We start from the raw sequence: 83,350 nt of genomic DNA, 5'->3' as shown, positions 1-83,350 counted from the left end.
GCCGTCCACCCTGGCCGCCTGGATCAGCTCGTTCGGCAGCGACTGCAGGAACTGCACCAGGACGGGGATCCGGCGGTTCCACGGCCGGCGCCTCTCTCAGGCGCGCAGCCTCTCCAGGCGGAGCGTGTCGCGCAGCAGCGGGCGTGCCGCCAGGGCCACGAGCACCGCGGTGAGAACCCCGATGCCCGCCATGGCCACGGCCCTGCCGACCGCCCAGCCGAGCCACCCCACCTGGTAGTAGTCGGCGAGGGGCAGGATCACCACCACGGTTCCCCCGACCGCCGCCACGACGCAGATCGGCAGCGCGGCGATGACCGCCTGCCGTACGAGGACCCCGCCCAGCGCCCGCTCCGGCACCCCGGAGGCGGCCAGCGCGGCGAACGAGCGGCGATGATCGAGCAGCTCCTCGGCCTGGTGCACCACGAGGGCGGCCGCCGACGTCACCAGGGCCACCAGGAGCGCGGCGTCGACGAGCGCATGGGCGTGGTGGTAGCCGATGCCCGCCTGCTGGGCCCCGGCGGCCGCGCCGAAGAACACCGTCAGGCCCACCACGGACAGGGCTCTGGCCCGGGCCCTCGGGTCCGCCTCGACCAGCCGCGCGGCCAGCAGCATCTCGGGCGAGCCGGCCCGCCGGGCGGCGCGGCGCGCGTACACCCTGATCACCCAGGTCGTGGCCAGCGTCACCCCGAACAGCATGAGCACCATCCCGGCCGTGATGGCCACGGTCGCCCCGTACACCCCACCGGGCAGGGAGCGCCCTTTCGTCACGTATCCGAGAAAGAAGAGGCAGGAACCGGCCACGAAGCGGTACAGGTCCGCCGCTCTCGGCCCCCGCAGGCGTGAACGGCGGACCAGGCCCAGCGGTGAGGCGATGACGTTCCGGCCGGCGCGCGCCCCTGACAGGGCTCCGCCCAGTGCCATCACGGCCACGACCACCGGCACCTGGGTCAGCGGCCCGGAGAGATGGGTGACCACGTAGACCGCGGCTCCGGCCAGGGAGCCGGTCAGCGCCTGCCCGCCGCCTTCCAGGGCGCCGAGCAGGCGCACGTCGTCCGGCGTGGCGCCGGCCAGCCGCAGGCCGGCCAGCCGTCGTTCCCTGGTGGCCGTGCCCAGCCGGTTGGACTGGTGCACCAGGCCGGCGACCGGCAGGGCCAGCAGGGCCAGGGCCAGCCCGATCAGCGAGCCGCCGTCGTCCTGGAAATCGGCCAGGCTGACGGCCGTGCAGACCAGGAACGTCGCCAGCCCCGTGCCGGCGGCGACCAGCCAGGCGCGGGCCCGCTCGGCTCGCGACCGTCCCCTGTTCAGCATGCGCAGGACGGTGATCATTGGCTGATCCCCGTCAGCAGGGCCCCGTCGCGCAGGGCGAGTTCGCGGTCGGCGTAGGCCGCCACCCGGTTGTCGTGGGTGACCAGGACCACGGCGGTGCCGCCGGCGCGGGCCGCGCCCAGCAGCGCGCTCATCACCTGCTCTCCGCCGAGGGTGTCCAGCGCTCCGGTGGGTTCGTCGGCGAAGACCACGCGCGGGCCGGTCACCAGCGCCCGCGCGACGGCCACCCGTTGCAGCTGGCCCCCGGACAGCTCGCCGGGCCGCTGGTCGGCGCAGCCGGACACCTCCAGCCGGGCCAGCATGTCGGCCGCGGCGGTCATCGACTCCTGCCGGCCGTGCCGGTTGAACAGCATCGGTAACGCGACGTTCTCCGCCGCCGTGAGCTCGGGCACCAGCTCCCCGAACTGGAAGACCACGCCGAAGCTCTCGCGGCGCAGCTTGGTCAGCGCCGCCTCGGCCAGCGTGTCGATCCGCCTGCCGTCCAGGACGACCTCGCCGGACTCCGGGCGGATGATCCCGGCCAGGCAGTGCAGCAGGGTCGACTTGCCCGATCCGCTCGGCCCGGTGACCGCGAGGATCTCGCCCTCCGCGAGCCGGAGGGAGACGCCTGTCAGCGCCCTGGTCCTGCCGTACGACTTCACCAGGCCTCTGGCCTCAAGCATCGTTGTCCCCCTTCAGCCGCGACAGTGCGGTCTCGATCCAGCGCAGGTCGGCGTCGAGGTGCTGGAGCGCGAAGTCGGCCGCCAGCACCTGGGCGGGCGGGCCGGCCGCCTTCTCGGCGGTCAGCTCCCGCATGCGGGCCAGATGCGCCTCGCGCTGCCGCAGCAGATAGCCGTCGGCGTCTCGTCCCGCGACGGCGACCCGGGCGAACAGCGAGCTGGCGACATACGGCGCCGGCGGCTCCACGGTGTTCAGCCACCGGGCCAGCTCCTCCCGGCCGCTGCCGGTGATCGCGTACATGGTCCGCTCGGGGCCGCCCTCCTGCTGCGTCTCCGCCACCTCGGCGAAGCCGTCGCGCTCCAGCCGCTGCAAGGTGGCGTAGACCTGCCCGTAGGCCAGCGGCCTGGCGCCGGCCAGGCGATGATCGTGCTCCTTCTTGAGCTCGTAGCCGTGTTTCGGGCGCTCTGCGAGCAGCCCGAGCATCACATGAGCCGTGGACATGATCGCAACTATACATTCAATGAATAGTCGGGCACGCGGCGGACTTCGAGGAAGGCGGACGGCTCAGCCCGCGAGGCCGTCGAGCAGGTCGTCCAAGGCGGACTTCACCCGCTCCACGCCCGCCTCCCCGAGCCGGTGGGCCAGCAGCGGGGCGGCGAGGGGCGCGAGGAGGGCGTCGGCGAGGCAGTGGGCGTCCGCGCCGGGACGGAACTGGCCGATCAGCATCGACAGGTGACCGTGGTAGGCGTCGTACGCGCCGCCGAAGCGGGCCAGCGGGCCCGCCGTCTCGGCCATGAGCAGCAGGTCGAGCTGCTCGGCCGTCCTGTCCGCCAGCGCCCGCAGGAACGCCTTGGCGCGCGCGGCCGGCTCCGCGCCGGGGCCGAGCGGCGGCGGTCCCTCGATGAACGCCGCCTGGAACTCCCGCTCCCGCCGGTCGATCAGCGCGTACGCCAGCCCGGACCGGTCGCCGAAGCGCCGGTAGAGCGTGCCGACGCCGACCCCGGCGGCCGCGGCCACGTCCGCCATCTGCAGGCCCTGCACGCCGCGGGTGGCCACGATGCCCTCGGCGGCGGCGAGGATCTTCGCGCGATTGCGGGCCGCGTCGGTGCGCTCGCGTGTCACGGCTCCCATCCTGGCACCTCTTGTCAACCGGAACTGATTCCGGTTACGTTGAAACGGAATTGATTCCGCTTCAATGGGATGGAGGACGCATGGCACGGAAGGCAGCCCTGGTCACCGGAGGCAGCAGGGGGATCGGCGCGGCCGTCGCGCGGCGGCTGGCGGGTGACGGGTTCGACGTGGCTCTCACGTACCGGAGCGCGGGCGACCGGGCGGCGGCGATCGTCAAGGAGGTCGAGGCGGCCGGCGCGCGGGCGCTCGGGCTGCGGGCGGAGGCCGCCGACGCCGGGACGCTGGTCGCGGCCGTGGAGCGGACGGTCCGCGAGCTGGGCCGGCTGGACGTCCTGGTCAGCAACGCGGGCATCGCGCCGTACGGGGCTCTGGAGGAGGTGACGCTGGAGGAGGTCGACCGGCTGCTGGCCGTGCACCCCAGGGCCTCGTTCGTGCTGGCGCAGGCGGCGGCGCGGCACATGCGGGACGGCGGCAGGATCGTCCTCATCGGCAGCAGCCTGGCCGAACGCGTGCCCTACCCCGGCTGGACGGCGTACGCGATGAGCAAGTCGGCGCTGACCGGGCTCGCCAAGGGGCTGGCCAGGGACCTCGGGCCGCGCGGCATCACCGCGAACGTGGTCCACCCCGGATCCACCGACACCGAGATGAACCCGGCGGACGGGCCGGACGCGGACGAGGAGCGGCGCCACACGGCGCTCGGCCGCTACTGCTCGCCCGACGACATCGCTGCCACCGTCGCCCACCTGGCGGGGGACGGGGGCCGCGCCATCACGGGCGCGGCCATCTCCGTCGATGCGGGTGTCACCGCCTGAGGCGTTACGTCACCTTCCGGTCATCGCCGGAAACCTCCGCGTAACCCTTGACATGTCCGCACGCCTCCCAGCACGCTTGTCATGAAATGGAAAGACTTTTCACTGTGTGAAAAGACTGGAAGGCGGCTACACCCCCATGAGCCATGAACAGGCGTTCGCCGAGCATGCCCCAGCCCCCGACGACCAGGCCGCGGCCGCGGCGGCGAAGGCTTCCGACGCGAGGCTGAGAGCGGGCGCGCAAGTGGTTCTTGTCGCGCTCGCGTTTTACATCGCCGTCGAATCCCTGGGGCTCGGCCTGTGGACCTCGTTCGGTCCCGGGCCGGGGTTCTTCCCGTTCGTGCTGGCCATCGCGCTCGGGCTGCTCGCGCTGGCCTGGGCCGCCCAGACGAGGCGGGCCCGTGCGGACGAGGACGGCCCGGCCGAGCGCACCGACGTGGGCCACGCCGCCGCCGTGCTCGGCAGCCTGGTGGTGCTCGCGGCCGCCATGGACCTGGCCGGCTACCAGATCAGCGTGTTCGCGTTCCTCATGTTCCACCTCAAGTGGCGCGCGGGCCGGAGCTGGGCGCTGTCGCTCGTGCTCTCCCTCGCCGGCAGCGTGGGTATCTACCACGGCTTCGACCAGGGCCTGATGGTGCAGCTGCCGCCGTCGGCGATCCCGCTCCTGGCCGGCTGGGGCCTGTGATGGACGTCCTGGCCGACCTGCTCGGCGGGCTCGCCACGGCCCTGTCGCCGCAGAACCTCCTGTACGCGTTCATCGGCTGCCTGCTCGGCACCCTGATCGGGGTGCTGCCGGGCATCGGGCCCGTCGCCGGGGTGGCGCTGCTCATCCCGCTCACCCTCAACCTGGACCCGACCAGCGCCATCATCATGCTGGCCGCCATCTTCTACGGCACCCAGTACGGCGGCACCATCACCAGCGTCCTGCTCAACACCCCGGGCGAGGCCGCCTCCGCGATCACCACGATCGACGGCTACGCCATGACCAAGCAGGGCCGCGCGGGGGTGGCGCTCACCATCGCGGCGGTCGGGTCGTTCGTCGGCGGCACCGTCGCCACCGTCGGGCTCGTCGTCGCCGCCAAGCCGCTCGGCGACCTGGGCCTGCGGATCGGGCCGCCGGAGTTCTTCGCGCTCATGGTGCTCGGCATCTCCCTGCTCGTCGCGCTCGCCGGCCGCTCGATGACCAAGGCGCTCATCTCCGGCGTGCTCGGCCTGCTGATCTCGATGGTCGGCATCGACCCGGTGGCCGGGGCGCCGAGGTTCACCTTCGGCAGCGAACGCCTGCTCGACGGCATCAGCTTCGTCGCCGTCATCATCGGGCTCTTCGGCCTGTCGGAGATCCTCGTGGCGGCCAGGGGCGGCACCGCCCAGGCGGTGGCCCCAGGGCTGCGGGCGCTCCTGCCGGGCCGTGCCGACCTGCGGCGCAGCGTTCCGGCGATCGCCAGGGGCACCGGGATCGGGTTCGCGCTCGGGCTCGTCCCCGGGATGACCGGCTCGGTCTCCTCGCTGCTCGCCTACGGCGCGGAGCGCAGGTTCAGCAGGCACCGCGCCGAGCTGGGGTCGGGCGCGGTGGAGGGCGTCGCGGGGCCGGAGACGGCCAACAACGCGCACGCGAACGGCGCGCTCGTGCCCCTGTTCACCCTCGGCATCCCGGCCTCCCCGACGATCGCCGTGCTCATGGGCGCGTTCCTGCAGCAGGGGCTGACGCCGGGGCCGACCCTGTTCGCCGAGCACGCCGACGTCGCCTGGGGGATCATCGCCAGCCTGTTCGTCGGCAACGTCATCCTGCTGGTGCTCAACGTGCCGCTGGTCCGGGTGTGGACGTCGATCCTGCGCATCCCGTACCCGGTGCTGACCGCGCTGATCCTCACGTTCATGGTCGTGGGCGCGTACACGATCAACTTCTCCGTCTTCGACGTGTTCGTCATGGTCGCCTTCGGGCTGCTCGGCCTCGTGCTGCGCCGCCTGGACATCCCCCTGGCGCCCCTGGTGCTCACCCTCGTGCTCGGGCCCCTCATGGAGCGTTCCCTGCGCGAGTCGCTGGAGCTGTCGCAAGGCGACCTCACCGTCTTCCTGACCCGTCCGATCTGCGTCGTCCTGCTGGTGATCGCGCTCGCCATCGCCGTGAGCCCGCTGCTGAGCCGGCTGCTGGGGCTGCGCAAACCCGCCGTCCTGGCCGAGGACCCCGAGGCCTGAGGCCACCACCCCCCAGAAGGAGTCATCGTGAAAGTCAAGATCGCAGCCAGGGCCACCGTCACAGTCGTGGCCGTGGCGACGGCGCTCGCCGCGTGCGGCGCCCAGCAGTCCGGCGGCGCCGCGGGCGCCTGGCCGCGCAAGGGGAAGCCGGTCACGCTGATCGTCTCGTTCGCGCCCGGGGCGGCCGTCGACGCGGCGGCCCGCGTGGTCGCACCCGTCCTGGAGAAGGAGCTGGGTACGAACGTCGAAGTGCTCAACAAGCCGGGCGCCGGGGGACAGATCGGCTACACTGCGCTCACCAAGGCCAAGCCCGACGGCTACACCATCGGCGCCACCGGCTCGCCGTCCGTCGTCGTCTCGCCCCTCGACCCGAGCCGGGGCGCCACCTACACCCGGCAGAGCTTCCTGCCGCTGGGCATGCAGGTGCTCGACCCGATGCTGGTGGGGGTCGCGCCCGGCAGCCCGTACAAGGACCTGAAAGCCCTGATCGAGGCCGTCAAGGCCAAGCCGAAGAGCGTCACCGCGACCACGACCGGGGTGCAGACCGGCGAGCACTTCGCCCTGGCCGACATCCAGCAGAAGACCGGGGCGGAGTTCGCGCCCGTGCACTTCTCGGAGGGTGCGTCGTCGGCGATCGCCGCCTTCCTCGGCAAGCACGTCGAGGCGTACGTCGGCAACGTCAGCGACGTCAAGGACCTCGTCGCCCAGGGCAAGATCCAGGTGCTCGGCGTCATGTCGGCCGAGCGGAGCCCGTTCCTGCCGGACGCGCCCACCTTCGCCGAGCAGGGCTACCAGGTCGAGGGGGCGACCGCCCGCGGCTACTCGGCGCCCGCCGGGCTGCCGGACGAGGTCCGCGTCAAGCTCGAAGGAGCCCTGAAGAAGGCGATCGAGGACCCGGCGGTCGTCGCCAAGATGAAGGACCTCGGCCTGGCCACCGCGTACAAGTCCGGCCAGGACTACAGCACGTACTGGGCCGACCAGGAGACCACGGTCAAGCAGGCCCTCCCCCTCGTCCGCAACACCAAGAGCTGAAAGGCGCCTTCAATGAGCGAGACCTCCCAGGACGCGCTGGCCCGGCTGGCCGCCCTGCCCACCGCCAACATCGGCGACGCCATGGACCGCCTCGGCGTCCTCGACTCCCGGATCCGCCCCATCTGGCCGGGTGCCCGCGTGGCCGGGCGCGCCTTCACCATCTGGACCCGATCGGGTGACAACGCGCTCATCCACCAGGCGCTCGACGTCGTCGAACCCGGCGACGTCATCGTGGTCAACGGCGGCGGCGACGAGTCCCGGGCGCTGATCGGCGAGCTGATCGGGCAGCGCGCCAAGAACAAGGGCGTGGCCGGGTTCGTCATCGACGGGGCCGTCAGGGACGCCGACGGGCTCGGGGAGATGGGCATGCCCGTCTTCGCCCGCGCGGTGACGCCCGCGGGGCCGTACAAGAACGGGCCCGGCCACCTCGGCCGCACCGTCGCGGTCGGCGGCGTCGCCGTCGCGCCGGGCGACCTGATCCTCGGTGACGCCGACGGCGTGGTCGTCGTCCCGCTCGCCGAGGCCGAGCGGGTCGCGCAGGCGGCCGAGGCCGTCTTCGTGACCGAGGAGGGCAAACGGGCTGCCATCCTTGAATCCGCGTGACGACAGGTTCATCCGCGTGCGAGAAAGGGTTCCGCCGATGACCGCCGGACAGCCGCAGCCGTCCATGCGCTCGGTCGAGCGCGCGTTCGACGTGATCGAGGTGCTGGAGCGCAGCGACAAGCCGCTTCGGCTGTCGGAGGTCGCGCGGCGGGCCGGGCTGTCCCCGGCCACGACGCTGCGCCTGCTCGGGGTGCTGCAGCGGCGCGGGTTCGTGGTCGCGGGGCAACAGGCCTACCACCTCGGCCCGGCCGCCCTCGCCATCGCCCACGGCTTCCTCGTCACCGACGGCCTCAGCCGCGCGGCCACCCCCGTGCTCCAGGAGCTGGCCGCCACCACCGGCCTGACCACGACGCTGCACATCAGGTCGGGCCTGGAGCGCATCGTCATCGCCCGCGTCGACGGCGCCGACCCGCTGCGCTACCAGCTCCCCATCGGCCGCCGGCTGCCGCTGCACCTGGGCGCGGGCAAGGTGCTCGCGGCGGCCATGCCGGACGACGAGCTCGACGCCCTGATGGCCGCGGTCCGCGACCTGGGCACCGCGGGCGGCAAACCGGTCAGCGAGGCCGACCTGCGGGCCGAGCTGGAGCAGATCAGGGAACGCGGCTACCACTTCTCCATGAACGAACGCGTGCTCGGGAGCTCGGGCATCAGCGCGCCCGTGCCGGCCCCGGACGGCCACTCCATGGCGTCCGTGGGCATCTCCGGCCCCGCCGAGCGCCACCCCGAGAGCGAGATGCTCGGCTGGGTGCCCGAGCTGCGCCGCGCCGCCGCCGCGCTCGGCCGGGCGCGCGACCTTTAGCCATGGTTCACATATAAGAGGACTGAAGAGATTGATCATGCGTTGCGCCGTCATCGGACTGGGCGAGGCGGGCGGCGTCTATGCCGCCGCGCTCGCCGCCGCCGGGCACGAAGTGCTCGGGTACGACCCCGGCGACACCCCCACCCCCGAAGGCGTCACCAGGACGGCGACCCTGCGGGAGGCCGTCGAACAGGCCGCGTACGTGCTCGTCCTGACGGGGGCCGCCGCGGCTCCCTCCGTGGCCGAGCAGTGCCTGCCCCACCTGGCGCGGGGCGCCTGCTACGCCGACTTCACCTCGGCCTCCCCGGAGGTCATGGAGCGGCTCGGCCGGATGGTCGGCGAGCGCGCCGACTTCGCCGACGTGGCGATCCTGGGCCCGGTGCCGTTGCACGGGCATCTGGTCCCGCTGCTGGCCAGCGGGCCGGGGGCGGGCGCGATCGCCCGGCTCGTCCGCCCGCTCGGCGGTCCGCGCGAGGTCTCCGTGGAGGTCCTCGACGGGCCTCCCGGGGCGGCCATGGGCCGCAAGCTGCTGCGCAGCGTGTTCATGAAGGGGCTGGCCTCCGTGGTCTGCGAGGCCGTCGCGGCGGGGCAGGCGGCCGGGGACGAGGACTGGATCAGGGTCGAGATCGCCAAGCAGCTCGCGGGTGACGGCCAGGCCGTCATCGACCGGTTCCTGACGGGCACCCGTACGCATGCCGTACGGCGGGCCATGGAGATGCGCGACACCGGCGCCTACCTGGACGTCCTCGGCGTGCCCGCCGAGATGACCCGCGCGGCCGAGCAGACCCTCCGCCGCCTGTCCACCGGCTGACGCGGCTTTTTGTCGGTGGGCGATGACATGATCCGGCCATGACGACCTTCGCGCCACCGCCCGGCACCGCGGCCTGGCGGCACCTCGACGCGCGCACCGGCTTCGAGGTGGTCTACTTCCGGCCGCTGCCGGACGGGCACCGCGTCGAGGGGTGCACGACCGCGGTCGAGGAGGGCCGCACCTGGGTCGTCGACTATGTCATCGAGCTCGACGCGAGCTGGGCCACCCGCTCGGCCCGGCTCGCGAGCCGGGCCGCCGGGGGCAGGCGCCAGATCCTCCTGGAGACCGACGGCGCGGGCCGCTGGCGGGTGGACGGCGCGCCGGCGTCCTGGCTGGACGGCTGCCTCGACGTCGACCTCGAGTCGTCGGCCCTGACCAACGCGTTCCCCGTGCACCGGATGCGCCTCGGCGTGGGCGCCGCCTCACCGGCTCCGGCGGCCTTCGTCCGGGCCGCCGACCTGGCCGTCGAGCGGCTCGAGCAGCGCTATGCCCGGCTGGCCGACGAGGAGGGGCGGCAGCGCTACGACTACGCGGCGCCGGTCTTCGACGTCGCCTGCCACCTGGTCTACGACGGGTCCGGCCTCGTCCTCGACTACCCGGGCCTCGCCGTCCGAGCCGCCTGAGCCGCCTGCTTCGGCTCACCCTTCGGGCTTCGGCTCACCCTTCGGGCTTCGGCTCACCCTTCGGGCGGACCGGCTGAATGGCGGCGACGGGGTGGCGGTCCGACGGTGGCGGTCTACGGCGGCGACGGGGTGGCGCTCTAACGGCGGCGGTCTACGGCGGCGACGGGCGGCGCGCTCTTCTCGGCCGCGACCGGCCCCGCTGACTCCTCCCGCGCCGGGGAGCCCTGCGCGCCCCGGTCGAAGAAGCGCAGCACCTCCACCGGCAGCGGCATCACCAGCGTGGACGTCTTCTCGGCCGCCACCTCGACGACCGTCTGCAGGAGCCGCAGCTGCAGGGCGCTCGGCGTCTGAGCCATGATCGCGGAGGCGTCGGCGAGCTTCTGGGCGGCCTGGAACTCCCCGTCCGCGGTGATCACGCGGGCGCGGCGCTCCCGCTCGGCCTCGGCCTGGCGGGCCACGGAGCGCTTCATGGACTCGGGCAGCTGCACGTCCTTGATCTCCACCCGGTCGATGTGGATGCCCCAGCCGAGCGCCGGGCTGTCGATCATGAGTGCGAGGCCCTTGTTCAGCTCCTCGCGGTTGGAGAGCAGATCGTCCAGCTCGCTCTTGCCGATGATGGAGCGCAGCGACGTCTGCGCCACCTGCTCCACCGCGAACAGGTAGTTCTGCACCTCGACGGCCGCCCGCAGCGGGTCCTGCACCCGGAAGTAGGCGACGGCGTCGACCTGGACCGACACGTTGTCACGGGTGATGCCCTCCTGCGTGGGCACCGGCATCGTGACGATCTGTACGTTCACCTTCTTCAACCGGTCAACTCCCGGGATGAGAAAGGCGACTCCCGGCCTGCGGATCTCCTTCTGCGCCCGGCCGAAGCGGAACACGATGCCGCGCTCGACCTGATTGACGATCCTGACGCCCCCGAACCCGGTCAATATGGCGATGGCCGCGAGGAAACCCAGGATGATCTCGGTAACCATAATGGCCTCCCTCCCATACTTCGAGAGTAGGCCTGCTCGAACGGAAGAGCGTACCGAGCCGGCCGGACCTCCCGGGCGCCGGGTCCGCCGCTTCCGGCGCAACGGCCACGGTGCCGTCAACCGTCAACCGCGATCGTGCGGGGCGCGGTGGCCGGAAACAGTTGGAAATCTACTTTGTAAAGGGCGGATCCTGCTGAGCCGGCGGATGCGTATCTGGTAAACGTCAGTGCGGTGCGTCAGGATCGAGTTGCGGTTCTTGGCCAATACCTGATATGGCTCGGCAAACCTTTGAATCGAACTTCAACATAGCGGATTCATAGCTATTGACCGCGGGGCGGACGCACTTGCGACTAGGTTGCTGACAGCGGAGCCGGGGCGCAGGATCGGCGCGGGTGCGGGCGGTCCGGGGCAAGGGCGTCCCGCGCTCGTGAGGGCGCGCTGCGCGCGAGAGGAGGCGGGAGGGCGGCCGTGGTCTTGCCATGCCGGGGATGTCGCCGGTTGTTGATGGCTTATCACTGGTGAGAAGGGCAGAAGGGATCTCGTGCAGGTCTTTGGGCGAGCCTCGCGCAGGTCGGGTCCCGGTATGTTCCCCGCCCGGCCATGGGACGGGGCGGCGTCGATGAATGCCGGGCACGAGAAGCGCGAAAACCGCGTCACAACAGCGAAAGGCGTTGTAGTGCGAGACGCGATCGTGAAGTTCGATTGTGTCAGCACGGCGCCGCAAGGAGGTGCGTGATCTGCTGAAGGGGGCTACAGTACCTGCAACCATAACGTAATCGGAGCAGCATCATGGCGAAACGCATTGTTGAGTCCTTTGTCGATGACATCGACGGCAGTGACGCCGAGGGGACCACAAGGTTCGCTCTCGACGGCACCAGCTACGAGATCGACCTGTCGGGCTCTAACCGGGAGAAGCTGGAGAAGGCTCTCGCTCCCTTTATCACCAAGGCTCGCGCGGTCCGCGCCGAGCGGGGTGTTCGCGGCCGACGCGGTGGCGCCGGCACTTCGCGGGCCGTCACCCGCGAGAAGTCCACTGAGATCAGGCGGTGGGCGAAGGCCCAGGGGCTGCCGGTGAGCGAGCGTGGCCGCATCGCCGCCACTGTCGTGGAGCAGTACGAGGCGGCCCACTGAGGGAGCGATCCGGCTTCCGGTAGGTCTTTTCAGGACAAGAGCACGGGCGGTCGGGTCCTGGCCGGCCGCCCGGCTCGGTCATCGAATGTCGTCCAGGGCCGCGTACAGTGCCTCGACCAGGGAGCGGACGCGGAAGTCGCCGCCTTCCAGCAGTTCGGAGCCGCGGTTGGGGACGTAGCCGAAGGCGAGGCCGCGGTCCGGGTCGGCGAAGGCGAACGAGCCGGTGGCGCCGCCCTGGCCGAACAGCCCGGTGAGGTGCCCGGGCGCGGGCCAGAAGGGGCCGCCGGGCACGGCGAAGCCGATGCCCCAGGCGGTGTGCACCCGCAGGGTCCGGTCGATCCCCTCGGCCTGCGGGGTGCGGATCCGGTCGACGAGTTCGGGCCCGAGCAGGCGGATGCCGTCGACCTCGCCGCTCAGGGCGGCGAAATAGCGGGCCAGGGAGTGGGCGGAGGCGACGCCGTCCATCGACGGGCTCTCCACCTGGTACGTACGGGGATCGTTGGTGCTGTCCCAGCCGATGGCGACGCTGCCGTAGAAGGCGCGGTAGGACAGGGTGGCGGGGTCGTTGAGCGCTTCGGCGAAGTCGGCGAGTTCGGGGACCTCCATGCCGAGCCGCATGGTCTCGACGTCGGGGACGACCATGGTGGCCATGCGCGGCATGGCGCTGTCGGGGACGCGGACGTGGCAGTCGAGGCCGAGCGGGCCGGTGATCTCGCGTTCCAGGAATTCGCTCAGCGTGAGCCCGGAGACGCGGCGGACGATCTCCCCGGCGAGGTGGCCGATGCTGACGCCGTGGTAGCCGTGCGCGGAGCCCGGGGGCCATTCGGGGGTGGCGGCCGCGAGGGCGTCGGTGATGGGGGTCCAGTCGCGCAGGTCCTCCCAGGTGATGGGGTGGGTGTCCAGGGTGGGCAGGCCGGCGCGGTGGCCGAGCAGCGTCCGTACGGTGATCTCGCCCTTGCCGTTCTGGGCGAACTCGGGCCAGTAGCGGGCCACGGGGGCCTCCAGGTCCACCTCGCCGCGTCCGGCCAGCACCAGCGCGGCGCCCGTGGCGAACGTCTTGCAGGTGGAGGCGATGGGGGCGATGGTGTCGCGCCGCCAGGGCCGGCGGGTCTCCGGGTCGGCGTGGCCGCCCCATAGGTCCACGATCGGGGTGCCGTGCCGGTAGACGGTGAGTCCGGCGCCGACCTCGCCTCCGTGTGTGAAGTTCCGTTCGAACGACTCGCGCACCGCCTGGAATCCGTCGGCGGTGGTTCCTTCGATCTGTGCCATTGTCGCGCTCCTCGCGCCAGAGCCGACCTACCGGTCGGTCGGGTGGCTGGGACACTAGCCTACCGACCGGACGGTTGGCAACCGGGGTATGCTTTCAGCCTGAACCGAGAGAGGGACGGCGATTGGCACCGAACGAAACCTCCGACACCCGGCTGCGCATCATCGAGGCGGCGCGGGAGTTGTTCACCGCACAGACCTACCGTGCGGCCAGCATGCGGGACGTCGCCGAACGGGTCGGCATCAGCAAGCCCTCCCTCTACCACCACTTCCGCAGCAAGGGCGAGATACTCGACTGCCTGGTGCGGCCCCCGATCGACCGGCTCGACGCGACGATCCGGGACGCCGCCGCCGCCGCGCCCACCCTCGCCGAGGTGCGGCAGCGCGTGCTCGGCGGCTGCGTCGACGTCATGCTCGGCCACCGCGAGACCATGGTGCTGCTGCTGCGCGACGCCTCCGTCTACGGCGACGAGACCACCGAGCTCATGTCGCGCGTGGTGGGCATCACCAGCCGGGCCGTCGAGCTGCTGGCCGGCCCCGATCCTGACTGGCGCCGGCGCGTGCGAGCCGCCCAGGCCTTCGCCGCGGCCACCGACCCGATCAGCCATCTTCCGGACGTTCCGGACGACGAACTCCGCGACGAGCTGCTGCGTGGCGCGAGCGCGATCCTGTCGCCGTGACGGCAGCGGCGGCCCTGCGGCGTCCGTCTCCGATCGGCCCTGCTACGGCCGCTCGCCCGGCTTGTCGACGATCCCGGCCTCCAGGTGCGCGGTCCATCCGACGGGGGTGCCCGCCTTGACCTCGCGCGGCTGCCCGGCCGTGTAGATACGGGTGGCGACGGTCTCGCTGTACGTCCCCAGGAAGCGGTAGTCCTCCGAGCTCAGGATGATCTCGAAGCGCTCCCAGGGGCCGGTGTAGACCAGCGCGATCCCGTGGCGGCCGGCCGCGTCTAAGGGAGCAGGGAGCGTCCCAGGTCGACGACGAACCGGGCGAGCCGGGCCCGCTTGCGGAACAGGTCGTGCAGCTCGGGGGTGGGCTCCTGGCCCAGGCGTTCGAAGGGGATCGCGGTCCAGGCGCTGCGCAGCACGAGGGTGGCGGCGTAGCCGAAGGAGACCTCGGCGGGGTCCGCGAGGCCGGCCACCGCGGCGGTGTACGCGGCCTCGATCGTCTCGTGGACGGCGGGCAGGTCCGCGGGGTCGAGTTCGCCGGTGTGGGCCCGGCCGACGAGGAGCTGGCCGAGGTCGAAGCCGACGGCCGCCGGGTACGGCCAGCTCCAGTCGATGGCCACGAAGTCCGCCGAGCCGTCGGCCGGGATCAGCAGGTTCGAGGGGCTGGCGTCGCCGTGGACGAGGGTGTGGGGGAGGCGGTCGAGGGCGTCCAGCAGCGGGTCGATGTGGTCGGCGAGGGCCAGCAGGTCGGCCTGCAGCAGGGGGTCGGCGTTCGCGGCGATCAGCGGGTGCCGCCACGTGGCAGGGTCGCGCAGGGTGGGCAGGAACAGGTTGGCGAGCGGGCCTTCGCAGTAGTAGCGCAGGCCGTGGTTGAGCGGTTCGCGCGGCGCGGACGTACGGTCCGCGACGGGCTGTGTCGTGGCCAGGTCGCCGAGCCGGCGGGCGGCGGTGCGGTAGCGGTCCAGGTCCCAGGCGGCGGGCGCGACCCGCACGTCCTCCAGCCACATGACGAGCCGGTCGTCGCCGAGGTCGTCCAGCCGGTACATCCGGGGCAGCCGCAGCCCGCCGGGGAGCCGGGGGCGGGCCAGGTAGACGTCCGCGTCGGCCCGCCAGGGGAAGTGCGCGAGCGCGGTGGCGCGCAGCGGTTCGGGGATGTCCGCGTACCAGGGCGAGTGCCGGATCTCGTGGATCGCCTTGACGAAGAACGACCAGGTCACGCCGCCGGTCGTGGTGCCGCGCACGCGGTGCAGCGAGGTCGTCGACAACGCCCCCGGGCCGGAGTCGAGGAGGTCGATGTGCTGGTCCGCGATCTCGGCGAGGGGGTCGCCGAGGCTCTCCCGTACGAGGTCTGTCAGGCCGGTGGTCAGCGCCATGGTCATGGGCCCCAGCATGGCGGGCGGGACAACTCGCTCGCATGAGCATGGCCTACTCAAATACGCTTTCGCCGTGGCAGGCTCCTGGCCGTTCATCGGGCGTGTGACGCAATTGTCGGAGATCAGGTCCGCCTCCAGGGGCGTGGTCGTGGCCGGTCCGCCGGGTACGGGCAAGAGCCGGCTGGCGGCGCAGGCCGTGCACGGTCTCGACGGGGTCGCCTGGGCGCGGGCCACGGCGGCCGCCGCGGAGGTCCCGCTGGGCGCCTTCGCTCCGCTGCTCCCCGCCACGCCGCCCGCCGGCAACCCGCTGGGCTGGGCGGCCGCCGCGGTGCGCGTGCCGGTGCTGGTGGTGGACGACGCCCACCTGCTCGATCCGGTCTCGGCCGCGCTCGTCCACCACCTGGTGACGCGGGACGGCACCCGGGTGATCGCGACGCTGCGCAGCCGGACGCCCGTGCCGGACGCGGTGCTCGCGCTGTGGAAGGACGACCTGGTGCCGCGGCTGGAGCTGGAGCCGTTCTCCCTGGAGGAGACGGCGGCCGTCCTGGAGGCCGCGCTGGGCGGCCGGGTGGAGTCGGCGACCGTGGCCCGGCTGTGGCGCGTCAGCCAGGGCAACGCCCTCTACCTGCGCGAACTCGTGCTGTCCGGCATGCTCGCCGCCGACGGTGGCGTGTGGCGGTGGAGCGGGCCGCTGACGATCACGCCCACGCTGCGCGAGACCATCGCGGGCCGCATCGGCGAGGTGACCGCGCGGGAGCGGGAGGCGCTTGAGCTGCTGGCGTACGGCGAGCCGCTCGGCGCCGACCTGCTGGCCGCCTTCGGGTCGCTCGACGCCGTCCAGCAGCTGGAGGACCGGCAGCTCGTCACGGTGCAGCCGGACGGCCGGCGGCTCCAGGTGCGGCTCGCGCACCCCCTGTACGGCGAGGTCATCAGGGACGGCTGCGGCGTGCTGCGCGCCCGCACGATGGTGCGCCGGCTGGCGCAGGCGGTCTCGGAGGCCGGGCTGCGGCGGCACGAGGACGTGCTCAGGGTGGCGGTCTGGCGGCTGGACGGCGGCCTGACCGGCGATCCCGGGCTGCTGCTGGCCGGTTGCGAGCGCGCCAGGGTCATCCGGGACCTGGAGCTGGCCGTACGGCTGGGGCGTGCGGCCGTGGCCGCGGGCGGCGGGACTCCCGCGCTGGCCGCGCTGGGCACGGTGCTGTTCTACACCGACCGGTACGCCGAGGCCGAGGAGGTGTTCGCCACGGCCTGGGCGGCGGAGATGGGCGAGGCGGCCCGGACCGACCTCGGCGTGCAGCGGGCCATGAACCTGGCCGTCGGGCTCGGGGACGTCGCACGGGCGCGAGCCGTCCTGGAGGAGACCGGCGGGCTCGTCCACGAGGTTCAGCCGCGGCAGGCGACGCTCATCATGCGGGCCGTCCTGGCCGCCCTGACCGGTGACATCGCCGCCGCCGAGGACCTGATGGCGCGGGCGCGGGAGATGGGCCCGTTCAGCCCGCACGGCGCGCGGATGATCAGCGGGGCCGAGGCGGCCGTCCTGGTGGCGCAGGGGCGGGCCGCGGAATGCCTGGCCCACGTGGCGGAGATCGGCGCGGGCCTGGCGAAGGAGCCGGTCGCCATGCGCAGCCTCTCGGCCGCCTTGGCCGGCCATGCCACGCACGCCGCGCTGCTGCTCGGCGATCTGGACACCGCCGAGCGGTTCGCCGGGCAGGGGTACGGCCTGGAGGGGCCTTTCCACACCTGGACGCGGGCGAACCTGGAGTTCGGCACGTGGACGGCCCGCGTGCTGCGGTTGCGCGGCCGGCTCGCCGACGCTCTCGCGTGGGCCCGCGACACCGCCGCGCGGCTGCCCGATCGCAGCGTGCTGGCGGGGTCGTGCCTGGGTGAGCTGGCGCACGCGTACGCGCTGCTCGGCGAGGTCGCGGCGGCCGAGCAGGCGGTGGAGCGGGCGGAGGCGACGGGGACGCCGATCGGCCCGTCCGTCGTCGTGCCGCTGCGCCTGGCCCAGGCGTGGACCCTGGCCGGTCGCGGCGACGCGGCCGGGGCCGTCGAGCTCTGCCTGGAGACCGCCGAGGACGCGCTGCCGTGCGACGTGCCGTTCCTGCTGCACGACGTCGTCCGGCTGGGCCGCGCCGACCTGGTGTCCGCGCGGCTGGCCGCGCTCGACGTGGAGGGCCCGCTGGTGGCGCTGTTCGCGCGGCACGCCGCCGCCCGCGACGGCGCGGAGCTCGACGCGGTCTCGGAGGGCTTCGAGCGGCTCGGCCTGCTGCTGTACGCGGCCGAGGCGGCGGCGCGGGCGGCGGCCCGCTACCGCGAGTCCGGGCTGGTACGCGGGGCGCGGGCGGCGCAGACCCGGGCCTGGCGGCTCTCGCAGCGCTGCCAGGGCGCCCGTACGCTCGCGCTGATGGACCTCGACGTGCCCAGCCTGACGCCGAGGCAGCGCGAGATCGCGGTGCTGGCCGCGCAGGGGCTGACCAACCGCGAGATCGCCGCGCGGCTCGTCGTGTCCGTCCGCACCGTGGCCAACACCCTGTACGCCGTCTACGACAAGACCGGCGTCAACGACCGCGCCGCCCTGGCCGCGCTCCTGAACCGGCTGGCCGGTTGACCGGTGGTCAGCGCAGGATCGTCGTCACGACCTGGAGGACGAGCACGACCAGCAGCACCGCGGCCAGGACGAGCCAGCGGGGATCGAGCCAGGCGGATCTGACGGCCTCGGCGGGGGCGTCGGGGTCCAGCAGGTCGCGCAGGATCGGGTTGACCTCGTCGTCGGGCAGCAGCCGTTCCAGCTCGGGCACCAGTGCGTGCAGCCGGGAGCGTACGTCGGCCGGCGGGCGCGTCCGCGCCCAGGCGTGGACGTCCCTCAGGATGCCCCGGGCCGCGCCTTCGGTGGTCGCCTCTGCCAGCTCCGTCAGGAAGTAGTCGCAGGCGTCGCGCACCGCGACGGGCTGCGGGTCGGGGCGGGCCTGCGGTGTGACCGGTGCGCGGGGCTCCGGCGCGGGCGTGGGGCGGGGCCGTTCCGCGGGCACCCGCCGCCGCGGGCCCGATGTCATCGCGGGCGCCGGTTCCGAAGGCTCTGAAGGCTCTGAAGGCTTGGGAGGCTCCGGCGGTGGAGGCGTCCGGGGCTCGTCCGGTACGGGCTTCGGCGGCTCGCGCAGCGCGGCCCCGAGCAGCTCGACCCGCTCCTCCAGCGCCATCCCGTCGTTGATCCGCAGCCGCTTGACCAGCTCCGGCAGCCGCCGGCCCGCGTACGCGTCGACGACCATGGCCGCGATCTCGCCGTACAGGTCGCTCTGGTCGGGCGCCCGCAGATCCACGCGCCGCCGGTGCGAGGCCCGCGACGACGGCCCCGGCCACTGCTGCAGGAAGATGACCTCGGCCCCCTGCTTGAGGTCGTCGCTCTCGTAGGTGGAGAACGTCTCCGGATAGCGCCCCAGCACCAGGTCCAGGATGTCCACCAGCCCCCACAGCTGCACGACGGCCTCCCCCTGGGCCACCACCGAGAGCGACTCCCGGTGCCCGCGCAGCGCTTCCGAGACGATCGGCGCGAGCGTCGCCGCCTCGGCGCGGGCCCGCCGGTCGAGCGCCGCGCTCGCGTCGGCATACGGGCGCAGCAGCACGGCCAGGTCGAGCGGCTCCGGGTCGGCGGGCAGCAGCGAGCTCCAGCCGGGCGCGAGCGCGAGTGCCTGGCGGACGTTCGGCATCGCCGAGGCGTTGGCGGCCGAGCCGCCCAGGTACGCCTGGACCCGGATGGTCCGCCTGCTGTCCGAGCCGCCGGTGCGCGTGCGCGAGAGCACCACGACGCGACCGTCCACCATGAGCCGGCAGACGCTGACCCCGGGCGCGGGACCGGGGTCGAGCCAGGGGCCGAGCTGGTGGTACCAGCCCCGGGTGTCCTCCAGGGAGGAGCGCACGGGGCCGAGGCCGGTGCGGCGCTCGTCCCACTCGAACAGGATCCAGTCGACGCTGGAGTAACGCCCCATCAGATCCCCACCTCCGGATAGCCGCGCAGGACACCGGTCATCGCGAGGAGCGAGATCAGGGGCGCCAGGACGCGTCGCGGCCGCACACCCCTGGGGAAGCGCCCGTCGGTCGGGGCGCAGCCCGTCGCCGAGACGAAATGCAGGGTGCACTTGCGGCATTTGTCGTAGGGGCTGAGCCACGCCTGCGCGCCGCGCCCGTGCAGGAAGGCGTAGACGTCGCGGCTCTCCCGCAGGACGTCCACCTGGTCCAGCCGGTCGGGCTCGTCGTACAGCCAGCTGTCGACCGGCGCCTCGAAGCGCACCGAGTCGCTCTTGGTGACCGCGATGACGGCGGGGATGTCCAGCCGCCCGCCGCTCTTGGGCAGCCGGTCGAGCACGGCGCGGAAGGACTCGTCGCCCATCCTGGCCGACTTGGTGGCGGCGTCGATCACGAAGAGCAGCCCGCCGACGGCCGGCACGAACCTGGTCGCCTCGTGGGTGGAGCTGCGCAGCAGCTCGCCGGCGATGTCGAAGAACGCCACCGCGGTGGTGTGCCGGCCGTCGTTGACGAGCAGCGCGTCGGCCGGCTCGGCGGTGGCCCGGTGGGTGGTGCGCGAGAGCGCGGTCCGCTCCACCATCAGCGGATGCACGTACGTGTTGACGTACTCGGCGTGCCGCTCGATGTCCACCGCGTCCGCGGTCAGCCCGTACGGCCGCAGGCCGCCCTGCTCGATGGCGCCGATCATCGAGGCCAGCAGGTGGGTCTTGCCCGTCTCCGGCCCGCCGACCAGCCCGATCACCAGCGGGCGGCCGTGCCGTACGTAGGTGTAGGGCAGGTGGTGTTCGAGGCTCGGGTCCGCCACCGGCGCCGGGCAGCGGACGTGGGCGGCGCGCAGCAGGTCCTCGCGGCGGGCCCCGGTCGCGTTCTCCAGGGAGAGCGGCTGGTAGTGGCCCGCGGGGGTGCGTTCGTAGAGCTCGTCCTCGCTCCAGGCGAACTCGTGCAGGCAGATCGGGCAGAGGATCACCGGATCACCATCCAGACGACCACGACGAGGGCGGCCAGCACGGCCAGCGGAAGCCAGCGGGCCCACCACTTCTGCGGCTGCTCCTGCCGCACCTGCTCGATCCTGGTGACGGGCGGAGGTTGTTCCACCTCCTGCTCACGTTTGGCTTCGTGGGCCCGGTCGAAGGCGACGCGGCCCTCCTCGAGCCGGAGGTCCGGTTCGGCGGGGATGGACCGCATGGGGTCCGGCTCCCGCAGCCGGTCGAGCACCTCCAGCGCCGACGGCGGCTGACCGGAGAAGACGTCGTGGATCGGCTGCAGCGCCGGGGCGGCGGTGAGGTCGGGGCGGTCGGCGACCTCGCGGGCGGTGACCGTGCGGTAGATCACCATGCCGGCGCTCCAGAGGTCGTCGGCGGTAGAGGCGCGGCCGGTGCCCGCACGCTGATCCGGGGCGGCGTAGGGGGCCTCACCCAGCCGCAGCCGGCGGCTGCCGGCCAGCGTGGCGTGGCTGAGATCGGTGAGCTGTACGGCGGTGCCGTCCCAGCGCACGGTGCCCGGGTCGATGCGCCGGTGGACGATGTCGCAGGCCGACAGGATGCGTACGGCGCGGAAGAGGCTCGCCTGCAGCGCCCGCTGCTCGGCGATCAGCAACGAGCCGGCGAAGCGGGTGACCGGCTCGCCCCGGTGGTCGGAGAGCAGCACGAACGGTTCCTCCTCGTCCAGGCTGTAGCCCATCAGCCGGGGCAGCTCGACGGGGTAGGCCCGCCGCAGCCGGGTGAGCAGCCTGGCGCCCATCCGGGCCTCGTTCTCCAGCAGTTCGTAGAGGTGGTCGCGGTCGCGCCCCTCCGCGCGGGGCACCCGCCGCTGCACGATCTTGGTGCCCGGGACGACGAGGGTCAGCCGGCGCTCGAAGGGGTCGTGGTCCGGCTCCGCCTCCACCTCCCAGGTCACGAGGTCGCCGTCGGGAGTGAAGAAGGTCAGCGGCTCAGGTTCCATCCTCGCTCCAGTTCTCCTCGACCGTCCCGGGGCGCAGCGGCACCAGGCGCAGGGTGCCGGCGTACTGTCCTGACCGGGTCCACACGACGTCGGGCGGGTTGCCCTGCCCCCGCACGGCCCTGGGCGCGAAGCGCACCGCGTACGCCTGCCGCAGCAGCATCGCCAGGTCACGGTCGCCGCACAGTTGCAGCATCTGGCCGTTCGCCTGGGCCCGCAGCGCGCGCACGACCTGCTGGGACTGCCGCCAGACCGCGTCGACGAGCTCCTGGCGGCCCGTGTCGCCGGTGCCGAAGTCGGGGCGTTCCTGGACGCCCCGGTGGGTCAGGTGGTAGCGGTACTGCCGCAGCGTCTCGTCGACCCGGCGGTCCAGCCCCACCTGCGCGTCCCGGTAGGCGCCCTGTTCGAGGGAGGTCCAGGCGGGCTCCAGCCAGCTCGTGACCGCGTCGACGAGGTCGCCGGTGATGACCTCGCGCAGCTGGCCGCCGCGGTCGCGCAGCCGTACGGTGACCTCCTCGTCGAGCGCCGGGCTCGCGGCGGCCTGGCCGGTCTCGGCCTTGCTCCAGTCGGTCAGCGTCCAGGACACCTGCGCGCAGATCTCGTTCAGCGCCGCCGCCAGCGTGCGGGACGCGTCGGAGGTGTGCATGCGGGCCTGGCCGAGCATCCACTCGCTGGCCGCGACCCGTTCGAGCATCGAGCGCAGGTCGTCGAGGGCGGTCCTGGCCGGTCCGAGCGAGAGCTGCTCGCGCCACCACCCCCGCGAGCGCCGCCAGAAGACGAAGCGGGGCAGGAACGTGGCGGGGAACTCGGTGGGCGCGTGCAGCGCGTTGAGCAGCTCGTCCGGGCAGGCCCGCCAGAGGTCGCCGACGAAGGCGCGGCTGCCGATGGGCGCGCTGTGGTCGGCCAGCAGGCGGTAGCGCGAGACCATCCGCTGCATGCTCTTGCGCTCGGCCAGGGCCGCCTCCAGGTCGGCGCGCAGCTCGCCGACGATCTGGGCGTGGCCCATGTCGGCGGGGACGGCGAACCTGATCCCGTGCGCGGCCAGCCGCTCGGCGGCGTTGTCGTCGGCGTGGTCGATCTCCTCGAAGAGCCGCGCGACGGTGTCGCGGAACTCGGCGAGCGCCCGCCCGGCGGCGATCACCTTGTCGACGACCGCGGCCCGGGCGCGGGCGTTGTGGACGTAGCCGAGGTCGTCCAGGGCGCGGACCGCCTGGTCGATGCGCTCGGCGGCGCTCCGGTGGAGCCGGTGCAGCGGGCCCTCCGGGACGAGCGCGTCGAGGAGGTCGGAGGGCAGGTCGACGGTGCCGCTGAGCACGGGCAGCGCGGTGGCCAGCGGCGAGCTGAAGGTGGCCGTGTCCTGCTGGACGGGCCCGTCGAAGCGTTCGGCCACCTCGCGGAAGGCCTGGCCGAGCACCTCGGGGTCGATCCGGCCGGCCACGATGCGCCAGCCGGGCGAGGCGGTGCCGTACGGGATGTCGCCCAGGCTGTTGACCACCTCGTCGAAGACCTCCGGCTGGGTGAGCAGGTCGATCAGGATGGCCTCCGCGCTCACCCCGGGCCCGTGGGCCGCCTCGCCGGTGTCGGCGTTCCACAGGATGCCGCAGGGGTCGCTCACCCAGAGCACCCTGCGGCTCTCCCCGTCCAGGACGGGGGGCAGGCGCAGGTCGGGTCCCACCGCCAGGACGAGCACCGACCTGACCAGGCGCGAGCTGAAGACGTCCTGGAGCACCCGCTGGGCGCCGGCCAGGCGCTCGGTGTCGGCCACCACCAGGACCTGGGCGCCGAGCCGCTCCAGCTCACCCTTGCGCAGGTCGAGCACGACGACCATGCTCACTCCCCGAGGAGCGCGTCCAGGTCGCGCAGGTTGTAGGCGACCGCCTCGGCGACCCGCTCGAACGGCAGGTCCAGGGCGGCGGGCAGGGTGTGCGCCCAGAAGGCGATCAGCTGGTCGGCCCGGTTGCGCGCGCCCGACGGCAGCTTGGGCACCATGATCTCCAGCAGGCCGAGCTGGTCGGCGGACATGCCGGTGACGAGGTGGTAGAGCGGGTCCGGCACGGTGGGGGCGCCCGCCAGTCCCTTCGGGGTGGCGTTCATGAGCTGCTCGCTGACCAGGCTGCGGAACTCCTCGTCGCCGCCGATCACCCACTGCTCGTAGGCCCGCAGCATGCTCGGCCAGGAGGAGGCCTTGCCGTACCCGGTCAGCGGGAGCGTCATCGAGCCGCCCTCGACGTCGATCCGGATCCGCGCCGGCGAGCTCAGCTCGCCCTCCACCACGCTGACCCGGCCGTTCCAGAGCAGGCAGAGCAGCCGGTGCAGGATCCGGACCCGGTGCTCCTCGGTCGTGGCCAGGTAGCCGAAGTCGTAGCCGAGCCGCTGGCGCCACTTCAGGTGGTCCTGCGGCCGTTCGTCGCGCAGCGCGTCGGCCCAGCTGTGCAGCACTTCGCGCAGCTCGCGGACCTGGGTGACGCTCATCGAGGTACGCAGTTGCACCACGGTCACCGAGTCGGCGTCGATGTTGCGGTAGTCGGGCACGCCCGGCAGGTCGATCCGGTCCTTGAGGAACCGTTCGAGGGCCGGGTCCTTGGCCGGCGCCGGATAGGAGACCAGCACCTTCAGGTCGCCGGTGCCGTCGGGGGTGAAGCCGCCCGGCACCAGGTCGGCCAGCTTGAGCTGGAACTGCCGCACGTGCGGGTCGTCGCCGCCGCCCGAGGCGGCCTGGGCGAGGATGTCGGCCAGGGAGGGCAGCAGCGGCTGTTCGCCCAGCGCGGCGGCCTCGTCCTGGTCCTTGAAGAGCTTCTTCACCTCCAGCTTGATCCGGTCGCGCACCCAGGTGAGCGCGTCGGCCGGCTTGCCCGTGCGCCAGGCCAGGTCGTAGGCGTGCCGCCAGCCGTCCGGGCCGATCAGCGCGTTGGCCACGGCGGCCTCCCCGTCGGTGGGGCGCAGCAGCTGCCGGGAGACGAAGACGTCGACGAAACGGCGGACGACCGCGTCGTAGAAGGACTCCGCGCCCGCGGGCGGCAGCAGGTGGTAGACGCCCACGCGGGTCTCGTAGAGCTCGCCGGCCCGGCGCGCGAAGCGCTCGGCGTCGGCCTCGGCGTGCTCGACGAAGACCTGCGTGAACTCGCGCACCTCGCGGATGAGCTGCTTGCGGCGCGGCTCCCAGCGCGGCATCTGGTCGGCCCACGCCCGGTGCCAGAGCCCCTGGCTGCGCCACAGGTACCAGGCGTCCTGGTCGGCGATCGAGGCCTGGACCTCGGGGTCGGTCCACTGCACCTTGCGCAGCAGCCGGTCGCGCATCGGCCGGGGCTGCGGCGGGGCCTCGGTCATGTTGTCGTACGGCTTGCGCGGCTGCGCCCTGCGGTGGTCCAGGAGCCCGGCGAAGCCCAGCCGGTCGGCCTCGTGCACGTCGCCGGGCAGGCCGACCACCACCCGCCGCAGCCGGAACGGGTCGACCTGGCCGAGCGCTTCGAGCGCGCCGCGGCGCACGTCCAGCTCCTGGGCCAGGGTCGGCACGATGCGGTTGAGCTGCCGTTCGAGCGAGGCCAGGTTGTCCTCCATCGCCCGCATCCGGTTGGCCAGCGACTTCTGGATCTCGGCCGCGCCGGTGGCGGGGCGCACGTCCGGCAGCGGCAGCGGCTCGCGGGTGTTGAGCGGCTCGAGGTTGGTGGTGGTGAACATGCGCCGGATCTCGTCGATGTTGCTCTCGGCGGCGCCCGGCGGCACGGCTTCGAGCTGCGTCACCGCGCGGGCCAGCAGCCGGGAGCTGACCAGGTCGGCCAGCTCCTCCACGGGGACGGTCATGGAGGAGACGAAGGCCGTCGAGACGCCCCGGTTGCCGATGCCGGAGGCCGCCGCCACCTCGCGTTCCACGGCCCGGTTGATGAAGTCGTCGGCGAAGGAGGACTCGCCGCGGTCCTCTATGCCGCCGCCGTCGCCCGTGGCGTGCGGCTGGGTGCCGGCCAGCGAGACGATCAGGGAGGCGATCGAGCGGTGCAGGTCGTCCCGCTCGACGCCGGGCGGCATGGTGAACAGGAACGCCGTCTGCACGGTGCCGGTGGCCAGCCGCACCTCGCCCCTGCCCGGGTAGCGCACGCCGAGCTCGCCGGCGATGCCCTGCTCGTCGATCTGCGTGCCGGCGTGCGGCGCGTTCTGGTCATCGACCAGCCGGAACAGGTCCAGCAGGCCGGCGCCGGCGTTCAGGCGGGCCCGGCGGCCGCCGCCCTTGCCCTCGGCGAAAGCCGACGGCATGACGACCAGCGGGTAGATCCGCGCCCTGATCTGGTTGCGGGCGAAGGCGTCGCCGATCAGGTGCAGATAGTCGTAGAAGATGCCGCTGCCGGTGCCGCCCGCCACCGAGTAGGCCACGAAGACGTCGCAGGTGCGTCGGAGCCGGCCGCCCAGCCCGGCGAGTTCGCCGCCCGAGTTGCTGATCGCGCCGATGGCGTCGTCGATGCCCTGCACCACCGGCCCGGGGCCGTGCCGCATCCGCTCGAACAGCGCCGCCCTGGCCACGGTGGGCAGCTGCCCGGCGCCGCGCATCAGCGGGGCGACCAGCGGCTCCTGCTCACGCGGCGGCAGCCAGTCCTTGACGTGGTCGCTCAACGTCGCCCGCAGGCTGCGGGCCACCTCCGGGTAGGAGTCGAACTTCGGCACCACGTCGTGGATCAGGTGCGCGGTCCGGGCGGCCGCCGGGAACTCCCGCTCGGTCGGCACCACCCGGCGCCGGGTGCGGGTCAGCTCGGCCTCGTTGAGGTCGACGTAGACGAACTGCAGGCAGGAGGGCAATTCGTAGGGTTGGTAGTTCTGCCAGCTGAAGTTTCTGATCAGGTCCATGCCGTCCGGACCGCACAGCTCGTCCCGCAGCCGCCGCTCCAGTTCCACTCCGACCCGGCAGCCGGTGCCGCCGAGCCCCACGAACATCATCGGATCGAAGATCCTCATGCGCCCCTCAAATCAGGTCGTCGCCTGGCATCGGTCTGTGGGTCCCGCTCTGGGACGGCTCCCGCGAGCCGTACACGTGTTCCCCGGTCTTGCCCCGGGCGTCGTCGACGCCGAGGAACACGCCGCCGGTCAGCGGGATCGGGCGTCCCGGGCGCAGCGGCTCCAGCTCCTGCCCGGACGGGTCGCGGACCAGGACGGTCTGGCCGCCGCCCCGGCGGGCCGTGTAGCCGGTGCCGAACGTGCGCACCAGGCGGCCGGCGGAGATCTTGAAGGTGAACTCGGGCCCCTCGCCGAGCGGCGCCTGCATCTTGCTGACGTACGGCTCGCCCGGCCGTTCGAAGAGGTAGAAGGTCAGCTCGCTCGGATCGGCCGCCCGCATCCGCGCGCGCCTCCTGAGGAGCAGCAGCGGCAGGGCCACCGCCAGGATCAGCAGGAGGATCAGGAGGGCCTGGAGCAGCCGCTGCCACAGCGGCGTGGGCGGCTGCACGTCGACGTCGACGAACTCCTCGGCCACCACCTGCCCGGCCGCGTCGACGACCTGGACCGAGCCGCCGACCGGGCCCTTGGGCGCCTCCGCGCCGATCCGCAGCTTGACGGCGTGCTCGGAGGCGCCCGCCGGCGCCTGGAGCCGCTGGACGGACAGGCTCACCGTGCCCGGGACGTCGACGAGCCGCAGGGCGAGCTGGGCGGGCTCGGCGTCGTTGGTCACGCGTACGGTGCCGGCGACCTCCCCGCCCGGCTCGACGGTGGCCGCGTCGAGCTGCACCTGGGCGCGGAGCCGGTCGGCGGGCCCGGCGACACGCGTCGCGTAGGGGCGCTCGTCGCCGGCCACGCCCGGGCCGGTGACCTTGCCCAGGAAGGACAGGGCGCCGGTGGCCGTGGCCGGGATGGTGACCTGGCCGGAGTATTCGCCGTCGCTCTGGGCGCGGTCGGGGCCGTCGCCCGTGTCACGCAGGTCGACGGGGAGCTCCTGGAAGCCGTCGCCGGACATCCGGGCGGTGAAGCGCAGGCCCTCCAGCGCCGCCGGGTCGGTGATCGTGCCGGTCCTGGTCTGCAGGCGCAGCCGGACGGCCACCTGCTCGCCGGGGCGCGGCCGGGGGTTGCTCAGGGAGATCGAGGCGCGCAGCGCGCCCTGCCAGACGACGGTCGCGCTGACGTCCTGGCGGCTGACGCCCGGCGGCGAGGTCAGCTGGACCCGCCACTTGCCGGGCAGCGGGTTGCGGATGCGCAGCGACTCGACCGGGCCGGCCTCGCCGGCGACCTGGAAGGTCGAGTCGTTCTGCTCGCCCTGTTTGGGCACCTGGTTGCCGTCGGGGTCGAAGTAGGTCGCCCGGATGCGCCGGTCGCGCTTGACCACCACGATCGAGCCGTCGGTCGCGATGATCGGGATGTTGACCTGGAGGTCGACGGTGGCGCCCGGCTCGAGGGAGTCGGTGACCGACTGCTCGATGCCCGCGCACCGGGCGTAGGCGAACGCCTCCAGCAGCGATCGCTCCACGTCCGCCGAGGTAGCGACCACCCTCGCGCGGGGCGTGGCCGTCTCCTGGTCGCCGCAGGGCTGCCGCCAGCCGCCCGCGGCGAAGGCGTCGAGGCTCGTCTTGTCGGCCGAGCCGAAGCCCAGCGGCCAGATCTGCACGCGCGCCTTCTCGGCGTCCCGCAGGCTCCGGTCGATCTGCGCCCGGGCGTTGCGGTTGCGCGCCTGGGCGTCGGCGCCGTACTGCGGGCTGTTCCTGACGTCGAGGACGCCGTCGGTCAGCAAGAAGACGATCTTCGCCCGCTGCTGGTCGTCGGGCGCGTTCATGATGTCGAGCGCCTGCTCCAGGGCGGCGGCGTGGTCGGTGTCGCCGCCTTCGTCGCTGTTACGGCGGCGCAGCTTCTCCACGCACCGGCTCAGCGACTCGCGGTCCTGGGCCGTCTCCACTCCGGTCAGGGGGCAGGCGATGTCCACGGCCGCCTGGCCCGGGCCGTTGGAGCTGCCGAAGCCGACCACGGCCACCTGCGACTGCGGTGAGAGCTCGCTGAGGGCGATGAGCTGGGAGGCGGCCCGTTCACGGGCGACGTCCTGGCCGGACAGGCTGCCCGACTCGTCGACCAGGACGACCACGCGGACGGGTTTGACGTCGGAGGGCTGTGAAGCGCTCGCGGCCGTAGGTAAGAGCGCCACAGCAGCGGTCACGGCCAGGGCGAGAAGGGACCTGAGGGATGAAGTGACGCGCACATTTCCTCACAGTTGCCGTTTTACCTATCCGCAGAACGGAGAGAGGCCACCAGAAGTTTCTGCCGCAGTTATGGACGCAATGGAAGTCTGATTAATGGGGTCCGAAATTTAGCCTCGACGCAGACATATGGCAATCCTAAGGGGAGAAATGGCGGGTCAGGCGGCAGATGAGCGATCTGTGAATCCGCTGGTCACATTAGCCACATTAGTCACTTGACTCACAAAGCCGACATAAGGGGCATTTCCTGTCAGGGGTGGTGGCGCGGATGATGAGGTCGGCGGCGTCGGCGGCGATGGCGTGCCGCCGTTCGGGCCGCAGCGGCAGCATTCCGTACGCCGTCTCGACCCGTCCCTCGGTGATCACCAGGTACGAGAACTGGCGCGCCGCCCTGGCCGGGTCCGGGACCCGCAGCCGGCCGTCGGCGTCGCAGTCGCGCAGGTAGTCCACCACCGCGCGGTCCGCCGACGCCGAGCTCCCTCGCCAGGTGCGCTGGAGCTCCGGATGGTGCGCCACCTCCGCGATGGTCAGCCGGTGCAGCGCGGACACGCGGGGTGAGAGCGCGATGTCGAGGATCCGCCCGCCGAGCGCGGTGAGGTCCTCGCGCGGATCCCCGCTCAGGACGATGTCCGCCGTGCCGTCCGCGTCGCCTGCGCTCACCGCCGACCTGGCCTCCTGGATCGCGGCCAGGAACAGCTGCTCCTTGTCCCCGAAATGGCCGTACACCGTCTGCTTGCCCACCCCCGCCACCGCGGCGATGGCGTCCACGCTCGCCCGGGCGTACCCCTGGTCGGTGAACACCTTGATCGCGGCGTCGAGGATGGCCCGGCGCTTGGCCGGGGAGCGTCGCGGGCCGTGCTCGGCCATGGTCTGTACCCACTTTCTCCGGATGGGGGCTAGTCTACGAGACGAGACGGTCTAGTCTAGTTTAGGGAGCGACAATGGACGCCGACGTCATCGTGGTCGGAGCCGGGCCCGTGGGGCTGCTGCTCGCCGCCGAGTTACGGCTCGCCGGAGCCAGGCCGCTGGTGCTGGAACGGCTCGCCGAGCCGAGCGCCGAGCCCAAGGCGCGGGGGATCGGCCCGCTGGCCGCCGAGGCGCTGCGCCGCCGGGGGCTGGGCGGGGCCCTGGAGGCGTACCGGGAGCAGGGGCTCGCCGACAAGGCGCGCGACCACGGCAGCGAGAAGGGGCACTTCGCGCAGATCTTCAAGATCGATCCCGCGCTGCAGGAGGAGCCGGACCGGGTCGGCGCGCCGATCTGGCAACGGGACCTCGAACGGGTCCTCGCTTCGCTCGTTGGAGACGAGGGTGCCGTGATGCGTGAATGCGAGGTCGTCTCCCTGGCCCAGGACGACTCCGGCGTCACCGTCACCGTCGCCACCCCGGCCGGGGAGCGGCGGTTCTCCGCGCCGTACCTGGTCGGCTGCGACGGGGGACGCTCGACGGTGCGCAAGCGGGCCGGGTTCGACTTCCCCGGCACCGAGCCCACGAGCGTCGTACGGCGGGTCCTGACCGACGCCCCCGGCCTCGACCGCCTCCCCGCATCGGGCTGGACCTCCACGGGCAGGCTGATGCGGGCGCCCGGGATGGTGGCCACGATCGAGTTCGACGGGTTCCCCGAGGATCGCGGGCTGCCGCTGACCGCCGAGGAGATGCGCCGGAGCCTGCTCCGGGTGACGGGAGTGGACGTCGAGATCGCGCGGGTGCGCGGCCCGCTGCGGTTCACCGACGGCGCGCGCCAGGCGGCCACGTACCGGATCGGCCGGGTCCTGCTGGCCGGCGACGCCGCCCACGTCCACTCGCCGAACGGCGGCCAGGGGCTCAACCTCGGCCTCATGGACGCCGTCAACCTGGGCTGGAAGCTCGCCGCCACCGTCGCCGGGCGCGCCCCCGAGGGGCTGCTCGACACCTACACGGCGGAACGCCACCCCGTCGGCGCCGCCGTCCTGCACAACACGCGCGCCCAGTCCGCGCTGTCGTTGCCGGGAGAGCACGTGGCGGCCATGCGCGACATCGTGTCGGACCTGCTCGACCTCCCGGACGTCAACCGCTACTTCGGCCGGATGCTGAACGGGCTCGGCACCCGGTACGCGTTCCCGTACCCGGCCACGCACCCGCTGACCGGCCGCGCCTGCCCGGACCTGCGGCTGGTGACGACTCCGGGGGAGACCCGCACGATCTCGGAGCTGTGCGGGGGCGGACGGGCGCTGCTCGTCCACGCGCCGTCGCAGCCGGAGGTCGAGCGGGCGGCGGAGCCGTGGCGCGGGGCGCTGGACGTGGTCGAGGCGACCGTGAAGGATCGCGACGATCTGGCGGCGGCGCTCGTCCGGCCGGACGGAGCGGTCGCGTGGGCGTCCGGCCCCGGTCCCGCCGACACGGTCACGCTGACGGCCGCCCTCGGCACGTGGCTGAGGCCCTGACCGCCACCGCGGCCTTGACTGGGCGTGTCTGGTGGTTTTGAGGTTGATGTCAAGAATGCCCTAGTTTCTCTAGTTTGCTCCCTGTCACTACGATTTCTGCGTGCCTCCTGAGCAACAGAACACGACAGCCGTCTTCGTCAACCAGAGCGGACGGCGTCGAAGGCTGATCATGATCGGCTCGATCGCCGCGAGCGTCCTGGCTCTCGCGCTGCTCGCCGTCGTGCTCGCCGGAATGTTCTCCAGCACCACGCTCTCGGTGAACGGCTGGCCTGGCGACCGCTCAGGAGCCGCGGACGGCACGGCTTCGCCGGATCGCACGCCGACGCCTTCGCCGAAGCGGTCCGAGCGGCCGACCCCCTCCGCCACCCGCCCGGAGACGACACGCCCGCCGTCGCGCCGGCCGACCCCCAGAGCCACCGGCCAGGTCCGGCCGTCGGCGACGTCCGGGCAGTCGTCGCCGCAGCAGGCGCGGCCCACGCCACGGCCCAGCACGGATCCGGCGCCGAGCAGCGACCCCACCACGGATCCCGCGTCCGATCCCACCACCGGCCCCACGGACAACGAGGCGCCCGGCCAGACCAGGACGCCGCCGGGACTCGATCCGGACCGGACGAAGGGCCCGAAGAAGTGAACGGCCCACCCCAGCGCGACAAGCTGGTCTGGCCGGCCGCGCCGCTCCCCGCCTGGCAGGACCACACCGCCCGGCAAGGCGACGACCGGCCGCACGACCCGCCCGCGCCGACCGCGAGACCCCCGGCCGACCCCAAGGGCCACTGGTTCCCGCTCGCCGTCTGCATGTTGCTGGCCGCCGCCGCGCTGGTGCTCAACGGGTACGTGACCAACGTCAGCGGTGAGACCCAGGCGCCCCCGCCCTCCACGGACTCCCCGACGCCGGAGCTGGAGAGGGCACGGCGCGGCGGCCCCGTCCTCAACATCACGGCGAACGGGCCCGCCAGCGCCCGCCTGCCGGCCAGGACCATCGCGCTGACGTTCGACGACGGCCCCGACCCGGCGTGGACCCCGCAGGTGCTCGACATGCTGAAGAAGTACGGCGCCAAGGCCACCTTCTTCACCGTCGGCTCCAAGGTGGCGCAATACCCCGAGCTGGCGCGGCGCATCGTCGCCGAGGGGCACGAGCTGGGCAACCACACCTACTCGCACGCCGACCTCGCGGCGCTGCCCGCCTGGCGGCTCAAGCTGGAGCTGTCGCTGACGCAGCGGGCGCTGGCCGGGGCGACCGGGCTGCACACGACGCTGGCCCGCCCGCCGTACTCCTCGACCCCCGCGGCGATCTCCGGGCCGCAGTGGGCCGGCATGAAGGCCCTGGCGGCCGAGGGCTACCTCGTCACGCTGACGGACCTCGACACCAAGGACTGGAGCCGCCCCGGGACGGCGAGCATCGTGGCGTCCTCGCTGCCGGCCAGAGGCCGGGGCGCCGTCGTCATGATGCACGACTCGGGTGGTGACCGGCGGCAGACCGTCGAGGCCGTCGGGGCCGTCCTGCGGGAGCTGACCGGCAAGGGCTACCGCGCCGTCACGGTGACCAAGGCGCTCGGCATGCCCTCGGCGCACCAGCCGGCCGGCGGCGCGGAACGGTTCGCCGGCTCCGCGCTCAACCTGGCCCAGCGGGCTTCGGAGGCGTTCGCCGGCGTGCTGGCATGGGTGCTGCTGGCCGCGGGAGCGCTCACGGTGGGGCGGCTCGGCTTCTTCGCCGTGCTCGCCTGGGTGCACGCGGCCCGCAACAGGGGCGGCAGGCGGCGCAAGGGCCGCGCGCCCGTGTGGTCCGCGCCCCCGCCGGTGACCGTGATCGTGCCCGCCTACAACGAGGCGGCCGGGATCCAGGCGACGGTGCGGTCGCTGGTCGAGACCACCTACCAGGGCCCGCTCGAGATCCTCGTCGTCGACGACGGCTCGACCGACGGCACTGCCGAGCTGGCGCAGGCGCTGGGGCTGCCCGGCGTACGGGTGATCCGCCGGCCCAACGGCGGCAAGCCGGCCGCGCTCAACACCGGCATCGCCCAGGCCGCCCATGAGCTGCTCGTCATGGTGGACGGCGACACCGTCTTCGAACCCGCCACGATCGGCCACCTGGTCCGCCAGCTCGCCGACCCCGCGGTCGGCGCGGTGAGCGGCAACACCAAGGTCGGCAACCGGCGCGGCATGATCGGGCGCTGGCAGCACATCGAGTACGTCATCGGCTTCAACCTCGATCGGCGCGCCTTCGAGCTGCTCGACTGCATGGCCACCGTGCCCGGCGCGATCGGGGCGTTCCGGCGTTCGGCGCTCGTGGCCCTGGGCGGGGTGAGCACGGACACGCTGGCGGAGGACACCGACCTCACGATGGCACTGTGCCGGGCCGGATGGCGCGTGGTCTACGAGGAGAAGGCCCTGGCCTGGACCGAGGCCCCGACCTCGCTCGGCCAGCTGTGGAAGCAGCGCTACCGCTGGTGCTACGGCACCTTGCAGGCGATGTGGAAGCATCGGCGCGCCGTCCTCGGGCCCGGCCCGTTCGGCCGCCGTTGCCTCGGCTACCTGACGCTGTTCCAGGTGCTGCTGCCCCTGCTGGCCCCCGTCGTGGACCTCATGGCGATCTACAACACGGTTCTGGGCGATCCGCTCCCGGTCGTCGCGGTATGGGCCGGTTTCGTGGTGGTGCAGGCGCTGACGGGCTGGTACGCGCTCCGCCTGGACGGAGAACGCGCCTCCGCGCTCTGGGTGCTGCCGCTCCAGCAGTTCGTCTACCGCCAGCTCATGTACCTCGTGGTCATCCAGTCCCTGGCGACGGCCCTGCTGGGCGTGCGGCTGCGCTGGCACACCGTACGGCGGGAGGGCACGTTCAGCGACTCCGGGCCCGCGGCGCCGGCCCCGCACGGGATCGACGGCGCCGAGCGGTTCGCGGACGCGAGGTGAGACGCGTCAGGCGGTGTGCGGCAGGGGTTCGAGCATGCGGTGCGGACGCCGTAGGGCGCGGCTGACGGGGTCGTCCCGGAGGAGGTCGGCGTCGGGGCCGGGGCGTACCTCGATCTCGGTCAGCTCGGGACGGACGCCGCAGGCCGGGCACATGCCGTAGCCGTCGATCCTGGTGTCGCAGGGCACGTGGCAGAAGATCCGCCGCGGCTTGCCCGACAGGTGGCGTTCGCCCCAGCTGCTCAGGGCGAGGGCGGCCGGCCAGAGCTCCTGCCCCATCTCGGTCAGGACGTACTCCTCGCGCGGCGGCGACTCCTGGTAGCGGTGGCGGCGCAGGACCCCGGCGTCCACGAGCGTGGCGAGGCGCTGGGACAGCACGGCCCGCGGGATGTCCAGGTGGGCCAGGAAGTCGCCGTAGCGGCGCACGCCGTACAGGGCGTCGCGGACGACGAGCATCGTCCAGCGCTCGCCGACCAGCTCCAGAGAGCGGGCGAGCGAGCAGTCCTGGCCGTCGTAGTTCTTGCCGAGCGCCATGACCCCCAGGGTAATTCATTCATTGAACCTTGGCGTGTTAGCGTGTGCCTGCATAGTTCAATGAATGAACCAGGGAGACGCCGTGACACTCACCCGATCGGCTCCCGCCCCGACGGCCCCGCACGCGGCGGGCACGGTGGCCGTGGCGGCCTGCGCCGCCGCGCTGCTCGCATTGGTCAACTACACGGTGCCGATGGTCACGCTGTCCCAGGCCGCCGCCGACCTCGGCTCGGGCCCCACCGGTCCCGCCTGGATGCTGAACTCGATCTCGCTCGGCCTGTCCGCGCTCCTGCTGGTCGCGGGCGGGCTCGCCGACGACCACGGGCGCAGGCGCGCCTACGTCGCCGGCACCTGGGCGCTGGCCGCCGGAGCCCTGCTGGCGGCGCTCTCCGTGAACACCGCGATGTTCGTCGTGGCCAGGCTGGTGCAGGGCGGGGCGAGCGCGGCCATGCTGGCGGGCAGCCTGGGCATGCTCGGCCACGCCTACCCGGGCGGCCCGGACCGCGTCCGGGTGACCGGCCGCTACGGCGCGATGCTGGGGCTGGGCATCGCCCTGGGGCCGCTGCTGTCCGGCTCGATCGCCGCCGCCTGGAGCTGGCGCGGCGTGCACGTCCTGGTCGCCGTCGCCGGCGCGGTCCTGGCCGTGGCGGCAGGCCGGGTGCTGCCGGAGTCGCGCAGCGATCGCCGCCGCCCGCACGACCTGCCCGGCGCGATCACCCTGGCGCTCGGCACCGCCGCGCTGCTCGCCGGGGTCACCGAGGGCCGGCTGGGCTGGAACCGGCCCGTCGTGTACGCGTCGTTCGCCGCCGCGGTCGTGCTGCTGGCCGCGTTCACGCTGATCGAGAACCGCCGCCGCGAGCCCCTCATCGAGCTCGGCCTGCTGCGCCGCCCGCTCTTCCTGGTGGCCACCTCGGGCGCGTTCGTCACCGGGATCGCCGTCATCGGGATGATGAGCTACCTGCCGACCGTGCTCCAGGTGACCCGCTCGCTCACCCCGCTCACCAGCGCCGTGCTGTTCTCGCTGTGGTCGGGCATGTCGTTCCTGGCCTCCCTGCTGGCCCGGCACCTGCGCGTCCACTCGGGCGTCCGCCTCGCGCTCGGCCTGCTCCTGTCCGCCGCCGGAGCCCTGCTCACGCTCGGGGTCGCGGACGCCGCCCCCTGGACGCGGGTCGTCGCCGGCCTGGTGGTGGGCGGCGTCGGCAGCGGGCTCATCAACGCCTCGCTGACCCATCTGGCCATCGAGAGCGTGCCGCTCGCCAGGGCCAGCATGGGGTCGGGCGCCAACAACACCGCCCGGTACGTCGGCTCCTCCCTGGGTGTGGCCGCCATGGCCACCACGATCGGCTCGCTCGGCTGGCAGCACGGCACCGACGTCACCACGATCGCCTACGCCGCCATCGCCGCCCTCGCCGCCGCCCTCACCCTCACCCTCGGCCGCTCCCGCACATGAGCGCGTCGCGCCGTCGGACCGTGGCGGGCTCAGGGGAGGTCGCGGCGTCGGATCGTGGCGGGCTCAGAGGAGGTCGCGCTGTCGGACCGTGGCGGGCTCAGGGGATGAGGACCAGGCGGCCGCGCAGGCCGCCCTTGGCCAGGCGGCGGTGGGCGGCGGCGACCTGGTCCAGGGGCAGGGCCTCGGCCACGCGGAGGGTGAGGGAGCCGGCCTCGACCAGCGCGACCAGGTCCGCGAGGCGGGCGCCGTCGGCGCGGATCCAGTGGTCGAACACCTGGGTGCCGCGCAACGGCAGCGGCGCCCCGCCCGCGACCAGCGCGGCGAAGACGCCGCCCGAGCGGACGGCGTCCAGGGCCGCCGCCCCGGTCACCGCGGCGTCCAGCGCCCCGTCCACGCCGCCCGGCACGAGAGCGCGTACGGCCTCGCCCAGCCGCGCCGTACGCGGCACGAACCACTCGGCGCCGAGCCCGCGCACCAGCGGCTCGTCCTCGGCGCCGGCCACCGCGACCACCCGCAGCCCGCGCGCGGCGGCCAGCTGCACGGCGAACCCGCCCACGGCCCCGGCCGCGCCGGTGACCAGCAGCGTCCGCCCGGCGGTCGGCTCCAGCCGGTCGAGCGCCTGCACCGCGGTGAGCCCGTTGAGCGGCAACGTCGCGGCCTCCACCGGCGAACGGCCCGACGGCGCGCGGGTGACCGCGTCCGCGTCGAGGACCACGTACTCGGCCTGGGTGCCGAGCGGCACGTCGAGGCGGTCCGACAGGCCGATCACCCGCTCGCCCGGCACGACACCGGTCACGCCGGGGCCCACCGCGTCCACGATTCCGGCCACGTCCCAGCCGATGCCGATCACGTCCCGGGCCGGCAGCAGGCCCGCCTCGCTGAGCGCCCCGGACCGGGTGGCCAGGTCGACGGGATTGACCGTCGCCGCCTCGACCCGGACGCGGACCTGCCGCTCCCGGACCGCGGGCACCGGCACGTCCGCGACCTCCAGCACCTCGGGCCCGCCGAAAGCGTGAATGACGACTGCTCGCATCGATAACTCCCTCATCAGGTTTCGCTGCGACCAACCTAAGGAGAGCTGCTCTCTATCGGGAAGTACGCACTTCGAGGTGCGTACCGCACGCGGACGAGCGCGGCTCGGATGGCTTCTACGGCCGAACCGGCACCCTCCAGCACCCGCTGATCATGGTCTGTCCCGGACGCGGCGCGCGATGGCCGGTCACCGCTGAACACGGAGAGTATTCGCCAGCGACCCGGTACCCCTATATCCGCAGATCAGCCATCATGTTGCTAAGGGGGTACGCGGGTGAGCGTCACTCGTGGTGATACGGGGAGGCCGGAATGAGATGGTGAAACGGCTGTTTCCACGCTCGATCCGGGCGCGGCTGACCACGGTCGCGACACTGGCGGCGGCGGTCGTCTTCACCATCACGGCCGCCATCACGCTCGCCACCGCGCCCGCCAATCTGCGCGGGGCCGTGCAGACCAGACTGGAGCTGGCCGTCCGCCGGGTGGCCGGCGAGCTGGAGTCGGGAGAGTTCCACACGGTGCTGCAGACCCCGTCGCGGGTCCAGCTCCTGCAGGTGGTCTCGGCCCGCGGCAACGTGATCGCGACCAGTCCCGGCGCGAGTAACATCCCGACCCTGATGAGGTTCCGGGCGGACCAGCCCGAAAAGATCTACACGACCGAGCTCACGCTGTCCCCCCATCTCACCGAGCCCGAGGCCCACTACCTGGTCATGGCCCTGAAGGTGAGCTCGCCGATCGGCGTCACCACGGTGTACGGGGCGGCCTCGCTGACCGACGTGGACAAGGCCCTCAAGTGGGTGGAAGTCCTGATGTTCCTCGGCATCCCGCTCATCCTGCTGAGCGTGGCCGGCATCGCGTGGGCCGTGGTCGGGGCCGCCCTGCGCCCGGTCGAACGCGTACGGGCCGAGATGGCCGAGATCACCGGCCAGGACCTCAGCAGGCGCGTGCCCGTGCCCGACACCGGCGACGAGATCACCGACCTGGCCACCACCACCAATCACACCCTCGACCGCCTCGAACGCACGGTCGAGACCCAGCGCCGCTTCGTCGCCGACGCCTCCCACGAGCTCCGCAGCCCCATCTCGGCCCTGCGCGCCCAGCTGGAGGTGGCCAGCGCCTATCCCGACGAGACGGACTGGAGGGCCACCGGCGAGCAGGCGCTGGCCGCCGCCGACCGCCTGACCGGCATCATCGACGAGCTGCTGATGCTGGCCCGGCTGGACGCCGGCGCGGTCGGCGAGCGCCGCGTGGTGGACCTGGTCCGCGTGGCCGAGGAGCAGGTCAACCGCCGCGCGGGCGGCCGGGTGCCGATCGTCGCCGACCTGTGCGTCTCGGCGCCGGTCTACGGCTCGCCCCTGCAGCTCGACCGCCTGCTGACGAACCTGCTCGACAACGCCACCCGCCACGCCGCCACCCGGATCGACCTGGAGGTGGCCGTGGACGGCGACAAGGTGACCGTCACGGTGACCGACGACGGTGACGGCATCCCGCCACAGGACCGGGAGCGGGTCTTCGAACGCTTCACCCGCCTGGCCCCCGCCAGGGCCAAGGACAAGGGCGGCAGCGGCCTCGGCCTGGCCCTGTGCCGCGACATCGCCGCGGCCCACGACGGCACCCTCAGCCTCGCCGACCACTCACCCGGCGCCCGCTTCGTGGCCGTCTTCCCGGTGCCCGAGCACTCCTGACATCGCTGTTCGGAACTTTTCGGAACACGGCGTATTCCTTGTTGGGCCCGGGCACCCGGGCCAAGGTGAAGGTCATCCAGGTTCCCGTACCTCCAGCCATCCGTGCAGAGCACAGGGAAGGAATCACCCCGATGACCGCGATGATCGCAAGACTCGCCGACAACCTGCTCCAGCGCCTGGTCCCGCGCGCCGAGGCCGCGGCGGCCTGCCCCGGGTGCGGCTCCGACTGCCAGACCCGCTGCTGCACCACGGGCGCGCGCGTCATGTACATCACGTGCTGCCCGAGGATCGGCAGCACCGGCTGCAACTGCTACTCCCGAGGCGACTGCTGACCGACGAGGGCGACGGCCGTCACCCGTGCCCGGCACGCGGTGACGGTCGGGTGAGCCCCGGGCGCGCCGGCTCGCCATGATCGTCTCCCGTCTCGACGAGCTCGTGGAGCTCTTCTCGCCCACCCACAACGAAGGGGAACAGCATGACCGTGCTCGTCGTCGCCGTGGTCCTCGTGGCAGCGCTCTGCCTGCTGGATCTGCTGCTGACGTTCGGGGTGATCAGACGGCTCAAGCAGCACACCGTTCACCTCGAGGACCTGCTGCAGCGCCGCTACCTCGGCCAGGACATGCTGCCGGTCGGCTCGCGGATCGGCGCGCGACCGAGATGGTCGAGCGGCTGGCGCCTGTGTCGCTGGTGGTGGTGGAGGAGATGGGCGGGCCGGTCAGCCGGGCGTTCGAGGCCAACGCCTTCCCCGGGTACTGCGTCGTGGACGCCGAGGGGTACGTGATCGCGACCGGGCCCGACATCATGCGGTCGCCGGTCGTGGCGATCGGGTGAGGTCGACCGCCGGACAGGCCCTGGCGCTGGTGTGGCGGGCCGCCTCCGGCACCCTCCTCGCCTACCTGGCGAGCGTGCTGCTCGCCTCGGCCGTACCCGTGGTCATGGCGTGGCTGACCAAGCTGATCCTGGACGGCCTCGTCACGGGCGGCGTGCTCCTACCGCTCGCGGCGGGCCTGGCCGCGAGCGGGCTGGCGGGGGCTGGCCAGGTTCGAGGACCCGGCCATGCTCGACCGGCTGCGGCTGGCCGAGCAGAGCGCCGCCGCGCCGGGCCGCGTGGTGGACGCGCTGTTCGGCCTCGGACGCGGGGCTGTGACGCTGGCCGGGTTCGTCGGCTCGCTCCTGGTGATCAGTCCCGCGTTCACCGCCGTCGTGATCGGCTCGGCGCTGCCCGCGCTCGTCGCGGAGCTGCGCCTGGCGCGGGGGAGGGCGCGGGTGCAGTGGGAGATCGGCCCGGCCGAACGCCGCGAGCTGTTCTACGGCACCCTGCTCGGCAGCGTGGACGCCGCCAAGGAGATCCGCCTGTTCGGCCTCGGTGGCTTCCTGGGCGGCCGGATGATCGCCGAGCGGCGGTCGGTGGACGCCGCCAAACGCGGCCTGGACCGGCGGGAGCTGGCCGTGCAGAGCGCGCTCGCGGCGCTGTCCACGCTCACCGCCGGAGGAGGGCTGATCTGGGCGAGCTCGGCGATGACCTGGCGGGCCGCGGCCTCGGTGATCGGGTCGGGGGTCCTGCTCGCCGCCGCCACGATGAGCCGGTAGCCGAGGACGGCCAGCTCCTCTCCCAGCGGCCAGACCGGGTCGTCGGGCCGTGAGGTGGCCGGGGTGCGTACGGACCGGGCGGCGACGCGGCGGTGCGCGTCGAGCCAGGCCGCCGTCTCCTCCGCACGGCAGCCGCAGGCCCTGGTGAAGGCCACGACCAGCTCCCGGCGGGGCAGCCGGTTACGGCCGAACGCCGAGGCCAGCGTGCTGTACGGCAGGAAGTCCCCGGCAGCCGCCGCATGGGCTTCGAGCTGCCGGTACGTCAGCCCCGACCACGCCTTGAGGCTGCGCAGCCCCGCGACGAACTCGGCGGGCGTACGTAATCCGATGGACGGGATGGCGGCGGCATGGTCGGTCACGGGTGAAAGCGTCGATCAAGGAATGTTGAGCCCGCGTTGAGCATGCGTCGAGCACCCTCAGTCCGGCCGGTAGTCGTGCATGTAGCGGGAGACCTTCTCGGTGTAGTCGCGCCACCGTTCGGGGATGCCGCCCGCCCGCTTCAGCGGGTCGACGCCGCTGCGGTAGAGGGCGGCGAGCTTCAGCGCCGGGTCGCCGGGCAGGTCCGCGACCCTGGGGCCCAGCGTGCACAGGAACCGTCCCATCGACAGGATCGACAGCTCCGGGCTGAACGGCGGCGCGGGCTTCGGGCTCTGCAGGCCGCCCGGCTGCCAGTACCACAGCACCGACGGGGTCCACCTGGAGATGCCGTACTCGTCCTTCACCGGATCGGACAGGCCGGGGTCGTAGCCGGACTCCGCCTTGAGCATCGCGGCGATCAGGGCCGGGCTGAGCCCGGGCTCCTGGCAGTACGTGCCCGCCTGCACGATCAGCTCGCGGTACCGGCCGGGGATGTCGGAGCCGTCCCGCAGCCACCGGCTGGTCGAGCCGCTCGCGGGCGGCGTGCTCGCGGCCGCGCGGGTGCCGCCGGGCTGGTCCGGGCTCTGGGCGAGGTTGACGGCCACGACGGTGACGGCGGCCGCGGCCACGACGGCCGCCGCACCCCCGGCGATCACCCTGCGCCGGCCCGTTTCGGACGGCCGCATATGCGCTTCCCCGCCCGACGGCCGCACCTGCGGTTTCCAGTCCGCCGACGGCACGGCGGTGGACGATGACAGGGCCGCGGCGTAGGCGGCGGCGTCGGGCCAGCGGGCCTCCCTGCCGGGATCCAGGGCGCGCATCACGGCGGCGTCGACCGACTCCGGCACCTCGGGACGCAGCGCACTCGGCGGCACCCGCTGCTCCGGCTTGGCGGGCACCCTGCCGGTGAGCATGTGGTAGGTCAGCGCGCCCAGGCCGTGGACATCGGCGCGCGCGTCCGGCGCGCCGTCGAAGTAGAGCTGCTCGGGAGCCTGGTAGCCGGGCGAACCCGCGGGCAGCGTCAGCCCGCTCAGGTGGTCGGTGGACCGCGCGATGCCGAGGTCGGCCACCATCACCCGCTCACCGCCCTCGGGACGCGAGCAGAACAGCACGTTCGACGGCTTCAGGTCGCGGTGGACGACCCCGATGCTGTGCAGCACGGACACGCCCTGGCAGATGTCGCGCATCAGGCCGAGCGCCTCGTCGACGGTGAGCGCCCCGCCGGACAGGCGGTCCTCCAGCGTGCCGCGGTCGGCGTAGGTCATCACGAAGTACGGGCGGCCGTCGTCGAGCTCGCCCACGTCGAAGACCTGTACGAGCAGGTGGGAGTCGGCCCTGCGCAGCAGCCGCGCCTCCTGGAGGAAGCGCCCGCGCACGTCGGGCCGGCGGGCCCAGTTGTCGGCGAGGATCTTGACGGCCACCGGCGAGCGCAACTCGTCGTCATGGGCCAGATAGACGGAGGCGAACCCCCCGACACCGATGAGCTGCTCGATCCGGTAGCGACCTGCTTGGGACGGAGCCGTCATTCAGCTCATCATCGCCGATCATCGTGGATCCGTCCACGCGCCCTGGTAGCTACCAGGTTACGGAAATGGCCCCGCGCCCCGCAGGATCGACGCGGATACCGACATCGGGAGGAAAAGCATGATGAGTATCCGACGGGCCGCGCTCGCCGCGGCCTTCGGGCTGGCGATCGCGGGGGTTGCCGGCCCAGCTGCGGGGAGCGCCACGGCCGCCGCGGGCGACGCCAGCCCGTGCGGGAAGCCGTTCCGGCACGGTGACGACACGGTCCAGAACTGCCCCGACTGGTCGCCGAGCGGGAGCATCCCGGTCTACGAGTCGCCGGCCAAGGGCAAGATCGTCGGCTACATCGATCCGGCGGGGGACGACTGGTACCTGTGCGAGAAGGCCGGGGCGAGCTACACGCTGGGCTCGTACCGGAACTACTGGTGGGCGGCCACCATGGCCGACAACGACAGGTGGGGGTACGTCAGCGAGGTCTACTTCCGCGGGGGCGGCAACGACGAGTCCGATGGCGGCCTGCGGGAGTGCAGGCGCCCGGGTGGCAAGCCGTTGCCCGTATGACCTGGACACCTTCACCGGCACGCGAGTAGGGTCCCGCGGATGCACAGCACCATCTTGATCCAGATGGCGGCGGCGCCTACCGACGACCGGCCGTACTCGCTGGAGCTCGCGCCCGGGGAGCAGGCGCTCTTCGGGCGCGGGGCTCCCGGCTCTCCCGTGGATCTCCGGCTGGACGACGCCGCGGTCTCCCGGCGCGCCGGCGAGATCGTCGCGGTGGGGGACTACTGGCTGCTGTCCAACCTCAGCACGTCGAAGACGTACGTCGTGGAGAACCCGGAAGGGGGCGGGGAGTTCGTCAAGGTGCCGCCGGGGCGGATGGGGGCGCCGATCCCGTTCGAGTTCTCCAGGGTGAGCCTGCCCGCGGTCGACGGCACGGTCTCGTTCCTGGTGTTCGCGCCGCAGCACGTACATGTGCCGCCGCACCGCGCCGACGAGGGCGCGGCCACGCAGGTCGCCTACCCGCTCGACCAGAACGCCAAGTACTTCCGCATCCTGGTGGCGTTGTGCGAGCCGCGCCTGCGCGACCCCTCGACGTCGCGCATACCGACGATCCCCGAGATCGCCGAGAGGCTCCCCGAGCTGGAGCTGAGCCGTACCGCCATCGGCTTCCACATCGGCTACCTGGCCGAGAAGAAGCTGCACGTCAAAAGCCCGCAGGGCGGTGAGGGCAAGGCCGACTGGCAGCGTCACGCGCTGGTGTCGCTGGCGCTGAGGTTCGACCTCGTGACCAGCGAGCACCTGGCCCTGCTGCCGGTGCCCGGCCGCTGAGCGTCAGCCCGGCCGGAACGCCCTGACGGCCAGGACGGACGGCACGGGGCGCTCCTGCGGCTCGTACACGCGCCCGACGGCCAGCCCGGCGTCGACGAAGGCGTTCATCAGGTCGGACAGCGGCACGTGGCTCATCCCGACCCGGTCCCGGACCCCGCCCTTGCGCCACCACGGCGAGCGCTTGTGCCACCCCTTGATCCGGTACGTGGGATGGATGATCACCGCGCCGTCCTCGCGGGATTCGATGTGGGGGCCGTTGAAGCACGGGTGCACCCCGTAGAACAGCAACTGGCCGCCCGGGCGCAGGACCCTGGCCGCCTCCCGCAGCAGCCCGGCGAAGTCGGGGATGTCGGTCGAGACCCAGATCGCGGTGACGGTGCCGAACGTGCCCGTGGCGAACGGCAGGGCCGTGGCGTCGCCCTGGAGGAGGGGCGCGGGGTCCCGGCGGCGGGCCAGTCGCAGCTGGTCGGCGGAGCGGTCGAGGCCGATGACGGTCCGGCCGGTGGAGCGGATGGCGTCGAGATAGAGGCCGGTGCCGCAGCCGACGTCCAGGCACGGCCCCTCGCCGGGGCCGAGGAGGTCGACGATGTCCTGCGTGGTGACGTGGGCGCTGGAGCCGATGTACTCGTCGTACCAGTCGGCCTGGCCGTCATAACGCGCAGTCATGATCTATTCATACCTGCCGCGGCGGGGCATCGAGGGGCGTCCTTGCAAGGGCGGTCAAGGAAAATTACTCGCCAAAGCTATACAAATCGGACTTAAGGCCATAATCTCGACATGCCCCAGCCCGGGGAGCTGGCTGGGGCACCAAAACCTCATGGCGCGTCACCGGGAAGCCGAGCGGGTCGAGCGGATCGCCCGCACCATCGCCTCGGAACACCGGCAAGCGGAGGCCATCGCCTCGATCGCCTCGATCGCCGAGGTCGCCGTCCCATCCCGGCGCCTGTTCGCCGAGGTGGCGTCGCACCTCCTCGTGAACCGCGGTCAGAAGGTGGCGATCGGGTTGACCGGACTGCCGGACGTACCGGCGAAACGGACCGGCGCGACCGCGAGGTGGAAGTCCCACTGGCCGAGCTCGGCGGCCGTCGTCGCGCACGCCTCCAGGTCGCAGTTGTCGAGCATCCACAGACCCATCGCGACGAGGCTCACGGCGTGAACCGGCATCAACACGTCTTCGTACCCCGACGGCTGAACGTCCTGGGGGGTGTCAGCGCCGATCAGCGCGACCTCCCGTTCCTGCAGCCACGGCAGGCAGGACGCGTGCCAGCCGGCCTGCGTGAAACCGCTGACCGCACCGCTCTCGTGCCGGACGCGGCCATAGCCGGTCCGCAGGAGTACCGCGTCGCCGGATCGCACCCGCACACCCTGGCGACGCTCGGCCTCCTCGAGGTCGTCGGGAAACACACCCTGCCCGGGTTCCAACCACGGCACATCCCGCACGCTCGCAATGTCCAGCAGGACACCACGCGTGATGATCCCGTTCGCCGCCGCCGTGACGGACGCCCACGCCGATCCGGTTGCGGCGTCGACCAGCGAGTGCGACCGCCCGTTGTACATCGTGCCGTCCCAGAAGATGTGGCACGGCGAGTCGATGTGGGTGATGGTGTTGCCGTGGAACGTGATGCCGAGCCGCTCGGACGAAAAGCCCCAGCGCCGGTCATTGTGGAATGCGGCCACCGGCATGTTCTCGGCACCCGGCATGTCGGCGGCGCACGGGCACGTCGTCGTCGACCGCTCCATGTCTTCCGGTACGGCGACCTCCCATGCGCACGACACGCTCCTGCCGTGGCGCACGGCCCGCGCCGCCGCCAGGCGGACGTCGTCGGTGATGTGGTTCAGAGTGCCGAGCTCGTCGTCGTCGCCCCACCGTCCCCAGTTCGATAGCGTGTCGAAGTACCCGAGCACGTCGTCCTGTGTGGGTATCGTTCGCCCTGCCGTCATCCCAGCATCGACTCCTCCGGTCACGTGGTTCGAGGCACCGCAGGCAGGCTATCCCGCCCTCTCCTTTGATATGACCTCTTTGATATGACCTCGCCGGGGCCGGAGAGACGGTGTGACCTCGATTCGCGTCTGAGGGCGACCCCGACCTCCGAAAGAACCCAGCAGGAAAGATCATCCAGGCCATCGCCGTGACCTTCTCCGCCATGGTGCTCGGCGTCGCCCTCCTCGCGGGTCCGGGCTTCTTACCTTGCCGGAGCGGCTGACAGTCGCTGCGAAGACGGCCAGAAGCCCCCATCAGCCCCGCCCGTCTCAGCACGGAGAGTCCACATCTCCGGCTGAAGATCGGCGCTCAGCGGATAGAGCTGGATGAACCCGGACACCTCACCGCTCAGCCGCCAGGTGCTGGGGGGACATGACGGCGATGTCGTCACCGAACGCGACGACCAGCCGGCCGCCCGACGCGACGGCGACATGCGACACCGCGCCGGGCAGATCCGCCCGTCGAAGCCGGTGCCCGCTGTCCAGATCCCACATCCGGACGGTTCGATCCGCGCCGCCGGTCACCACGGCGGGGCGGCCGTCCAGTTCGGTCACGGCCACGGCCATAACCGGTGCCGTGTGCCCGATCAGGGGGTCTCTGACCAGTTTTCCGCTGTTCAGGTCCCACACCCGGACTGTCTGATCCGCACCGGCGGTCACCGCGACCGGGGCGCCGTCCAGGTCACTGATCGCGACGGCGTTCACGGCTCCGCTGTGACCTGTCTCCGGCTGACAGACCGGGCGGCCGCTGGACAGCCACCACACCCGGATCTCGGGCGTGTCGGATCCGTGTCCGGCGGTGACCGCCACGCCGCGGCCTCGGAGCGAGCAGACGGCTGCGGCGGTGACATGGGTGTACCCGCCGCCGCGCCCGGCGACGGCCGTACACATGGAGCCGCTGTCCAGGTACCACACGCGCGCCTGGTTGTGCCGTCCGCCGGTCACCACCACGGGGCGGTCGGTCAGCCGGCCGGTGGCGAGCGCGGTGATCCGGCCGTTGTGGTCATGCCGGTAGTCCGAGGTGGTGAACGTGATGTCCAGCTCCTGACCCTCAGGCAATCGCAGCAGCCGCGGCACGAATCGCTGATTACAGGTGATCACCGCTACGGGGCCCCCGTGGAAGTCGGCCAGGGCGAGCTGTGTCCGTCCTTCTCCGGTGGGGATGGCGGGGGTCACCGCAGTGCCGTCGGCCAGGTCGGTGACGCACACGTATCCCTCGCCCCATCTGGGGTCGTCGGCGGGGCCGTCGTGGTGGGCCGTGACGATGACCTCGCGGCCGTCGACCTCGCAGACCGTCAGGGCGGTGATGTCGCCCGGCAGGCCGCGCGGCGCTCCGGCGGCTGGGGCGGCGCACGCGGCGGTCAGGTCCCACGCCTGCACCACGGACGAGAGCATGCCGCTGGTGACGGCGATCGGACGGCCGCCGGCCTCGGCCACGCGGATCGCATCAGGTTTTCCGCGCCCCGGAGGCAGGGGCGCGCACAGCGGCTCTCCTGTGGCGAGGTCCAGCACTCGTACGCGCCCGTCGCGGTCGAGGGCTACCACGATCGAGCGGCCGTCGAGTTCGGCGGCGGCGAGCGAACTGCTGCCACGCGCCAGCACGTCCTCGGGCAGCAGTTCGCGAACGAGAGTCCCCTCGCGCAGATCCCGCACTTCGACCGGGCCGTCGTAGCCGCCGGTGACCACGACGGGGCGGCCGTCGAGAGACAGGGCCAGCAGGCTTTCCGGCCGGCCGGAGGTCTCTGTCGGCGCCGCGACCTCCGTCCCGTCGAGGGGATCCCACACCCGCACGAAGCCGTCGTAGTCACCGGTGACCGCGACCGCGCGGCCGTCCAGGGTCGTCGTGGCGATCGAGACCACCCTCGTGTCGCCGTGCGCCTTGTACGGCGTGCCCAGAGGGCGCTGCGCGAGCAGGTCCCAGACTTTCACCGCCGATCCGCCGGAGATCGCCACCGGACGGCCCGCCACCGTGGCGACGGCCAGCGGATCGCTTACGTGACCTTCGGTGACGAACGGCGGACCGACGCGCTCCCCGGAGCCGACGTCCATCACCCAGACGCTCGCCCGTACGAGGTCGTCGACGATGCTGTACCCGCTGACGACCAGCGATCGACGACCGTCGAGCACCACGCTCTCCAGGGCTTCGACGCCTCCGTCGTCGAACACGGGCCTGCCGACGCAACTGCCCGACGCCAGGTCCCAGGTCCAGCCGTCACGGCCGAAGGCCGCGACCGTCACCACGGCTTGGCCCGGCGACCCGCCGGCCGCCATCGCCCAGACTGCGGCCGGCCCGAGCCTTTCGTGGTCCGGCAGATCGGCCGACCACAGCAGCGCGCCCTTCAGCGACGTGCCCGTCGCCCACTCCACCCGGTACGGAGCGGCCGCGCCGTGCTCGTCCGGCGCCTCGGCGAGCCGTCGCCCCAGATCATCGGCTTGCCACCGGGCGGCGTCCACGGTCAGGACCTGACGGCGCGCGGCGGGAGGCAGGTCACGATGCCGGCCGGCGGACGTGCGGTAGACCGCCGCGGCCAGCCGCGCCTCGGCGCCGTCTGCTCGCGACGCGAGCGCCATCACCTCGTCGGGGTCGGCGTGGATCAGGAAACGCGGATCGCCCAGCGTCTCGTCGGCCGACGCCCGGCCCGAGGCGTGTGACTGGCCGGGGCCGGGTAAGTCATGATCGCCAGTAGACACGACGAGCAGGCTAACACCGGCCCGTGCCGGTGGTGCCCGGATGCGGCAACCACCCCTCGTCCACAACCTCGACCATCGACTCGCCCGGCACCGCGCGCAGCCGGACCACGTTCCCTTGCCCTTGCCCGTGGCGCGCTTACACCCTCAAGGCCCCCTGCGCCCGTGCTGTGCGAGCCGGTCAGTGCGCCTTACGCGCCTGAAAAGATCGTCTCGCTTTGACCTGCAAGGAAGTCGTGTCCTCATCAAGGCCGCCGACCCCAAGCCGCGACACCCGCTGTACGGCGGTGCCGGAGAACCTCAGCGAGACGATCAAAGCCTGCGCCTGCAGGGGGCAGCAATGCCGCGACGAAATCATCTCGCGCTGACGCCGACCGATGCCGGGTGAAGGCTGCCCCCGAGAGTGAGGGTCAGCCCGCTATGCCCTCCTCCTCACCCGTGGGCTCGGTGCCCGTCATGAGCCCGGCGTTCGTGGTGCCGAACTCGTACAGATAGACCGGCTTCTCCTCGCGCAGCAACTGCAGGATCCCGGTGAGCTGCGACAGGTTGAGATGGATGAAGATCTGGCCCGCGGCCGCGTCGATCACCGGCGGCGCCAGCGGGGTGCCGTCGGGGTAGAAGTAGGCGTAACCGCGGTAGGCACCGCCCTCGTACAGGTAGATCCCGGTGACTGCGACGCCGGGGCTGAGGTTCGTGGTCGGCCTGGAGGACCAGACTCGCACGCTGTAGCTGTCGATCGTGTAAGTGGCCATCGTCTCGCTCCTTTCCGCTCCTTAGGAGGGACGCCCACGACGGCTGATACGTGATGCGTGTCCGCATGCGGCCAGGACACGCGGCGCTGGACATCTGTGGCGGCAGCGGCGGCGCGGCACAGGGCGACCTCGGAGATGCCGACCGCGGTGACCTGCCAACCGCGGTGGGCCGGCCATGGTGGGCCAGCCACGGTGGGCCAGCCAGGTGGGCCAACCACGGCGGGCAGGCTGTGGCGGGCCGGCCACGGCGGGCCGGCTGTGGTGGGGCGGCCACGGTAGGCAGGCTGTGGTGGGGCGGCCACGGTGGGCCGGCCCCAGTGGGTGGAGTGCGGTGGGTTGGCTGCGGTGGGCTGCCCGGAGCGCGGCGACGCCCTCGCCGCATCCCACGTCGAGTGTCTGGCACGGCGGGAAGATCCTCGGCCCCGGCTACGAGCACGTCGTTGGGTTGGCACTGAATGCCTGGTCACGGCTGCGGTGCATCGTGTCCGAGGGCTGGGTGCTCATGTCGCGTGGACCTTGCGTGGGACGTCGGGGGTGCTCGCGTGTTGTGCCCGCTACCGCCCCGACGACCCTCGCTCCCTCTGAACTGCCCCGCAGACGCCTGCGACAAGAGAGAGCCCCGAGCCTTGGACGTCCCCCCGCCGAGCGCCTGCTGGAGGACTTCCTTGGGCCTGCTTCCCTGGACACAACCGCCCCGTACTTCCGCGCCGGTACCGCCGAACAGGCCGCCGTCGCCGACCGCATCTTCGGGCCGCGACAGCCCCTCGGGCCGTACCGCCAATTCCTGCGCGGTTCCTTCTCGATCCCGAGCCAGGTCACAGCCGATATGTCAACGTCCCCGGCAGGTGCGGAGCATGTTGAGCAGAGCCTTCTTCTCCTTTCTTGTCACGAAGAGCCGGTAGTGGTGCTTCACGGTGATCCACGAGGTCGCGTAGCGGCACCAATAGGCACGGCGCGCCGGACGCCAGCCCTGCGGCCCCTGGCCACCCTTGGCGATGTTGGCGGAGTGGCTGACGACGATCAGTTCGGGTCGGGTGAGGTCATTCGCGAAGGCGCGCCTGCGTGCCTGGCTCCATCTGCTGGCGCCGGAACGCCAGGCGTACGACAGTGGCACGACGTGGTCGACGTCCACATGCTTCTCGCTCTTCAGCCACTTGCCGTCGTACGGGCTGTACCAGAGGCCCTTGACGGGGTAACACGTGGCGTTCTTGCGCACGCGTCGCGCGTCGCGGGCCAGCACCGTCTCCCGGGTGTCGCACTTACCCCTGTGGTGCGCCCATCGGGGCAGGAAGCGCCGGTGGGCATAGCCGCGGATCGATAACGCCCTGGCGACCTTCAACTGGGACAACATACGGCGGGCGAGCGCGGCGCCGGCTTCGGCCTGCGGCCGCTTGCGGGTGTCGGCCGCCGCCGGCGGGATGGCGATGATCGGGAGGACTAAGAGGGCGAGCACGGTCACGTGGATTGTCCGCCTCAAAAGGATCATGGTTCCATCCATACTCGGTAACTCCCCGTTGCGGGCGGCGCTACTCAGTGCGTCACGTTCCTGTGGCGCGGCGGCACACTGTGCCCTGCGAGGCTGATCAGTACGGCCCGGTGAAGATGGCCCCAGGACACCTGCGCAGCCCCCATCCCCGCTGAGCGCCCGACTTTCCGGCCGCCGCCCGCCAACCCGTGCCCAGCACCCCCACGCCGCCCCAAGCGCTTCAGCCGAGGAAGTGCCGGTAGCGCATTAGCCTGGCACGGCGGCTCGTCGAGATCACCAAAGTTCATGTCCATCGGGCACTTCTGCGTTGACGGGCGCAAGATAGGCAACCGGATTCGGGGCGGCCCAGATGGGGTTCCACGGGGTGTGCCCCCGGTGAGGGCGACGCCGACGCTCCAGCTCGCCCCGCCGAGGACCGGGCTGCGCTGTGTGCTCATCCAGTCAGTCGTAGCCGCGGCGCGAAGAGCCGGACGGTCCTCGAGCCGGCCAGCCGGGACACCGCGTCCCGGCGTGGCGCCAGGGTGCTCACAGGAAGGCGCTGACCTGGGTGGCGAACTCCTCCGGATCGACGATCCGCACGCCCAGGCTCTCGGCCTTGGCCCGCTTGGACCCGGCCTTGTCGCCGGCCACCAGCAGTGATGTCTTGGCCGACACGCTGGAGGACGCCTTGCCGCCCGCGCGCTCGATCAGCTCGTTCATCTGGTTGCGGCTCAGCGCCTCCAGCGCTCCGCTCATCGCGCCGGTCACCACGACGGACATCCCAGCCAGCGGCAGCTCGGACGCGCCGTCGGCCTCACCAGGCTCGGCGGGTGGTGTCCAGCCCGGCTCCGTCATGGAGACGCCGGCCTTGACCAGCTTGTCGATCAGCGGGGCCAGCTCGATCAGCTCGGCCACCACGACCGGGGCCTTCTCCGGACCGATGCCCTCGACCGCCTGGATCGCCTCGGCGTCGGCGGCGCGGATGGCCTGCATGCTGCCGAAGTGGCGGGCGATGCGGCGGCTCATGGACCGGCCGGTGCCACGCACGCCGAGCGCGCAGAACACCCGGCTGAGCGGCTGGCCCTTGGCCCGATCGAAGGCGGCCAGCAGGTTGTCGGTGCTGGTCTCGCCCATGCGCTCCAGGCCGAGCAACTGATCGCGGGTCAGGAAGAACAGGTCGGCGAAATCGGCGATGAGGCCCGCGTCCAGCATCTGCTTGATGCGGTTCTCGGCCAGGCCCTCGATGTCGAGCTGGTCGCGGCCCACGGCGTAGACGATGGAGGCGATTGCGCGGCACTGGCGCCCGCGCACGCACCGCCACCGCTCCTGCGAGTTGTCGATGGCGTCGCCACAGGAGGGGCAGGCCACCGGGATCTCGATCGGCTGCTCCTCACCCGTGCGCAGATGCACGACCGGCGCTTCGACCCTCGGGATGACGTCGCCCGCCTTGTAGACGGTCACGCTGTCGCCGAGCATCAGCCCGCGCCGGGCGATGTCGGCGGGATTGTGCAGGGTGGCGTAGGTGACGATGCTGCCGTCCAGCTCCACCGGCTCCAGCACGGCGCGCGGGGCGATGATGCCGGTGCGGCCGGTGTTCCACTCCACGGCGAGCAGTTTGGTGATCTTCTCCGTGGCGGGGAGCTTGTAGGCGATGGCCCAGCGGGGCGCTCGGGAGCTGAATCCGGCCTCGGCCTGGTCGGCGGCCAGGTCGCACTTGATCACGATGCCGTCGATGCCGAACGGCAGCTCGGCGCGGACCGCCGCGATCTCCCCCACCCGCTCCTGCACGCGCTCAACGCTGTCGGCCACGATCCCGGCGACCGGCGTGACGGCGGTGGTCTGCACACCCTGCGCGGCCACCCAGTCCATGATCTGGCTGTGCGGCAGCTCCCGCAGCCGCACCGCCAGTTCAGAGCTGTCGTCGGAAGGTGGCAACACCCCATAAGCGAAGAATGTCAGCTCGCAGACGTACGGCCTGTCCTGGGCACGCAGCGTGCCCGCCGCCGCGCTGCGCGGGTTGGCGAACGTAGTGCCGTCGTGGGCTTGCCGCTTGGCGCAGGCCTCCTCGAACTGGGAGGCGGTCATCATGACCTCGCCGCGCAGCTCCACCGTGACCGGCTCGGCCAGCCGATCGGGCAGGCCGACGATGGTGCCGATGGCGTGCGAGACATCCTCGCCCGCGCTGCCGTCGCCGCGCGTGACCAGCTGCGCGAGCCGCCCGTGCCGGTAGCGGGCCGAGATCGCCAGCCCGTCGAGCTTGGGCTCCACGCTCCACGCCGTCACCGGACGGCCCAGCCGGCGCTCCAGCGAGGCCGCCCAGTCGGCAAGCTGCTCGGCGCCGAACACGTTGTCCAGGCTCAGCATCGGCACCGTGTGCGGCACGTCGCCCACCACGGCCCCGCCGGCCACCTTGCCCGTCGGCGAGGACGGCAGCACCGCCTCGGGGTGGGCCTCTTCGTACGCCTGGATGCCCCGCACCAGCCGGTCGTAGGCGTCGTCGTCAAGCGTGGAGGTGCCGTCGGCGTAGTAGGCGGCGGCGGAGTCAACGGCGAGCTGAACGGCCTCGGCGTAGGCCGTGTCATCGGCGAGGACGGTGAAGGGCGGCGTCTCGGTCATGGCACCACCATGCCGGTAGCCACCGACAATTCCGAGACCCAGATCCCTTCCAAACCGGCGATCGGACTGCGGCGCCTCGGACGCTGCCTCGACACGGATCGGCGGTCATGACGACGCAGCGGCCGCCAGGCTACCCCGCCCCTACGCCAGCCCGAAAAAGTCTCCTCATGCACCATGAAGTGGTTTGCGATGGTGACACGGCGCGAGGTCCATCGGTGCTGCGTGGCGACAGGTTCGCGCCCGCCTTGATCGTCGATTCCATCGACTCACCCGACATGGTGATGGTGAACGTGCCGACAACTCCGCAAAGCCAGTAAGAGGAAGAGGGATAAAGCGGTTGTACGTACGCGAATCACCGGGGCATTGTCCCGAACGGTGAGCCCCGCGAGGGCTATGCCACGGCCACGCCTGCCGAACCGCATGGCGACTGGCTCACTGACCGCGAAAACCCACAGCAACCTGGCCGTGGCCAAGCTCAACGCCCGTGACCGCGCCCAATTTGCGGTTTTCGCATTCAACGCCTGATATCCGGGGCACGGCTCGGCAGATCCGCGCGGCGCGACAGCGAACGGGTCGGCTGTGACGGCGGCCTCGTGGTGCTCGGCTGCAGGTACCGGGGCGCAGGGCGACGGCGGTGATCAAGCCGGTCACGAACTCCACGGCTGGGCGGGCTGCTCGGGACCGTGCAGGAGCCTGCCACCGACAGGATCGACCAGCCTGTATCTGGTGCTCGAGTGCGACCTGCCAATGAAGGACTTCGCGTTCACCAGGTCGTGATCAAGGAATGGCAGAATCTGCGATCTCCATGGAAAGGAACCTCATGAATCGGATGATCGTGGGCGCCGTCGTGTCGGCCATGACCATGCTCATAGCCGCCACCCCCGCCCAGGCCGCCGCGGCGGACCCGGTCAAGACGTTGCAGGGCAAGCTGAAGGCGGGCAAGGGGGTGAAGTTCACCGACGTCACATCCTTACTGCAGGATTCGGAGAAGATCACGTTCCTTCGGCGGTCCGGGAAGTGGCAGTTCGGCAAGAAAGGCATCGCCGCGTCCGACATCACCACCGACTACAACAAGCACACCGGCGGCATCTTCGACTACATGTACTCCCTGAACGGCGGGCGTACGATCTGGGTCGACGGCAAGAGCTGGACCACGCACCCGATGTACGGCGAGGTGCCCAATGGCAAGAAGTACCTCGTGGACCCCTGCGCATGACAGGCAGCTACATCGGCACCTTTTCCCAGCTCGTGAACCCGGCCGAGCCCGCCACGCTGAAGGTCCTGCTCAGGGGCAAGAAGCAGGGCCGTACGTACTCCGGCAAACTCACCTACGCGGCACTGGCGAAGGCGTCACCCTGGTTCCGAGCGTCATCGCCGCTCAGCGAGGGCGACAAGACCGTGGTGGAGTACAGGCTCACGCTCGGCCCTGACAATCTCCCTCGCAAGCTCCTCACCTCGCACCTGGCCTCCACCCACGTCGCCGACGGCGTCGAGGTAGGGGACGGGCGCTTCAGCACCGAGACCAGCTACTCGGGATGGGGCTCGAAGGTCAGCGTCTCCGCGCCACCGAAAAGCCAAGTCGCCGGCTGAGCCCGGAACCGGCTTCGCTACTTCCGGGCAGGTTCGCTGCGCGACCGTGACGAGTCCACCCTCAAGGTCCGTCACTCCTACAGCAACGGTCGGCCGCCGCTGAGCCGATCGTCTGGGAAGGCGGCCCTCGTCCAGGCGGCACTGCGTGGGGGACGGTTGGCGGGGTGGTACCCGGCAGCGATGCGGGCTGAGGCCTCCTCACCCAAGCGCATGTACCGGCCGAGACCGGTCAGCCACTGGTCGTGGCTTGCAGACCGGCCCAGGTGTTCACCGCGCAGGGCCGTCTGGATGCCGGCGGCCGGGTCGCCGCGTCGGCGGGCGCGCTCGAGCACCGCGTTGATCTGGGCGAGCAACAGCCGGGCGGTCGCGGCCGGATCTCATCCTCGAGGTGCTCGACGGTCGCGCCGAGATGCGCAGCGAGCATCGCATGCGGCCGGGACTTGCCCGCCACATTGGTCTGAACCGTCCTGGTAGCAATGCTGCGACCGACCCCAAGGCATCACTGGTGATCGAGCTTCGTCGACACTGCACAGACGTTGCGAAACTCCTGGTTGGCCGGCACGTATTGGGCCCATTCCTCACGCGTCAGCGCGCGATTCGCCACAGCGCAGGCGGCTCCGACGAGATCAGAAGGCAATGCCACGTCCCACAGCCGTATCGTGTTGTCGAAGCCGACGGTGGTGAGGGTGCGGCCATCCGAACTGAAAGCCATCGCGAGGATTGATTGGGTGTGGCCGGTAAGTGGGGCGCCAAGCTGGTGACGGGTGGCGATGTCCCATAACCACACCTCGCCATCGTCACTGCCGGTAGCGAGGGTGCGGCCGTCCGGGCTGAAAACCATCGAGGAGATTCCCCCGACGGCGCCAGTGAACGGTGCGCCGAGCTGGCGGCGAGTGGCCGTGTCCCACAGCCGTATCGTGTGGTCGTCGGTGGTGGCGAGAGTGTGGCCGTCAGGACTGAAGGCCACCGAAGTCCCCCCGCCGGGAAGGGGCGCGCCAAGCTGGCGGCGGGTGACCAGGTCCCACAGCCACACCTGGTACTTACTGCCAGTGGCGAGGATGCGGCCATCGGGACTGAAAGCCACCGACCGGATCCCGCCGGGAATGGGTGCGCCGAGTTGACGGCGGGTAGCGATGTCGAACACTCGCACGGTGCCGTCACCGCTGATGCCGCCGGCGAGGGTGCGGAGGTCAGGGCTGAAGGCCGCCGAGGAGTTCCATTCGGTGGGGCCGGTGAGGGGTGCGCGAAGCTGGCGGCGGGTGGTGACGGTCCACAACCGCACCGCACCATCAGCGAGGCTGCCGGTGGCGAGGGTATGGCCATCGGGACTGAAAGCCATCGAGACGACCCCGGCAGGGCCAACGAGGAGGGCGGCGCCCATCTGGCGGCGGGTTTCCACGTCCCACAGCCGCACTGTTTCACCTTCGGCCGTAGCCAACATCCGGCCGTCGGGACTGAGGGCCACTGAGTCGATCGAATCGCCACGGACGGTGAAGGGTGCGCCGAGTTGACGGCGGGCGACAGTGTCCCATAGCCACACTGAGCTCCTGAAGCAGGTGGCGAGGGTGCGGCCATCGGGGCTGAAAGCCATTGCGGAGATCCCCTTGGAGGGGATGGTGAAAGGCGTACCGCGTTGGCGGCGGGTAGCGGTGTCCCACAATCGCACTGCCCCGTCGTCGTGGCCGATGGCCAGGGTACGGCCGTCAGGGCTGAGGGCCATCTTGCGGCCTCTACCACCGACGCGGAAGGGGCTGCCGAGCGGGCGGCGAGTGGCGGCATCGAACAACCGCACCAAGCTGTTGTCGTCGAAGTCGAAGCCTCCAGTGGCCAGGATACGACCGTCGAGGCTGAATGCCACCGAGTCCCCACCGCCGTCAAGGGGTGCGCCGAGCTGGCGGCGGGTGGCGACGTTCCACAACCGCACGTCACCGCCGCTCCCGCCGCTGACGAGAGTGCGGCCGTCGGGGCTGAAGGCTACCGAGAAGACCTGCGTGGTGTTCCCCGTGAAGATACCCCGGTACGGTCGGCTGAGAGCCGTGATGAGGCTGGCACGGGCGTCGCTGGTGGGGGCAATGTGCCAGGCCGCGGCAGCAAGGAGGGCCGAGGTCGCGGGGTCGCTGCTCAGCAGTTCGCTTCGCGCGGCGAGCTGCCGGGAGATGGCGAGGTCTCGTTCGTGGCTGGTGTTCTGCTGGGCTCGGATGGCAATGGTGGACGCGACGAGGGAAACGACGAAGGCTCCGATGAGCGTGGCCAGAACGGTCCTGCGACGCCGTTTCGCGCGCGTTGCGGCCTTGGCACTGGCGTTGAGGAAATCCTCCTCGGTCCGGCTGAGAGGAGGGTAGCGGTCGAGCGCCGTGTGCCAGTGCTGTCGGGTCTTGAGGGTCGCGGTGAGACGTTCGGCTCGGTACAGGTAGGAAGCGGGACGGCCGTCGTGGGCCCAAGCAGCGGCGTCATCGACGAGCTGGCTGTAGAGGGCACGGTTGGCCGGGTCGTCCTCCAGCCAGCCACGCAGGCGCCCCCAGGCGTGCAGCAAAGTGTCGTGGGTGATCTGCGCTGTTTCCCCGTCCACGACAATCAGCCGCTGCGCGGCGAAGGCCTCGACCACATCCTCGATCCCGAAGGCTGACTCAACGCACCGGCCACCGGCCGCAGTAGGTGCCTCGGGCCGGTCAAGGGCGTCGAGCTCCGGGTTGGGACGGCGGCGGTAGGGTATCGGCCGGCGGACGGCCCGCCCATCGCGGGTGACAGTGGTCATGCGGTGAAACACCTGGCGGGCGATGGCCTGCCGGCCGGGGGTCAGGGCGGTGTAGACGGCTTCGGCGCTGGTCTGGACGGCACGGGCGACTCCACCGGAAAGCTCATAGCCGTGGCTGGTGAGCTGATCGCCTTCGCGGTGCTGCCAGGTCACCCGCATCGCCTCCGACAACAACGGCAACGCCCCCACCTCGTACCCGCCGTCAGATGCCGAGGCCGGCAGATCCGCCAGGATGGCGTCGATCAGGGCGGGGGCGATGTGCAGGCCCGCCTGCTCGGCGGGCCCGGTAATGGTCAGCCGTAGCTGCGGCGCGCTCATCGGCCCGACCAGGAACACCCCGTCCCTGGCCGCGTCGGCCAGTTGGGGATAGGCCGCGCAGGAGGACAGGAAATCGCTGCGGATCACCGCGATCACCAGCGCGGCCGGCTCCCCGTCAGGGCCGCACGGATGGGCAGCTGCCGCGTGCAGGGCCGTGATGAAGTCGGCGCGTTGCCGTTCGGCCGGGCTGTTCAGGCCAGGGTGGACGTCATCGGGAAGGATGAAGATCTGCTCGAACTGGTCGATCACCAGGATCAGTCGCTCCCCGGTGCTGGCGACGACCGTGCCCGGTGCGGCGTGTGCGTCCACAACGTCGCGCACCACCGTGTGCGCCTGGTCGGGGGTGGCTTCCAGCAGTGTGCGGATGGCCGCAGGGTCTCTGCCCGCGACCCTGGCCAGCGCCCGCGCCAGCTCATCGCGTGACTGAGTGGTCGGACGCACCACCGCCACCGGCCAGCGGGCCGACTCAGCGCTCAGTCCTCCGGTGGCCAGTGCCGGCAGCAGGCCCGCATGCACCAGGGAGGACTTGCCCGCTCCCGACGCCCCGCTCACCACCAGAATCCCGGGCTTATCCAGCCGGTCGGCCAGGGCGTCCACCAGCTGCGCGGTCAGCTTCTCTCGCCCGTAGAACACCTCTGCCTGGCTCTGCCCGAATGGCGCCAACCCCAGATAGGGGCACCTGCTCGCCCACCGGTTGGCGACAGCAGCCGGATCGGCTTGTCCTGCCGGCCGCGCTGTGTCGACGGGATCGGGCGGGGATTCGCGGGCGGAGCGCAACCAGCGCCGCCACTGCTCCTCATCCAGCAGACCTGCGCTGACCCGACTATGAAGCACCCGGCGGCCACGGCAGTGCTCGATCAACACCCGGATCAAGACGAGGAAGGCCGCTTCCGATTCGGGCAGATGCCGACCGCGCTTCCAGTCGCTGACCCGGCGATCTGACACCGGGCGACCTCGCCCGCCGGGACGGCGCCGGTTGGCCTGGGTGATCGCGCTCTTGAGAGGAAGGTCGGCGGTCAGCTCCAGCAGTTCGGCCAGCCGGTCGGCGAACAACTGCCGCGGTGTCGTCTCCGTCTCGCTCATCACCACCCCAGCCGCTGGGCCCTGCCTCCGGACCGGACCGGACCGGGAAGACCACCGTAAAGCCGCTGCCAGCGGCAATACACCCGCCGTGACTCAACCGGTATGACCCGTCACGTAGTGAGGTGCGTCAATCGGCGGTGACCGGCACTCACGTCCGCGACCACCCACCTGCCGACAGGAGCACCCTGTGTCCACGACCATCCTCAACCTGATCGGCGGCATCGCCGCCGCCCTCGCCGCTGCGGCCTGTCTTCCCCGCGCCGCCACCCACCTCATCAAGGCCTGCGTCCCGCTCGTCGCCGCACTCACCGAACTGCGCGCCGCGATCATCCTCGCGACCCGCCAGGACGCTTCCACCGCCTCCAACAGCTGGGCCGACCTGCTGGCCGGCGGCAAGCCTCAAGGCCCCAAGGTGTGAACGTCTGCGCACCCGGGCTCGTCAGCCCGCAACGCCACCTCGAGAGCCTGGCCTCCCGCGGGTCCATAGCTGCCACCACAGGTCGGCGTCACACGGCTTACGCACGAGTCTCGACGCGTGACCAGAACCCACAGCTCCAACTCGACGCTCCGCGACGGACTCAGGCGTGCGGTATCACGGCGGAGGGCTTGCCATGCGCTGTCCCCGGATCGCACTCTGTAGCAATGACGTCGCCCTCTGAAGACGAGCCTCCGGCCGACAATCCGTCCAGCGGCCAGCCCGGCGCTTCTGCCGAGAAAGCGCAGGCTGGGTCTGCGGCTGATGACGACACCAAAGTCGGCCTCTGGCTTGTGGGCGGCCTCATCGCATGGGTGGTGGTGGGCACGCCGTTCGTCATCGGCCTGGTCGGGTCGCTGGCAGGCGTTGACATGGAGAAACCGGCGGGGCAGGCGCTGCTCGACAGGTTCTACTGGTGGGTCGCGCTCGGCGTGCCAGGAGCGATCGCCGCGGTCGGCGGTTCCTTCTGGGGGGTGACCACGCTGCTGGCCCGTCGCCGGGAACGGGTGGCGCGGCGGGAACTTATCCTGACCGAGCGCGTCAAAAGGCTGCAGGACATGGTCAAAGAGGCGCAGGCGGTCTCGCGCGAGCTCGAGCGCTACCTGCAGGAGCGGCTGGTCGCGCTTCAGCAGCTCAGCGCGCAGGTGGACAGTACCGAACGGCTGGCGGCGCTGACGCCCGAACAGGTCAAGGCGCTCGACGACGTCTTGCGACGCCAGTTCACCGGACAGAACCGCAGGGGGTTCGTCACCCAAATCGTCTTCTTCCTCTTGGGCATCCTGGTCGCATTCGTCGTCAATTGGCTGTCCAACCCGATGCTCGCCCTCGTGCGAAACTGGCTGTCCTGAGCAGCTGGTGCAGGCGTGGCGCCGCGAGCCGACCAGGTATGCGGGTGGGTTCCGCGCTGTTCGGGCTGCAGATCGCCGATGCATGCGGCGCGTTGCCGCGCGGCCGCGACATGCCTTGAAGGCCGGTCCACGTGCGTGACCTGCGAGAAGGGGCCTCGAACCCGAGGAGGAGCAGCTGAGCCGAGCTGCCCACTTTGTGCGTTGGAGACCTCTACAATGCCGCGGGTGGATCGTGACCAGATTCTCCTGACTCACCCTGGTACCTCGAAGCCCAAGTACCTGGAACTCCGGGTCGACGGGGCCGAGCTGCACCGGAACTGGTGGGCCGGCACGGGGAAGCCTCAGGGGCGCACGAAGTCGTTCGATCACGGAGACGCGGCGCGCGAGGCCCTGGAGAAGGTCGTCACCGAGAAGATGCGTGACGGGTACGCCCTGATCCGCGACGTCGCGGCAAGCGAACCGGGCGACGTCGTCGTACAGTGCGCGACACAGGCGAAGCACGGCGTCGTGGCGATCGCTCTGCACCCGGATGGCCGCACCGTCGCGGTCGCCCGCGGCATCCCCGACCGGATCGGGGCGGCCGGCTCCGATGTGCAGACAGTCGACTTACGGACCGGCGCGCGCCAGGTGGTGTACACCGATGCGTACCAGTACTCACTGATCCATACCGTGATGTTCGAACCGGACGGATCGCACCTGACGTTCACCGTCCGCGACACGATCTCCATGGCGGAGGTGAGCTACACGGTGGCGCTCGCCACCGGTCATGTCCAACGCCTGCCCTACACCCGGCCAGGGTGGGATGCCGCCCGCCGGCGGATGCTGGTGGGCGACAACGATCACGCGCTGCGAGTGCTGGGCCCGGACGGGCGATTCGTGCCTCGATCTTCCGGCAGGCAAGCGCTTCCAGACCACCGCCGCGCTGTCGCCGTCGGGCCGGCTCCTCGGCCTCGCCCACGACCCGGACAACCGCGATACGGAGTACGATCTCGAGATCTGGGATGTCGACGCAGGTCAGCGAGTGCTCGCCGCCCCGTTCCCCTTCCCGGCGGGATTCCAGGGGATCAGCCACCGGTTCGACAAGCTGGCGTTCGACGGGGCCGAGCAGATCCTTGTCGCGAGCGGCGCGACGTCAGGATGCTTTGGCGTCTCGGTGGAATCCGGTGCCTTGTGCTGGGCGATCGAGGACGAGTGGGAGGGGTGCGAGCGGTTGGGTGACTTCGCGCTGTCACCCAACGGCGCCCTGCTCGCAGGCGTTCTCCACCGCGGCCCGGTCATCGTTTATGACGTTCTGACCGGACAACCGCTGGAGCCGCACTTCGCCGTACCCGGCGAGCGGTCGGGCTGGTACCAGGAGGTTGGTTTCTCCGCCGACGGCCGACTTCTGGCGGTCAGCGACTACCCCGGTCGCACCACGGTGTTCCGGTTCGACGGCGTGGAGTTCACCAAGCCCGGCGGCTGATCGCCGGCACCCGGGCGACTGCGGTCGTTACCGCATCCGTTGACTGTGCGGTTGCCGTTTTTGGCGAGCGGTGGGCGATCTGCTTGCCTGCGAACGGACCATCGCCAGGTGCGCGATGGGCTGCTTGGGGGTCGGTGACTCGGATTCGCCGGTGCTGTGCTGCTCGGAAAAGTGGCCGGCAGCCGGTCGAGAATGACCGTGCTATTGGCAGCCCAGACGGCCCGTGAGATCGGGTGGATGTGCCAGTCGACGCAGAGCGGTAGCCCGTCGACCTGGCCTTCCATGACGACCGGCGGCTTCTCCCCGCGGCGAACCGGATACCCGCCGACGTACGCCGAGACGATCCGCCGCCGCTGTTGCCGTACCACCGCTTCAGTCCCGACTGGCAGGTGTTCCGCGACACGCTTGTGCGACTGCCCGCGGTTCGCCGGCCGTGGTTACGCGCGATCTATGACCGGGCGGCGGTCCTCTGATTCGAGCACCCGCTCTCCTGGCCCATCTCGGCGACGAAGAGGAGTCGCAGCAGGAGGCGAACATACCGCCGAGGGTACGTTGGCAGGCGATCCCATGGCGGAGCCTTACGCAGCGGGCGCGACCGGGCCGGTCATCCGGCCCGGTCGCGGAGGCAGATCAGCCGGGCGGCACGACTCCGTTCTTGGAGACGGGGACGGCCAGTTGCGCGGCGCCGGTGAGCCTGAGCTCCTCGGGGGGCAGGTTCCCCAGCACCGGGTTCAGGTGTCTCAGGGTCAGCGGCACCGGGGAGATGGCCGGGCTGCCGACGTCGAACTTCTCCAGGTCGATCCAGCGTACGACGTTGAGAACGTCCGCCGGGATATCGTCACGGGCCTTCTGCACCGGGACGCAGAGTTGGCGGGCGGCGGTGACCTGGACGGTCTGGGTGGGGATCTGGTTGACCAGCACGGGGTTGAGCTGGGTGAGGGTCAGGGGCAGGTTCATGGACGGGTTCGGCTGGTGCGCGTAACACAGCAGGTCGATGTGCGAGATGACCCGCAGGATGTCCGGGGCGGGAACCACGCCGTTCTTGGCGACCGGCACGCACAGATGCTGGGGCACGTTCAGCGTGACACTGATGCCCGGTACGTTCTGCAAGACCGGGTTCAGGTGGCGCAACCCCAGATTCTGGTTGATCGAGGGCCCGGTCACCCGGTAGCACGACAGGTCGACGAACCTGACGTAGTCGAGGACATTCGGCGGTGGGATGACGTTGTTCTTGGCCACCGGGACGCAGAGCTGCTCGCGCTGGCCCAGCGTGACCTGCACGGTCGGCAGGTTGCCAAGTACGGGGTTGAGGTGGCGCAGCACCAATGTGGTGGCCGGCGGCTGGTACGTGGTGGTCTTGAAGCACTCCAGGTCGAGATTCGACACGAATTCCTTCGGCGTCGGCAGGGCCAGGGCCGCTGCGGGCGGCGCGACGAGGAAGGCGGCGGCGAATATCGCGAGGCCAGCGGATAAGAGACGTCTTATTGCGATTCTGCCGCGGGGATTTGGTGCGCCCTTTTTGTTCATGTACCCTCCAGGGCCGGATTGTTTGCTTTGACTGTGCGCTTGTGAATCCGGCTTGACAAGGCTCGTGTCCGCAATGTGCCACGGGTTTGTAAGCATGCATATCCGGCAATTTAGAGTGACCTAAAATTTCAGCCGTCCACTTCCCTCAATCCCTCATTTCGCCTGCCATTGTTTACTGCTCGGACATGGCGGCCGCGGCCCGGCTGAACCTGACCGCCGCCGGGGAGACCCGGCGCCTGCCAGAGGAAATCGGTGCAGGACGGCGCCGGGGCAGGGAGATCGCGGCGCTCCACGGGAGTCGTGCTCGCCCTCTGGGGGCAGTTCGATGGCACGACGGGGGTGGGCCAGAGTGCCACTCGCGGGCCGGCCGTCGGCTGTCACGAAGCGCCCGGAGATCCACCCGAGCACCACAGTGGCCGGAGTCAGGGCCACACAGGCACAATGCGGCGCGCGTGACCGGTCGCAGCCGAGCAGGGCGGGCGGCCCTGAGAGGCGAACACGCCGATCAGACGTCCGGTGATTCGGGCCTGACCGGCTCGGGTCGGCCCGACACGATCGAAGCAGCCGCGTCCATCAAGCGCCGCGCGGGCCGGGCACGCCGGGCTACCGCTGCCGGATCGGCAGGATCTCGATCGGAGGCGTTGTACGGGCTACTCGCCGATGGACTGGTCTTCATCGACCACAATCAGCAGCCTTCGCCCGCCAACTGAAGCGGCGGCCTGTGGGAGCAATTAGGCGCGCCAATCCATTATGGCTGGTAGTTGTCGTCGATGGTCGGCTCCTTGCACAGCCTGACTCCACTGTATGCGTCGGCTGTCATCGCCCAGTTTCCAGGGGAGGCGACTCCGGCAATCAGAGCCACTGTATGAAGCGAGTTTGCGAGGACGCCTTTTTCGAAGTCGATGCCACTCGCGGTTGCTGCCATTACCAGGTCATGCTGATCCATCACGGTCGGCCCACCTTCGAGGTAAGCGCTGCCGCCGGCGGCCAGCGTGCGCGACGGTGAGGCCGCTGAGGGTCGGGTTGTTGATGGTGATGGTGATGGTGGCGCACAGGTGCACCGTACGGAAACCGGATTACTGCGTGCCGTAGGTCGGAAATGCGGTGGTATGAGACATTGCCAAGGCCGACAATGATCGTATGCCTGACGCTGCCATCGCTGAGCGCAAACCTCGGCTTGCGGTCCTCACGGGAGCCGGAATCTCCGCCCCCTCCGGGCTACCCGTGTACCGAGGTGGCAACGGCATGTGGGATCGCAACCCTGACATCGCGAAGCTCACGACCGCCTCCCGCTGGTACGGCAAGGCCCAGCAGGCATGGGAGCACTGGAACGAACTACGCCGCGCCGCATCCATCGCCCGACCAAACCCGGCGCACGAGGCGTTGGTCGCCGCCGAATCCCACTTCGACGTGCACATCGCCACCCAGAACATCGACGGGCTCCACACCCGGGCCGGATCCGCGAACGTCACCGAACTCCACGGCAACGCATTCGCCACCCGCTGCTCCCGGAAGGCATGCCACGCTCGCAACGGCGCCTGGTTCGACGACGACATCCACGAAACCGTGCCCACCTGCCCGCACTGCGGACGCATCGCGCGCCTCGACGTCGTCCTTTTCGGAGAGCAACTCTCCGCCAAGAAGATGCGTGCCTCGATCGAGGCTTCCCGCCGCGCCGACGTGTGGATCGCCATCGGCACTTCCGGCACGGTGTTCCCTGCCGCCGGGCTCATCGAGTTCTGCCGACCCGGCGCGGTCCGGGTGCTCGTCAACGCCCAGCCATGGAGCGACAGCGCTTCGACGTTCGAGAAGGAAGTGCTCGGCGACGCCGCCGCCGTTCTCGGTGATGTGCTCCGCGAACTGCACGTCGCAGCCCTGAGGTGACTGGCTGGTCGGCGTGCGCCCGCTCCCGGCGCCGAGCCGGTGCGGCGGTCGGCGGACCGGGGCCGCCACAACAGCGAACAGCGGGGAACCTCGCCGATCAGGAAGCCGGGGTGTCCCGGTCGATCGCGGAGCGCAGCACTCCGACCATGGCGGCGAGCTCGGCCAGCAGGCCCGACACGGTGGTCCGGTCGCTGCCGTTGATCGACACCATGCGCAGCTCCTCCGGCTTGGGGAGTTGCGCCATGATCTCGGGCAGCAAGCCGATCAGCTTGGCCTGAAGGCTGGCCGGGGACTGCTGGTTGTCGATGTCGGCCCGCATCCGCAGCCGCTCCACGTCCAGCAGCGCCCGCTCATGGTCGGCCAGCGCCCGGGAACGCGCCAGCTCCAGCTCGCCGGCGAGCTCCAGGCTCTTGAGCTCCTGTTCCCGCTCGATCCGGAGCCTGCCGGTCTCGGCCTCCTCGGTGTGCCGTTCGCGCTCCATCCGCAGCGCGTGCAGGGTCGTCTGGGTCTCCAACTCCGCCACCGCCCTGGAGTCGTCGTGCCGGCGCTGGGTGCGCCGCAGCCGCTCGGCCACCTCGGTGTCGAACTGCCACGCCTCGTTACGGGCCCGCAGCCCGGCGAGCTCCCGCTCGTTCTCCAGGCGCTGGGTCTCCTTGAGGCGGTCGGCCGCCATCTCGCGCTGGGTGATCGCCTCTTCGGACTGCAGCTCGGCCAGGCGGGCGAGCTGCCCCTGCTCGGCCCGGTAGGGCTTCTGTAAGTTCTCCCAGAGCCGCGACGAGCTGACCACGGCCTCCTTGATCTGGACGGTGACGATGCGCAGGCCGAGCCCCTGGTCGCTGTCGTCCTCGCCCTCGGCCACCGCGCGCAGGCGGGCAGTCAGCTCCTCGATGATGGGCTGCTTGTCGCTGAGCACGTCGCGCACGCCCATGGTCGCGACCTTGTCCTTGATGGCCGCCTCCGCCTGCTCCCGCAGCTGGAGGTTGACCAGCCGCATCGGGTCCTGCGGATCGCTGAAGTCCAGCTTGCGGTACGCGACGGGGAAGGTCTGAATGATCCACTGCACGTACCCCTGCACCAGCACACCCTGGAGCTCGCGGCAGACGCAGTAGGCGTTGATCAGGATGGTCTGGGTGGCCCCCGGCACGACCAGGAAAGAGTCGGTGGACGGGTTGAAGCGGAACGACACGCCCAGGCCGACGTGCAGGGGCTTCTCGCGGCCACGCCGGGTGTGCACCACGAAGGCGTTGGGCGGGACGAGCACGTTCTTCCAGCGCCAGAACCCGGTGATCCGTACGTCCACCGGGCCCGCGGCCGCCGTGTCGGGCGCCGCCCCGCCGATGGCCCGCTCGCGCTTGGCCAGCGGCCCCGCCGGCGGCACCGGCTCGCCGGGGGCGGCGCGGCGTGCCCTGAGGTCGTCCTCGAGCACCGCCTGCTGCGCGACGACCCGTTCCAGATAGGCGTTGCCCTTGTCAGCGGTGCTCATCGTCCCCTCCGCCCACCTCACGACTGCCGCCGAGTCTTGCTTACGCCGCCGAACCACCGCAACCCGCGATCCGCTCGCGATGCCCTACGCCGTTGCGGGCGGTGTGAGACCCGAGGGCCGCGCGGACGCGGCGACGGCCGTGATCAGCTGGGCCGGTTGCCCGTCGGAATCACGATCTTGGTCTGCGCCCCCTTGGTGAGGTAGTACGTGGTCCACTTCTTGACCGCCTCGTCGAGGAGCCAGGCAGTGGCGGGCACTAGCGGCAGCCCGATCAGACCCTCCCGGAACTGCACCAGCAGCGGCCAGGCGGTCTTGACCACCGGGTCCCACAGCGGCTCGCGTCGGATGCCGTTCCAGTCGGCCACCTGGTTGCCGGTGAGGTACCTGGAGAACGCGTTGACGAGAGGCTTGTCGACGCCGCCGGGGCTGGTCAGCTCCGCGAGCATGTCCCGCAGGATGGCGTTGAGTTCCACCCCCTCGGTGGTCGGCCCCATGTTCCTGGGCAGGACCAGGTCCGACTGGGTGTAGGAGGTGTCCCAGGTGGCCGGGAGGAACTCGTCCCTGATGCCGAGCATGTGCCCCAGCATCTGCACCGAGTGCAGGTACCCCGCGGCCTCGGTGGAGGAGATGCGCACCTTCCACTCCCGCATCCCGCGCATGGAGTAGGTCGCCAGGGTGTGCCACGTGACGAGCATGTCCTCCTGGCTGATCGGGATGGGGCCGGACCAGTGGGGAGACGACTTCAGCAGGTGCCGCACCGCCGCGTGCACCAGCCGGGTCTTCACGGCCTCGACCACGGCCGTGCCGCCGGCGCCCCAGGCGTTCTGGGGTCTGACCGCGTACGCCAGGATGTTCGTCTTGGCGATCCGGTCCTTCAGATCCGCACCACCCGCGGAGTAATAGACGGCGCGTGCCTCCTTGGGGATGGCGGTGGCCAGCATCCCGGCGCCGACGATGGTGAGGACGACGATGTAGTTCCCCTTGAGCGCGTGGAACCGCGCCCCGGCATCCAGCAGGGCGGGGTCGGCCCACGACGGCAGCTGACGCGCCTGCTCGATGAAGGCCCGCAGATCCTCCGGCAGTCCCGCGGGCAGGGGCTGGTCGTTGCGGTTCCAGTCGTACAGCAGCCGGTTGACCTCGGGTATGACGCCGCGGTCGAACAGTGAGGCGAGGAGCGGATCGGCCACGTCGTCCCACACCCATCGGGGGTCGGCGCCGCTGCCGGAGCCCGCGATCGAACCACTGGCCGGCCAGGTCCAGTCGCCGGCCAGGGAGTCCGCCTGGGCCGGGGAGATCATCCCTAACGCGCCGAGCGCTCCCATGGCGGTGCCCGAGATCAGCACCTTGCGCCTGCTCAACTCTGCCATGCTCTGCACTCCTTCGAGGTGGGGGGTTCCGCTCCGGGCATGCGAGAAATGGATGATACTGAGAAACAAATCATGAGTCTGTGTATCATCATCAGAGCACAGTGTGACGAGCATCACAAGACCCGCGTTTGAGGCAGAATCCCTACAGGAGGGGATCGTGGAATCGGTGCTGTCCGGATTCATGGCGCTGTCGGACTCGGATTCGTTGCTCCAGCGCGCCTATGTCGATGCCGTCGAGCGCGTCGACGACAGCGACGAGCTACGGACGCGCATCCTTGACGCGGCGTACGAGCAGTTCTGCCGGATGGGCATCAGGCGCTCCACCATGGAGGACGTCGCCCGGCTGGCGAAGGTGTCGCGGATCACGGTCTACCGGCGGTTCGACACAAAGGACACGCTGATCGAACACGTGGTGCGCCGGGAGTTCCGCCGCTATTTCGACCAGTTCCTCATCGACATCGAACAAGCCGGCACCGCTGCCGACAGGGTGGTGCTGGGCTTCGTGAGCTCGTTGCGGGCAATTCGCGGCAACCCGCTGATCGGCGGACTCATCGCCACGGAACCGGACCTGCTCGTCCCCTCCATGACGGCTGACGGGGGCCAGACCCTCGCCACCGTGCGGCATTTCGTCGCCGGCCAGCTCCGCAGCGAGCAACGCGCGGGTAACGTGTCGAGCGGCCTCGACGTCGACCTCGTGGCCGAGATGATGGTGCGGATCTCCACCTCTTTCCTGACGATCCCCAGTGCCGTCATCAACCTGGATGACGACGAGCAACTGGCCGCGGTGGCCCGGCGGTTCCTCGTCCCCATGCTGGAGCCATCAGCCTGAGCTTCAGTCCCGCGCCGGCTTCGACGCGACGGCTGGTCCGACGCGGCTGAACGGCCCGCCCGTCGGGCATCTGCCGGAAACGTTCGCAGGTTTGAGGTCGTCGTGTCGATCGGGCAGGAGGTCGTTCGTGTAGAGGGCAGGAAAGCCGGGCTGCGGTCGGTGCAGTCGGGCGAAGTGAGGAGGCGTCATGTCCAAGCCGAAGGTTCTGCTGACGGGCCTGGGGATTCCCGAGTCGCCGCGGTGGCACGAGGACCGGCTGTGGTTCTGCAACTGGATCGACAGGGAAGTCGTGGCCGTCGACCTTGACGGCAAGTCGGAGGTCGCCTCCGTACGGGGCCCGGTGCCGATGGGGTACTCCATCGACTGGCTGCCCGACGGCAGGCTGCTGATGACCGGGGACAAGTTGCGCCGTCAGGAGCCGGACGGGTCGACGGTCGTTGTCGCCGAGCAGGGTGGCAACGAGATCGTCGTGGACGGGCGCGGCAACATCTACATCAACGGGGCGGACTTCGACTTCGCCGGTGGCGGCGCGCCCAAGCCCGGCTACATCAAGCTCGTCACGCCAGACGGCGAACTGCGCCAGGTCGCCGGCGACATCCAGTTTCCCAACGGCATGGTCATCACGCCCGACGGCCGGACGCTGATCGTTTCCGAGTCGTTCGCCGGGCGGCTCACCGCGTTCGACATCGATGCGGACGGAGGTCTGTCCAACCGGCGGATCTTCGCCGACGGCGTCGCCCCGGACGGCATCTGCCTGGACGCCGAAGGCGCGGTGTGGGTCTCCGCCGGCGGGTCCTCGATCGCCCGCGTCGCCGAGGGCGGCCACATCCTCGAACGCATCGAACTGCCGGAGGAGCGGGCACCGTTCGCGTTGATGCTCGGCGGTCCGGACCGGCGTACGTTGTTCGTCCTGACCGCCGAGTGGCGCCAGCCCGATGGCGTCACGGACAACCTCCAGCGGCTGACCACCGGACCTCGTACCGGACAGATCCTGACCTTCTCCGTTTCTGTGCCTGGCGTCGGCAGGCCCTGATCAAGATCACGGAACGGCCCGAAGCAGCCGGTCTTCGGGTTGTGGTGGGCCGTAACGCCCGCGTTGGCACGCTCAAAGTCGAAGGACGCTGACGGAGCAGCACCGATCGCGCTGGGTCCGGACGGGAGGTAGCTACTCTCTCGCCGGGCTCCGGTCCTCGCTCAAGGTGCTCTCCCGGCGTCATAAGCGACACCGTCTGCGTTTCCCGCCTTACCGATCATCCCAGCAGGTGCCACGGCAGGACGATCGGCGAGGCCGGGAGGTCCCCGACCGCGAGCCGCGCCACCAGAGGGCCCAGATCCCGGGGTACGACCTCCTCTCCATCCGGGGGCGGCCCGGCCAGCTCGGCCTGGGTCCACCAGTGGAAGCGGTCGGTCACCGCCCGCTCCTCCTCGTCCATACCGGAGGTATCCACGTCCAGCCCATTCACACGCAGCACAAAGTAGAAGTCGCGGGAGAAGAAGCGCCTCCTGCCCTCGGACCACGGGCCCTCGCTCGTCGCCACCACCGGGCCGAGTGCCTCCGGGGCCACGACATGCCCGAGTTCCTCTCGCAGTTCCCTGGCGGCGGCCTGCTGCGCGCTCTCGCCAGGATCCACGCCTCCTCCTGGCGTGAACCAGGCGTAGCGTAGGCCCTCTACCTGCAGAAACCTGCCCCGGTAGAGCAGGATCCGGCCGGCAGGGTCGATCAGCAGAACCCGGGCTGACGCCCGAGAGATCACTTCGCTCATCGCGTCATCTCCATACGGATGCTCAGGATGGTGATATGAGGGAGAGAGAAGACCTCGGTCAGGGTGGGGATCAGCGCATTGCGCTCATGGCGCGTTCGATCTTCTCACTCGGGTACGGCGTTGTCCTGCGGGTGCCGTACAGGTCCCAGTAGAAGTCGTTCATGGCCGCCGCCACGGGTGCGTACCGGCGGATGACTGCGGCTACAGCCGGCGGGGCACCAGCGGGGTCCGTGCCGTCCGCGCACGCGCGGATGTATTCGTTACGTTCTGCCGGTATGCCGTTCTGCGGCACCTTCACCCCGCAGATATTGATGACGAGCCAGTTGACCAGCCGCATCAGCGCGTAACCGATGTCGTGGGTACGGTTGCGCTCCAGGAACTCGATCTCCTGCGCGGACAGGTCGAACCGAGGGGAGGTCGCCAGCGCGAGGTCGGCGATGTACAGGCGTTCACCGTCGGTGAGGATGTTGCCGAAGTGGCCGTCGAAGTGCATCAACTCCTGGCCGAGTTCCCGACGCCGACCTTGCTGAGATGGTTTCGGGCCGGCGACGCCGGGCTGGTGCCAGGACAGCAGGGGTTGGGATGTCGAAGGTGATCGTTACCATCGATAAGGGCGGAGCGACATCCAGCCGAGTCCGTGCTGTCAGAACTCTCCAGCCCTCAAGTATGAGGATCCGTACCGACACGCAATTGAATGGAAGACTGTGGACTACGAAACTCTTCAGGCCGTCCGCTTTTTCATCAAGGATCGCTATTTCCACACGCTTGATAACAATTTACCGGACGTCGGAAGACTGTTCAGGGAGAGCACTGTTATAACCTTTGATGGTGGGACGTTCGTAGGCGAAGACGCTCTCCCGGATTACCTGGCCAGCCTCACCGAATCCAACTCGGGCTATTCCGCCCGCACTGTGGCCGTCGACGCGCATCTCCTGGCGGACGGCACTATACTCGCTTTGGCGAGAGGACGCTGCATGCAGAATGGCGAGATGGGGCATTTCGTTCAGACGTTCATCCTCGTACAGGATGGCGACTCATACTACGTCGCCCATGGCATCTACCAAGATATTGGTGATGAGTAACGGTGAAACCTGTGGGTCGGCCGGGAAAGAGTGCACCTTCCCGGATCATCCGATGACACTTTCGACATGAGGCGGATCTTGCGGCGTCCGCCGGCTCTTCGCTGATCAATCAGATCGTCGGTGAGGGCGCCCCCAGGAAGTGCGTCGACCGCTACCGCGCCGGGCTCATCGTCTGACTCCGCGACTCCATCCAGTACTACACCGGCGTAGCCGAGGCATACGCACTCTGGGGCAAGACCGACCGCGCAATACGAGCCTTGCTCATCGCCAAAAAATAGCGCCTTCTGAAGTACGACGCTCCGGTACCCGCCAGGTCATCACCGAGCTACTTCGCCGGGATCCCCACAGCAAGCTATCCGGCCTGCGAGGACTCGCCCGGCGCGTCGGCGCGGCGTCACCCTCTAAGTTACTCCGGTGACACTTCGCGATCATAGCTCGGACCTGCGCTGGTAGCGGCAGAGCGCGGCCCTTCGCCTTGGGAGGGTTGCACCTTCATCAAGAAGAGTCGCTGGGTCATCGATTGAGCACTCCGTGCGATCCTCGATCAGACTGGACACGATCATGTAAGCCCTTGGGCATAAGAGAGAATGGCTCTTGCCGTTCGCGGAGCCTGGGGTTGGCTTCATCGGCATCGTCAGGCCTGTCTGGCACGGTCCAACGCCAGATGGGCCACTGGATGCCGACCATAGGACGCGCTTCAGACGATTTCCTGATAGGAGAAACTCATGGCAGAGTCGAACGACAGGCAGAAACGTGTCACCATCACGCTGGAATATGTGGCCACCGAGGACACCGATTACGACTATGGCAGCGCGTTCTACGTCGCGGGCGGAGCGGCCACCGGCCCCCGGTCCGGCTCCAAGCGTAAGGCACTTCTGACCTGTCCGGTCACGCTTGACGACGTCGGTCGTGACACTGCGGGTTCTGGCCGTTTCGAAGGTGGAGATTGTATAATATTCGACGACGACGTATATGTCGATGACTTCGTCGAATTTGGCCTCCTATTCCGCACGTACACCACCGACTTTGGCGACGAAGACACGCTGCAGTCATTGGCTTCTACGCTTGCTGCACACATCGAAACTGCGGTCGAATCCCTGACCTCCGTCGCCAACGGCGCGGTTGCCGGGGCTATTCTTGCCGCCACGCCACCGGCGCTGGCCATTCGGTCGACCCTCGGTGAGGGTGACACCATCTTTGGGACGGTGCAAAAGAGAGTGAACGTAGCCGACTGGCCGGATGGGGACAACGAATATATGTGGACGCTCGCAGATCAGAGTTGGAAGCACGATAAAGAAAGAGGGGAATTCGCGAGCCGTCAGTGGACCTACCACATCACCTACAAAGTCGATGTGCAACCTGTGCTGACGTGAGCCTCTGGCCCACTGGACTCGTCATAGCCCTATGCAGACCATTAGGACCCGCCTCCGGGATGGCCATGATCGCTTAGTGCAGGTAGCCAAGTGGGTGCGGTGGGACCGCCTTCCCGTCAGCCATCACCCAGGGCTCAGCCAACCATGTCATGGCCAGGGGGAAAGATCGTTGTTCCAGTAGGGAGCTCCATCTCTCCCCCTGCCATGACATGCTTCCTTACCGTGGGCGACGACAGACGGGAAGGCTGGGAGGCGAACCCTTGTCGCCGGGAATCCCCTCCACACCACCCGAATAGCTTGGCCCGTGTATGGTCACCGACAGTGAGCGTCCGTGAGACTCTACGGGACACCCTGATTCCGCCTTTCCCGTCTTTTCCCAGTTCAGGGCCGCAACGCTCTCTTTCCAGCGTCCATAGACGACCTATGTTCTTCTGTGGACACGCTTACTTTGCGACATGTCCAGCCGTGTGTCTTGCAGGTCCAATGGCAGGCACCCTTCGTGATCAACTTCGCGTGTCAGACGCTATACCCGTCGGGATGGGCCTTCCGGATTCATTCCGCGGCGATCTTGAGTGGCCGGGATCCGCTTGAGTTTCCGGTACGTCTTCGGGCCGTCACCAGGCGGACGGGTTGACCTTCACGTATGGGTCAACCCCTACCGTCGTCGGCATGGACGCACCTTCGAAAAGCACGACATTCTCCCGCACCGGACTGGAGGTCCGGCTTGTCGCGCGCCCGGAGGGCCTGCCCGATCCCGGCGACTTCGAGATCGCCGAGGTCGCTGTCCCTGATCCCGCAGTGGGTCAGGTACTGGTCCGCAATCTGTTCATGTCGCTCGAGCCCGGCATGCTCATGTTGATCGCGGGGATCTGGGCCAGGCGGTCAGCGGCCGCAAGCCGTACACCTTTCTCGCGCCGGCGGACGACGCCGCCCAAGCCTTCCCCGCCGACACCCTGGCCCGGCTGCGCGAGATCAAGCGCCGGCGCGATCCCTACGGCGTCTTCCGCGCCAACTTCCCCGTCCTGGACTGAAAAGAGCACCAACATGCTGAAAATCGCGACTGCCGCCGCGCTGGTGGCCGCCCTGGCGGCGGCACCGGCACCCGCCGACGCGGCGACCGGCAGGTGGGCGGCGGCCTGGGCGGCCGGCGTCCAGCAGCCGTCGGCCGACGTCTGGTATCCCACCTGGGCGGAGAAGGGCTTCGCCGACCACTCCGTACGGCAGGCGGTCCGGGTCACCGCCGGCGGCTCGGCGGTCCGGATCCGGCTCTCCAACGCCTACGGCATCGCCCCGCTCCGGCTCACCGGCGCCAGCGTGGGCAAGGCCGGCGCGGGCGCCGCCGTACAGGCGGGCACGCTGCGCCCGCTGACCTTCGCACACGCCGCCTCCGTCGCCGTCCCCACCGGCGGGCAGGCCGCCAGCGATCCCGTCCGGCTCGCGGTCGAGCCGGGAGAGCGGCTGACCGTGACGCTGTACTTCCGGGGCGCCACAGGACCGGCCACCTACCACAACCTGGCCATGGCCACCTCCTACCGGGCCGCCGGCGACCACACCCGCGACCTCGGCCCGGCCGCCTTCGAGACCAACAGCTCCTGGTTCTACCTGTCGGGAGTGGACGTGTACGGCGGCGAGGCCGCGGTGGCGACCTTCGGCGACTCCATCACCGACGGATACGCCGCCACCCAGGACGCCGACGACCGCTACCCGGACGCGCTGGCCCGCAGGCTGAACGGCCGGCGGCCGGTGCTCAACCTCGGCATCGCCGGCAACCGCCTGCTCAACGACTCGGCGTGCCTGGGCGAGCGCGGGCTGACGCGCTTCCGCTGGGACGTTCTGGGCCAGCCTCGCGTCAAGACCGTGATCGTGCTGGAGGGCATCAACGACATCCTCCTGGGCATGCAGGACCCCACCCCCTGCACCACCCCCGCGGTCAAGGTCAGCGCCGCCGACCTGATCGACGGCTACCGGCGGCTCATCCGCACCGCCCACGCGCGAGGCGTCCGGATCGTCGGCGGCACCCTCCTGCCGGCCGGTCTCCCCGGCGAGGCCGAGGCCGTCCGCGACGCGGTCAACGCGTGGATCCGGACCGGCGGCGAATTCGACGCGGTCGCCGACTTCGAGCGCGCGGTCGCCGACCCCGCCGACCCCGATCGGATCCGGCCGGCCTTCGACAGCGGAGACCACCTCCACCCGAACCCCGCCGGCTACCGGGCCATGGCCGACGCCGTCGACCTGCACACCCTTTGAGGGCTGGGTGATCAGCGCCGGGGATAATGCGCCTTGGCGTAGTCGTCCCGCGCCTTTTCGCACGCCTCGACCTCCGCCGCCGGTCGGCAGTCGAGGTAGGCGGCCGTCACCGGCCGGCACATGTCGCTGCCCGAGCCGATGCTGTGCGCGTGCCGGCATCTCTGGTACTGGATGTCGCCTTCGATGCAGAAGCGACGAGCGATCTTCGCGCCGTTGACGCTCCGCGTCTGGCAGGCGCGGTAGACCGGGGCGGCATCGGCGCAGATTTTCCCGCCGCCCCGATAGAGGCAGGCGGCATACCTCGCGGATCTGTCGCACCGGAGCGCCGACCTGCCCAGGAACCGGCAGTACCGGTAGGCCTCCCCGACAGGCTCCGCGCCCTCGGCGCACGTGTGCGGCAACGGCCGGATCACGTCGGCACGGCTGCAGTCGGCCAGGAAAGCCTGCTGGTCGCGGTGGAGGGCGTCGCTGTCGCGGCACCGGCGGCCGGCGAAGCCGGACGCCGCGCAGCGCTCGTACGTCGCCTCTTCCTTCTCGCATCTCTTCTCGTCGGGGGCGTCCTCGCAGGACTTCACCAGCTCCGGGTCCTTGGTCTCCCGGGCGCTCGCGACCACGGGCGCCGCCGGGGTGGGGGATTCGCGTTCCGGGCTCACCTCGTCCGTGCCGTGGCTGAGATATACGGAAGCCGTGGCCACAGCTATTACCGCGAGGACGCTGTATGAGCGGGCCCGCCTGCGACGGCTTTCGATTGTCATCGTCACGCTTTTTTCTGGATAGCCCGCTCGATTCCCTTGCAGATCATGCCATAAACGTTGCAGTGAGACCGGGCCTCTGGTTTCGGGCGGCCGAAAACAGGGACCGGTAAACGGAAATAGCCTAAGGCCGATCCCGAACATAAGGTGGACGCCTGCCATTCCGCGCGCGAAAGGGTGACGATGATCGAGACATTGTTCGATGAGGACTATTTCCGTGACCCGCATCCCGTATTCGCGCGACTCCGCGAAGGGCGCCCCGTCTATCGCACCGCGACCCCGCAGGGCGTACGGGTCTGGGTGGTGAGCCGGTACGAGGACGTCAAGGCGGCCTGCACCGACCCGCGCCTCAGCAAGGACTTCACGAACAACCCGGACATGATCAAGTCGAACGAGCTGGAGGGCGGCGACAGCAGCGGCTACGAGGCCGTGGTGCCCCACAACATGCTCTTCGTCGACCCGCCCGACCACGCCCGCCTGCGGCGGCTGGTGGGCAAGGTGTTCACGGCGGGCCGCGTCCAGGCGTTGCGGCCCCGTGTCGAGCAGATCAGCGCGAGCCTCCTGGACAAGGTGGGCCCGGAGTTCGACCTGCTGCACGACTACGCCGTGCCCCTGCCCGCCATGGTGATCGGGGAGCTGCTCGGCATCCCCGAGAACGACTGGCCGCAGCTCATCAAGTGGTCCAACACCACCATCGAGGGCGCCGTACTGGATCCGCAGGTGGTCGTGCGGGCCGCCACCGAGTTCATCACCTACCTCGGCGAGCTCTGCGAGGCCAGGCGGGCCGCGCCGGCCGATGACCTGTTCAGCGCGATGGTGCAGGCCCAGGACGAGGAGGGCGCGCTGAGCGGGCGGGAGCTCGTCGACACCGCGTTCCTGCTCACGGTCGCCGGACACGAGACGACCGTGCACCTGATCTGCAACGGGGCGCTCGCGCTCCTGCGCCACCCCGACCAGCTCGCCAAGCTCCGCGCGGACCCCGGGCTGCTGCCGGCGGCGGTCGAGGAGTTCCTCCGGTACGACGGGCCGGTCAGCACGTCCACCCTCAGGTTCACCAAGGAGCCGGTCACCATCGGCGGCACGGAGATCCCGGCGGGGCAGCTCGTGCTGGTGTCCTTCCTGTCGGCCAACCGGGACGCGGCGCAGTTCGCCGACGCCGATCGCCTCGACGTCACCCGCGCTCCGGGCCAGCACGTCGCGTTCGGCCACGGCATCCACTACTGCCTCGGCGCCCCGCTGGCCAGGACCGAAGGCGCGGTGGCCTTCCGCCACCTGCTGGAGCGTTTCCCCGGCCTGCGGCTCGCCGTCCCCGAGGAGCGGCTGGCCTGGCGTCCGGGGCTGCTCATGCACGGCCTGACCAGCCTCCCCGTACGGAGCTCATGAGGCGGGGTGAAGCACGCCGCATTCGACGCTTGTGTCCGGGTCGTGGATCATGGAGGGCCGAGTGGCTGAAAGGTGCTGTGCATGCGTTACCGTCTGCTGGGCCGGACCGGGCTCAGGGTCTCCGAGCTGTTCCTCGGCGCGATGACCTACCGCGAGGTGTCGCCGGAGGCGCGGCGCATCCTCGACCTGTACGCCGAGTCCGGCGGCAACGTCGTCGACACGGCCTCCATGTACGGTGAGAGCGAGAACGTCGTCGGCGAGCTGCTCCAAGGACGCCGTGACCGTTTCGTCCTGGCCACCAAGTACACCGGCACCCGCGACCGCACCGACCCCAACGCCGCCGGCAACCACCGCAAGAACCTCGTGCTGTCGCTGGAGCAGAGCCTGCGCCGGCTGCGTACCGACTACGTCGACCTCTTCTGGGTGCACGTCTGGGACCGGCACACCCCGATCGAGGAGACGATGCGCGCGCTGGACGACGCCGTCCGCGCCGGGAAGATCCTTTACGCCGGCATCTCGGACGCCCCGGCCTGGCTGGCCAGCCGGGCCAACACGCTGGCGGAGTGGCGCGGGTGGACGCCGTTCGCGGGGTTGCAGGTGCCGTACAGCCTGCTGCGGCGGGACGCGGAACGGGAGCTGCTGCCGATGGCGCAGGCGTACGGGATGAGCGTGACGGCGTGGGGAACCCTCGAGCGCGGCGTGCTGTCGGGCAGGTACAACGAGCCCGGCGCGCCGGCCTCCCGCGTGTCGCCCGACTCCCTGAGCGAGCGGGACCGGACCGCGGCGCGCGCGGTCGTCGAGGTGGCCGGCGAGCTGGGTGTCACGGCCTCGCAGGTGGCGCTGGCCTGGGTGCTCGGGCGTGGGGTGCATCCGATCGTCGGGGCGAGCAGCGTGGACCAGCTCAAGGACAACCTGGGGGCCTCGGGGCTCGTGCTGCCTGAGGAGGCGGTGCGGCGGCTGGAGTCGGTGGTGGAGTTCGAGCTCGGCTTCCCGCGTGACTTCGTCGAGGAGGTGGATCGGAGCCCGGCCATCTACGGCGATGCCGTCCACCTGCTGGACGGCCGCTGACCGCCAGGCCCCATGGCTCAGGGCATCGGGGTGACGGTGGGGAGCAGGGTGCGGGCCAGGCGGTAGGCCTCGGTGAGGTCGTCGCCGCGGTAGTCCAGAGCGGCGAGGTCGGCGAGGTGGTGGTCGGCGTTGACGGCGACGGTGTGCGGCAGGTGGCGGAACAGCGGCGCGTCCGACATCGAGTCGCCGTAGGCCAGGCACTGCTCGCGGCCGAGCCCGAGCCGGGCGCGGGTGCTGTCGGCGATGCGGACCTTGTCGGCGGGCGTCAGGACGCCGCCGGGGTCCAGGGGCGCGGTGAAGGGCAGGGGCGGGAAACTGGAGGCGGCGACCTCGTCGAAGCCCAGCTCCAGCAGGTGGCGGGCGAAGAAGTCCGGGGCCATGGTGATGACCAGGGAGTGTTCGCCGCGGGCCCGGATGTCGGCGCAGACCTCGGCGATGCCGCCGAGCCAGGGGGCGGCGGCATAGGCGGCGGCCACGACCTGGGGGGTGAGGTCGGCCCAGAGGCCGGGGAGGGCGGCGGAGAAGCCCCGGGTGTCGAGCTCGCCGGCGGCGAAGCGGGCCTCCATCTCGAGGAGCCGCGGCGTGGTGCCGGTGTGGCGGGCGATCTCGAGACTGGCGGTGGATCCGGCCAGGAGGGTGCCGTCCATGTCGAAGATATGCAGGATGCCCATGGTTGTCCGATTATGTCAGGGCACCCCGCTCGGAGATCAGACGGTGTTCAGCTTGCGGAGGGCTCGGCCACGCTTCGAGCTCGAGCGGGGTGAAGACGTCGGCGGACAACGTGAGCGGCCCCGGAAGATCATGCTCCACCCGCGTGGAGAACTCCGGCCGATCCACAGCATCCCCTCACTTGAAAGGTTGCCTGGTAAGTTGCCAGCCAGACTTTCTTGCCAAATCGAGTGTGTCAAGAGAGGGAAATGTAAATTACGTCGCACATGTCCTGTCGGACGTGCCGGAAACCTGTCAGGCAACCTGACTTTACGCCGCCGCACGCGGGCACGACGAAGACCCGCCTGTCGCCAAGGCGGGTGCGGACGTGGGTCAGCCGTCGGTGGCGGCGGCCCCCAGGATCTCGTTGCGGTAGGTCAGAAGGTGCCGGCGCCACACCTCCGCCGCCTCGGCGGCATTGCCCTCCCGGATGTGCCTGATGACCGTGCGCGACTCCTCGACGTGGCCGTCGCGGGCACTGGCCTCGGCCGGCGCGCGGCGTCGCAGCTCCTGCCACAACGGCCCCGCGACATGCCGCAGCGCCTCTTCGAGGGCCTGTTCGAGCAGGGGGTTGCGGGCGGCGCGGGCGATGGCCCGGTGCACGGGCAGGTCGCTCGCGTAGGCGCCGGTCTCGGCGTACTCGGCCTCCAGCTTGGCCAGCGTGGTCTCGAGCAGCTCCAGGTCCTCCGGGTGGCGCTTCTCCGCGGCCAGCGCGGCCAGGGCGGGCTCGATCGCGAGCCTGGCCTCGAACACCTGCGGCGGCAGCACCTCCACGCCCCAGGTCGCCACGGTGGCCGCGGTGCCGGTGATCACCGTGCCCCTGCCCTTGTGGGACTTGGCCAGCCCGGCGAGCTCCAGGGCGGCGAGCGCCTCCCTGATGGTGGGCCTGCTCACCGCGAAGTTCTGCGCCAGCTCGCGCTCGGAAGGCAGCTTGTCACCGGGTTTGAGCTGCTCGTCGCGGATCGCCGCGACGAGCTGGTCGGCGACTTGGACGGCCGCGCTCCTCTTGACCACCGGAGTCACCGAGAACCCCGCGCTGCCACCTGTCACTACTCGATGCTCCTCATTTGTGACCATTTGTGCGCTCGTTGGGATCATATCAAGCGGCCAGGCAACCTGACATGCTGACCAGCGACCACTGTCATACGGAGCTCAGCACGGCGTCTCGCCAAGGTCAACCACCGTGGCCGTGGTCGGCATCCTGCCCAAGGACGCTTGGGACGGCTATGACCGGCCCGATCGCGGCTGGCACAGGGTTTGCGTCCGCACTGCCATGACGTTGCCCGCCACGGGTAGCAATAAGCCGAGGCCTGCGAGGGCGCGCACGGGTGACGAGGTTTGTGGAAGCTATGGGGGCGATGGCGCGGTCACGTGCGGGGAATCTGCCACTGGAGCTCACGAGCTTCGTCGGTCGCAGGAACGAGATCGCCGAAGGCAAGCGCCTGCTCACCTCCGGCCGGTTCCTGACGCTCACCGGAGTCGGCGGGGTGGGCAAGACGCGGCTGGCACGGCGGATCGCCGCCGAGATGTCACGCGAGTACGGCGACGGGGTCTGGCTGGTCGACCTGGCCCCGCTGGTGGCGGGTGCGCTGCTCACCGAGACGGTCGCCGACGCCGTCGGATGCCCCCGGCAGGATCCGGCCTCCCTCGCCGAGTACCTGCACGACAAACGGCTGCTGCTGGTGCTGGACAACTGCGAGCACCTGCTGCCCCAGGTCGCCGCGCTGGCCGGCGACCTGCTGGCGATGGCCCCCGAGCTGCGCGTCCTGGCCACCAGCCGGCAGGCGTTGCACGTCCCGGGGGAGCTGATCCTCGAGGTCCCGCCGCTGAACGTGCCGGGGACGGCCGAGATGTCGATGGACGGCGCCCTGGAGAACGAGGCGGTGCGCCTGTTCGAGGACCGGGCCGCCTCGGCCGTGCACGAGTTCAGGGTCACCGACGCCAACAGCGCGGCGGTGGCGCGGCTGTGCCGGCGGCTGGACGGCATCCCCCTGGCCATCGAGCTCGCGGCGGTGAGGGTGCTGGTCCTGTCCGTGGAGCAGATCCTGGAGCGCCTCGACGACCGGTTCCGGCTGCTGACGACCGGGCCCACCACCGCGCCGCCGCGCCAGAAGACGCTCCGGGCGCTGGTGGACTGGAGCTATGACCTCTGCTCCGAGGAGGAGCGGACGCTGTGGGAGCGGCTGTCGGTCTTCTCCGGCGGCTGCGGCCTGGACGCGATCGAGCACGTGTGCTCGGAGGGCGGGATCGCCCCGGAAAGCCTCATGGACCTGCTGACCCAGCTGGTGGACAAGTCGATCGTGCAGCGCCGCGGGCAGGCCTCCGACGTGCGCTTCGAGATGCTCGACACGCTGCGCCAGTACGGATGGAAGCGGCTGGTCGCCTCCGGCCAGGACCAGGCCCTGCGGCTGCGCCACCGCGACTGGTGCCGCCGGCTGGCGGCTCGGGCGGAGGACGAGTGGTTCGGCGAGCACCAGATGGACTGGCTCGGGCGCCTCATCCAGGAGCAGGGGAACGTGCGCTCCGCGCTGGAGTTCTGCCTGGGCGCGCCGGGCGAGGCGTGGGCCGCGCTCGAGATCGCCGCCGCGATGTGGAGCCACCGGCTCTCGTGGAGCTCCCCGAGCGAGGGCCACCACTGGCTGGAACGGGCGCTGGCGCAGGAGTCCGGCGCCAGCGCCGGGCGGGCCAAGGCCCTGTGGGTCGACGCGTGGCTCGTCCTGCTGCGGGGCGACCCGCAGGCCGCCAAGCCGCTGCTGGAGGAGTGCCAGGCGCTGGCGGAGCGGCTTCGGGACGAGGCCCAGCTCGCCGGCGCACTGCACATCACCGGGTTCGCCGCGTTGCTGGCCGGCGACTTCTCCCGGGCCATGAAGCTCCTCGACGAGGCGCTGACCCGCCGCCGCGCCCTCGGTCACCGGGGGCACGCGTGGGTGGCCCTCTTCCAGCTGGCCATGACCGCCGTCCTCATGGACGACCCGCGGTCCACGGCGCTCTGCGAGGAGGTGCTGGAGACGGCCGAGCGCGCGAACGCCGAATGGTCGATCTCGTACGCGCTGTGGGTAGCGGCCCTCGACCGGCGGCGCCAGGGCGCGCTCCGGGAGGCCGTGACCATGATGCGGGACGCCGTGCGGCTCAAGGTCCGCTGCAACGACCACCTCGGCCTGGCCCAGTGCCTGGAGGGGCTGGCCTGGATCCTGGCCGACGACGAGCGGTACGAGCAGGCCGCCCAGATGCTGGGCGCCGCCCACATGGTCTGGCAGTCGATCGGGACGTCGCTGCCCGGCCTCGGGCACCTGGTCGGCGCCCACGACCGGTGCGAGTCCGGCCTCCGGCGGAATCTCACGGAGCGGGCGTTCAAGGCGGCCTTCGACCGCGGCGCGGCGCTCACCCCCGAGCAGGCCGCCGCGTACGCGCTGGACGAGAAGCCCGCGCGGCGCGCGGAGAGCGCCCAGCCCGAGTCCGACGCCACGTCCCTCCTGACCCGCAGGGAGCGGGAGATCGCCGACCTGGTCGCGAAGGGCCTGAGCAACAAGCAGATCGCCGAGACGCTGGTCATCGCCCAGCGCACCGCGGAGTGCCACGTCGAGAACGTCCTGCGCAAGCTGAACTTCTCGTCCAGGTCGCAGATCGTCAAGGCGTGGGAATCGCGCCACCCCGATGGCGAGTGACCCGCGTCCCAGGCCGGGATCGGCGGCGGACCCGGATCCGCTCGTCCGGATCCGGGGGCTGCGCAAGAGCTTCGGCGGCATCCACGCGCTGTGCGGAGTGGATCTCGACCTCCGCCGCGGCGACGTCCTCGCCCTGCTCGGCGCCAACGGCGCGGGCAAGTCGACGCTGATCAAGATCCTGGCCGGCGTCCACCACGCCGACGGGGGAGAGGTCGTCGTGGCCGGCCACCCCCTGGGCAGCCAGGCCGCCTCCGCCGGAATGGCGTTCATCCATCAGGACCTCGGCCTCGTGGAGTGGATGACCGTCGCGGAGAACATCGCCCTCGGCAGGGGATACGCCCGGCGCGGCGGCCTCATCTCCTGGCGCGCGGTACGCCGCAGCTGCGTGGACGCCCTCCGGATCGTCGCCGCCCGCCTCGACCCGGACGAGCCGATCGCCCACCTGACGCGGGCGGAGCGCTCGCTGGTCGCCATCGCCCGCGCGCTGGCCACGCACGCGCGGATCGTCGTGCTGGACGAGCCGACCGCCTCCCTGCCCGCCGCCGAGTGCGAGCGCCTCTTCGACGTCCTGCGCACGCTCCGCGATCGGGGCCACGGGATCCTGTACGTCAGCCACCGGCTGGACGAGGTCTACCGGATCGCCGACCGGGTCGCCGTCCTGCGCGACGGACACCTCGTCAGCCAGGGACCGCTCGCCGGCCGCGACCCGGCCGATCTGGTGCGCGAGATCGTGGGGCGCGAGGAAAGGCAACTTCATCGCCGACTTCATCGGGGATCCGCTGGTGACGTTCTGACGAGGAAGACGTCGCCGTTGCCCGGCGCGTCGCCGCCCTTCGGGACGC

General features: G+C 71.0%; 70 protein-coding genes and 1 pseudogene. 39 read left to right on the top strand and 32 right to left on the bottom strand.

Annotated elements, in window-relative coordinates; genetic code table 11:
* Positions 1–96: 96 nt before the first annotated feature.
* The 4 genes from ACWEPL_RS37810 to ACWEPL_RS37795 all read right to left on the bottom strand — a co-directional run bounded on the left by ACWEPL_RS37810 (position 97) and on the right by ACWEPL_RS37795 (position 3,117).
* Positions 97–1,326: a hypothetical protein gene (locus ACWEPL_RS37810; RefSeq protein WP_363972790.1), complete on the bottom strand. Its 1,230-nt coding sequence runs from the start codon at positions 1,324–1,326 to the stop codon at positions 97–99.
* Positions 1,323–1,988, bottom strand: a complete 666-nt coding sequence (locus ACWEPL_RS37805) for an ABC transporter ATP-binding protein (RefSeq protein ID WP_452439013.1) — start codon at positions 1,986–1,988, stop codon at positions 1,323–1,325. Before ACWEPL_RS37805 ends, ACWEPL_RS37810 begins: the two co-directional genes overlap by 4 nt.
* Positions 1,981–2,487, bottom strand: a complete 507-nt coding sequence (locus ACWEPL_RS37800; RefSeq protein ID WP_363972784.1) for a PadR family transcriptional regulator — start codon at positions 2,485–2,487, stop codon at positions 1,981–1,983. Before ACWEPL_RS37800 ends, ACWEPL_RS37805 begins: the two co-directional genes overlap by 8 nt.
* A gap of 63 nt (positions 2,488–2,550) precedes the next feature.
* A complete protein-coding gene (locus ACWEPL_RS37795; RefSeq protein WP_452439012.1) occupies positions 2,551–3,117 on the bottom strand; it encodes a TetR/AcrR family transcriptional regulator in 567 nt (188 codons plus the stop codon).
* Positions 3,118–3,197: 80 nt separating this feature from the next.
* On the opposite strand from ACWEPL_RS37795, the gene ACWEPL_RS37790 reads away from it, so the two are divergent.
* The 8 genes from ACWEPL_RS37790 to ACWEPL_RS37755 all read left to right on the top strand — a co-directional run bounded on the left by ACWEPL_RS37790 (position 3,198) and on the right by ACWEPL_RS37755 (position 9,990).
* Positions 3,198–3,929, top strand: coding sequence for an SDR family NAD(P)-dependent oxidoreductase (locus ACWEPL_RS37790; protein WP_363972780.1), 732 nt, complete (start codon positions 3,198–3,200; stop codon positions 3,927–3,929).
* A gap of 106 nt (positions 3,930–4,035) precedes the next feature.
* Positions 4,036–4,611 carry a tripartite tricarboxylate transporter TctB family protein gene (locus ACWEPL_RS37785; protein WP_452439011.1) on the top strand — a complete coding sequence of 192 codons (576 nt, stop codon included), beginning with the start codon at positions 4,036–4,038 and terminating at the stop codon, positions 4,609–4,611.
* Positions 4,611–6,122 carry a tripartite tricarboxylate transporter permease gene (locus ACWEPL_RS37780; protein ID WP_363972774.1) on the top strand — a complete coding sequence of 504 codons (1,512 nt, stop codon included), beginning with the start codon at positions 4,611–4,613 and terminating at the stop codon, positions 6,120–6,122. The genes ACWEPL_RS37785 and ACWEPL_RS37780 overlap by 1 nt, the downstream gene beginning before the upstream one ends.
* 27 nt (positions 6,123–6,149) lie before the next feature.
* Positions 6,150–7,154, top strand: a complete 1,005-nt coding sequence (locus ACWEPL_RS37775) for a tripartite tricarboxylate transporter substrate binding protein (RefSeq protein WP_452439010.1) — start codon at positions 6,150–6,152, stop codon at positions 7,152–7,154.
* 12 nt (positions 7,155–7,166) lie between these two features.
* Positions 7,167–7,757 (top strand): RraA family protein, encoded by a 591-nt coding sequence (locus tag ACWEPL_RS37770; protein WP_350739434.1) that lies wholly within the window; start codon positions 7,167–7,169, stop codon positions 7,755–7,757.
* A 37-nt stretch (positions 7,758–7,794) separates the two neighbouring features.
* Positions 7,795–8,556 (top strand): IclR family transcriptional regulator, encoded by a 762-nt coding sequence (locus ACWEPL_RS37765; protein ID WP_363972768.1) that lies wholly within the window; start codon positions 7,795–7,797, stop codon positions 8,554–8,556.
* 37 nt (positions 8,557–8,593) lie between these two features.
* Positions 8,594–9,367, top strand: a complete 774-nt coding sequence (locus ACWEPL_RS37760; RefSeq protein ID WP_363972765.1) for an NAD(P)-dependent oxidoreductase — start codon at positions 8,594–8,596, stop codon at positions 9,365–9,367.
* Between the two features lie 38 nt (positions 9,368–9,405).
* On the top strand, positions 9,406–9,990 hold the full coding sequence (locus tag ACWEPL_RS37755; RefSeq protein WP_452439009.1) for a putative glycolipid-binding domain-containing protein: 585 nt from the start codon (positions 9,406–9,408) through the stop codon (positions 9,988–9,990).
* A gap of 137 nt (positions 9,991–10,127) precedes the next feature.
* On the opposite strand, the gene ACWEPL_RS37750 is transcribed toward ACWEPL_RS37755, so the two are convergent.
* Positions 10,128–10,967 carry an SPFH domain-containing protein gene (locus ACWEPL_RS37750; RefSeq protein ID WP_452439008.1) on the bottom strand — a complete coding sequence of 280 codons (840 nt, stop codon included), beginning with the start codon at positions 10,965–10,967 and terminating at the stop codon, positions 10,128–10,130.
* A 789-nt stretch (positions 10,968–11,756) separates the two neighbouring features.
* Between ACWEPL_RS37750 and ACWEPL_RS37745 the strand changes: the two genes are divergently transcribed.
* Positions 11,757–12,098 (top strand): histone-like nucleoid-structuring protein Lsr2, encoded by a 342-nt coding sequence (locus ACWEPL_RS37745; protein ID WP_185077364.1) that lies wholly within the window; start codon positions 11,757–11,759, stop codon positions 12,096–12,098.
* Between the two features lie 78 nt (positions 12,099–12,176).
* Here the strand turns inward: ACWEPL_RS37745 and ACWEPL_RS37740 are convergent, their stop codons facing one another.
* Positions 12,177–13,367 (bottom strand): serine hydrolase domain-containing protein, encoded by a 1,191-nt coding sequence (locus tag ACWEPL_RS37740; RefSeq protein WP_452439007.1) that lies wholly within the window; start codon positions 13,365–13,367, stop codon positions 12,177–12,179.
* A 122-nt stretch (positions 13,368–13,489) separates the two neighbouring features.
* Here ACWEPL_RS37740 and ACWEPL_RS37735 point away from each other — a divergent pair, with 122 nt between their 5' ends.
* A complete protein-coding gene (locus ACWEPL_RS37735; RefSeq protein WP_452439006.1) occupies positions 13,490–14,044 on the top strand; it encodes a TetR/AcrR family transcriptional regulator in 555 nt (184 codons plus the stop codon).
* A 269-nt stretch (positions 14,045–14,313) separates the two neighbouring features.
* Here ACWEPL_RS37735 and ACWEPL_RS37730 read toward each other — a convergent pair whose 3' ends face one another.
* Entirely contained in the window at positions 14,314–15,411 is a 1,098-nt protein-coding gene (locus ACWEPL_RS37730; RefSeq protein ID WP_452439005.1) for a hypothetical protein, read from the bottom strand.
* A 67-nt stretch (positions 15,412–15,478) separates the two neighbouring features.
* On the opposite strand from ACWEPL_RS37730, the gene ACWEPL_RS37725 reads away from it, so the two are divergent.
* Complete coding sequence (locus ACWEPL_RS37725) at positions 15,479–18,013, top strand: LuxR C-terminal-related transcriptional regulator (protein ID WP_452439004.1); 2,535 nt, start codon at positions 15,479–15,481, stop codon at positions 18,011–18,013.
* 7 nt (positions 18,014–18,020) lie between these two features.
* On the opposite strand, the gene ACWEPL_RS37720 is transcribed toward ACWEPL_RS37725, so the two are convergent.
* From ACWEPL_RS37720 to ACWEPL_RS37690, 7 genes are all read right to left on the bottom strand, one after another.
* Positions 18,021–19,388, bottom strand: a complete 1,368-nt coding sequence (locus tag ACWEPL_RS37720) for a hypothetical protein (protein ID WP_452439003.1) — start codon at positions 19,386–19,388, stop codon at positions 18,021–18,023.
* A complete protein-coding gene (locus ACWEPL_RS37715; RefSeq protein WP_452439002.1) occupies positions 19,388–20,392 on the bottom strand; it encodes a hypothetical protein in 1,005 nt (334 codons plus the stop codon). Before ACWEPL_RS37715 ends, ACWEPL_RS37720 begins: the two co-directional genes overlap by 1 nt.
* Positions 20,389–21,366 (bottom strand): hypothetical protein, encoded by a 978-nt coding sequence (locus tag ACWEPL_RS37710; RefSeq protein WP_452439001.1) that lies wholly within the window; start codon positions 21,364–21,366, stop codon positions 20,389–20,391. Before ACWEPL_RS37710 ends, ACWEPL_RS37715 begins: the two co-directional genes overlap by 4 nt.
* Complete coding sequence (locus ACWEPL_RS37705) at positions 21,356–23,191, bottom strand: hypothetical protein (RefSeq protein ID WP_452439000.1); 1,836 nt, start codon at positions 23,189–23,191, stop codon at positions 21,356–21,358. The genes ACWEPL_RS37710 and ACWEPL_RS37705 overlap by 11 nt, the downstream gene beginning before the upstream one ends.
* 2 nt (positions 23,192–23,193) lie before the next feature.
* Positions 23,194–26,304 (bottom strand): tubulin-like doman-containing protein, encoded by a 3,111-nt coding sequence (locus ACWEPL_RS37700; RefSeq protein WP_452438999.1) that lies wholly within the window; start codon positions 26,302–26,304, stop codon positions 23,194–23,196.
* A gap of 7 nt (positions 26,305–26,311) precedes the next feature.
* Complete coding sequence (locus ACWEPL_RS37695) at positions 26,312–28,480, bottom strand: vWA domain-containing protein (protein WP_452438998.1); 2,169 nt, start codon at positions 28,478–28,480, stop codon at positions 26,312–26,314.
* 247 nt (positions 28,481–28,727) lie between these two features.
* A complete protein-coding gene (locus ACWEPL_RS37690) occupies positions 28,728–29,387 on the bottom strand; it encodes a TetR/AcrR family transcriptional regulator (RefSeq protein WP_452438997.1) in 660 nt (219 codons plus the stop codon).
* Positions 29,388–29,461: 74 nt separating this feature from the next.
* On the opposite strand from ACWEPL_RS37690, the gene ACWEPL_RS37685 reads away from it, so the two are divergent.
* From ACWEPL_RS37685 to ACWEPL_RS37675, 3 genes are all read left to right on the top strand, one after another.
* Positions 29,462–30,940: an FAD-dependent monooxygenase gene (locus ACWEPL_RS37685; RefSeq protein WP_452438996.1), complete on the top strand. Its 1,479-nt coding sequence runs from the start codon at positions 29,462–29,464 to the stop codon at positions 30,938–30,940.
* 100 nt (positions 30,941–31,040) lie between these two features.
* Entirely contained in the window at positions 31,041–31,571 is a 531-nt protein-coding gene (locus ACWEPL_RS37680) for a hypothetical protein (RefSeq protein ID WP_452438995.1), read from the top strand.
* Positions 31,568–33,850 (top strand): bifunctional polysaccharide deacetylase/glycosyltransferase family 2 protein, encoded by a 2,283-nt coding sequence (locus ACWEPL_RS37675; RefSeq protein ID WP_452438994.1) that lies wholly within the window; start codon positions 31,568–31,570, stop codon positions 33,848–33,850. Before ACWEPL_RS37680 ends, ACWEPL_RS37675 begins: the two co-directional genes overlap by 4 nt.
* 6 nt (positions 33,851–33,856) lie before the next feature.
* On the opposite strand, the gene ACWEPL_RS37670 is transcribed toward ACWEPL_RS37675, so the two are convergent.
* Complete coding sequence (locus tag ACWEPL_RS37670) at positions 33,857–34,381, bottom strand: winged helix-turn-helix transcriptional regulator (RefSeq protein WP_363972714.1); 525 nt, start codon at positions 34,379–34,381, stop codon at positions 33,857–33,859.
* Between the two features lie 82 nt (positions 34,382–34,463).
* Between ACWEPL_RS37670 and ACWEPL_RS37665 the strand changes: the two genes are divergently transcribed.
* Positions 34,464–35,831, top strand: a complete 1,368-nt coding sequence (locus tag ACWEPL_RS37665) for an MFS transporter (RefSeq protein WP_452438993.1) — start codon at positions 34,464–34,466, stop codon at positions 35,829–35,831.
* 97 nt (positions 35,832–35,928) lie between these two features.
* On the opposite strand, the gene ACWEPL_RS37660 is transcribed toward ACWEPL_RS37665, so the two are convergent.
* A complete protein-coding gene (locus tag ACWEPL_RS37660) occupies positions 35,929–36,864 on the bottom strand; it encodes an NADP-dependent oxidoreductase (RefSeq protein ID WP_452438992.1) in 936 nt (311 codons plus the stop codon).
* 313 nt (positions 36,865–37,177) lie between these two features.
* Here ACWEPL_RS37660 and ACWEPL_RS37655 point away from each other — a divergent pair, with 313 nt between their 5' ends.
* From ACWEPL_RS37655 to ACWEPL_RS37635, 5 genes are all read left to right on the top strand, one after another.
* Positions 37,178–38,545, top strand: a complete 1,368-nt coding sequence (locus tag ACWEPL_RS37655) for a sensor histidine kinase (RefSeq protein ID WP_452438991.1) — start codon at positions 37,178–37,180, stop codon at positions 38,543–38,545.
* 131 nt (positions 38,546–38,676) lie between these two features.
* Entirely contained in the window at positions 38,677–38,877 is a 201-nt protein-coding gene (locus ACWEPL_RS37650) for a hypothetical protein (protein WP_452438990.1), read from the top strand.
* Positions 38,878–39,202: 325 nt separating this feature from the next.
* A complete protein-coding gene (locus tag ACWEPL_RS37645) occupies positions 39,203–39,376 on the top strand; it encodes a hypothetical protein (RefSeq protein WP_452438989.1) in 174 nt (57 codons plus the stop codon).
* 225 nt (positions 39,377–39,601) lie between these two features.
* The gene (locus ACWEPL_RS37640; RefSeq protein ID WP_452438988.1) at positions 39,602–40,135 is read left to right on the top strand and encodes a hypothetical protein; all 534 of its coding nucleotides are present in this window, start codon (positions 39,602–39,604) and stop codon (positions 40,133–40,135) included.
* 63 nt (positions 40,136–40,198) lie between these two features.
* Positions 40,199–40,534: a hypothetical protein gene (locus ACWEPL_RS37635; protein WP_452438987.1), complete on the top strand. Its 336-nt coding sequence runs from the start codon at positions 40,199–40,201 to the stop codon at positions 40,532–40,534.
* Between the two features lie 17 nt (positions 40,535–40,551).
* Here the strand turns inward: ACWEPL_RS37635 and ACWEPL_RS37630 are convergent, their stop codons facing one another.
* Complete coding sequence (locus tag ACWEPL_RS37630; RefSeq protein WP_452438986.1) at positions 40,552–42,018, bottom strand: serine/threonine-protein kinase; 1,467 nt, start codon at positions 42,016–42,018, stop codon at positions 40,552–40,554.
* Between the two features lie 118 nt (positions 42,019–42,136).
* On the opposite strand from ACWEPL_RS37630, the gene ACWEPL_RS37625 reads away from it, so the two are divergent.
* Complete coding sequence (locus ACWEPL_RS37625) at positions 42,137–42,577, top strand: hypothetical protein (RefSeq protein WP_452438985.1); 441 nt, start codon at positions 42,137–42,139, stop codon at positions 42,575–42,577.
* A gap of 39 nt (positions 42,578–42,616) precedes the next feature.
* Positions 42,617–43,345 (top strand): FHA domain-containing protein, encoded by a 729-nt coding sequence (locus ACWEPL_RS37620; protein WP_363972683.1) that lies wholly within the window; start codon positions 42,617–42,619, stop codon positions 43,343–43,345.
* 3 nt (positions 43,346–43,348) lie between these two features.
* Here the strand turns inward: ACWEPL_RS37620 and ACWEPL_RS37615 are convergent, their stop codons facing one another.
* The 6 genes from ACWEPL_RS37615 to ligA all read right to left on the bottom strand — a co-directional run bounded on the left by ACWEPL_RS37615 (position 43,349) and on the right by ligA (position 52,846).
* The gene (locus tag ACWEPL_RS37615; RefSeq protein ID WP_363972680.1) at positions 43,349–44,011 is read right to left on the bottom strand and encodes a class I SAM-dependent methyltransferase; all 663 of its coding nucleotides are present in this window, start codon (positions 44,009–44,011) and stop codon (positions 43,349–43,351) included.
* A gap of 318 nt (positions 44,012–44,329) precedes the next feature.
* Positions 44,330–45,250 (bottom strand): cyclase family protein, encoded by a 921-nt coding sequence (locus tag ACWEPL_RS37610; RefSeq protein ID WP_452438984.1) that lies wholly within the window; start codon positions 45,248–45,250, stop codon positions 44,330–44,332.
* 417 nt (positions 45,251–45,667) lie between these two features.
* On the bottom strand, positions 45,668–48,016 hold the full coding sequence (locus ACWEPL_RS37605; protein ID WP_452438983.1) for a WD40 repeat domain-containing protein: 2,349 nt from the start codon (positions 48,014–48,016) through the stop codon (positions 45,668–45,670).
* A 407-nt stretch (positions 48,017–48,423) separates the two neighbouring features.
* Positions 48,424–48,765, bottom strand: coding sequence for a hypothetical protein (locus ACWEPL_RS37600; RefSeq protein ID WP_350739345.1), 342 nt, complete (start codon positions 48,763–48,765; stop codon positions 48,424–48,426).
* Positions 48,766–49,594: 829 nt separating this feature from the next.
* The gene (locus ACWEPL_RS37595; protein ID WP_452438982.1) at positions 49,595–50,251 is read right to left on the bottom strand and encodes an HNH endonuclease family protein; all 657 of its coding nucleotides are present in this window, start codon (positions 50,249–50,251) and stop codon (positions 49,595–49,597) included.
* Between the two features lie 525 nt (positions 50,252–50,776).
* Positions 50,777–52,846: an NAD-dependent DNA ligase LigA gene (gene ligA, locus ACWEPL_RS37590; protein ID WP_452438981.1), complete on the bottom strand. Its 2,070-nt coding sequence runs from the start codon at positions 52,844–52,846 to the stop codon at positions 50,777–50,779.
* 820 nt (positions 52,847–53,666) lie between these two features.
* Between ligA and ACWEPL_RS37585 the strand changes: the two genes are divergently transcribed.
* Together ACWEPL_RS37585 and ACWEPL_RS37580 are read left to right on the top strand one after the other, a co-directional pair.
* A complete protein-coding gene (locus ACWEPL_RS37585; RefSeq protein WP_452438980.1) occupies positions 53,667–54,062 on the top strand; it encodes a hypothetical protein in 396 nt (131 codons plus the stop codon).
* Complete coding sequence (locus ACWEPL_RS37580; RefSeq protein WP_452438979.1) at positions 54,059–54,436, top strand: hypothetical protein; 378 nt, start codon at positions 54,059–54,061, stop codon at positions 54,434–54,436. Before ACWEPL_RS37585 ends, ACWEPL_RS37580 begins: the two co-directional genes overlap by 4 nt.
* Before the next feature lie 499 nt (positions 54,437–54,935).
* Here the strand turns inward: ACWEPL_RS37580 and ACWEPL_RS37575 are convergent, their stop codons facing one another.
* On the bottom strand, positions 54,936–58,592 hold the full coding sequence (locus tag ACWEPL_RS37575) for an nSTAND1 domain-containing NTPase (protein WP_452438978.1): 3,657 nt from the start codon (positions 58,590–58,592) through the stop codon (positions 54,936–54,938).
* 187 nt (positions 58,593–58,779) lie between these two features.
* Here ACWEPL_RS37575 and ACWEPL_RS37570 point away from each other — a divergent pair, with 187 nt between their 5' ends.
* From ACWEPL_RS37570 to ACWEPL_RS37560, 3 genes are all read left to right on the top strand, one after another.
* Positions 58,780–59,010, top strand: a complete 231-nt coding sequence (locus tag ACWEPL_RS37570) for a hypothetical protein (protein ID WP_452438977.1) — start codon at positions 58,780–58,782, stop codon at positions 59,008–59,010.
* 224 nt (positions 59,011–59,234) lie between these two features.
* Positions 59,235–59,915 (top strand): hypothetical protein, encoded by a 681-nt coding sequence (locus tag ACWEPL_RS37565; protein ID WP_363972658.1) that lies wholly within the window; start codon positions 59,235–59,237, stop codon positions 59,913–59,915.
* Between the two features lie 802 nt (positions 59,916–60,717).
* Complete coding sequence (locus tag ACWEPL_RS37560; RefSeq protein WP_452438976.1) at positions 60,718–61,377, top strand: hypothetical protein; 660 nt, start codon at positions 60,718–60,720, stop codon at positions 61,375–61,377.
* A 630-nt stretch (positions 61,378–62,007) separates the two neighbouring features.
* Here the strand turns inward: ACWEPL_RS37560 and ACWEPL_RS37555 are convergent.
* Positions 62,008–62,763 (bottom strand): hypothetical protein, encoded by a 756-nt coding sequence (locus ACWEPL_RS37555; RefSeq protein ID WP_363972653.1) that lies wholly within the window; start codon positions 62,761–62,763, stop codon positions 62,008–62,010.
* Between the two features lie 1,281 nt (positions 62,764–64,044).
* On the opposite strand from ACWEPL_RS37555, the gene ACWEPL_RS37550 reads away from it, so the two are divergent.
* Positions 64,045–64,788, top strand: a complete 744-nt coding sequence (locus ACWEPL_RS37550; RefSeq protein ID WP_452438975.1) for an SIR2 family NAD-dependent protein deacylase — start codon at positions 64,045–64,047, stop codon at positions 64,786–64,788.
* A 97-nt stretch (positions 64,789–64,885) separates the two neighbouring features.
* Here ACWEPL_RS37550 and ACWEPL_RS37545 read toward each other — a convergent pair whose 3' ends face one another.
* Both ACWEPL_RS37545 and ACWEPL_RS37540 read right to left on the bottom strand, forming a co-directional pair.
* Complete coding sequence (locus ACWEPL_RS37545; RefSeq protein ID WP_452438974.1) at positions 64,886–66,271, bottom strand: SPFH domain-containing protein; 1,386 nt, start codon at positions 66,269–66,271, stop codon at positions 64,886–64,888.
* Between the two features lie 143 nt (positions 66,272–66,414).
* Complete coding sequence (locus ACWEPL_RS37540; RefSeq protein WP_452438973.1) at positions 66,415–67,638, bottom strand: oxygenase MpaB family protein; 1,224 nt, start codon at positions 67,636–67,638, stop codon at positions 66,415–66,417.
* Positions 67,639–67,819: 181 nt separating this feature from the next.
* On the opposite strand from ACWEPL_RS37540, the gene ACWEPL_RS37535 reads away from it, so the two are divergent.
* Together ACWEPL_RS37535 and ACWEPL_RS37530 are read left to right on the top strand one after the other, a co-directional pair.
* The gene (locus ACWEPL_RS37535) at positions 67,820–68,467 is read left to right on the top strand and encodes a TetR/AcrR family transcriptional regulator (protein WP_449896288.1); all 648 of its coding nucleotides are present in this window, start codon (positions 67,820–67,822) and stop codon (positions 68,465–68,467) included.
* A 187-nt stretch (positions 68,468–68,654) separates the two neighbouring features.
* Complete coding sequence (locus tag ACWEPL_RS37530; RefSeq protein ID WP_452438972.1) at positions 68,655–69,500, top strand: SMP-30/gluconolactonase/LRE family protein; 846 nt, start codon at positions 68,655–68,657, stop codon at positions 69,498–69,500.
* Positions 69,501–69,717: 217 nt separating this feature from the next.
* Here the strand turns inward: ACWEPL_RS37530 and ACWEPL_RS37525 are convergent, their stop codons facing one another.
* Positions 69,718–70,230, bottom strand: a complete 513-nt coding sequence (locus ACWEPL_RS37525) for an NUDIX hydrolase (RefSeq protein ID WP_397373732.1) — start codon at positions 70,228–70,230, stop codon at positions 69,718–69,720.
* A gap of 70 nt (positions 70,231–70,300) precedes the next feature.
* Positions 70,301–70,723, bottom strand: coding sequence for a hypothetical protein (locus ACWEPL_RS37520; RefSeq protein ID WP_452438971.1), 423 nt, complete (start codon positions 70,721–70,723; stop codon positions 70,301–70,303).
* 211 nt (positions 70,724–70,934) lie between these two features.
* Here ACWEPL_RS37520 and ACWEPL_RS37515 point away from each other — a divergent pair, with 211 nt between their 5' ends.
* From ACWEPL_RS37515 to ACWEPL_RS37495, 5 genes and pseudogenes are all read left to right on the top strand, one after another.
* Positions 70,935–71,312 carry a ketosteroid isomerase family protein gene (locus ACWEPL_RS37515; RefSeq protein ID WP_452438970.1) on the top strand — a complete coding sequence of 126 codons (378 nt, stop codon included), beginning with the start codon at positions 70,935–70,937 and terminating at the stop codon, positions 71,310–71,312.
* Positions 71,313–72,037: 725 nt separating this feature from the next.
* Entirely contained in the window at positions 72,038–72,685 is a 648-nt protein-coding gene (locus ACWEPL_RS37510) for a hypothetical protein (protein ID WP_452438969.1), read from the top strand.
* A gap of 669 nt (positions 72,686–73,354) precedes the next feature.
* A pseudogene (locus ACWEPL_RS37505) lies at positions 73,355–73,474 on the top strand (hypothetical protein); the annotation flags it as partial.
* 80 nt (positions 73,475–73,554) lie between these two features.
* Positions 73,555–73,716, top strand: coding sequence for a fasciclin domain-containing protein (locus ACWEPL_RS37500; protein WP_363972935.1), 162 nt, complete (start codon positions 73,555–73,557; stop codon positions 73,714–73,716).
* Positions 73,717–73,729: 13 nt separating this feature from the next.
* Positions 73,730–74,932, top strand: a complete 1,203-nt coding sequence (locus ACWEPL_RS37495; protein WP_452439014.1) for an SGNH/GDSL hydrolase family protein — start codon at positions 73,730–73,732, stop codon at positions 74,930–74,932.
* 11 nt (positions 74,933–74,943) lie between these two features.
* On the opposite strand, the gene ACWEPL_RS37490 is transcribed toward ACWEPL_RS37495, so the two are convergent.
* Positions 74,944–75,627: a hypothetical protein gene (locus ACWEPL_RS37490; protein ID WP_452438968.1), complete on the bottom strand. Its 684-nt coding sequence runs from the start codon at positions 75,625–75,627 to the stop codon at positions 74,944–74,946.
* A gap of 240 nt (positions 75,628–75,867) precedes the next feature.
* Here ACWEPL_RS37490 and ACWEPL_RS37485 point away from each other — a divergent pair, with 240 nt between their 5' ends.
* Both ACWEPL_RS37485 and ACWEPL_RS37480 read left to right on the top strand, forming a co-directional pair.
* Positions 75,868–77,067 carry a cytochrome P450 family protein gene (locus tag ACWEPL_RS37485; protein WP_363972623.1) on the top strand — a complete coding sequence of 400 codons (1,200 nt, stop codon included), beginning with the start codon at positions 75,868–75,870 and terminating at the stop codon, positions 77,065–77,067.
* A gap of 81 nt (positions 77,068–77,148) precedes the next feature.
* Positions 77,149–78,135 (top strand): aldo/keto reductase, encoded by a 987-nt coding sequence (locus tag ACWEPL_RS37480; RefSeq protein WP_452438967.1) that lies wholly within the window; start codon positions 77,149–77,151, stop codon positions 78,133–78,135.
* A 17-nt stretch (positions 78,136–78,152) separates the two neighbouring features.
* On the opposite strand, the gene ACWEPL_RS37475 is transcribed toward ACWEPL_RS37480, so the two are convergent.
* The gene (locus ACWEPL_RS37475; RefSeq protein WP_452438966.1) at positions 78,153–78,806 is read right to left on the bottom strand and encodes an HAD family hydrolase; all 654 of its coding nucleotides are present in this window, start codon (positions 78,804–78,806) and stop codon (positions 78,153–78,155) included.
* 370 nt (positions 78,807–79,176) lie between these two features.
* A complete protein-coding gene (locus ACWEPL_RS37470) occupies positions 79,177–79,893 on the bottom strand; it encodes a FadR/GntR family transcriptional regulator (RefSeq protein ID WP_452438965.1) in 717 nt (238 codons plus the stop codon).
* Between the two features lie 308 nt (positions 79,894–80,201).
* Here ACWEPL_RS37470 and ACWEPL_RS37465 point away from each other — a divergent pair, with 308 nt between their 5' ends.
* Together ACWEPL_RS37465 and ACWEPL_RS37460 are read left to right on the top strand one after the other, a co-directional pair.
* Positions 80,202–82,508, top strand: a complete 2,307-nt coding sequence (locus ACWEPL_RS37465; protein ID WP_452438964.1) for a LuxR C-terminal-related transcriptional regulator — start codon at positions 80,202–80,204, stop codon at positions 82,506–82,508.
* Positions 82,498–83,350, top strand: an 853-nt coding sequence (locus ACWEPL_RS37460) for an ATP-binding cassette domain-containing protein (RefSeq protein ID WP_452438963.1), incomplete at its 3' end; no start/stop codon positions are given. The genes ACWEPL_RS37465 and ACWEPL_RS37460, both read left to right, overlap by 11 nt.

It is taken from the genome of Nonomuraea sp. NPDC004186 (genome assembly GCF_053603495.1).
This window is presented reverse-complemented; position numbering and strand designations above follow the sequence as displayed.

What these genes read in the sequence shown, in the direction of transcription:
- ACWEPL_RS37810 (WP_363972790.1), bottom strand. Translation starts at nt 1,326, where the DNA reads ATGATCACCGTCCTGCGCATGCTGAACAGGGGACGGTCGCGAGCCGAG.
- ACWEPL_RS37805 (WP_452439013.1), bottom strand. Translation starts at nt 1,988, where the DNA reads ATGCTTGAGGCCAGAGGCCTGGTGAAGTCGTACGGCAGGACCAGGGCG.
- ACWEPL_RS37800 (WP_363972784.1), bottom strand. Translation starts at nt 2,487, where the DNA reads ATGTCCACGGCTCATGTGATGCTCGGGCTGCTCGCAGAGCGCCCGAAA.
- ACWEPL_RS37795 (WP_452439012.1), bottom strand. Translation starts at nt 3,117, where the DNA reads ATGGGAGCCGTGACACGCGAGCGCACCGACGCGGCCCGCAATCGCGCG.
- ACWEPL_RS37790 (WP_363972780.1), top strand. Translation starts at nt 3,198, where the DNA reads ATGGCACGGAAGGCAGCCCTGGTCACCGGAGGCAGCAGGGGGATCGGC.
- ACWEPL_RS37780 (WP_363972774.1), top strand. Translation starts at nt 4,611, where the DNA reads ATGGACGTCCTGGCCGACCTGCTCGGCGGGCTCGCCACGGCCCTGTCG.
- ACWEPL_RS37770 (WP_350739434.1), top strand. Translation starts at nt 7,167, where the DNA reads ATGAGCGAGACCTCCCAGGACGCGCTGGCCCGGCTGGCCGCCCTGCCC.
- ACWEPL_RS37765 (WP_363972768.1), top strand. Translation starts at nt 7,795, where the DNA reads ATGACCGCCGGACAGCCGCAGCCGTCCATGCGCTCGGTCGAGCGCGCG.
- ACWEPL_RS37760 (WP_363972765.1), top strand. Translation starts at nt 8,594, where the DNA reads ATGCGTTGCGCCGTCATCGGACTGGGCGAGGCGGGCGGCGTCTATGCC.
- ACWEPL_RS37755 (WP_452439009.1), top strand. Translation starts at nt 9,406, where the DNA reads ATGACGACCTTCGCGCCACCGCCCGGCACCGCGGCCTGGCGGCACCTC.
- ACWEPL_RS37750 (WP_452439008.1), bottom strand. Translation starts at nt 10,967, where the DNA reads ATGGTTACCGAGATCATCCTGGGTTTCCTCGCGGCCATCGCCATATTG.
- ACWEPL_RS37745 (WP_185077364.1), top strand. Translation starts at nt 11,757, where the DNA reads ATGGCGAAACGCATTGTTGAGTCCTTTGTCGATGACATCGACGGCAGT.
- ACWEPL_RS37740 (WP_452439007.1), bottom strand. Translation starts at nt 13,367, where the DNA reads ATGGCACAGATCGAAGGAACCACCGCCGACGGATTCCAGGCGGTGCGC.
- ACWEPL_RS37730 (WP_452439005.1), bottom strand. Translation starts at nt 15,411, where the DNA reads ATGACCATGGCGCTGACCACCGGCCTGACAGACCTCGTACGGGAGAGC.
- ACWEPL_RS37720 (WP_452439003.1), bottom strand. Translation starts at nt 19,388, where the DNA reads ATGGGGCGTTACTCCAGCGTCGACTGGATCCTGTTCGAGTGGGACGAG.
- ACWEPL_RS37710 (WP_452439001.1), bottom strand. Translation starts at nt 21,366, where the DNA reads ATGGAACCTGAGCCGCTGACCTTCTTCACTCCCGACGGCGACCTCGTG.
- ACWEPL_RS37705 (WP_452439000.1), bottom strand. Translation starts at nt 23,191, where the DNA reads ATGGTCGTCGTGCTCGACCTGCGCAAGGGTGAGCTGGAGCGGCTCGGC.
- ACWEPL_RS37700 (WP_452438999.1), bottom strand. Translation starts at nt 26,304, where the DNA reads ATGAGGATCTTCGATCCGATGATGTTCGTGGGGCTCGGCGGCACCGGC.
- ACWEPL_RS37690 (WP_452438997.1), bottom strand. Translation starts at nt 29,387, where the DNA reads ATGGCCGAGCACGGCCCGCGACGCTCCCCGGCCAAGCGCCGGGCCATC.
- ACWEPL_RS37685 (WP_452438996.1), top strand. Translation starts at nt 29,462, where the DNA reads ATGGACGCCGACGTCATCGTGGTCGGAGCCGGGCCCGTGGGGCTGCTG.
- ACWEPL_RS37670 (WP_363972714.1), bottom strand. Translation starts at nt 34,381, where the DNA reads ATGGCGCTCGGCAAGAACTACGACGGCCAGGACTGCTCGCTCGCCCGC.
- ACWEPL_RS37660 (WP_452438992.1), bottom strand. Translation starts at nt 36,864, where the DNA reads ATGCGAGCAGTCGTCATTCACGCTTTCGGCGGGCCCGAGGTGCTGGAG.
- ACWEPL_RS37655 (WP_452438991.1), top strand. Translation starts at nt 37,178, where the DNA reads ATGGTGAAACGGCTGTTTCCACGCTCGATCCGGGCGCGGCTGACCACG.
- ACWEPL_RS37650 (WP_452438990.1), top strand. Translation starts at nt 38,677, where the DNA reads ATGACCGCGATGATCGCAAGACTCGCCGACAACCTGCTCCAGCGCCTG.
- ACWEPL_RS37645 (WP_452438989.1), top strand. Translation starts at nt 39,203, where the DNA reads ATGGTCGAGCGGCTGGCGCCTGTGTCGCTGGTGGTGGTGGAGGAGATG.
- ACWEPL_RS37640 (WP_452438988.1), top strand. Translation starts at nt 39,602, where the DNA reads ATGCTCGACCGGCTGCGGCTGGCCGAGCAGAGCGCCGCCGCGCCGGGC.
- ACWEPL_RS37630 (WP_452438986.1), bottom strand. Translation starts at nt 42,018, where the DNA reads ATGACGGCTCCGTCCCAAGCAGGTCGCTACCGGATCGAGCAGCTCATC.
- ACWEPL_RS37625 (WP_452438985.1), top strand. Translation starts at nt 42,137, where the DNA reads ATGATGAGTATCCGACGGGCCGCGCTCGCCGCGGCCTTCGGGCTGGCG.
- ACWEPL_RS37620 (WP_363972683.1), top strand. Translation starts at nt 42,617, where the DNA reads ATGCACAGCACCATCTTGATCCAGATGGCGGCGGCGCCTACCGACGAC.
- ACWEPL_RS37615 (WP_363972680.1), bottom strand. Translation starts at nt 44,011, where the DNA reads ATGACTGCGCGTTATGACGGCCAGGCCGACTGGTACGACGAGTACATC.
- ACWEPL_RS37600 (WP_350739345.1), bottom strand. Translation starts at nt 48,765, where the DNA reads ATGGCCACTTACACGATCGACAGCTACAGCGTGCGAGTCTGGTCCTCC.
- ACWEPL_RS37595 (WP_452438982.1), bottom strand. Translation starts at nt 50,251, where the DNA reads ATGATCCTTTTGAGGCGGACAATCCACGTGACCGTGCTCGCCCTCTTA.
- ligA (WP_452438981.1), bottom strand. Translation starts at nt 52,846, where the DNA reads ATGACCGAGACGCCGCCCTTCACCGTCCTCGCCGATGACACGGCCTAC.
- ACWEPL_RS37585 (WP_452438980.1), top strand. Translation starts at nt 53,667, where the DNA reads ATGAATCGGATGATCGTGGGCGCCGTCGTGTCGGCCATGACCATGCTC.
- ACWEPL_RS37580 (WP_452438979.1), top strand. Translation starts at nt 54,059, where the DNA reads ATGACAGGCAGCTACATCGGCACCTTTTCCCAGCTCGTGAACCCGGCC.
- ACWEPL_RS37575 (WP_452438978.1), bottom strand. Translation starts at nt 58,592, where the DNA reads ATGAGCGAGACGGAGACGACACCGCGGCAGTTGTTCGCCGACCGGCTG.
- ACWEPL_RS37565 (WP_363972658.1), top strand. Translation starts at nt 59,235, where the DNA reads ATGACGTCGCCCTCTGAAGACGAGCCTCCGGCCGACAATCCGTCCAGC.
- ACWEPL_RS37560 (WP_452438976.1), top strand. Translation starts at nt 60,718, where the DNA reads ATGCCGCCCGCCGGCGGATGCTGGTGGGCGACAACGATCACGCGCTGC.
- ACWEPL_RS37550 (WP_452438975.1), top strand. Translation starts at nt 64,045, where the DNA reads ATGCCTGACGCTGCCATCGCTGAGCGCAAACCTCGGCTTGCGGTCCTC.
- ACWEPL_RS37545 (WP_452438974.1), bottom strand. Translation starts at nt 66,271, where the DNA reads ATGAGCACCGCTGACAAGGGCAACGCCTATCTGGAACGGGTCGTCGCG.
- ACWEPL_RS37540 (WP_452438973.1), bottom strand. Translation starts at nt 67,638, where the DNA reads ATGGCAGAGTTGAGCAGGCGCAAGGTGCTGATCTCGGGCACCGCCATG.
- ACWEPL_RS37535 (WP_449896288.1), top strand. Translation starts at nt 67,820, where the DNA reads ATGGCGCTGTCGGACTCGGATTCGTTGCTCCAGCGCGCCTATGTCGAT.
- ACWEPL_RS37530 (WP_452438972.1), top strand. Translation starts at nt 68,655, where the DNA reads ATGTCCAAGCCGAAGGTTCTGCTGACGGGCCTGGGGATTCCCGAGTCG.
- ACWEPL_RS37525 (WP_397373732.1), bottom strand. Translation starts at nt 70,230, where the DNA reads ATGAGCGAAGTGATCTCTCGGGCGTCAGCCCGGGTTCTGCTGATCGAC.
- ACWEPL_RS37520 (WP_452438971.1), bottom strand. Translation starts at nt 70,723, where the DNA reads ATGCACTTCGACGGCCACTTCGGCAACATCCTCACCGACGGTGAACGC.
- ACWEPL_RS37510 (WP_452438969.1), top strand. Translation starts at nt 72,038, where the DNA reads ATGGCAGAGTCGAACGACAGGCAGAAACGTGTCACCATCACGCTGGAA.
- ACWEPL_RS37495 (WP_452439014.1), top strand. Translation starts at nt 73,730, where the DNA reads ATGCTGAAAATCGCGACTGCCGCCGCGCTGGTGGCCGCCCTGGCGGCG.
- ACWEPL_RS37485 (WP_363972623.1), top strand. Translation starts at nt 75,868, where the DNA reads ATGATCGAGACATTGTTCGATGAGGACTATTTCCGTGACCCGCATCCC.
- ACWEPL_RS37480 (WP_452438967.1), top strand. Translation starts at nt 77,149, where the DNA reads ATGCGTTACCGTCTGCTGGGCCGGACCGGGCTCAGGGTCTCCGAGCTG.
- ACWEPL_RS37475 (WP_452438966.1), bottom strand. Translation starts at nt 78,806, where the DNA reads ATGGGCATCCTGCATATCTTCGACATGGACGGCACCCTCCTGGCCGGA.
- ACWEPL_RS37465 (WP_452438964.1), top strand. Translation starts at nt 80,202, where the DNA reads ATGGCGCGGTCACGTGCGGGGAATCTGCCACTGGAGCTCACGAGCTTC.